This is a genomic window from Moraxella sp. CTOTU47915 (assembly GCF_031986685.1).
Classification (GTDB): domain Bacteria; phylum Pseudomonadota; class Gammaproteobacteria; order Pseudomonadales; family Moraxellaceae; genus Faucicola; species Faucicola tetraodonis.
The window spans coordinates 1-115,343 of the sequence record NZ_DAMAAE010000008.1 but is presented as its reverse complement, the minus strand read 5'-3'; the positions used below and the strand labels follow the sequence as shown (position 1 = coordinate 115,343).

Genomic DNA, 115,343 nt, shown 5'->3' with positions numbered 1-115,343 from the left:
CGCAAAAAGTGCCATGCGCTCGTTGACTGGTGAGTTTTCACAAAAAATTAATGCGCTGCTTGAGCAGTTAATTCAGCTACGGCTGTATGTTGAAGCCGCTATTGATTTCCCCGATGAAGAAGGGGTTGATTTTTTGGCAGATGAGCATATCGCCAAGCAATTACGCCAAGTTTGTGAGCAATTAAACAATGTGTTAGCCACTGCCAAACAAGGGCAGCTGCTGCGAGATGGTGTCTCAGTTGTGATTGCAGGGCGACCCAATGCGGGAAAATCTAGCTTGCTCAATCGCTTAGCAGGGCAAGAGCGTGCCATTGTGACCGATATTGCCGGGACAACCCGTGATATCCTACAAGAAACCATTGTGTTAAATGGTCTAACGCTGAATTTGACCGATACCGCTGGGCTACGTCACACCGATGATATTGTGGAACAGGCGGGCATTGAGCGAGCACGACAAGCCATCACCCAAGCTGATTTACTGCTTATGGTGTATGATGCGCACCGTGAGCATGAGCCGTTACGATTGGCGACGGAATTATTTGGTAGCTTACCCAATGCCAATTCGATATTAATGATTGCCAACAAAATTGATTTATCCGACAATCACCAAAATTTGCCCAAGCAATTTTCATCACAAGAGCAGATTTATCACCCCGTCTATGTGTCTTGTAAATATGGTACAGGGCTTGAAGAATTGGTCAATCAAATCTGTGATAAAGTCGGTTTTCACCCCCCTGAAAATAGCTTAATTGCACGAACCCGCCATCTTGATGCGCTGCGCCGTACCCAAATGGCGCTGCAAGAAGCCGATGAACAACTGCATTTGTTTCATGCGGGTGAATTGGTGGCGGAAAGCCTACGCCAAGCACAGATTAGCCTCAACGAAATCACCGGTGAATTTACCGCCGATGATTTATTGGGTAAGATTTTTGGCAGTTTTTGTATTGGCAAATAAATTAAAAGCTTTAAACTTAGCTAGGAAATCGCATGCACTGTCCATTTTGTAATGCTGAAGATACCAAAGTCATTGATTCAAGACTCGCGGCAGAAGGGGCGCAGGTACGCCGTCGTCGTCAGTGTACCGCGTGCCAAGAGCGATTTACTACATTTGAAATCATTGAGGCAGTAATGCCCCGTATCATCAAATCCAATGGTCGTATTGAGCCGTATGATGGACAAAAACTGCGTCGCTCAGTGCAGCTACCGTTACAAAAACGTCCAATATCGACCGACAACATTGAAGCCATGATTAGCCGTATTGAAAAACAGCTCAGGCAGCTCGGCGAGCGTGAGGTGCCCAGTAAAATTTTAGGTGAAATCGTCATGAAAGAGCTAAGCCAAATTGACGATGTCGCCTACGTTCGATTTGCTAGCGTCTATCGTGATTTTCAAGATATTGAAGCGTTTAAACACATGGTGTCAAACCTCACCACTGATGCCAATAAACAAGAAATCAATCAACGTATCGAAGATTTGACTCACCCACACAAGCTCAAACATCTACAATCCTAAGTTTTTTATGACGGCAACTTTATCGTCCGCTGAGCGCTATCAGCACCAATACTACATGTCACGCGCCATTGAGCTGGCTAAAAAAGGACGTTTCACCACCCGTCCCAATCCTAATGTCGGCTGCGTCATTGTCAAAGATAATCAAGTCATTGGCGAAGGTTTTCACTATCAAGCAGGACAACCCCACGCCGAAGTATTTGCCCTTCGCCAAGCGTATGAGCATGATGCCAAGCAATTGCAAGGTGCAACAGCGTATGTCACGCTTGAACCTTGTAGCCATCATGGACGTACTCCGCCCTGTGCTGATGCGCTAATCAAAGCGGGTATCAGCCGTGTTGTGATTGCTGTTGTCGATCCTAATCCTAAAGTCGATGGTGGTGGTATTGCCAAACTGCATCAGGCAGGTATCGAAGTCATTACCGGTATTTGTGAGCAAGCGGCTTATCAATTAAATGAAGGCTTTTTTAAAGTCATGCGTGGCGGCTTGCCTTTTGTGCGCTTAAAGATAGCGACAAGTTTGGATGGACGCACCGCGATGGCAAATGGCGAGTCAAAATGGATAACCAGCGACCAATCACGCGAGGATGTACAGCGTTTACGAGCGCAGGCAGGGGCGATTATTACGGGGAGCGAAACCATCCTACAAGACCATCCTGCGCTAAATATCCGTAGTCAGCAATTAGGGGTAAATTTAGACGACATACCCCAGCCGCTATTGGTAGTGCTTGACCGTCGTCAACGCATCCAAATGACGGATGCATGGTACCAAAGTCAAATCAACAAGCGTCCCGTTTTGCTTATCCAAGACGCAACTATGAGCTTAACCCAACTACTCACTATTTTAAAAGATAATTACCAAATCAATGATGTGTTGGTTGAAGCGGGTGCGACGGTCGCTGCTAGTTTTTTACAACAAGGTTTGGTAGATGAATTAGTCGTGTATCAAGCGCCATGCATTTTGGGTAACAATGCTAAGCCCATGATTAACTTTACGGCACAGCATATGTACCAACAAATGGTCGCTTCACTGGTTTCACATGAAACAATGGGCAATGATATCAAACTAATCTATCGCTTTGATAAGTAAATCCACACAATCTGCTAGTTAAATCTTGCTAAAAAAATTGGTTAAACTGTTATATTGTTTGCTTTTTAAAACTTATCCACATTGTTAGCTAAATTTAATGAAAGCGTTAAAACCAGCATTTCTTTTGTGGATAAGTGTTTCACATGAAACAATGATTAGAGTCGGATTTTAATGTAATGCTAGAGTATAAGCGGTGTTTCACATGAAACATCCGACAAAATACCCGTTACCTATCACAATTATGACCAGTGGATAAGTAGATAAATAAGGTCATAAGTAGTCTGTGAGGTTAAATTATCCACCAAAAGCTAGCTCTATCATTTTAATTTTTTGAACGCTTGATGCCCAATTTAAATTACAGCTGATTTTTGATTATAATTTAACTATTCTAAATAATATTTTATGTTTGTGATAGTTGTAAAAGTACATTAAAATGCATTGTTATGATAAAAAATTAGGATAAACAATGTTCACAGGTATTATTGAAGCCACTGGAAAAATCGTTGCGATTACGCCAACACAGGGTGATGTACGCTTAAAAGTTCAATCTGACTATTTGGACTTTGCTGATGTCAAATTGGGTGACTCGATTGCAAGTAACGGGATTTGTCTCACTGTTGTAGAACAAGGTAAAGACTGGTACGCCGTTGATGTTTCACGTGAAACACTAAATAAAACAGCGATGCAACAATGGCAAGTTGGCGATGTATTAAACCTTGAAAAAGCCATGTTGCCTACCACACGATTTGGCGGACACATTGTCACCGGTCATGTTGATACCACGGGTACGGTTAAACTTATAAAAAATGATTCGCGCTCGATTTATATAGAGATTGAGATTCCAAGCGAGTTTACCAAATATGTCGCTACCAAGGGTTCTGTAACGGTCGATGGTATTAGCCTGACCAGTAATTTGGTAGAAGGTAATGTGATTAGTTTAAATATCATCCCCCATACAGCGCAGGTCACCAATATAGGCAGGCATTGGAAAGTGGCAACAAAAGTCAATATTGAGGTGGATGTGGTAGCCAGATATTTAGAAAAGCTTCTTGTGTCAACACCCGACAACATGTCAAATTCTAACCATGAAGGCATTACCTTAAATTTCCTACAACAAAATGGATTTAGCAAATAACACCGATATATCCCCTGCTAAACTTTTAGCCGAACAAAAATCGTAAAATTTTCAGTTTTAGGTGGTAAACACGATGCGCTTACTTTAATGGCTACAAAGGTCGCTGATTAAGGGATATTGGTGGCTAAATGATATTGATAGTTAAAAATAACAAATAGCCAGTTGCTAATCGCAAAGCATAAATTTGTCAGCAATTGACGAAAAATTTTGAGTATGGTGAAAGATTGAACTTCTTTTTTCTCGAAAAAAGTGTAACAATAACTCAATCAAATCAATCTGTAATGATACATACTGAAACATGAGGTTAAGGTTATAGGAAGTTTAAATGGACACGCTACTATCAAATAATTTTTTCAACCGTGCTATCATGTTAACACTGTTAGCGACTTTATTAACCGCTTGTGGCGACGGAGGAAGCGGTAACAGCGATAGCTCATCAACCCCATCATCAACCACTTCCCCAACCCCTATTCCTAACTCTACAACTAATAGCACAGTAGAATTGGCTGCGATAAAGTTGTTGAATGAAAATCGCAGTCAGTGTGGCTTTGGTAGTCTAACAGCCAATCAGAATCTTAACCTTACAGCAATGAATCATGCTAGCTATATGGCATCGGTAACTGAAACAAATAAACAGCCATTTGCAAGTCATGAAGAGCGAGTTGAAACGGGTTTATTAGATACAGGGATTACCAACCCCTATTATTCAGGTATTGATTTAGCCACTAGACTAAATCCCTCTACCTTGGGTAAAAAAGCAGTTAGCACTCATTACGATTATCAAGCGCAAGGTGAGAATATTTCGTTATCAAACTTCTCCACTAAGGATAGTAGTTATACGATAGATGACACTGCCAAAGTCGAAGCCATGTTATATCATTTATTTGCTGCACCTTATCATTTGCGCAGTTTAGTTTATCCGCAATTTACTGAGGTAGGATTAAGCTATCAATTAGTCAAATGGACCGCCAATAATGAAATTAATCATACAAGTCTATTAGAAATCGTATCTGCGTTACCTTTCAGCCAAAAATATATAGAAAATACCAAGCTTTTGAATTTCCCTTGTGATGGGGTTACTACTGACTATGAACTCAGAGATGAAACCCCGAACCCATTTGGTACAACCCGAGATTTAAAAGACCATCCGACTGGACAACCTGTATATGTGTTAGCACCTTTTGATAAAACTATCGCTGAGGCGACAGCCGCAATAACGCAAAATGGTACGTCGATAGGCATGATACATACGCTCACAAGCCTCTCTGACCCCAATAAACTATTAAGTAAAAATGAAGTCATCTTCATCCCAGATTTACCGCTTAAACCCAATACTGGCTACCAAGTCAGTTACCAACTGGTTTATAATGATGGGCAAAAAACCACCAACCAATTTACTTTTAAAACTCGACCCTAATAACGTTTTACTTCAAACAAAAAAAGACCAAGTTAATTTGGTCTTTTTTTATTGTCTCAGACCATGTAATGATTGATGGCTTCGATGAGTTTTTGCTTATTGATAGGTTTGGTCAAAAAACTGTCCATGCCCGCTTCTAAACAGATATTTCTATCATCATCAGAATCGTTGGCGGTTAGGGCAACAATAGGCACACTATCTTTATTGAGACGAATAATACGTGTGGCTTCAATACCATCTAAGATTGGCATACGACAGTCCATCAACACAAGTCCGATTCGCTGACGATTTTCACTGAGTAACTTAACCGCTTGCTCGCCATCATCGGCTACAAGATAGCGATAACCCAAGGTTTCCAAATGTTTTTTGGCAATTTTTTGGTTAACGGGGTTGTCTTCTGCTATTAGTATCAATTTTTGACTAGAGTGATGCGCATCGGTTGGGCTATCAACACTCGTTTGCCCATTATCAAATAATTGAATTGGTGTATCCAATAAAACATTATAGTTATTAACGGGTGGTGGTGCGGATGCTACGGTAACGCTAGAATGAGAGAGATTAGGGTACTGCTGCAAAAATTGCTTAAATGCCAGTTGTACAGGGAGATGGGTGTTGGTTTTTTCTTTTTTGATTTTTAACGCATATAGATGATTCACCTCCGCAATCAAGTGGCTTAAAGACGCAGGTTTTTGCAAATACCCATCAAATTGTAATTGGTGTTCGGGTGGCAAAGTTTTGGGGGATTCAATACTTAAAATAATTTTAATCGCATCAGCATAAAAATGAATATTATCTAATAAGTGGTTATTGGCTTTAAGTGCTACATCATCAATCACAAACACCGGCATCAAGCCTTGCAAATCAAGGTTATTAATCGTATCGATAACGGCTTCATCAATAGCTGTGAAGATATGGTGCGGCAATTCCACATAATTTAGCACTTTATTCACTCGCTCAAAGATAGAAAATGGCGAGATAATAATCAGTGTTACCCTTAAATTACCAGTTTTATATTGGTAAGCAGACTGCAGACTAAACTTTGGAATCGGTAAAAATAGTTGGAATTCACTGCCTTCACCAAATTGACTTTCTAAATGAATAAACCCGCCCAATAAATGTGAAAAACTATTGGAAATAGCTAAACCAAGCCCCGTACCGCCAAATTGCCGACTAATGGAATCATTGGCTTGACCAAAGTAGGAAAATAACTTTTGTTGGTCTTTTTCTGTAATGCCTAAGCCGGTATCTTTTACTGATATTTTTAACCAATCTTTGCTGACAGCGGCATTTTGGCTAGTTTTAGCCTTGATTAATGGGTGATGGCTATCGATTTTATCAACCGTGATAGCCACGTAGCCCTCTCGGGTAAATTTCACCGCATTGGTCAATAAGTTTAAAATAATTTGGCGTAATTTACCTTCATCACAATCAATAAAACGGGGGGTAAGGGGATCCACAAAAATATACAGACTAATTTTTTGACGTCGGGCATTACCAAGCATCAGCTCAGTGGTTTGGCGTAGTAACTTCAAGAGATCAATAGACGTGACATTGGTTTGTAGCTTGCCTGCGTCTAATTTGGCAACATCTAGCATATCATTGAGCAGTTGAATCATGGTCTGGCTAGATTGTTGCAGGGTTGCGATGGTTTCTTGTTGCTCGCTATTAAACTGCGCTTTATCTTCAGCAAGTAAATCTATCATGCCGACTAGACCACTGAGTGGAGTACGCAATTCATGTCCCACTACTGCCCACATTTTATTAAAACTGGTTAATTTATCGGCAGTAAATTTATCTTCGACCCACGCTTTTTGCAGCTTATCGTGATAATCGGTGGTATCTTGTAAGCCACAGCTATAACCTTGTAATTGACCAAAACGGTTATAATACGGGGTAATGCGTAAATCAAAATACAGATTTCGCTGTAGATTGGTCACGGGTAAGGTCGCATAAGTCTGAATATTCTCGAGCGAATTTAGTAACTGCTGCGTGGTTTTATTGGCACCGGTGATAAAGTCGCTGAGAATATACATCGACCCCGGTTGAAACGGGGTATAAAACACTTGTGAAAATTTATGATTAAAGTAAACAATCCGACCATTTCTGCTCATGATAAATAGCAAAATTGGTGAAGTATCAATCAAAATATTTTGTCGATAGGTTAACTCGCGAACCTTATCATAATATTGCCCCATCTTATAAGCATGACGATTAAACAGCTGAGATAAATAGCGTAATTCAGGGTGGTCACGAAACTCATGAAGCTTGGCAGGCTGATAACCTTGACTAATTTGCAATTGCAAATTTTGGGCATAATCGAGAAATTTATACCAAATCTCGTAAGTCTTTCGCAGCTGAATCATCACATATAAAAATAGGCAAAGCCCTAGTAGCAGCGGCAGCAAATAGATAGGGTTGGCAAAATTACTCCAAAGTGGGAAGTATTGTACTTTAACGTATAGGCGGTAACCCTCTGCCAGATTCTGCCAAACTTCAAAGCCACGATCATCATAAAATATTTTATTGCTTTGTTTGGCGGATAGCGTCCAATTGGGTAAGGCGTCAGAGAAATCGTTATGGTTGTTTTTGACGACGGTAGTATCACCCGTTGGCTCAAAGACAATCAACTGATAATTTTCAATCACTTCATGTTGGTTTAAATTAACCTGACTCCAATCGTGCTCACCGTGGGTAATTTTATGATTGAGTTTATCAACCAGTTCAACGAGGTAGCTTTTGCCAAGCTGCTGTTGCTGCTGCAACGCATAAAGCCAAAGCAGTCCATAACCTGCCACTATTAGTATCAGCTCGATAGCCACCAAGGTTATGATGAGTCGCCGAGCTGCTGGGCGATTGTAGAGAGAAAACTGGTTTGACACAGCGTGATATACCCAATAAAGAAAACGGTCAATGAAGGTAAAAGAAAAAAACCCATCATCACAATGCTAGATTTAAGTATTGTGCCAATTCATATTATAATAGCAGAAATTTATTGTATTTAAGACGAAATTTATCATGTCTCAAACCCCGCTTAGGGTTGTATTTGCTGGTACACCCGAATTTGCTAAAGTTGCCTTACAAGCACTCATCAGTCACCAAAAAGCCCTTAATATTGACATTGTGGCAGTCTATACACAACCTGACCGCAAATCTGGTCGTGGGCAAAAAATTAGCACATCCCCCGTGAAAGCACTTGCCTTAGCAAATAACATTGCGGTAGAACAACCTGAAAGCTTTAGCTTAAAATCAGCCAATGGGAGTGTTTCACGTGAAACACTTAAACACTATCGCCCCGATATTATGGTGGTGGCTGCGTACGGATTGATTTTACCATTTGGCGTACTACATACCCCAAAATTTGGCTGCATCAATATTCATGGCTCATTATTGCCACGCTGGCGTGGTGCAGCGCCCATTCAGCGTGCGATTTTAGCGGGTGACGATACTACAGGCATTACCATTATGCAAATGGCGCAGGGACTTGATACGGGCGATATGCTGTATAAAATAGAATGCCCGATCACTGACACAGATACCACCCAACTATTGCATGATAAATTAGCCAAATTAGGCGGTGAAGCCATTGTGACGGTGCTGTCTGATGTAGAAAACTATCAACAAAAAGCCGAAAAACAAGACGACGCTTTGGCTAATTATGCCGAGAAAATCACCACGGCAGAGGGTGAGATTAACTGGCAAAATGATGCCATCAGTATTCAGCGTCAAATCCGTGCGTTAAATGCCTTTACCTATCTTGATGAACATAAAGACCCCAATCAGCGTATCAAAATAATAGAAGCAGCACCCATTAAACTTGACCAACAAACCCATGAACCTGCAGGTAAAATCGTCAGTGTGGGTCGTAATGCAATTTTGGTCGCCTGTGGCAAAAACGCGACCAACCACCAACATCAGAGTGTGCAACATCTGATTAATATCACCCAAATGCAGTGGCCAGGGGGTAAGCCGTTAACCGCTGAGCAAATTGCCAATGGAGATAAACTCAACGATGGTGATATTTTTCACTCATAACCAATTAGGCACATCATGACCCAATTACATTCTCAGCTTAACACTCGCGCCAAAGTTGTCGCCACCCTTGAGCGTATCCAACAAGGCGAATCATTGGCTAGCTTGCTTGACCCACTACTCAACCAAGTGAGCGAAAAAGACAAAGGCTTTGCCCATGAATTATTGCTTGGCACGCTGCGTCAATGGTGGGCACTCGCTCGTATTGGTGAAAGCTTGATTGAGCATGAAGTCACTGACAAAGGCGTATGGGCAGCCCTCAATATCGGACTGTACCAACTGCTGTACATGGACACGCCAGATTACGCGGCGATTGGTGAAACAGTCGAAGCAGTCAAACAACTGGATAAAGGTTACGGTGCTGGACTTATCAATGCCATACTGCGAAAGGTGCAAAAAAACCCTGCCAAATTTGCCAAAAAAATTGAGAAAAACCACAGTCTACCAAATTGGCTTGCCAAACAGCTCAAACAGGATTGGGGTGAATACTATGCCGAGCTTGGGCAAGCGCTTCGCCAACCTGCGCCCATATTCTTACGCGTCAATCGCAAATTTTGTAGTGTAGAGGATTATGCCGATATATTAACCCAACAAGGCATCGGTTTTGCCCTAGTGTTCATTGGCATTGAGAAAGTGCAAACCATTCAACTCACTGACGCTATAAGAATCACTGATTTGCCTAAATTTGCCGAAGGATGGGTCAGTGTGCAAGACAAACACGCCCAGTTATCAGCACATATTTTGGCAAGCCTCGCCTTGGATAAATCTTTGAGGTTACTAGATGCTTGCACTGCGCCGGGAGGTAAACTGGCGCATTTATTGGAGCTTGAGCAGTCAAAAACGTTTCACGTGAAACATCAAAATATCGCGCATGTAATCGCTTTGGACAATGATGAAAAACGTTTACAACGGGTAAGCCAAAATCTTGAGCGTTTGCAGTTAAACCAAGAAAATGTACAATTGGTGTGTGAGGATGCTGCAACGTTTCAAGCACATACCCAATTTGATGTGATAGTGCTTGATGCACCTTGCACTGCAACGGGGGTGATTCGCCGCCATCCTGATATTGCATTGCTACGTACTGAAGAAGATGTGGGGCAGACTGCCGCGTTACAAGCGAATATTTTAGCCAACTGTTGGCATAATTTAGCTACTAACGGCTATCTACTCTATATCACTTGCTCGATGTTAAAAGCAGAGAATGAAGACCAATTACAAGCGTTTTTAGCCACACACAAAGAGGCGCAAATCGTGGATTTTAGCCTTAATTTACCTAACCAAATCAAACGGGACATCGGTTATCAATGCTTGCCGCTTCATCAAAACGATGGCGATGGTTTTTATTATGCCTTACTGCAAAAACGTGGCTAAAAAATTGGCATTCATCGCAATGCTAGGTTTATGCTAAACTGCATGAAATTGATTAAATGGATGGAAAGATGAACTATATCAGCACCCGTGGCAAAACAGCCCCTATGCAATTTAGTGATGTGTTACTGATGGGACTTGCCCCAGACGGCGGCTTAATGCTACCTGAAGAATACCCACAGATTGATGAAGCAACCCTCACCCAATGGCGCACTTTAAGCTACACTGAGCTTGCCTTTGAAATCATGCAATTATTTGCCACCGATATCCCAAAAGACGATTTAAAAACACTGATTGATAAAACTTACACCGTGCAGGCATTTGGCAATCCTGATATCACCCCTGTTCGTACACTCAAAGATGGCATCAAAATCATCGAGTTATCAAATGGTCCCACACTGGCATTTAAAGACATCGCCATGCAGTTTTTGGGCAATGCTTTTGAATATGTGTTAAAGAAAAAAAATGAGCGTCTGACCATCATCGGCGCCACATCAGGTGATACAGGCTCAGCTGCTGAATATGCGCTGCGCGGCAAAGACAATATCGAAGTGTTCATGATGTCACCCCATGGCAAAATGAGTGAGTTCCAGCGCGCACAAATGTATAGCCTCGATGACAAAAATATCCATAACATCGCCATCAAAGGTATGTTCGATGACTGCCAAGACATCGTAAAAGCCCTGCAGCAAGATGCTGAGTTTAAAGCCAAATACAGCCTTGGGACTGTCAACTCCATTAACTGGGGTCGTATCCTCGCGCAAATCGTCTACTATTTTAAAGGTTATTTTGCCAGCACTACCGACAATAGCGAAAAGGTGAGTTTCTGCGTGCCATCGGGTAACTTTGGTAATATCTGCGCGGGACATATTGCCCGTGAAATGGGATTACCCATCGACCGTTTAATCGTCGCCACCAACGAAAACGACGTTCTGCACGACTTTTTTACTACTGGTAAATATAGCCCCCGTACCGCTGACAAGACTTATGTGACATCAAGTCCATCGATGGATATTTCAAAAGCGTCAAATTTTGAGCGTTTTGTGTACCTGCTCGCTGAGAAAAATGGCGAAAAAATCCATACGCTTTGGCAGGATGTCAACGCAGGTAAAGGCTTTGATATGTCGGATTTGATGGCAAACATCAATGGCAAATATGGCTTTGCATCGGGTAAATCAACCCATGCCGACCGTATCGCCACAATCAAACAAGTGTATGCCGAAGACAATCAGCTCATTGACCCGCACACCGCTGATGGGATAAAAGTGGCTCGTGAAGTACGCAAAAAGGGTGAGGTCATTGTCTGCGCCGAAACCGCCTTGCCAGCCAAATTTGCCGAGACCATCACCGAAGCTGTCGGTCAACTTGACATTCCCCGTCCCAAACATACCGATAATATCGAAAGCTTGGCGCAGTATGTGACTGTGCTTGATAATGATGCAAATTTGGTGCGTGCGCAAATTGAACAGTTTGTGGTAGCCAAATAATGGCTATCTAATAAATTGGCTAATAAGTTGGGTTAAACAAAAGCCTTTTAATTTGCTAGTTAAAAGGCTTTTTTGCATTAGTGTTCTCTTTTGCCTTATTGTTTATGGACAAATTTGCGCAGTATCGCTTTGACTTCATCCGTCTGCAGACGGTTACTAAAGTGAACATTTTCTTGTTGGATACGCGCTAGGATTTCTGTGGCATTACGCATCAAGTCTTTGGTTTGTCGTACCGATGACACCGATTTTTTGGCAAGTATTTCTGCTTTTTGGCGCGCCGTGCTTAGTACCTCATCACTATTAGCAAAAGCTTGGTTGGCTAAGCCTAATTCAACTGCCTGTATGCCTGTGATTTTTTCACCCATCACAAACACCTCAAAGGCACGCTGATAACCAATTTTTTGCGTCAGCAACAGGGTCGAACCTGCTTCTGGCACCAACGATAAATCCACAAATGGGGCTAATAATTTAGCGTTTTCTACGATATACACCAAATCACAATGAAGTAGTAGCGTCAAGCCAATGCCAACGCCTGAGCCTGTCACCGCTGCCACGATGGGTTTGGGATAATCACCCAAAAACTGCACGAAATCTAACGCATTAAGCTTGGCATCATCATTTTCTGCTTTGGTTAAAAAATCGACAAGATCATTACCTGCGGTAAAAAAATCACCGGTTGACGTAAACAAAATCACTTGAATATTATCGTCACTTTTTGCCTGTTCCATCGCAGTTTGTACGGCTTGGTACATGGCATTGGTTAGGGCATTTTTTTTATCGGCACGATTAAATTGAATTTCTAAAACGCCATTTTGCGTGTGAAACTTGACAAGTTGTTCCATGAAATTGTTTACCTTAGTATCTCATCAGTGTCTAGTAGGGGTCTAGTAGGGGTCTAGTAGGTATCTGGTGCTAAAAACCAAGTCAACAATATAGCATCATTCTAAGCGGAGATTCTAAAATTAGTGAGACAATGACGGCAAAAAAATCAAACTGAAAAAATTTAAAGCCAACATACCAACTGTTCAAAGAATTTTATCCAATAAAAAAGGCATTTAAATTAAATGCCTTTTTTTAATTGATATTTTAAATTGATTACTTAATTAACTAATGCAGCATTAACCAATACGGCGTTTACCCGTCGCTAGTTCATAAACGAATAGCACAATAATGGCACCAATCACTGAAAAGATTAAACCGGTAAAGCCACCATTGGCATTCATGCCTAGCATACCTGCTAAAAAACCGCCCACTAATGCACCAATAATACCCAGTACAATGGTAAGAATCCAACCCATTGCGTCTGCACCTGGCTTGATAGCACGGGCGATAACACCAACGATAAGACCCATGATAATCATATAAATAAAGCTCATTTTAACACTCCTCATTTTTTAACTTGTCTAATTTTTAACTTATCTTGTTGCCTAATCGATTGGCAGGCGTTACAGGGCTAAATTGTTATATTTATAGTTTTAACTAATAACTGCCTCTCTGATGACTGTTATTTTATAGACAAGCTATCAGCAGTTAAAATGTTGGTTTGTTAATTATGTAAGTTCTCTTTGAAGTATTAAGAGGATTTTTTATTTAATGTAATGCTATGTCAGTAGACACGATTAAATGTAAGTTCCGTTATCTAGATTCGATTTCTTGATAAAGCGCAGCGTATTGCTGGGTGAGTTTATGTTTAGCGTCCAAATAAATCAGCGGTAAACTTTGATGATGGGATTGTTTCATGATAATCGAAGGGCTAAGTTTGGTCTCATAGACAGGATAGCCTTCATTGACCAATGTTTGTACCACTTCTTTGGGTAAATTGGCGCGTGGGTCAAACTGATTGACGATGATACCTTCAATTAACAAGTCACTATTATGGTCTTGGCGCGTCTCTAAGATGTTTTGCACCAAGGTTTGCAGCGCGCGTTTGGAGAAAATATCACAATCAAACGGGACGATGACACGATCAGCTGCGATCAATGCCGACAAAGTAAAAAAGTTAAACGCCGGTGGTGTATCAATGTACACCCGATCAAACTGCTGCGTTAAAAGGCTTAAGCCGTCTTTTAATTTATAAATTTTATGTTTGCTTTCAAGGGGCTGCAAAATATCGGCAAGCATGGGACTGGCTGGAATCAGTGATAAATTATCAAATCGGGTGGTGTGAATACAGTGCTCCAACCCTTGATTGCGACTACCCGTCATTCCGCTAAATGGAAATGCAAACATCATCGGCATGGGGCTAGACGTCGCTTGCAGGGTTTGCGAAAAGAAATTTTCAATATTGGGTTCTGTGATATGAGCGGGATGAATGTCTGTGGCCGCATCGCCGATGATATATTGGGTAGCGTTGCACTGTGGATCAAGGTCGATGAGTAAAGTACGCAAACCTTGATGGGCACTCATCGCGGCAAGATTGACAGCAATGCTGGATTTACCAACACCGCCTTTTTGATTAAAAATGACTCGGGTAAGCATTGTGTAACCTAATAATTGTATAAATAATCATGAGTATGCTAAAAAATCATGATTTTTGCTAGCAAAATTACAAGGTTAGAACAGTGAGGCTTGCTGCAGTGCCTTCACCAGTCGGCCATGAATGCCTTCAAAGCCGCCATTGGACATCACAATCACCGCATCGTCATCGCCAATGTGCGCTGCAATATGCTTAATAATCGCATCGGTCGATGTCATCACTTGTTGGTTGGCCGCATTGCCAATCGCATCGGCGACTGACCAATCTAGATTGGCAGGTTGATACCAAATGACTTGGTCGGCGATACTCGCTGACGGCGCGAGCAAACCTTGGTGGGTACCGAGTTTCATGGTGTTTGAGCGTGGTTCAATCACTGCCCAGATTTTACGGTTTGGGTTATCCGCAAAACGTTTTTTGGCGCCATCAAGCGTGGTTTCAATGGCGGTTGGGTGGTGGGCAAAGTCGTCATAAACTTCTATATGTTTGCCGTTGTTATCGATTGTGCCGACTAGCTCCATACGGCGTTTGATGCCCGCAAAATTGGATAAGGCTTCACAGGCTTGTGCAACCGATACGCCAACATTGTAGGCTGCCGCAATTGCCACTAAACCATTATTGACGCTATGTAGCCCGCTCATCTGCCAATTGACTTGTCCTTTGTGCCCCTCAAACATGACTTCGTATTGGCTTCCGTCTTGTTTCACTAGCTTGGCTTGCCAATCCGCTTGGGAATTAGTGGCAGAAAGCGCTGTCCGCCAAATCGGTGTCCAACAGCCTTTTTTCAGGGTTTCTTCCAAGCTTTCGGTATCTGCTGGCATGACGATTTTGCCATTTGACGGTATCACGCGTACCATGTGATGGAACTGGGTTTGGATGGCGGCAAGGTTTGGGAAGATATCGGCGTGGTCGTATTCAAGGTTGTTTAAAATTGCGGTGGTTGGGCGATAGTGAACAAACTTAGAGCGTTTATCAAAAAAAGCACTGTCATACTCATCCGCTTCGATGACAAAGTAACCTTCATGATCCGCAGTTTTATCACTACCCAAATGGCTACTGTGGGCAAACGCTTGTTGTAGGCGTTCATCTTGGGTATCAACAAGTGGCACGCCACCAATCAAAAAGCCGGCATCAATGCCTGCATAGTGTAAAATCCACGCCAGCATCGTGGTAGTGGTAGTTTTGCCATGCGTGCCTGCGACAGCTAATACATGACGGTATTGCAATACCTGCTCTGCCAAAAACTGCGGACCTGAGGTATAAGGAATACGCTCATTGAGCATATATTCAACCGCTTCGATGCCGCGCTTCATGGCATTGCCGACAATCACCAAATCAGGTGCAGGTTGTAAATGACTAGCGGCATACCCTTGCATAATCTCAACACCCGCATTTTTAAGCTGGGTGGACATTGGTGGATAGACATTGGCGTCCGAGCCTGTCACGGTATGTCCAAGGTCACGCGCAAGCAGCGCCAACGAACCCATGAAGGTACCACAAATACCAAGAATATGAATGTGCATAAGTTTGCCTTAGGTCAAATACGCATTAGCGGCTAACCAAAGCCGCTAAACCTTGCTAAAAATTAACAATTTTAAAGGACAAATCATGCTTTGTCAGCTATTAAATCCAGTTGCAGGTTAACTTGCTCACAAACACCCATGTCTAGTTTTTGGCAACCCACCGTGCCAAAACCGTGCCAAAGGGGTAAAGAAAAATAGTTTTACAAATTACTATGACAGTGCTAAGTTACTCTAAATTCACCAAAATAGTGTTTTTGCACTATTTTTATGAAGTTAAAGCATTGAGGAGTGGTATGAAAAGCAGTGAGTTATTAAGCATTTTAAAGCAGTGTCATCGCAATGAGCCAGAGTTTATTCAAGCGGTCGAAGAATTCTGGGAAGATATCGCAGCGGTTTATGACCAATCCACTGTTTATCAACACCTTAATCTATTTGACCGCTTAACCAACCCCGACCGTGTTATTCAATTTCGTATCAACTGGGAAGATGACCAAGGCAATGTTCAAGTCAACCGCGGTTGGCGTGTGCAATTTAACAATGCATTAGGCCCTTACAAAGGCGGTATCCGTTTTCATCCCAGTGTGAATCTTTCGGTACTAAAATTTTTAGGGTTTGAACAAATCTTTAAAAACGCATTGACCGGTCTGCCCATGGGTGGGGGTAAAGGCGGTTCAGACTTTGACCCAAAAGGTAAATCAGACGCCGAAATCCGTCGATTTTGCTATGCCTTTATGCGCGAATTAGCGCCTTATATTGGTGCAGATATAGACGTACCTGCGGGTGATATCGGTGTCGGTGGCCGCGAAATTAATTATATGTTCGCCATGTATAAGACGCTTAATCGTGAGTTTACCGGGGTATTAACCGGTAAGACGGTGGGACAAGGTGGTAGCTTGATTCGTACCGAGGCAACGGGGTTTGGTCTTGTGTATTTTTTACAAAACATGCTAGAAGCCCATCATGACGGCTTGATGGCTAAGACTGTCCTAGTCTCAGGTGCGGGCAATGTATCGTTACATGCGGCACAAAAATGTATTGAGCTTGGCGCGCAGGTACTGACATTATCAGACTCAAAAGGCACCTTACATCTCAAGCATGGCTTTACCTTAGAGCAAATTGAAGCGCTCAAAACTTATAAAGCGCAAGACAAACGTTTAAAAGACTTCGTCGGCACCAGTGATGACGCAGAATGGATCGACGGTAGCCGTCCATGGCATATCAAAGCCGATATTGCCCTACCTTGCGCCACCCAAAACGAAATCAACGGGCAAGATGCGCAAAATCTGGTCAATCATGGCGTTAAATACGTGGCAGAAGGTGCCAACATGCCCAGTGATGCCGATGCCATCGCCATCTTCCAAAGTAATGGCGTCATCTATGCGCCGGGAAAAGCCTCGAATGCCGGTGGGGTTGCGGTATCAGGTCTTGAGATGTCACAAAACTCGGTACGTCAATACGCAACCTTTGCGGTGCTTGATGAGCAATTAAAAACCATCATGAAAAATATCCATGACGATTGTTTTAACCATGGTAAACAAGCGGATGGGAGCATTGATTATAAAAAAGGCGCCAATCTAGCAGGTTTTAACAAGATTGCTAAAGCCATGGTGAATTACGGCATTCTATAATAATAAAAAACCTCTCATTAACTTTAATAAATAAAAAGCGCCGTCATTGTGATGGCGTTTTTTATTGAAGCAATAGCAATCAGTCAGTACAAGCCTGAAAAAATTTAAAGCTGGTGCTAGGCAGCCAATTTACATTGAGTTTCTTGTTTTGTAATTGTACAAAGCCCACATGTCCCCCATGCTGGCTGTACAGTAAGCGCACGCAAGGTGACACATCGGCTTGGGTGGCAAGAATGCCCAAAAATGGGTCGTCTTTGGCAGTGATAATCAGCGTGGGTTTAGTGATGTTTTTGAGTACAGGTAGGGCAGAGGCCTGGATGTAATAATTCGCCCCTGTACCAAAACCATGGCGCGGCGCGGTATATAACTCATCAAACTCATCAATCATCTTGATATTTTTTAAGGCGTTGATTAATGCTGGCTCGTCTACCTTTTTTAAGGCTTTTTGCAATAAAGGATTGAGCAAATAAGGCGTATACACGCGTTTGGCGACAAAACGATGCATGGCTTTTGCCGAAGTTGTCAAATCGACGGGCGCAGAAATCACCACCGCTGCTTCACAGGCAGCTGCATCGCCTTCTTCACCCATATAACGCGCCAGCATATTGGCACCGAGCGACACGCCACTGGCTACAATTCGGCTATAACCGTACTGAGTTTTTAGCAGGTTAAACATATGCACCGCTTCGGCAGTATCACCCGCGTTATAGTCCAGTTCTGAGGTATTATCCACCCCGCCGCAGCCGCGAAAATGGACAATAACCGCATCATACCCCAATCGGTGCGCTTGGTGGGCAAAGGCAATGGCATAATGGCTGTCGCTACTGCCTTCAAGCCCATGAAACATCACCGCCAATGGCTTATCAAGGTTTGGCTGATTATCGGTATTGGCAAATACAAAGTCATAAGCCACTTGGGTGGTGCCGGTACGGTCAGGGTGAAGGTGTCGCTGATAGTTAGGTTTTGGCAGTTTGATAAACTTGGGTAAAATGGTTTGAACGTGGGGGTTGGCTAAGAAAAACGGGGTGCGAAATGGCGTTAGGGGTAGTTGGTGAATGTTCATAATATACCTAGTGATTGTTATAATTTTTGACTATTTTACGGCTTTTTGACAGTTTTTTCATGGCGACTTGTGAGCTAAGTTTGGGGTGTTTTGTAGGTTTTTTTGAGGACAATTTTGCTGGGCTATCACTTTTACGCTGCTACTTTGGCTCTTCGCTAGCTTTAACATTCCCATAAAAACCAATTTTTTCGCTGAGGACTTGAACCGATTTTTGCGCAAGCTCCACTGTCAAAACGACATTTTTACCATAATCAACCTTTAAAATCGTGGCATTAAAGCCGTCTAATGTATGTCTGACAAAGGATTCATTGGCAAAATCGGTTTCAATCAGTACCACGCTTAACGGCACAAACGCGTGCAAATTCATGTTATCAACGACGGCTTGCGCGGCGCTACTATAGGCACGTGTCAGCCCGCCTGCACCAAGTTTGATACCGCCAAAGTAACGCACCACAATGACCACGCAGTTACCAATGCCCTTGTGTTGTAACACGTTTAAAATCGGCTTGCCTGCCGTACCACTGGGCTCACCATCGTCATCAAACCCTGCCGAGGTGGTGTTGTGCGGGTCGCCAATAATATAACCATAGCAGACATGGCGCGCATCAGGATACTGATTGCGTAATTGTTCCACGTGAAACATTAATTGCTCGCGGTTATCAATGGCAAAGCCAAAGCCCAAAAATTGGCTTTTTTTAATCTCAAGTGTGGCAATACATGGGTCGCTAAGCGTGTAATAGGTCATGGTTAATCTATGTTACAATAAACAAAACAAGCACTAGGATAACAAAAAAATGCGTTTAGACAAATTTTTAAGCAAAGCCACCGAGCTATCGCGTAAAGACTGCAAAAAAATCTTGCACGCAGGTGAAGTCACTGTCAATGGCGAGGTGGTCAAAGATGCAAGCCTACATATCGATGAAGTGGGTGACGATATCGAATGGGCGGGTGAGCCATTATCGGTCGCGATGGGCAATCGCTACTTACTGTTATATAAGCCAGAAGGCTTTGAGTGCACCCTAAAGCCAAAAGAGTGGCCGATTGTCACAGACTTGATTGATGTACCCCAGCTAGGTAGTTTGCGGATTGCAGGGCGACTCGATGTCGATACCACGGGTGCGCTGCTACTTAGCGATGATGGTGGCTTTTTGCACCGCGTCACCAGCCCCAAACATCATGTGGCAAAGGTGTATGAATTGACGCTTGCCGACCCAATGACTGAAGCACAACAGGCATTTGCTATCAAAGAATTGGCAAAAGGCATCATGCTTGAGGACGAGTATGATAAAACCAAACCCGCTGAGTTAAGTTTTTCTGATGCTACCCATGCCAAGTTGGTACTCACGGAAGGCAAATATCACCAAGTCAAACGCATGATGGGCTACTTTGGCAATAAAGTCATTGAGTTACACCGTGCCAGCATCGGTAACATTACCTTGGAAGGATTAGAAAAAGGCGAAAGCCGATTTTTGACCGCTGAAGAAATTGACCAGTTTTAATCATTTAGCGGCAGCGTCACACCCACGATTTTCCAATGAATAAGCCCTTGGCGCTGCAAGTGGAGCGTTAACGGGTAGCCACGCACCTGTCCGGTGACTTCAAAACAGTTAAAACCACAATAGTGTGTGGTCGGTTGGGTCTGTGACGTTGCTGTGGTGGCGTTGGGATTAGGCGATTGTAGTTGTTGTTTAATTTTTTGATTAAGCTCAGCTGAATTGCGCGCCAAAATCAAGTCTTTGATATCAATCTTATCCATCGCTACGGCCACCAAGCCCCCTAGCAGTTTGACATTTGTTTTGAGCAGCTCGGTGGTCGCTTGTCCTGTCAGCGCATACTGTACGCCCTCTGGCGTGACGGTATTATCCACGGCTTGATTGACCATTTTATTCACTAGGTCATCAGGGCTTAGTTCGATATTGAGCATCTGCAAAATAGGGGATTTTGCCACATGATTGGCTTTTTCTATTAATACAGGGCTTAGCTGTGATTTGATACTTTGCTGCAGTTGCGTAAATTCAATCGCTGCACTGATAGTGTCTGCTTGTTGTGCATCATAGGCTTTTTTCAGTTGGTATACTGCCCAATAAGGGGAGGCAAATACCCATGCGACGACAATCAGTGCGAGGATGATTAGCAAAGATAATACTTTTTTCATAAATAACTATCAGTATTAGAGTTTGCTAATTAGTTTAAAACAATGGGCTAGGCTATTGCGTATTTTTCTTGCAAAAAAGGAAAATATTTTTGCGCTGATTGCCGATTATTTGCTTGATTATTTAACAAAAATCGCCACTATATTGCATATTTTTAAATTTTAGTCTTTCAAAGGTTTGGCAGCTGTTAAACGTTGCTACCGGTCGAATCCACTCTTCCGTACTGTCAAAACTATGCTGCCAAAGGAGTTACTATGTCAAAACGCGATTTTTATGAAGTATTAGGGGTAGATAAAACCGCTAATGAACAAGAAATCAAAAAAGCCTACCGCAAACTTGCGATGAAATACCATCCAGACCGTAACCCTGATGACCCTGCCGCCGAAGAAAAATTCAAAGAAGCCTCGATGGCATACGAAGTGCTAAGCGATGACAGCAAACGCTCAGCGTATGACCGTATGGGGCATGCCGCGTTTGAGAATGGCATGGGCGGTGGCGGCTTTGGCGGTGGAAACTTCCAAGACATTTTTGGCGATATTTTTGGCGGCATGGGCGGCGGCCGTGGTGGCAGCGCCGGCGGCTTCCAAGACATTTTTGGCGACATTTTTGGGGGTCGCACAGGGGGTGGACGTAGCAGACGCGGCTCAGATTTACGCTATATGCTTGATTTGACACTTGAAGAAGCGGTGCAAGGGACAAAAAAAGAAATTACCTTTACCGCACCTGCCCCTTGTGAAACTTGTGATGGTAAGGGCGCCAAAGATAGCAGCGATATCGTGACCTGCGCAACTTGTGGTGGTGCGGGTGTGGTACGTATGCAGCAAGGCTTTTTTGCTGTGCAACAAACCTGCCCCAACTGTGGCGGCTCCGGTAAACAAATCAAAAATCCTTGCAATGACTGTCATGGCTCGGGTGTTAAAGAAAAATCACGCACCCTTGAAGTCACCATTCCTGCCGGCATCGACAATGGCGATCGGGTACGTTTAACGGGCGAAGGTGAAGCGATTACAGGCGGCGAAAGCGGCGACTTGTATGTTGAAATCCGTGTGGCACAGCACCCTATTTTTACCCGTGAAGGCGCTGACTTATACATGGATGTGCCAATCAGCTTTGCGGATGCAGCCTTAGGCCGTGAGGTGGAAGTACCAACACTTGAAGGACGTATCAATTTACGCATTCCCGAAGGCACCCAAAGCCACAAAGTATTCCGTATCAAAGGCAAAGGCGTTACCCCTGTGCGCACGACGATGAAAGGTGACTTGTTATGCCGTGTGGTGGTGGAGACACCGACCAATCTCAACAATGAACAAAAAGAGCTACTTCGTCAGCTACAATCATCCATGGGTGATCATCAACAATCGCCCCAAAAAAAATCCTTCTTTGATAAACTCAAAGAAGATGTCAAAGATTTGTTTGACTAGGTTTTATTGGTTTATAGTGTTGTATAGATGTTTCACGTGAAACATTAAACCCTTGTAATGATTGCAAGGGTTTTTTTGTATAAGGCAATATTGAGCTAAGCTAGGATTCAGCGAGACAAGCTGTTATGATTTGAACTTAGAAAGTTATACTAGAAAATCAGGCTAGAAAATCAGATTAGCAAGTTACACTAGGTAATTGGGCGAGATAAAGGATAAGCAAATGGTAAAAATCGGGGTCATAGGCGCAGGTGGGCGCATGGGACGTATGCTGATTCAAGCAGTGGCACAAAATCCACAAACTACCCTTGCAGGGGCGATAGAGCGTCAAGGCTCAAGCTTGTTGGGCGTGGATGCGGGCGAGCTAGTTAATCTCGACAAAACTAATGTCGCTTTGGTCGATGACTTGGCAGGGGTCATTCATGATATTGATGTACTCATAGATTTTAGCTTGCCTGAGTCGACTGCCAAAAACTTACAGCTTTGTGCTGATCAAGGCGTCAATATGGTCATTGGGACAACAGGCCTAAATGATGAGCAAAACGCCATCTTAAAACAGGCAAGTGAAAAAATCGCCATCGTATATGCAGGCAACTACTCAACTGGGGTGAATTTAACCCTTAAACTGCTTGAAATGGCTGCCAAAGCATTTGGTGATAGCGCCGATGTCGAAGTTATCGAAGCCCATCATAAACACAAAATTGATGCGCCATCGGGCACCGCCTATATGATGGCTGAAGCGGTTGCCAAAGGACGTGGTCAAAACCTAAAAGACGTGGCGATTTATGGCCGCGAAGGTCAAACTGGGGCGCGCAAAGCAGGCGAGATTGGTATCCATGCCATTCGTGGTGGCGAGATTGTCGGCGACCATACCGTGATGTTTATCGCCGATGGCGAGATAGTTGAAATCACCCATAAAGCCCGTGAGCGCATGACCTTTGCCGCAGGGGCGGTGCGTGCTGCGGTGTGGGTCAATGAGCAGCAAACAGGACAGTTTGATATGCAAGATGTGCTTGGGCTGAAAGACTAAATTAACGCATATGGGTTCGATGCTTACTAGATAAGGCTAATGTATTGAAGGAAACAATAATGGGCGAAACAGCAAATATCACCAAATTACCCCCATTTGGTGATTTACTAAATTCAGGGATTCAAACGCTAAAGAATCTTAGTGGGCGTAGCAGTATTAGTCAAAACTTATTTTTTCGTGAGTTTGATAAGGTTGCCCAATTAAGTGACGATCAAAAAAGTATTAGCTACTTAAGCCAATTTGACATTCAAAATGAATATGAGGAAGGGACACCTTGTTACGAGCCACTGACTAATTTGATATTAATGTGCTTATCTGCCATGGGTGTTATCAAAGAGAACTGTTTTAGTTTGCAGCCAAATATTGGTAAAGAGTTTGCAAGCTTAATTACCTTTGATGAAAAAGTAACCATAAAAAATCTCGTTAGGATAGATCCACTTGGCAAGATATTTTTTTGGTTAGCCAATGAAAATTTTTCACAATATCTTATGAAAGGTATCCCAAATAATGATTATATCGCAAACTTAAAACGCTTTGATGAAAAGTCTTTTCAAGATCTTAAAAAAGTTAATCAAGTGGCATATGGCAAACGTGGTGACCCATTGATTAACTATTTTATCAATGAGACAACGCGCCGCACGTCATTATTTATGAATAACTATCAAGATGCCATGGTCAGCGATGGCAATGTAAAAGTTACCCCAGACATGATATTGACCCAACTTGATAATTTAACACCATTACAATTTGAATGGTTTTGCGTGAAATTGGTAGAGCGTTCACTAGAGAATGAAAGTCCAGAAAGTAACTTAAGTTCGCACCATACAGGAAAAGCCAATGACGGCGGTATTGACGGTATGATTACTCAAATATTTTCTAATGAAGAACGGCATACGTACTATATTCAAGCAAAACTTTACTCCCAAGGTAATAATATTTCAAATCGCGAATTAAGAAACTTTGTGGGCGGCTATCCACCGCAGAAAGACAGCCATCATGGTATTTTTATTACCACAACTAGCTTTACCAAACCCGCGCTCGATTATTTCGAAAACCTTGAGTCGCATAGTTTAATCTTGATTGACCAAATGGCACTAATTGAGCTGATGATGGAGCATGAAGTGGGGTTAAAGCAAGTAGATTCTAAGCCAAAGCTTGTACTGGACAATGATTTTTTTGAAAAAATTAAGCGGTATTAAAAAAATAAGGTAGATTAACTACCCTATTTTTTACCAAAAAATTTAAACTTCTTTATATAACTGCTTACCTTCCTCAATAAATTTTTGCTTCATCTGCTCCATGCCTAGGCGGACTTCATCGGCAGACGCTTCACCGACTTGCCCGACCAATTCAGTATCCACCTGCTTGATAGCGTGGCTGGCATCCGATAACTCGCCTGTATCAGGGGTAATGTCTTGCCCAAGCTGTGGTTTATTAAACTCAAGCCCTGCTGCATAATCCCGCACGTTTTGGGTGATTTTCATTGAGCAGAATTTTGGACCACACATCGAGCAAAAATGCGCCGATTTATGCGCTTCTTTTGGCAAGGTTTCATCATGAAATTCACGAGCCGTGTCTGGGTCTAGGCTGAGATTAAACTGGTCATCCCAGCGAAACTCAAAACGCGCTTTTGACAAGGCGTTATCCCGCGCTTGGGCACCTGGGTGTCCTTTTGCCAAATCTGCCGCATGTGCTGCGATTTTGTAAGTGATGATACCGTCTTTGACATCCTTTTTGTTCGGCAGACCTAAATGCTCTTTTGGCGTGACATAGCACAGCATGGCAGTGCCGTACCAACCAATCATCGCCGCACCAATGGCGGATGTGATATGGTCGTAGCCTGGCGCGATATCCGTCGTCAAAGGTCCAAGTGTGTAAAAAGGCGCTTCTTTACAGACTTCAAGCTGTAAGTCCATGTTTTCTTTGATACGGTTCATGGCCACGTGTCCTGGACCTTCAATCATGACCTGTACGTCATGTTGCCACGCCACTTGGGTCAGCTCGCCCAAGGTTTTGAGCTCACCAAACTGCGCATCATCGTTGGCGTCTTGTAGGCAACCGGGGCGCAAACCATCACCGAGACTAAACGCCACATCGTAGGCTTTCATAATCTCGCAAATTTCTTCAAAGTGGGTATAAAGAAAATTCTCTTTATGATGGGCAAGACACCACTGCGCCATAATCGAGCCGCCGCGGCTGACGATGCCTGTCAAACGATTGGCGGTCACCGGTACGTAGCGCAGCAGTACACCCGCGTGAATGGTAAAATAATCAACACCTTGCTCGGCTTGTTCAATCAAGGTGTCTTTAAAGATGTCCCATGTCAAATCTTCGGCAACGCCATCCACTTTTTCTAGGGCTTGATAAATCGGTACGGTACCGATGGGCACGGGGGAGTTACGGATAATCCATTCACGGGTTTCATGGATATGCTTACCGGTTGATAAGTCCATGATGGTGTCCGCGCCCCAACGGGTAGCCCAAGTCATCTTGGCAACTTCTTCGTCAATGCTAGAGCCCAGGGCTGAATTACCGATATTGGCATTGATTTTGACCAAAAAATTGCGCCCAATAATCATCGGCTCTGATTCGGGGTGATTAATGTTATTGGGGATAATCGCCCGTCCCGCAGCGACTTCGGCACGCACAAATTCTGGGGTGATGAGTTTGGGGGTATTGGCACCAAAGTTGTTACCAGCGTGCTGACGCATATCAGTTAGGTCATGCTGCTTTTGGGTTTCACGGATGGCGATGTATTCCATCTCTGGGGTGATGATGCCTTGTTTGGCGTAGTGCATTTGGGTGACGTTTTTGCCATTGATCGCCCGTCTTGGCTTGTCGATATGCCCAAAGCGCAGGTTAGCCGTGGCGATGTCATTGGCACGCTCATTGCCGTATTGGCTTGAGAGTTTGGCAAGCTGCTCGGTGTCGCCGCGCGCTTCTATCCAAGCTTGACGCAGTTTTGGTAAGCCTTTGGTCAGGTCAATTTCGACGTTGGGGTCAGTATATACTCCTGAGGTGTCATACACATAAAACGGTGGGTTTTTTTCGCCTTCTGCCTTGCCAAAACCGCCCACCGGGGTATCGGTCAAGGTGATTTCCCGCATCGGCACTTGGATGTCAGGGCGTGAGCCTTGGATGTAGACTTTGCGAGATGCCGGCAAGGCGCGCGTCAAATCACGCGCTTCTTCTTCAAAGCGGTCATCGGTAGGGTCACGGTGGGCAGGGGTTTTGTGAGTAACGTTGGTAAGTTGGTTCATAGCGAGTCCATGTTATGTTATGAAGTGATGGTTTGCTGGACTCGGGCGAAGATAGGTGAGTATGACTGTTTCTAAAAAACTGATTGTAGAAAAAACTAATTCTAGAAAAATACTGGTCTAACTAACCTAATAGACGACTTCCCTACGACGGTATTAACCGTGTCAGGTTCGACGGGTATGTCTCAGCCGTTGGTATGTCATCCAACTGCACCCCGAGTCAATACCTCCATATTAACAAAAACTCACAGGTTTACCTAATAGATTTTTAGCCATTTTGTGATGATGATTTACTCAACTAAATTACTGATTTTTTTGACAACTATCGGTATGATAGAGGCTCCTTGGTTGTTGAAAATGTTGTAATTATTGATATGGAATGCATCTGTTTGTGGAATCGTAAAGCGACTGGCGCCCGATGGCGGTTAGGGGCGATGGTAGTGTCATTGATAGGGTCGATGTCCCTCAGCCCAGCCGTGATGGCAAAAGATTTGTGGGAATTGTATAGCGCCGCCCAGCGCACCAATGGCAATTGGGCAGGGCAGCAATATGACTATTTGGCAACGCAAAAAAATGTGCAGCTAGCGTTTGGCGATATGCTGCCGCAAGTGGGGCTGCAAGGCAGTGTCAAACATAACCAGTTTTATCCCAAAGACGATAACATCCCTGATACGGGCAATACTACAAGCCAAGTCGGTATCGGACTGCGCCAAGCCTTGTTTCGTGCTGATAAATGGGCAAACTATGAAAAAGCCGTGCTCGCCAGTCAAGCCAATGACATCCAGCTATTACAGCAGCATCAACAACTCATCGAGCAAATCAGCAAAGCCTATCTCAATGTATTGCGCGCTGAAGCGATGACAGATAGCCTTAATGCCGAGTTCACCGCACTCAAAGCACAAAATGACATGATGCAAGCGAGACTCGCACAAGGGGTAGCGGCGCGGGTAGATACCGAAGAAAGCCGTGCAAGGCTTGAAAGCGTCAGCGCCTCTATCGCCAACAATGACGTGGCAATCGTAAATGCCAAACAGCAGTTATCACTGCTCACCGGTCAACCAATCAATCAGCTAGACAGTATCAAGTTACCGCCTGATTTGAATCTTGTGGCAAGTCAAAGTATCGACAACTGGATGCAGCAGTCACAAAATAATAATCTCGATATTCAGCTAGCACAAACCCAAGTGGCGATTGCTAACAAACAAGTCGATTATCTCAAAGCCAATACCTATCCCCGTGTCGATTTGGTAGGCAATGTGGGGTGGCAAGACTATACCCATAATAATGTTAGCGCTATTGATGGCACCAATTATAGCTTTGGGGTGGAAGTGGATTTTCCGTTTTATACCGGTGGGCGGACACGCGCAGGCGTTGAGCAAGGCAATTTGCAGGCGCAAGCGGCAAAAAGTCGCCTCGCCTATGTGTACCAAGCCGCGATGACTCAGACTAGCCAAGCGTATCTAAATTTGATCGCACAGCGTGCCACGATTAAAGCCCAGCAAGTTGCCGTGGAGGCTAATCGCCGCGTCGCCCAAGCGTCAAAAACAGGCTATGATTTGGGGGTGCGCTCGATGGTAGATACACTACTGGCAGAACGCCAATATCACGCTGCCAAACGCGATTTGATTAATGCGTATTTTGATTATTTAAATGCCTACATTGACCTACAAAAAGCTGCGGGCAATCTGACCGATGACACGGTCAAAGTGCTAGATAATCAGCTGATTTAAAGCGGGTTTTTGATAAGGTATGTTAAAATAAAAAACCCTACCTATCGGCAGGGTTTTTATGTTTATGCGATTATGCAACGCTCTATTTAACTTTAGTCCACTCTTTACGAACCGCAGCTTTAGTTGCTGCTGGTAGTGGTACGTAGTCAAGAGAAGTAGCCATTGCGTCACCATTGTTGAATGACCAATCAAAGAACTTTAACGCTTCTTTCGCTTTAGCACCGCCCGTACGAGGTACGAGGATGAACGTCGCTGCAGAGATTGGCCAAGCGTTGGCTGCTGGCATGTTAGTAATCGTCACCGCAAAACCAGGGTATTGTGCCCAGTTAATGTTTGATGCTGCGGCAAACGTTGAATCGTCAGGCAGGACAAATTTACCCGCGCGGTTTTGAAGTTGGGTATAAGCTAAACGGTTTTGTTTTGCGTAAGCATACTCAACATAACCGATGGAGTTTGCAACACGTTGTACGTTGCTTGATACGCCTTCGTTACCTTTACCGCCTACGCTTGCTGCAGCATTAGGCCATTTAACGGTTTTGTCCGCGCCTACTTTTGCTTTCCAATCGCTTGATACTTGGCTTAGGTAGTTGGTAAATACGAAAGTGGTACCTGAACCGTCTGAGCGATTAACAGTTGTAATCTTAGCGGCAGGTAGGGCAACGCCTGGGTTTAATGCTTGGATACGTGCATCGTTCCAAGTAGTGATTTTGCCCATATAGATGTCAGCAAGGACGGTGCCCGATAGTTTTAATTGACCGGGTTTGACGCCAGCGATGTTTACCACAGGTACGATACCACCAATGACTGCGGGGAATTGGATTAAGCCGCTGGCATTTAGCTCTGCTGGGCTCATTGGCGCATCAGTGGCACCAAAATCAACCGTTTTTGCTTGGATTTGTTTGATACCGCCTGAAGAGCCGATACCTTGGTAGTTTACTTGGTTGCCTGTTGCTTTTTGATAATCGCTTGCCCATTTTGAGTAAACAGGCTGTGGGAAGGTTGCACCCGCACCTGTGATGTTGACAGCATTGGCTTGTACGCCTACAGCAGCGAATGCCACACTGACGATTAAATGTGATAGTTTCATAATGATTCCTTGATGGACAAATGAGATGATTGTCAGGGAAGATGGTAACTTAGCTTAGGGCGTCGCCAACTAATGTGTCGCGTTTTAAATCACCCAACGCTGAAAAATTGTTGCCATGTTAATGTAACAAAATGTCAAATCTATTACGGTTATGTTAAAGTTTGATGACATTGAAATGTTTGTTAGGTTTTTTGCTCGGTTTATATGATGCAATATCAGCGAATAGGCGCGCTATTTTTCATCATTTTGTCGTAATTTTTAGTTATAGTTAGCTTTTCTTTAACGTCTTTTTTAATCACAATTTTGCACAGTCCATGAGTCACAATCCATGAGTTAGGAAGGGAAATATGAATTTAATTGGTGAGCATTTATCAAAAAGTTATGACCAAGATTTACAAAACTTGGTCAATTTATTTTTAAAAATGGGTGGCATGGCAGAAGCCAATCTCACCAAAGCAATTGAATCTTTGGTAAAAAGTGATGTGGCGCTTGCCGAAGATGTCATTGATGGTGACAAAGAAATCAACTTTACTGAGCAGCAGCTTGATGATTCGGTGGTCAAAGTATTGGCACGTCGTCAACCTGCTGCTACCGACTTACGCCTAATCATGGCAGTGAGCAAATGCAGTGCTGACATTGAGCGTATTGGTGATGAAGCCAAAAAAATCGCCAAGATGGCGCGCCGTGCCACCCGTGAAGGTCAATCACCGATTGGGTATCATGAAGCGCATCAAATGGGTAATTTTGTGCAGATGATGCTAAAAAATGCGCTAGAAGCCTTTGCCAAGTTTGATGCAACAGGTGCTTACCAAGTGATAGAGCAGGATAGTGAAATTGATGCAATGTACAAATCTGCGTCACGCGCGATGATGACATACATCATGGAAGATGGTCGCTATGTAGCAAAAGTCATTGATATTTTATGGGTGCTGCGTTCGATAGAGCGTATTGGTGCGCATGCGCGTAATATCGCTGAGCAATTGATTTTTTGTATTACCGGTGAAGATGTGCGTTATCAAAAACTGGGTGCCAAAAAGGACAGCGCGCTGAATCCCGAAGCTAGCAATGAAATCGCTGATGCCTCACTAGATTATCAACCGAGCAATGGCGAAAACTAACGTTTTTTAGTCAAACCTGCTCTTAGGCGGAATTGGTTGTCAGGGTTAGGTTATTTTAATGGACGGTTGCATGGTATTTTTAAGTGATTCTGCTACACTGTAGCCTATCAACTTTTGGTGAAAAAACGATAGGAAACACCATGTCTAGCGAATCACTTAACACCCCAATCCCCACATCCACTGGGGAAAATATCACCCAAAAATCATTACTTATTTTTGACTTGGACGGTACGTTGATTGATAGCGTCCCAGATTTGGCGGACGCCGTCAATGCGATGCTAACCACGCTTGGCAAAGCCAACTTTAGCGAAGATGTCATCCGCAACTGGGTGGGCAATGGGGGCAAAGTACTGGTGCAACGTGCCTTATCCGGCTCACAAACCATTGACCCCAATCTCACTGAAGACGATACCAATCAGGCGCTTGCCCTCTTTTTTGACTACTACCATCAAAAAACCTGCGTCAGAACCCAGCCTTACGCAGGGGTGAGCGAGGGGTTGCGTGAGCTAAAAGAGCAAGGCTATACCCTCGCTATTGCCACCAATAAACCCATTGATTTTGTTCCTGCGATTGTTGAAAAATTGGGTTGGCAAGCCCTTTTTGCTTATATTTTGGGTGGCGATAGCTTGCCTGCCAAAAAACCTGACCCGATGCCGCTACTGCACGTCTGTGACCAATTAGGCTTTAGCATCGCTCAAAGCTATATGATTGGTGATTCCAAAAACGATATTTTGGCAGGGCAAAATGCGGGCATGGATACGCTTGGGTTATCGTATGGCTATAACTATGGGCAGGATATTCGTGATTATCATCCGACCCAAACCTTTGATGACTTTGCCACGCTGACTGAGTTTTTGAGTCATGCACGAGTTTAACTATCATCTCAACTTTGACACGCTGAATTTTCGCGAGCATCCAGGGTTGTATCGGGTGGGGCGCGGTGAGCAAGGCGTGTTATTGGTAGAGCCGTATAAATCCGAGATTTTACCGCATTGGCGATTTGCTACGCCAGAACTTGCGCGTGAGAGCAGTGATACCATCTATGCGATGTTTTTGGACTACCTTGCCCAAGGGGATTTTGTCGGTGCTGATATGGCGCGTAAATTTATCCAAATGGGTTATACGCGCTCGCGTCGTTATGCCAATCACAAAGGGGGCAAAAAATACGACGGCGCTGTCCCTGACGCTAAAAAAGGACAAAGTGGCGCGCATGGGCGTGAGCAATTGCCGCAGCAATCACAGCAGCTTGAATCCGCACAAATCAAAGCCCAATCTGCACAAATTTTTAAGCAAAAATGGGATGAATGCCGAGCCAATGCGGATTATAAAGCGCTAAAAAAACAGTTTGAAGCCAAATACGTCAACGACACCCAATACGATAACCTGCCGCCCACATTTTTTCGCGAGCATCCGTTTTTATAGGCTGGTTGTATGGTGAGTTAGCACGAAACTTAGGCATTCGTTAATTGACTACGATAACTGAGTGCCTCTGTCAGATGCGGTGTCTGAATATTGTCACTGCCTGCCAAATCCGCAATCGTGCGGGCGACGCGAAGGACGCGATGATAGCCGCGCGCGGACAGATTCAACCGACTTTGTGCCATTGCCAAAATACGACTTTCTGCATCGCCAAGCGGCGCAAATTGGTCAAGTTCACTGGGGGAGAGTTCATTATTGGCTTTGCCCTGTCTGGCTTGCTGACGCTGATAGGCTTGTATCACCCGCTCACGCACTACCGCAGAAGACTCACCCCTCTGTGCTGACTGCAAATCACTGGCAGGCAGGGCAGGCACGGTAATATGCAAATCAATACGGTCCAGCAAAGGTCCTGATAGCTTTTCTTGGTAGCGTTTGATTTGCTCGGGTCGGCACTGGCAGCGACCTGATTTATCCCCATAGTAGCCACAGGGGCAGGGATTCATCGCTGCTACCAGCTGAAAATTGGCGGGAAAGCGTACTTGAGAGTTGGCACGGCTGATGACAATTTCTTTGTTCTCGATGGGCTGTCTGAGTACCTCAAGCACCTTGCGATCAAACTCTGGAATCTCATCCAAAAATAACACCCCCCGATTGGCGAGCGTGATTTCACCGGGTTTGGGCGACGAGCCACCCCCCACGAGCGCCACCGCTGAGGTAGTATGATGGACTTGGCGAAAAGGGCGTGTGCCATAGTCATAATCACTGTTGGCAATCGAGTAAATACTAGCAACTTCGAGCGCTTCATGGTCGTTGAGCGGTGGCAAAATGGTGGGTAGGCGAGATGCCATCAAGGTTTTGCCTGTCCCAGGTGAGCCACAAAATAGTAGCGAATGCCCGCCTGCTGCCGCAATCTCTAGCGCACGTCTAGCTTGGTGTTGTCCTTTGACATCGGCTAAATCTAGCTGATAATTGGCTGATTGGTAAGATGCCTTATGCTCGGCTTGGCTGAGTTGTTGCTCGTTCATCAAGTGTTGGCACACAGTTTTGAGGGTATCGGCTTGCAACACCTTCACGCCATCGACTTTCACCGCTTCATCGGCATTGTCTTTGGGAACAATCAAGGTGCGCTGCTCCGCCTTGAGCGCGCGTGATACTGCCAACGCCCCAGCAATGGCTCGTAAATCGCCATTGAGCGCCAATTCGCCAATAAACTCGTACTGCGCAAGCACGGTTTCATCAATTTGACCACTCGCTGCCAAGATACCTATGGCAATGGGCAAATCAAGCCGTGCGCCATCTTTGGGTAAATCCGCGGGCGCAAGGTTGATAGTTAATCTGCGATTGGGAAATTGAAAACCCGAGTTGATAATGGCAGAGCGCACACGGTCTTTACTCTCGCGTACCGCTGCTTCAGGTAAGCCGACCATGGTGACTGCAGGCAATCCTTGCGATAAATGTACTTCAACCATCACGCTTGGCGCGTTTAAACCTACCACCGAGCGCGTATATACTTGAGCAAACGACATTTTTAAAATCCTTTTCCAACAACTTGGCGGCTACCTTGATACACGGCAGGCCGTTTTTTTATGGCAGCAACTAGAAAATTTTTGATAAAAAACGGCTAAATCATAGCATAATTCATCTGCTTTCTCATCATCTGCTATCTAGGATGACTATGTTATAATCACAACCAATATTCCGAGAATTTTATGCTACACGCTATACGAGACTATTATGACAGACCAAACTCGCCCTTTATCTGACAGCGAACTGCCCACCTTTGATCGTCCTGTCGAAATCATCGAAAATCCGTATGCCAATGCCAATCGTAGCTACACGACCCAAAGCCATTTGTTTAATGAAGCTATCATCAATAAATACAACCGCTCAGGTCCCCGTTATACCTCGTACCCAACCGCGCTAGAATTTACCCCGATTGCTGACGGTATGGAAGCCCGCGTTTTAGCAGAAAAAGACCCACGGGTGCCAGTGTCCTTGTATTTTCACATCCCGTTTTGTCGCCACCTGTGCTATTACTGCGGCTGCAATAAAATCATCACCAAGAAAAACAGTGATTCAGGCGACTATTTAGCGTATCTTTTTGCCGAAATTCGGCATAAACGCAGCTTGATGCAAGGGGACCCTATCGTCGAACAAGTGCATTTTGGCGGCGGCACACCGACCTTTTTGACCGATGATGAGCTGGTCAAATTGTGGAACTTTTTGCAAACCCAATTTACTTTTAGCAATAAACCTACCGCAGATTATTCGATTGAAATTGACCCGCGAGAATTGCGCCCGACCACGCTTGAGATATTGCGTGGACTTGGATTTAATCGGGTGAGTTTTGGTGTGCAGGATTTGCAAGAAAAAGTACAAATTGCCGTCAATCGTGTGCAGTCAGAAGAAATGATTCAAGGCGTGATGACGGAAGCTCGCCGCCTTGGGTTTCATTCTATCAATATTGACTTGATTTATGGCTTACCGCACCAAACGCTGGATAGCATGCGCAATACGGTTGAGCGCATCATCACTATCTCGCCAGACCGTCTGTCTGTTTTTAACTATGCCCATTTGCCAGAGCGATTTAAAGGTCAGCGTCAGATTAATGAAGCGGATTTGCCAAGCCCTGCCGATAAACTGACCATGCTCGGTAATACCATCCATGCGCTGACTGACGCAGGCTATCAATATATCGGCATTGACCACTTTGCCAAGCCTGATGATGAGCTGGCGATTGCGCAACGTGAGGGCAAATTGCACCGCAATTTTCAAGGCTATACCACGCATGGCAATTGTGATTTACTGGGGTTTGGGGTGTCGTCGATTAGCCAAATCGGTCTGCATATTTTGCAAAATCCAACGGATTTGAATGATTACCAAAATCTCATCAATGCGGGAAAATTGCCTGCGGTGAAGGTGATTTCTGCGCGCTTGCCTGACTTGCTGCGCCGTTATGTGATTATGAATCTGCTATGCCATGATTATATTGATTTTAAAGATGTGAATGCGCGCTTTAGTATTGACCCGATGACCTATTTTATTGATGAAATCCGCCAACTGGGGGAGATGCAAGCGGATAAACTCGTTGATATGGATGCCAAAGGGATTCGGGTGCTACCAAAAGGGCGACTTTTGGGACGTAATGTGGCAATGGTTTTTGATACTTATTTGGCGAGTAAAGAAGGCAATCGTTTTAGTAAGGTGATTTAAAAGGATTTTAAAATGTTTTCAAAGTTAAAAATGGTTGGTTTAACGATGGTTTTTGGCTTGTTTGGTTGTCAGCAAAATACATCGACACAAAGAGCTGATAACGCTTTAGTTGTGAAATCACAAGCTACACCTCAAGACAAAATTTCTATTTCAAGACTAGCCATTAGTCATTCAGCAAAAAAAGAACCAGCGAAGGAAGTATTACCTAACAATAAGGATAGTAACACTATTACGGTAGCAACTTGCCCCGTTGCCGCCCTTCATGGGAAACTAAGGGTAAAGGGGAAATGCTTGGTAGTTGGGACAGGTGGAAATACCGACATTCAACCTATTTTCTCTGAGGATAGTGCAAGTTGGAATGAAGCGACTAAAACCCTAACTTATCTTGGTAAAGATTATAAAGAAGGTGATGAGATTCATTTGGGTGGCGGTGGATTACTCAATGAAGCTGAATTTAAAAACTCACCTAACGTCAGCATTCCAGACTGTCCAAACACCAATCTATTTGCCGTTTGCCCGTAATTATAAGGACTAAAAATGCACAAAATCCCCACCGACCTGTTAGAAAAATCAAAACATTGGCGAGATGACATCCAATTTACCCAAGATGTACTCGGCAAGCCGTTCCACTTTACCAGCACTTGGGGAATTTTCTCGCCCGAAAAACTCGACGAGGGTAGCCTTATGCTGCTTGACTATATCGAGTTCAAAGACGAAGACCACTCAATCGACCTAGGCTGTGGCTATGGCGTACTGGGGATGACTGCCGCCCGTGAATGCCCAAACGGACAGCACTTGCTCATCGACAAAGACTTTGTGGCGGTAGAATATGCCAAACTTAACTGCCAAAAAAACCATTTAAATAATGCCCAAGTTCAGCTATCCAATGGCTTTCGGGATGTTGAAAAAGACAAAAAATTTAGCCTAGTGATGAGTAACTTACCTGCCAAAGCCAGTAAAGAACAGCATTATCTGTATTTGCTCGATGCCTACAATGCGATGGAAAGTGGCGCACGGTTCTATGTGGTAACCATCAACGGCTTGCGGGACTTTATGAAACGCTCATTTACCGAAGTGTTTGGTAATTCGGATAAAATCAAGCAAGGTAAAACTTATACCATTACCTTAGCAGTCAAAGACTAACGCCCTTCCGCTAAATTCTCACCGTTTGGGTTTTTGATTTACTGTAGGCTCGTAACCGGATGTACAGGGTCTTGGTGACAGTAGCGACCACCTCATTTTGGTCGTCAACCACCTGTACCTCATAGTTGCGGAACACCGCTTTACCATCCTTTGCTAAGGCTTTTATGGTATCGATTTCGGCGTCATCAAGGTGAAAATCGGCAAACACATCGCTTTTGCCCGCTTTAACAAAATCAATGCTCGCCGACTTATCCCATACCACGTACTCATTGCCCAACGCTTGCATCAACAAAATCATCAAAAATGGGTCAGTCATCGAATACAAACTGCCCCCAAACTGGGTGCCGACGATGTTTTGATTGAGTTTGTTTAAGGGTAAACGCACCCGAATATGATGGTTGGTGAAATCAAGGCTTTCAACACGGATACCCGCCCCAAAATATGGCGGATAAAAGTTAAAAAACTGTTTTAACAGTTTGGGGTTATGAAACGGATTAAGGTAGTCTTTGGCTTGAAATTGAAAGGTTTGGCTTAGCTTAGATAACTTGGGTAACCTAGACAGCTTGGATAAATTGGATAGCTTGGATAACATGGCAGACTCGTTTTTAACATGAAAAAAGCATTGCACAACACGCCATTGGCAAAGCAACAATGCTATTGTATGATGGATACAACTGATAGCAAAGCGTGACAAACTAATGGCAAAAGGTAAAGCAAAAAATAACGAAGATGCAGCATTCTGGGAGGCGATTTTGGCTGAAAAAGCGCCATCGCCACCGTGTGAATTGTGTGGACGTGATGAAGTTGAATTAACCCAGCATCATCTGATTCCCAAATCCCGCCACGACAAAGCCCGTACCAAACGCGAATTTAGCCGTGATGAAATGAAAAACGACATCGCCATGCTGTGTCCTGCTTGTCATGCGCAGGTGCATGAAGTGTTTAGCAACCAAGAATTATCCAGCTACTATCATACGGTTGAGCGGCTTGCCGAGCATAGCGAGATGCAAAAATTCATTAACTGGATCAAAAAACGCCCTGCAGGACAAACCATTCGGGTCAAAAGTGGCAAAGATTTTTAGTGAATGGATTTTTAGCAGATAGCAGCTAATTGTGCAAGTCTTTTTATGGTGACCATTATGCCTTGCCTGCAACTAGGACATAAGCTAGGACATAAGCAAGGATATCGCATAATGACTTGTTAGGCGTGTAGTCAATAAAAAAGAGGGTTTTATATCTGGCTGTCGCTGTTAAAGTTTACGCTTACTTGCATTGAAAAGTGATTGAATTAACTAAATATAGTATAAAAATCGTGAAATAGTAAACAAGCAATGCCAAAAAACAAAACGCCCAGTATCGACCCTGCAACCATTGAAATTGCTGCAGCGACTGCCGACCGCAAAGCGCGATTGGATCACTTGATTAAGCGCCTGCCCAACTTACCAGGCGTGTACAAAATGCTGGGCAAAAATGGCGACATCATCTATGTGGGTAAAGCCAAATCGCTCAAAAGCCGCGTCAACAGCTACTTTGCCAAAACCATCGACCATCCCAAAACGCGGGCGCTGGTGCAACGTATCGACAACATCGAAACCATCATAACCCGCTCTGAGACCGAAGCGCTGCTGCTTGAGCAAAACCTCATCAAGCTCCATCGCCCACCTTACAACGTGCTACTGCGTGATGATAAATCCTATCTATACGTGTTTATCTCAGCCGATAAACCTTATCCAAGACTTGCTTATGGGCGCGGTAAAGGACAACACCAAAAAGGCAGATTTTTTGGACCTTTTCCTTCGGCGCATGCCGCCAAACAGACCTTACTGATGATGCAAAAAATGTTTATGGTGCGCCAATGTACCAATGCATTTTTCGCCCAGCGTCAACGCCCTTGCCTAGAGTACCAAATCAAACGCTGTAAAGCGCCGTGTGTCGGGCTGGTGTCGCCCGAAGACTATGCCGATGACGTCAACAACACCATTCGATTTTTAAAAGGTGAAGGCACGGATTTGCAAGTCAAATTGGTGGGTAAAATGGAGCAAGCGGCTGAAGACATGAACTTTGAGCAAGCCGCCTTGTATCGTGACCAACTCTCGATGCTACGCGAAGTACAAGCCAAACAAGCGGTATATACGGTCAAAGGTGAAGCCGATATCATCGCCATTGCAAGTCAAGCGGGCATTACCTGTGTGCATGTCATGAATGTGCGTAATGGGCAGGTTTTGGGTGGTAACAATTATTTTCCTGATGTGGATAGCGAAAATGACATAGCGGATAACTTGTCTGAGTTTGTCAGCTCGTTTTATTTTCAAGTCAGTGATGATTTACCCGAAGAGCTGATTATAAGTCATGAGTTGCCCGACCAAACCGCGATGACAGAAGCCTTAACTGAAACCTTTGGCAAAAAGGTGACGATAAAAACCAAAGTCCGTGAGCAGCGGAGCGAATGGCTCACCCTTGCTCAAATGAATGCCAACAACGCCCTGCAAACCAAATTGGGCGATTATTTGGAAGTTAAATCTCGCTTTAACGCGCTCAATGAGGTATTAAAAGAGGCGCTGCAAGGCAAATCGCTCGACCGTATCGAATGTTTTGATATCTCCCACACCATGGGTGAAGCCACCATCGCTAGCTGTGTGGTCGCTGACCAAGGCGGGCTGCGCAAACGCGACTATCGCCAATATGCCATTCATGGCATCACGGGCGGTGACGACTATGCCGCCATGAAGCAAGTATTAAACCGCCGCTATAGCAAACAGCCGCTGCCAGATTTATTGCTGATTGATGGCGGTAAGGGGCAGCTTAATATGGCAAAAGACGTACTGAGCGAGCTGGGGATTTTAACCCAGACCTTGCTCGTCGGAGTGGCAAAGGGCGAAGGTCGCAAGGCTGGGCTTGAAGTACTGCATTTTATTGACCGTGAGCCGCTCGATTTGCCGGCTGATAGCAAGGCACTGCATTTGATTATGCATATCCGTGATGAAGCGCACCGCTTTGCCATTACCGCACACCGCAAAAAACGTGATAAACGCCGCTCAAGCTCAGTGCTTGAAGCCATCCCTGGGTTGGGGGAAAAACGCCGCCGAGAGTTACTCAATCACTTCGGCGGCTTGCAGCAGCTGCTTGGTGCGTCACAAGATGAAATTGGGCAAGTAAATGGCATTGGCAAGGTGATGGCCAATACCATTTATAAGGTGTTGCATGGCTAATATTAAATTTTTAGCCGTTTTGGATGAAACGGGTAGTTAACAATGATAATGACATGGCATTGTAACAATGACAGAAATTTTTTTTAAATCAAGCGCAGCGGCGGATAGTGATATCTGCATGCACTGTGGCGCATGTTGCGCTAACTATCGGGTGTCTTTTTATTGGGCAGAAGGCGAGGCACTCGGTATCCCCGAAGAGATGACGGTCAAAGTCAATGATTTTTATACCTGTATGAAAGGTACCGAAACAAAGCCGGTCAGATGCGTGGCACTCGCTGGCGAAGTTGGTAACTCGGTAGCCTGCCAAATCTATGATAAACGCTCAAGCACCTGCCAATCGGTACAAGTCGGTGACGAGCAATGTATCAAAGCCCGTCATCACTATGGGTTATCTAACGATATCTTTAGTCAAGCGTAGGCTTAATGGCTTTTTGATAAACGAACAGTCAGCTGTTTTTCCACTTCGGTTTTGAGCCATTGATTCAAATCCTCATTCATCAGCGTCATTGATTCGAGCAAATAGTTGTCGATATAGCCTTGCAGCTGTTTGACAATATCTTGTTTGATTTGTTCAATAGCGGGCGTGGTGGCGATAGATGGATTGTCAATATCGGCAAGTGGGTCAGTAACGCTCGTTTCATGGGTCAACACGGCCGCTGTTGGGTCATCAGCTAACGGCTCAGCAATTTTATCAGTGTTATCAGCGGTATCAGTGTGATCAATGGCATAGACCATCTCACTGCGATGGCGCTCAATCGTGACATCGCTGGTTGCGGTATCCGTGGATTGAACTTGTTCATCTAGCTCGTGATTTGCACCCTCGATTGAGCCAGTTGATAGTTGCGTCGCTGGTTGGGGAGGATTGCTTTGTTTTGCCAGATGCGCTTGTTTGGCAATGGCGCGTTCTTGCTCGAGTAGCGCAATGGCTGCGTCATCTTGTGCTTGGCGTTCGCGTTGCAGACGTTCTTCTTGCGCTTGGCGTTCTTTTTCGTTTTCTTGTGTTAACTGTATTTGTTCAAGATGCTGTTGTTCAAGTCGTTGTTGCTCAAGGCGCTCTTTTTCCAAGCGTTCGGTTTCTAAGCGTTCTTGTTCCAGTCGTTGTTGTGCCAATCTTTCTTGTTCTAAGCGTTGTTCTTCAAGCTCGCGTTCATGTGCTTGCGCTTGTAGTTTTTCTTGGTGGTCACGCTCGATAGCCAGTAATTCCTCGACTTTATCATGCAGATTAGGCACGCTAAATTGATACTCATCAAGGTCGGTATCGGGATAAAGTAAGGTAACGATATCATCGAGTTCTTGAATAATGGCGTGTTTGACAGGGGTAGGGGTGGCAAGCCAGCGCTTTGAAAATTGGTGGGAGAAGGCAAATCCTGACATGAATGGTGTCCAGCGTTAAGGATGAAATAGGATAGCTTCATTTAACGAAAAAACGGCTACAATTTCAATAGCCGTTTTCAAAATTCACACCGTTAAAGGATTAATGCTATCATCACAGTGATGGCTATTTATCGTCACTGCCATTTGGCAAACAACAGCGAGCCATTGGTACCACCAAACCCAAAGCTGTTAGAAATCGCATGGGTTAAGTGGTCAACTTTACGGGCTGTATGCGGTACATAGTCAAGCTTGCACTCAGGGTCTTGATTATCCAAATTGATGGTCGGTGGCAATATTTGTTGTTGTAGGGTCTTAACAGTGAAAATCGCTTCGATACCGCCTGCAGCACCCAATAGATGACCGGTCATCGATTTGGTGGAACTTACCACCATGTTCTCACCAAAGATACCCACAATCGCGCGGCTCTCTGCCACATCACCCGCTGGGGTACTGGTGCCATGGGTATTGATGTAGCCAACGTCATTGGGGGCAATGCCAGCATCACTCAAGGCGTGACGCATCGCCATAGCCGCACCTTCACCATTTTCCGGTGGCGCAGTGATATGACTGGCATCATCACTCATGCCAAAGCCGACAAACTCTGCCAAAATCGTCGCACCGCGCGCTTTGGCGTGGGCAAGGCTTTCCATCACCAGCACGCCTGCCCCATCACCCAGCACAAAACCATCACGGTCTTTGTCAAATGGACGACTGGCTTTGGTCGGTGCATCGTTGCGCGTTGATAACGCTTGCATTGCCGAGAAACCACCAATACCCAGCTGGCTTGAGGCTTTTTCACAGCCGCCCGCCAAAATCACATCGGCATCGCCATACGCAATCAACCTTGCCGCCAAGCCAATCGCATGAGTCGCTGTGGTACAAGCGGTAGAAGTGGCAAGATTTAACCCTTTAATCCCATGACGAATCGCCACTTGCCCAGCTGCCATATTCACAATGGCTGAGGGCACAAAAAACGGCGAGATTTTACGCGGACCTTCGCTATGAAGTTTTACCGCTGTGTCTTCAATGGTCGTGATACCGCCAATCCCTGAGCCGATAATCACCCCGATACGGTCGGGGTCAACCTGCTGTACAGGCGCGGCTTGTAACTCACTGATAAAGCCTGCTTGCTTCAAGGCTTGTGCTGCTGCGGCAACGCCATATTGCACAAAGGTGTCATACCGACGCGCGTCTTTGGCATTCATGTACAAGCCGATATCAAACCCATCCACTGTGCCGGCGATTTGTGCGCGGTAGTCAGTGGCATCAAAATGGCTAATCGCTTTGATACCGCTTTCGCCATTAATGAGCCGTTGCCAAGTGCTCTCTACATCCAGTCCTAGCGGGGTAATGGCTCCCATGCCTGTGATAACAATACGCTCATGGTCAGGGCGTTCGTCGTAGCGGGGCTTTTTTGGGCTAAATTTTGTGGTCATTTTATGCTCGAATTTTTGAATAATATTTTTTGAATAACATTTTATGAAAGTTTAGCAAAAATAGTGTACGAGTGTAAACACAATAACTTTAACGTCTTTAGGTTGATTGTATATAGCTATAGCTAGTTGAACAATATTAGGAATTGCTCAAAGACGACCAAAACCGAAAGCCAGTGCTATATATCACGCTATATGTAAGTGCTATCAATGTCATTGTCGACGTAAAAAACACACGCCGTGTCAAAAACACACCTGTCCCAATACCACTTTTTTATTTGCCCCGGTGACACTCGGCAAGTTACTCGGTACGTTCAAAATCGTCTGCTGAGCCAGCCACGCAAACGCTACGGCTTCGACCCACAACGGCGACAACCCAATTTTGTCGGTAGTTTGTATGGTCCAAGTGGCTAAATTATGTTGTAAACGGCTTATTAAATAGGCATTTAACGCCCCACCGCCACAGACAAACAACTCGCCTTGCGAAGCATGAGTGACGGACACAATGGCATCGCTGACGGATTTAGCAGTAAGCGCCACCAACGTCGCTTGCACATCGGCAGGTGAATACGCCAAATTGGGGAATTGCTGACCCAATTGTTCTAGCATAGCGTCAAGCCAAGCCAAATTAAACTCCTCTCGCCCAGTGCTTTTTGGGAACGGCTTGGCAAAAAATGGGTGGGTTAAAAGCAAATTTAATAACGGCTCAAGCACTTGCCCCGATTTTCCCCAGTCGCCGTTGTGATCATAAGCTTGTTGGGTATGACGCTGACACCAACCATCAATGAGCAAATTTGCCACCCCTGTATCAAATCCAATCACATCATCGCTGCCATCAAGTACGGTGATATTGGCAATACCGCCTAAATTTAAAATCACTTTTGGCATGACTTTATCGGCATGATAAGGCGGTGTAGCAAACATGGCTTGGTGAAACGCAGGCACGAGTGGCGCGCCTTGCCCACCCACTGCCATATCACGGCGCCGAAAATCGCTCACCACCGCAATAGTAGTGCGCTCAGCGAGTACATTCGGGTCAAGCAGTTGCAAGCTAAATGACCACTGTGGGCGATGACGCACAGTTTGCCCATGACAACCAATCGCAGTTACTTCATCAGGGGTCAACTGCGCTTTGTCGAGCAATTGATTGACCAAATTTGCGGCAAATTCAGCATAAAATACACTCGCCCAACCAAATACATCCAGTTCGCTCTCGAACGCCAAATTATCATCAGCGATGAGTTGTGCCACCCCGTTTGGTTGAGTGAGCGCTAACAACACGGCGCGTAAATCAGCGGGAAACGGCTCGCTCACCGTCGCCAAAATCTCGACAGGCTCATCATTGTCTTCATCAATCTCATAAAACTGGCACAGCACCGCATCGAGTCCGTCAAGGCTGGTGCCACCCATCATGCCAATCACATACGGCGAGTCGGCAAGCGGGTTTTCTTTGCTGGTCATCATATCATCCATGATGTCGGTAAAATGGCTAAAAAATCCTTCATCAAAAGGTAGGTTGGCAGGTAGTCCAGTCGGCAACGTTTGGCTCATAATTATTCTCGTTAGTGCTGTCAAAGTAGAGAGTGCCTTGATTATAGCATACTAAAAGCCTGCCTTATTTTATCTGCAAATTTGCTATAATGGCTAAACTTCACTTTTTTTTCAGCCGTTTTAACCCGCGCTTTTTTCGAGGTAAGCATGACCGATTCTACTCATAGATTTTTAGCAGCAGAAGAACAACTCAAACTCATCCAACGTGGTACGCACGAAATTATTTCGCAAGACGATTTAATTAAAAAACTTAAAGAAAACCGCCCACTGCGAGTCAAAGCAGGGTTTGACCCGACTGCACCCGATTTACACTTGGGTCATACGGTTTTAATCAATAAACTCAAGCATTTTCAGGATTTGGGACACCAAGTGTTGTTTTTGATTGGGGATTACACCGCTCGCATTGGCGACCCAACGGGTAAAAATACCACTCGTCCGCCGTTGTCTGAAGAAAAAATTCTGGAGAATGCCCAAACTTATAAAGAGCAAGTATTTAAAATCCTTGACCCCGCCAAAACCCAAGTGATGTTTAACTCCGACTGGTTTAGCAAAATGTCGGCAGGCGACATGATTGGTTTGGCAAGCCAGCAAACCGTGTCTCGTATGCTCGAGCGCGATGACTTCTCAAAACGCTATCACAGTCAAACGCCGATTTCGATTCATGAATTTTTGTACCCACTGGTGCAAGGTTATGACTCAGTCGCCATGCAAGCCGATGTTGAGCTAGGTGGTACTGACCAAACCTTTAACCTACTCATGGGTCGTACCTTGCAATCTCGCTATGGTCAAGTGCCACAAGTCTGTATCACCGTGCCGATTTTGGAAGGCTTAGACGGCGTACAAAAAATGAGTAAATCGCTTGGCAACTACATCGGTATTTACGACAGCGCAGGCTCAATGTACCAAAAAATCTTGTCCATGCCAGATACTTTAATTGCGCGTTATTTTGAGTTACTTAGCTTCAAACCCATGGATGAAGTCGAAGCCTTGCTAAAAGACATCGAAAACGGGCGCAATCCACAAGAAGTCAAACGTATTTTGGCACTAGAGCTGATTGAGCGTTTCCATGACAAAGAAGCCGCTGAAAACGCGCACAAATCAGCGGGCAATCGCTTGGTAGAAGGTGAGTTACCAGTGGATTTGCCAGAAGTGACGATTAGCCTTGATGGTCAAGCACAACTTTTTATCACCCAAGTGCTTAATCAAGCCAATTTGGTGAAAAACTCAGCGCAAGCCAAAGACTTTTTGAAAAACCAATCGGTGAAAGTGGATGGGCAGGTGGTGGATGCAGGATTTGCCCTCACCGCAGGACAAACGGTGGTCATTCAAGCAGGCAAAAAAGCGTATGCCAAAGTGACGATTTCCTAAAGTGTATTGCTTAACCAATAATTTTATTTTAAAATGTAGTGACAATATCACTACATTTTTTGCTTTTTATAGAGGTCAGTAGCTATGACACAATCAACTATGTATCAATTTCGACTTGATGCCAATGAAAAGCGCCAAGCCTTTGAAGTGTTTGAAGAACTGGGTATTAAGCCTGCGCAAGCGATTCGTCTATTTTTACGTCAAGTTACGGCAACAAAGTCTATTCCGTTTGACGTCGCAATTCCTAACGCCACCACACAACGTGCGATGCAAGACGTTGAAGCTATGATTGCAGACAAGCAAGCCCGATTTAGCAGTAACAAGGAATTGTTTGATGCCCTCGAAAAAGCCGATTAATTCAAAACGCACGAATTTACCAAGAGCCTCAGATTTTACCAAAGATTTTTTGAATGATTGGCAAAGGCTAGTTAAAACAGGGCGTTATGACATGGTCAGGCTCAAAGAAGTCATGCTGTTATTAATTGCCAATAATGAGCCGTTAGGGGCAGAGTGGAAAGACCATGAATTAAAAGGAAATTGGGCAGGATTTCGAGAGTTACATGTGGGTGGCGATTTTTTATTAATCTACAAAATTCAAACCATCACAAAATTTGAGACAGTTTATTTCACTCGTGCAGGAACACATAGCGAACTATTTGAATAAAAAGGAATTTAAAAATGAAAGCCATCTTCCTCGACCGAGCCACCTTTTCCGCTGATTTAGAATTAACACCCCCACACGGACTTAGCGACTATCAAGTCTATGCGCAAACGCCCAATGACCCCAAAATCATCATCGAGCGTTGCCAAGACGCGGATATTGTTATCACCAATAAAGTTGAACTTACCGCCGAAATTATCGCGCAGCTTCCAAAACTTAAACTCATCCAACTGACCGCCACAGGCATGAACAACGTCGATAAAGACGCTTGTGACAAGCACGGCATTACTGTAAAAAACGTCGCAGGCTATGCGGTCAAAAGCGTCCCCGAACATACCTTTATGCTGATACTCTCAGCCATGCGAGCGGCTCGCCACTATCATCAGGAAGTGGTCAAGGGTGACTGGCAAAAAGATGGTCGCTTTTGTCTGCTCGACACGCCACTCATTGACCTTGAAGGCAAAACGCTGGGCATTATTGGCTATGGTACGATTGGCAAACGGGTTGGGGAAATTGCCAAAGTCTTTGGTATGACGGTATTGATAGCCGAACACCAAAACAAACCGCCAAGAAATAGCGACTATAGCGTGTTTGATGATGTCCTTGCTCAGTCCGATGTCATTACCCTACATTGTCCATTAACGCAGCAAACGCAGCATTTAGTGAATGCCGATACCATTGCCAAGATGACGAAAAAACCATTGATTATCAATGTCGCGCGCGGTGGCGTGGTCGATAGTCAGGCAGTGGCTGATGCCGTTACACAAGGTAAATTATTGGGCTATGGGGCAGATGTGTTTGAAGATGAACCGATTAAAGACAACGACCCATTACTCACACTTAAAGACCACCCAAGAGTGATTTTTACCCCCCATAATGCGTGGGGAAGCGTCAATGCCCAGCTTAACCTATGGGACATACTGTGTCAGCAAGTGCAAGAGTTTATCCAACTATCGCATAAGGGAAAATAACGAAAATAACGGAAAATAAATATGACAAGTAAACTGCAATTTCAGGACCTAATTATCGGCACAGGTAAAACTGCCGAGCGTGGGGCACTGATTACCGCGCATTACACGGGCTATCTGCCAGATGGCACGGTATTTGACTCATCGCATCACCGCGGGCAACCCTTTGAAGCTGTGATTGGCACAGGGCGGGTGATTAAAGGTTGGGACGTGGGCGTTTTGGGTGGCGAATACGCCCAAAAAATCGGCTATCAAGCCCAAGTTGAAAACCCTGCCAATCTCATAGCCATGCAAGTTGGTGGCAAGCGCAAACTCATTGTGCCAAGTCACTTGGCGTATGGTGAGCGCCAAATCGGGAAAATCCCACCCAATTCAGACTTAACCTTTGAAATTGAATTATTGGATGTCAAAACTCGTGATTGAGATTAAATTGGGTATTTATCAGCACTACAAAGGCAATTTGTACCAAGTGCTGCACATCGCCAAGCATAGCGAGACTGAAGAGGAACTAATTGTCTATCGTGCCCTTTATGGCGATTATGGGGTTTGGGTGCGACCGCTTGCGATGTTTGCCGAAACGGTGGAAGTCAATGGCGAAGCTGTGCCAAGATTTAAGCTGATAAAACCGCTAGACAGTTAAGTTTGGCGGTAATTGATATAAAAATAACCGACAACAAAAAACCCCAAACTAATAAGCTTGGGGTTAATCGATTTATACCTAAGACAAATGATGGTGGCGTGGGGCAGGATCGAACTGCCGACACACGGATTTTCAATCCGTTGCTCTACCGACTGAGCTACCGCGCCATGTTTGTCAGCATCAGTATTTGAGCGGCTATTAAACTAAAAATCGCCAAAGGTGTCAAGCACTATTTTAAACTTTTTGCAAAAAGTTGCTAGTAACTGGCAAAATACCCATTTATATCAACTCGTACATGGCTAAAATACGATGAATCGCACCGCAGCCCGGTACAAACTTGGTATTGCCTTTTTTGCGCTCAATGTCAGTGACTTGTTTGACAAATTTGGGGGCAAGACCGCGCCCGCGATTGGCAGGATGTAGTACGATGTACTGTAGCAAGCGGCTAGACTCGATGCCTTCATTAAAGCAGCCCATCGCGGCAATCGGTTTTTCATTAAACATCCCCAAATACAGGATATCACCCTTGGCAAAGGCCTTTTCAAAAAACGCCACAGCATCACGACCTGTCGCAAACTCAGGTGAGCTGTCGTACAATTTTTCCACCCGCAATTTGAGTTCGGGATCGTCAATGCTGTTGTTTTCAAAGTTATTGATAGTGACGGATTCTAATGGCATAAAGCCCTCCTTGTTAATTAGCTCATGTCTTAATTAGCGCATGTTGATTTAGTATAAAATAGTAACTAGGATACCAACAAACTTGTATTTGTTATCCAGTATTTTTTGCTAAAAATAAAAGCTGGCAAGGCGTTGGCAAGCCGTGATGGCTTTTTTAGCTTAACCAAATCTTGGATAGACTCTGTGAAATGATAATGTGTTTTTCAAAACAACCTGCTCGATGCCGTCCACTAACCGAGGGCGAAAAGGCCATCGCGGGTAGCGTATTTGGTGATACGTTACAGCTTGATAGTATACGCCTAAAAACTGCATGGTGGGTGCTCAAAGGCTATGCGGTCAGTCCCAATGGTCATGTGTATTTTCATCCAGCAGATTTTTGTGATGATTTTAGTCAGCAAAATGTCTATCTGCGCGCGTGGCTTGTGCATGAATTGACCCATGTTTGGCAAATCCAACAAGGCATTAAGGTGTTTCGCCGCGCCCTGCTCAATCGGCGCTATAGCTACGAGCTGCAAGCCAATAAGCCATTTGGTCGTTATGGCATAGAGCAGCAAGCACATATGGTGGAAGATTATTATCGAAAACGTGAGCTCAAACAGGATTATGAGCCATTACTCGCCTTTATTCCGTTTGCCAGTTTACAGTCTGCCACCGCTTAGCGTTATCAACTCTCTGTGTCGCTGTCACCACCCAATGTTTGTAGCGATTGCGGTGGTTTTTTTAGCATAATTGCTTGATAGATGGGTGTCTTAAGGTTCAGTTAAGCTAAATCTGTATGATAGCCTCATCCTAAATTTGGTTATTATATAATGGCTATTTTTTGGTGCATTTAGATAAGGTAAGTAATCGTATGTCAGTGAATAACTCTCGATGGTTAGCATGGCGTCAACAAGGTATTAATACTAAAGGTGTTAGTACTCAAGGTATCAATGCTTATGTGATGATGGCTATTGTCGCGCTATTTTTGACCCTGACCGCAAACGTTACTTTCTTTGATAAAGCCACTGAAGTCTATCCGTTTGCCCAGCATATGGGGTTTATAGGCTCATTGCCATTGGTGCTATTCGGTGTGATGCTACTGGTTATTGTGCTGCTTAGCTATCGTTACACCCTTAAAGCGGTATTGATTTTTTTGCTATTGACCGCGGCAGTCACGGCATATTTTACCGATACCTATGGCACTGTCTATGATGTCAATATGCTACAAAACGCGCTACAAACCGATAAAGCAGAAAGCGCCGATTTGTTTAACGTCAATTTTATCTTACGGATTTTATTGCTTGGGGTATTGCCTAGTGTGTGGGTGGCGTGGCAAAAGGTCACATTTCCCCCCATCAAGCGCAGTCTATTGCAGCGCGGCTTGACGTATTTGGTCAGCCTCGGCTTGGTGGTGTTACCGATTTTGGCGATGAGTAAAAATTACGCCAGTTTTTTCCGTGAACATAAACAGCTTCGTAGCTATACCAATCCTGCCACCCCTGTATATGCACTGGGTAAACTTGCCAGTATACAGCTCAAACAAGCACAAGCTCCCAAAACCCAAATCATGCATGCCACCGATGCGGTGCAGGTAAGCAACCCTACCACCCGTAAGCCAAAACTGGTGGTATTGGTAGTCGGAGAAACCGCGCGCGGCGACCATGTGCAGCTAAATGGCTATAACCGAACCACCTTCCCGCAGATGGCAGCGACGGCTGGGGTAACTAATTTTAACCAAGTCATCGCCTGCGGTACCTCAACCGCTTATTCGGTGCCCTGTATGTTTAGTTATGTCGGTATGAAAGACTACGATGTGGATACCGCCAACTACCAAGAAAACGTACTTGATACCTTACATCGCCTAAAGGTCAATATCTTGTGGCGTGATAACAACTCAAGCTCAAAAGGCGTCACTAATCGTTTGCCGGCGGCGGATTTTGTCGATTATAAAACCGCGCGCAACAATACAATGTGTAATACCAACCCCTATGGCGAGTGCCGCGATGTGGGTATGCTAGTAGGCTTAGATGACTACGTCAAACAACAAGCTAACCAGAATACGCTTAACCAGGATACCCTAATTGTGCTGCACCAAATGGGTAATCACGGACCTGCGTATTTTAAACGATATGATAAGCAATTTGAAAAATTCACCCCAGTCTGCCAAAGCAATGAACTTGCCAAATGCGACCCACAAAGCGTGATTAATGCCTTTGACAATGCGCTACTTGCCACCGATGACTTTTTGGCAAAAACGGTGAACTGGTTAGGCAAATACGACAGCACCCACCAAGTAGCGATGCTGTATGTCAGCGACCACGGTGAAAGTTTGGGCGAAAACGGCATCTATTTACATGGTATGCCTTATAAAATCGCGCCTAAAGCGCAAAAACACGTCGCATCGATGTTTTGGGCAGGTAAACACTCAGGCATTCAAGCAGTGCCATCTAATACTGAGCTCACCCATGATGCCATTACCCCAACTTTGTTAAAACTGTTTGATGTGCGTGCGCAAACCGTACAAGGCAAACCTTTATTTATCAAGTAAAGTTATCCAGTAAAGCTATTTGGGTAATTAGAGCCATTTAAGTAATGTTAGACATAACAAGTGCGTCCAACTCCAGCGACAGTGATGGCAAGATAGATGGTTCAAAATAGATGAGTATACAGATCGCTAAATTAAAAAATTTTGCCAGTAGGCAGACCGTGCTCGGACTGGTGCTGGCGATTATCTTTACGCTAACGCTGGAGCACAGTGCCATCGATGTAGCCATCAGTCAGTATTTTTATTCCCCCACAGATGGCTGGCTGCTTGCCAAAGAGTCACTACTCCCTAACTTAATTTTTTATACCATTCCCAAAAGATTATTAATTGCGTTTGAAATCTATATGGCAATCGCATGGCTACAACGCTACTTATTACAACGCCATCCATCAAGTCACTGGCTTGCCAAGCAACAGGTATGGTTTAAGCCTTTTAAGCGACTATCACTGACCGAAATGGGCTATCTATTCGTCGTGATGGTATTGGTACCTTTGATTATCGCATCGCTTAAAGGGGTGACGCATGTGGTGTGTCCCAATCACTTGCAAATTTTTGGCGGTGAATATCGCTATCTCACGATACTAGAAGACATCCAAGCCGGCACCCGCTCAAAATGCTTCCCTGCAGCGCATGCTAGTGCTGGGTTTGCCCTATATGCTTGGGCGTTTATCCCAAGTCTTTGGCACAAGCGCTGGCAAATCGCAGCGATGGTGACAGTGATAGCTTGGCTGATGGGTGGGTATAAAATGTTAATAGGTGACCATTTTTTCAGTCATACCCTGGTATCTATGAGCTTGGCATGGGGGATTTGCGCGACAGTGGCATGGGCTTGGTGTCGGTTCTACGCCAAAGCCGAATCCGCAAAAAATTCATAATGCTAACAGTTCATGGTATAAAGGTATAAAAAAGCGTTGAGGAATACCCCACGCTTTTTTTGGGTGTCATGACTAGCTTAACCGATTGATGGTCATTACCACTTTATAGCCACCCGGATGACTGGCAGTTAAGCGAGAAGGCAGTTTATCGTTACTGTTGCTATAGCTAAAGGTGGCTGTCCAATCGCCATTTTGGGCACTGACTAGGCGATTAGTGCTGTCTTTTTTACCATTGGCATCACTGGGTGCTGGCTGACCTTGAATCCAGTAAGGCAGCTGTGAGATGGGCGCTTGCCAACCGGTTGCACGTAATAGCAATTCTTCAGGGGTAGCGGCATTGATGGTACCTTTTTCGTTGGTTAACGTCGCAGATTGACCATTGTAGCTGATTTTGGTTTGACCCGCATTCATCGCACCGGCAATCTCAATGGCAAAGTTTTGACCTTGCTGTGTCCAAATATAAAACGCACTACCTGCCTGCTGCGGCGTGGTCATGCCAATTTTACCATTGATGGTAAATTGCGCGCTCGATAGCGTACTTGGATCCGCTTGCTCAGTAGTGGTAGTCGATGGCGCTGTGGCTGTTTGGGTATTGACCACAGGAGTTGTCATCACTGTTGCGACAGGCTTGGCTGCGATGGGCTTAGTTGTTGCCTGTACGGACTGACAGCCTGTTAGCAGCATACTACTGATGCCCAAACAGGCAATACTTAACCCCGTGATTTTGCTGATGACAGCTGGTAATAAATGCATAATATCCTCAAATGTTAATCAAATTTGTTAATCAAGTTTTCATCAAATATTAACTGGTTGTGCTTAAGTATGATGATTTAAAAAACTGATGGGTAAACTATAAATAGCCATTGTTAAGCCTGTTTTGCTTAACTGCTCAAATTGGTGAAAAAGCGGTTATTATTTATCTCTCGTTTTCCTGTCATTTATCTGCTTTACCACCCTCAGTGCTCGCTAGTCGTCATGCTTAGAGTCATGCTCAGAGACGATTTTAGGCGGTGCTATTGCAGGTTTTCGGGTTGATAACCGAGTTCATGGACCAAGATTTGGTTGATGCGCTCCGCTTCTTTTTGGTTGCCCAAATTTAAGTAGGCTTGTTGCAGCAGCAACCCGCTAATCACATCGGGTACGATATCAAAATTATCTGATAACAGACTAATGACGGTGCTGTTATCAGACTGATGCAGCGCTTGTTGGGACAATATTTGCCGCGCCTTTAAACCGACTTCTTTATCATTGATTAATGCCGTCAATAGGGCGGTCACTTCTTCATTATTTTGTTTTAAATTGACCAAGGTTTGCGCATATTCGAGTTGATAATCCACATTTGACGGTGCAAGACGAATCAACTCTTTTAACAATCGCAGTTTACTGGCGTCATCATCATCGGGCAGTAACAACACCTTGGCAAATAAAATATCGGTATTATTGGGTAAACTGGTTTGTGCGCTATTAAGCAAGGCTAACGCTTGCGCGGTTTGGTCGTTTTTTTGCAAAATATTGGCTTGCATGATGTAGCTTTGCGGCGCAAAACTGTCAAATTGTTCCCGTAATTTGACGCTACTGGCAATCGCTTCCTCAAAACGATTTTGCGAGATTAACAAATCAATCTGTTGCTGTCTGGCTTTGAGCACCAAGTCAGGTTGCATCACTTTGCCATAGTAGCCAATCGCATCATTGAGTAGGTTCTGGCGTTCGGCACTGACAGCCAAATAATAATTGGCTTGGTCCTTAAAGTTGGGGCTGGCAAGCAACGCTTTGAGCAAGCGATCTGCTGCGGCGTATTTTTTTAAATCAATACCCACCAAAGCGGCCAGTAGTTTGATTTCTTCATCTGCCAAAAACTGCCGATTAGCCGTGGCATTGAGCTGTTGCCAGACCTGCGCGCTTTTGCCTTGCTTTAGCATATAGCGAATTTGATAAACAAATAGCGCTTTATTGTCAGGCACGGTTTTACGCGCCTGCGCAATAAACGCAATCACTTGATTACTGGGTGATAAGGCTTGCAGGATATCTGCTTTTAACGTCAAAAAAGCCGGGCTTTTTGGGTTGGTTTTAAGCGCCCGATTAATCGCCACTAACGCGGCTTTGGGCTGTTTAAACTGTAGTAGCAGGCCTGCTTTCATCACCAGTAGTGAAGGGTTGTTTTTGATGTCTAATCGATTGAGCGTAGCAAGCAGTTCAGCTTGGTCACGGGTTTCGGTGGGATAAATCCCAATCAAAATCTGACTTAAATCAGCGTCAGGATCGTACTGCAAAATTTGATTGAGCTTTTCGCCGGCTAATTCATACTCGTGCGCTTTGAGTGCCAAATGGGTCACATAAAAAATCGCCGGCACATGGTCAGGATTTTGCTGTTGCCAGGCGTTGGCAAAAGCGAGCGACAACTGTGGCGGTTCATTTTGTAAAGATAAACCCAGTGCGCGTTCAAAAACGGGGGCCGCATCCGCCAAAAAAGACTGCTGCTTATAGGTCGCTAACGCCTGATCGATACGACCGCGATCTGCAGCAAACTCTGCCATCAAAATCGCATACAGGCTGGGCTGGGTGACGGCATTGGCAACATTTTTCTCTAGGCTAGTAGGTTGCAATATCGGCGGCGTAGGACGCGCCGTAGGTTTGGCAGCAGCTTTGTGGGTGCTGACCACAGCACTCGGCTTATTAACAGACTGACTAGCGGATGCAAAATTTGCCCCCGCACTAAAAACCGCTGGGCTAAACAATAAACTTGCCAACGTGAGCGTAGTCGCGACTACATTTTTGCCTAAAGCAGTAAAATTAAATACATCAAGTGGTTTTAGGTTAGATTTCAGATTAGGCTTTAGTTTGACAAAGAGTTGATACGGTGTTGATAAATGCATCGGTAAATAAATCGATAAACAATAAGGCTTGACATATTTCGACGCAAAAAAGCGTGGATTGAGGGGACAACCACGCACAGCGCAACAAGCCGATGAAATAACCGCTGGAAACAACTTTCGCATTTAGCTCGCTTGGACAGTAACGTACCTAAAAATTACAGTCAGTATTACAATCAGTGACAAGTAAGATGTAACAAAATGTTCATGATAAAATTGAATTATACGGCTTCAACTGGTCGAACTATGTAGAATTATGGTTAAATCGTATGAGTAAATAGCAACCAAACGAGCAGATGTGGCAGAATTAAGTAAAAAAATATGATGATAGCTCGAATGACTGTTCAAAATGCTAGGCATGCTAGATAAGGTAATGCTTTAAATTGTAATGCTTTAAAGCCTGGCTAAAGAATTTTACTGAATCAAAAAAGCAGGATGTTTTTCATTTTTTATTAGCAATGGTATAATAATCCACTTTTCTACTTTACTTTTATTAAGTGGTTATTATTAAGTTGCTTTAAGTTTGTTTATATTGCCACTTTTCCCCCTGTGTTATCAAGCATGACAAATGTCGATAGGCTGATATGGGCTGGATGTCGCTTAGCTAGCACACTTAGCTAGCAAACTTGGGTTCACAAAAATCGGCTTTGATAAACGCGGTCATTTTTAAGGTCAGTACGTTATATGCAGCTTCTGGTTATTGGGTTAAATCATAAAACAGCGCCAGTTGCCATGCGTGAGCAATTGGCGTTTGCTGCTGAAGATTTGCCGATTGCCCTAGATTCGCTCAAAGCGATCACCCAAGGCGCGGTGATTTTATCGACCTGCAACCGCACTGAAATCTATGCCCTAGCCCCTGAAGGACAGACTCTCACTAGCACGATGTCACAAGTGATTGAATGGCTAGCGGCTTTTAAAAACACGCCTATGCAAAAAATCGCGCCACACCTGTATCAATATCAAAATAACCATGCACTGCTACATTGGGTACGGGTAGCGTCTGGGCTAGACTCGATGATTTTGGGCGAGCCGCAGATTTTGGGACAAATCAAACAGGCGGTGCGCCAATCCCGTGCCAAAGAAGCTATCTCGAGTAAGCTTAGCTGGGTGATTCAGCAGGTATTTGCCGCCGCCAAACAAGTGCGTAACGAAACGCGGGTAGGCTCACAAGCGGTATCGTTAGGCTTTGCCGCGGCCAAATTGGTGACCCAAATTTTTCAAAAACCTAGCAACAACACTTTGCTGGTGGTCGCGGCAGGTGAGATGAATCGGCTGGTTGCGACCAATATTGCAGGTTTAGGTGTCGGCAAAGTCATCATCTGTAATCGTAGTCCTGAGCGTGCCGCGCTGCTTGCCTCTGAGCTTGAAACGATTGTGCCGCAGATTGAGATTACCCCGCTTGATCAATTACCCAGCGTGTTGCCGCAAGCGGATATTGTAACCAGCTGTAGCGGTAGCTTATATACCTTGATTGATAAAACCATGGTGAAACAGGCGTTAAAACAGCGCCGTCATCAGCCCATGTTAATGATTGATTTAGCAGTCCCTCGCGATATTGACCCTACCGTCAGTGAGCTAGATGATGTTTATTTATACTCAATCGATGACTTACAACATGTGATTGCAGGCAATCTTGAACAGCGTCGCCAAGCTGCCGTAGAAGCAGAATTATTGGTGAGCCAAATCGTGGTGGCGATTGAGCGCAAATACTTGGTGCGCCAAGTGGGTCAGGATATTCAGCAGTACCGTGAGCAAGCCAAACACCATGCGGATATGATTTTAAGCCAATCCTTACAGCAGCTTGCCGATGGTCATGCAGCCGAAGCCGTGTTAACCGAACTGACCCGTAAACTCACCCAAACGTTAACCCATGCACCGTCCAAACTATTGCGAGAAACGGCTAGCGAACAGCCCGTAGAAACCGTCAATTTTGTGGCACAACAGCTGACCCATGCCTTTCGCAAAGACAAATGCCCCTATCTTACCCATAACAACACCCTGCTTGATGACGAGCCAGCGTCACCATCTTTTGACAATCAATAATTTTCCTATCGCTGAGTTTTTAAGCCCAAGTTTTTAAGCCTAAGTTTTCGCTACAAGCGGCGGCTAGCTTTTTTGCATCAAATTTGTAATACTTAAAATTGCTCTGCTAACTCTGATAACAATGGCGTCGATTAGGATTTGCTATGTTTACTTGCCCACCGATACTACCGTATTTTACCCCACTGCCTGCGCTTAGCCTGCAAGGCGAAGCCAATCTTGGCATACCCACTTGGTTAGCCGCAGTGGAAGCGGACTTGGATAAGGCGCTGGCATCTGGCATACCGATTCGCCAAGTCGTCATGGGGCGCTGCTGTGCGATTGATAGCATGATGGCAGCCTTATTTGAGTTGTATGAGCTCGATCAAACTGATTTGACGCTGTTTGCCACAGGAGGGTATGGGCGTGGGGAGTTGCACCCGTTTTCAGATGTGGATTTATTGCTGTTAAGTCCAAACCCGATTGATGAGTCCTTGAACCAAAAAATTTCCCCGTTCGTCGCTAAGCTCTGGGATATTGGGATTGATCCTGCTTTGGTGGTGCGCTCTGTTGAAGAGTGCGATGAGGCTTGTCACGATGATATCACGGTCGCAACAAGTCTGTTAGAAGCACGAATTTTGGCGGGCAATGTTGCCCAAGCTGGGTTGCCGATGCAGCTACTTAATAAAAACTGGTCACAAACCAAGTTTTATGAGGCCAAAATGGCAGAAGCTAAAGAGCGCTATCTTAAACATAATTCGACGGAGTATAACCTAGAGCCTGACCTTAAAAACGCGCCAGGGGGCTTGCGAGATATTCATACTGTCGGCTGGATTAGTAAGCGCTATTTTCGCGTGACAAACTTGTTTGGACTGGTGCAGCAAGAATTTATTACCGAAAAAGAATTTGATGAGCTGCAACAAGCGGAAGATTTTTTGTGGTTGATTCGCCATCATCTGCACAAAATTGCCAAACGCAATGAAAACCGTGTTTTATTCGACTATCAGCGCCTGATTGCTGAGCGTATCGGTTACCGTGACAATTCGCATCCCAATGCCGCAGTCGAGCAGTTTATGCGCGATTATTACCGCTATGCCATGTCAAACTCAACATTGTCTGAAATGCTCACCCAGCATTATTATGAAACGTTGATTGAGGCGCGCTTACCCGATGAACAGCGCCCCGTGCGTAAGGTGATTAATGAGCGCTTCAAACTGGTCGGTGATCGCATTGCGGTGACGCATACCCGGGTATTTGCCCAGCATCCGACCGCGATTTTAGAAATGTTTTTGTTGATGGGTCAGCAAAATATTCGCCATATTCGTACCCGCACGCTACGGATTTTAAAAATCGCCGCGCGAGGCATTGATGAGCATTTTCGCAATGATCCCGCCAACAAAGCCATGTTTATGGACAATATCAAAGAGCAAAATTTGCTATTTTGGCGACTGCGAGTCATGAAGCGTTATGGCGTGCTAGGTAGTTATCTGCCTGCTTTTGGGCAAATTACTGGGTTGATGCAATATGACTTATTCCACCGTTATACGGTGGATGCCCATATTTTGATGTTGATACGTATGTTGCACCGCTTTACCGATGACAATTATGTTGATACCTATCCGCTTGTCAGTGGTATCTACCGCCGTATTGACCGTAAAGAGATGCTGGTGTTGGCAGCGATTTTCCATGATATTGCCAAAGGTCGGGGCGGTGACCACAGTGAACTTGGTGAGCAAGATGCCATCAAGTTTTGCTTGTCCCATGGCTTGAGCCAAGCCGATGCCGAGCTTGTCGGCTGGTTGGTGTCTCAGCATTTATTGATGTCGATGACCGCGCAGAAAAAAGACATCTCTGACCCCGAAGTTGTCGCAGAATTTGCCGATAAAGTCGGAAATGTGACTTATTTGAATTATTTGTATGTGCTCACCGTTGCCGATATGAATGCCACCAACCCACAGCTTTGGAACAGTTGGCGCGCAACCTTGATGCGTCAACTATATACCCAAACCCGCCGTATCCTGCGAGCTGATATCGATGCGCCGATGAACCGCCAAGACATGATTGCCAGTAACAAGCAAAGTGCCCGTGATTTGTTAGCGGTTGATAATAGCTTGGCTGACATTGAAAGCCTGTGGGACGGGCTAGGGGAAGAGTATTTTTTGCGTGAAGTCCCAAGCGATATTGTTTGGCATTCCAAAGCCATCATGGCGCATGATGAGGTACAAAAACAACGCACAGAGAGCGAGCAACCCGAGCCGCTGATTATTTTGCGTGAACATCGTGAGTTGGCACTCGATGCTGTGCAAGTGTTTATCTATACCCATGACCAATCCAATTTATTTGCGGTGACCATGACCGTGTTTGACCAAATGGATTTGGACGTACTCGATGCGCGCGTCATCACCGCCTCGCGAGATTTTGCCCTAGATTCTTACGTACTGCTTGACCGACATGGCACACTGCTCACTGATACCGAGCGCCAAACTGAGCTCGTTGAGCGTCTAAAACAAGCCTTTATTAGCCCAACGCTGCCTGAGGTGGCGCAGCGACGCATGCCCAGACAGCTCAAGCATTTTCATGTGCCCACCAAAGTGTCTTTTAGTTTTAACCCGCAATCCAATCAGCATATGATGATTTTGGAAACCCTTGACCAGCCAGCCTTGCTTGCGCGTGTGGGGCAGGTGTTTTTGGCGCATGATATTGAAGTGCATTTTGCCCGCATTACCACATTGGGTGAGCGCGCCGAAGATATGTTCTTTATCACTGACCATGAAGACAAACCGCTATCGGATGAGCGACTAGAAAAACTCAAACAGGCATTGGTAGAAACGCTCAATGTCAGTTAACTTGTCAGTGGAAAAATTCGGTGGCAAGCAAGCCCAATCGTAAGCCTAAGTGCAAGCCCAATTACAAGTAAGCTACTGGGTTTGATTACTTTTGGTTGCGCGCCAAATACACCATTAGGCAAACCATGGCAATGAGCGCGATACCTGCCCCTACATAACCCACCATCGCCAGTCCTAGGCTGGCAATCACCAATCCACCGACGAACGCGCCGCCGCCGATACCGATGTTATAAATCCCTGAAAAAATTGACATCGCTACATCAGTGGCATTCGGCGCAAGCTGCAATACGCGTAGCTGCAAAGCAAGGCTAATCGCCGTAATTGCCAAGCCCCATAGCATCGCTAAGGCAAGCCATAAGATTGGCACATGGGGCAGCCAAGCGGATGCCAACAACGAAAACAGCAGCGTTGCCATCGCGCTAATCAAAAACGCCCGTGGAAAACGGTCATAAAAGTGCCCAAATAGCCAGCTCGCTAGCAACCCTGCCACCCCAAAACTCAGCAAAATCACCGTGGCAAATTGCTGACTAAACTGACTAATCGTCAGCATATAAGGCTCAATATAACTATATGCCGTAAAGTGTGCCGTCACACATAGCACAGTGAGTGTATAGACAGTGAGCAAGGGGATATTATTAAAAATACTGGGTAAACTTGCCGCTGAGCCGACATCTTTGCTCGGCAGTTTTGGTAAAATCCACCACACCATAATCATTGCCAACAGCGCAGCCGCGCCAATCGTACCAAACGTCATCCGCCACCCAAGCCACTGCCCAACCATCCGACCTAACGGCAGCCCAAGCACCGTCGCCAGCGCGCTACCCATCGACAGTAGCCCCAAGGCCTTGGTTTGACGATCTTTGGGCGCCACACGCACCACAAGGCTTGCGGTAATTGACCAAAACACCGCATGCGCTAGCGCAATCAATGCCCGTCCAACCAACAGCATGGCAAAACTTTGCGCCATCACCGACACCGCATGCCCCCCGATAAAGATAACAAATAATGCTATCAATAGCTTGCGCCGTTCAATACGGGCAGTGACAAGCATGGCAGGGAGCGACAAAATAGCCACAATCCAAGCATAGATGGTGATCATATGCCCCACCGTTTCTACTGGCATGGCAAAGCTATGACCAATGTCAGACAGCAGCGCAATTGGCACAAATTCGGTGGTATTAAAAATAAATGCCGAAATCGCCATGACAATCACGCGCCACTGGCGAATTTGGTTGGGATAGTTGGGATTGGACTGGGTGTGTTGACGTAACTGGTGAAAATGACTCATTGCGGACAGGATGGCTAAGGCTGATGGCATACCTTAGCGGCTCACTCTATAAAATAAAAGCAATTTTACGTTATTTTATGATGAAAATAACTTTGACAGTAAAAAATCGACTCATAGGGTATCGCGATAACCCAATGCAGAGCGGATAAATCACTCATACAGTCATCCGCTATACCCACTAGCCAAGCCACATAGGGATGAGGGGTTAGAAAACTGGCAGTCAATCTAACTATTTACCTTTGGACAAAATCGCCACTTGACGGATATAAGTGTGTAAATCAGCCACACTCTCTTCCATCAGTTCATCATCTTGGGTGTATTCGGCGTAGGCAATCCAAATCAGTAGCTGCTTGATGGTGTTGAATTCACTGTCAAAAAAAGTTTTGGTAAATTGTTTTAAGGTATTGTCATCTTGCAAATTTAGGCGCGTTTGCCAGCTTTCAATTTTGGCTTGTTGCTCAGGGCTAAAGGTATGGCGAAATAAAAATTCGACAATCGCATGCGGTTCTTCTTCAGCCAGCAATTTGCCCAAACGCTTGATGTGACGTTTACGTGCTTCATGGCTGGTGATATCGGCAAGCTGCAGCAAGTCATCCAAAAAAAACTCACTGGCAGGCAGTGCCTTCATTTGTTTTTTTGACAAATTGGCAAGTGGCTCAGCCAGTCGTTGTAGGCGTTCATGGGCTTTTTTTAGTTCGGTACGGCTAACCGCCATATCCATTTCAGCAAAATTAATCATTTATCAATCTCAAAGTTATCAATCATAAGTACAAAGTTAATTCAGAACGTGCTACCAGCGGTTTTTTTCACGGTGTTTAATACGTACCACCATCTCTTTGGGTAGCGATTGGGTCAGTGATTCGCCCAATTTCTCTGCGATATACACAGAGCGGTGTTTGCCCCCAGTACAGCCGATAGCGATGGTCACGGTATGGCGATTGTTGTGCAAAAAAGGCGGCAGCCATTTTTTAAAAAAAGCGATAATATCATTCGCCATGTCATCTACTTCGCTGTAGTCATCAAAAAATGCTTTGACATCATCATCTAACCCTGTCTGGTTGCGCAGTTGAATCTTCCAATGGGGGTTTGGTAGGGTGCGCACATCAAAAATAAAATCGGCATCAATCGGTGCCCCATATTTAAACCCAAAGGATAAAATATTGACGGTTACCGCATTATCCACGCCCAAATGATCGCGGATGACTTCTTTGAGTTGGTGGATATTAAGAAGGCTTGTGTCAATTTTGATATCAGCGCGGATGGCAATCGGCTCTAAAATATCGATTTCTTTTTTGATGGCATTGGGTAGATTACCCGATACCGCCATTAACGGATGCAGACGGCGCGTGGCGTCAAACCGTGCCACGAGTACGCTTTCTTGGGCAGTCACATACAGTATTTTAATCGCCGGTTTGCTATAAGTCTCTATGAGTTTATGATAGACCTCGGCAAACCGCGATAAGTCCGCTTGTGGTGAGCGTACATCGATACCAATAGCGATTTTATAAATTTGGCTGTCATGTACAAGTTTATCAATGGCACTAGGGACTAGCGAGAGTGGCAAATTATCAATTGGATAATAGCCAAAGTCTTCCATAATGTTGAGGACCGATGTCTTACCCGAGCCTGAACGTCCTGAAACAATGATAACTTGTAGCGTTGACATAGTTAATCCTTCACAGATGCGGTGGTAGGTTGTCGATTAAAATCACTAGCCGATTGCTGACCCAATTGCTGATTCAATTCTGGACTAAGTTCCTGATTTAACTCCCGGCTAAACTCTAGGTTATCTAAAAGCCGTGTTTTCTTGCCCAAAAAAGCGGCGGTCAAAATTACCAAGTCTTTATCAGTGGGCTTCGGCGGTTGTAATAAGCGATTTTTAACTTCCAAATAATCCACTTTAAAGCCTGAATCAGCCACCGTGACGCGATTTAACTTATCGATTGCGCCGGCAATAATCTGGTCAAAATCGGCAAAATTGGCAGTTGTTAACTCATTGGCAAGCTGTTGCAAGCTTTTTTGCAAGGTGGGGGCAAGTTGACGTTCTACTTCGCTTAGGTACTGATTGCGAGACGATAATGCCAACCCGTCATAAGCCCGCACGATATCCACCCCGACAATCTCAATGGGGAAATTTAGCTCAGCGACTAACTGGCGGATAATCGCAAGTTGTTGATAGTCTTTTTTGCCAAAAATAGCGATGTCAGGTTGGACGATATTAAACAGTTTGCTCACCACCAAGCCGACACCATCAAAGTGGGTGGGGCGAGTGTTGGCACACAAGATTCTGCTAATATCGCCTGACAGCACTTGCACGTTGTTAGGGTAGGTTGGGTACATTTCTTCCACGCTTGGGGCAAATACAAAATTTGCCCCTGCTTCGGTAAGTTTTGCCACATCAGCCTCTAGCGTGCGTGGGTAGGTATCAAAGTCTTCACCCACGCCAAATTGGGTTGGGTTAACAAACACACTGACCACTACGATATCGGCAAGTTCCTTGGCTTTTTTGACGAGGGTCACGTGACCGCTGTGCAAATTACCCATCGTGGGAACCAGCGCTATCTTTGGCGCAGCCGCTTGATGGCGTAAAGGTTTTAAGGTGTCACGTAATGCGCTGATGGTATGAAATACTTGCATTTTTTTGCCTTTATGATGACTAAAAACTATGTGCTGGCGTTGGGAACGTACGGTCTTTGACCGCTTTATGATAGGCTTTAAACGCCCCGGTGATATCCTTGGTTTCGTTATGCTCGTCGGTCAAAAAGTCTTTGACAAACTTGGCAGGTTTACGGGTATATACCCCAAGCATATCGTGCATGACCAGCACTTGACCATCACAATCCACGCCCGCACCGATACCAATCACTGGCACGGGGAAAGTGTCACGCACTTTTTTAGCAAGCTCGGCAGGGACGCATTCGAGCAGTAAAATGGCTGCGCCCGCTTCTACCACTGCTTGACAGTCAGCCATGAGTTTTTCCGCTTGGGCATCGGTTTTGCCTTGTACCTTGTAGCCACCAAACACATTCACTGATTGCGGTGTCAAGCCTAAATGCACGCAAGTCGGCACGCCGTTATTGGCAAGCACTGACACGATTTTGGCAAGCTCGGCACCGCCTTCGATTTTGACCACATGCGCGCCTGCTTGCATCACCGCTTGGCTGGCATCGAGTGCGCGCTCAAGCGTGGCAACGCTCATAAAAGGTAAATCACATAAAATCAGTGCATGACTGTTGGCACGAGCCACGTTTTGGGTATGATACACCATGTCTGCGATGGTCACCGGCAAGGTTGAGGTTTGTCCTTGCACCACCATGCCAAGGCTATCGCCAATCAAAATCGTATCAATCGCTGCAACTTGCATAGCTGCTGCAAAACTGGCGTCATAACATGTCAAGCACGAGAACGTCTCGCCATTGGCTTTGAGTTTGTTTAAAGTGGACAAGGTCACAGGTAATTTAGGCTTGGTCGTCGCTGCGGCAGATGTTGACTCAGTTGTTGAATCAGGGTTAGATTCTAGGTTGCTAACGTAGCTCATGCGGTTTCCTTTAAAAAAGCAAGGTTAAAAGAATCAAGGGTAAAAGAAGTAAAGCTAAAAGAAGCAAGGGCAAAAGAAACAGGCAAAACAAGAAATAGCGAAAACAAAAAACGTTACTTTATCAATGGTTTAATTTTTTGCGATTTCAAATCCATAGCACCAATAATTTGTTAATTTTTACAAAAATCTATGTTAACTGATATGGGTTAAACTACGGTCAATTTTTCCAAGCCCTGCCACTGTTGACTGGTCGGTAAGTCTGCCAATTTTTGCCCATTTACCATAAGGGTCGGGTCAAGCTCTAGCATCGGAATCAGCACAAAATTACGCGCAAATAAACCCTCATGTGGCACGGTTAAACGTGCATGGTTGATTGTGTCATCGCCATACAACAGTACATCGACATCCAAACTACGTTCACCCCAGTGGCGCAAACGTGTGCGCTTGGCAGCGCTCTCCAAACTTTGGCAAAAATCCAATAAGGCTAAGGGCGCCAAATCGGTATCAACTTTTACCACGGCATTAAAAAAATCGGGCTGGTCGGTGACCCCAAAGGCTTTGGATTGATACAGTGATGATGCTGTAACATTGGCAAAGTGCGGCGATGCGTAAAACGCCGCAATAGCATTGGCAATATGCTGCCTTGGCGTACCAAGCGCGTTTGCGATATTGCCACCCAAACCGATATAGCACGTAATCATGGCTGATGACCGTCGATTTTGACCGCGCGTTTGCGCGTGCGTTTTGGCGCTGCCGCTGCCTCGCTATCAGTCACCCCTTCTGCTGAGACTTTGCTATCAGCAACCGCTTTTTTACGCGTCCGTGGCGCTCGCTTTGGCTTTGGCTGTACCACGCCATTGTCAATCATTAATTTATTGGAAGCCGAATGATTGACGGTGTCAGTGTTAGTGCGAATGTCAGTGCCAATATCAGTATCGGTATGAGTCACCGCCTGATTGTCGGTGCTTTGTCTGACGGGTGTTGGGCTGACAGGTTCGCCACGCAAATCACTAGCGGATGTTGTGATATCCGCTTGCTGGCGTTGCTCCAAAATCGACCAGGTTGAGCTAGGGGCACGTCGCGCACGTTTGGCAGGTACACTGGCTACCGATAAATAAGCTTTATCGCGTTTGCGTGAGCGACCTAGGTTCGAATCGTTTGGGTGTGAATTATTTGGGTTCGAATCATTTGAGTGTGAACTATTTGGGCGTGCACTTGTCTCAGTATAAGCTGATACTGAATCAGAAACTATCGGCTGATAAGGGTGGTCATCGTTTTTTTGCGCTGTGATTGGCGCTACGATAAGTGATTTAGCCGGTGCTGAGTTGGTGTGACTGGCAAGCGATAACTGCTGCAGTTGGGCTTTTTCAAGTTGCTGCTGCTGCGTTAGTTTGTGCGCTTTGGTAGATAGTGCCGTATCTGGTAACAGTTCACGTTCGATTTGGCTGCTTGCTGCAAACGGCAAGCGGCGTCGTTCACTGCGGTGCTTTCCATGACTAAAATCGCTACCCATCTCTACTTCATTATCATGCACCGCATCGCTAGTTTGGTAAGCAACTCTGTCGTCCTCAAAACTGGTCTGATTGACAATATTGGCAAAGCGCAAACGCACCGATTCAAGGTCGAACTCATCAATCGCTTGTTGCTGCTGTTTGGCACCTAGGGTTTGAAACCACGCCCACCAATGTCCCATGCCGTTGGTGCTTTCATCATCCAACGTAATCGCTGCGCCATGTTGTTTGGCAAGTGCTTGGTTTTTGGCTTCTACCTGCTCACGCATCATCAAAAAGTCATAGGCAGCCCGAAAACGCGGATTTTCAAACAGCTTTTGCAGATTTTTTTTGCGCGGCTGGGCAAGTCTTGGCTGCATGAGCCAAATATCTTTAATAAACTGCTCGGCAAACTTGGGCATCGCCGTGTGCTGGCGCTGCTTGTCCAACACTTTATTGGCGGCTTGGTTTTGAGCGTCGCTAAACGGTGTGTTCTTTTTAAACTTATCCAATAAATACAGATAGTTTTCCCACAAAATAGTCGCATAAAAGAACGCAGGGTTAATGCTTTTACCACTACCTATGCGCCTATCGGTATTGATGGTGACTTGGTTGAGTAGCGGTGTCACGGTTGTGGGTGGGTAAAACAACAACTGGGAAAACGCACCATAATCAAATAGCAGCGGTAACATCGGCACCAAGTAGCCGCCTGTAAACATTTTTTGCGTTTCATCGTACAAGCGGTGAGGGGATACTTGCGCCAATAATGCCCAGTTTTGCGCGTTGAATTGTTGGTTTAAGGCATTGTCAAAATCAAACTGCAATTTTGCCTTAAAACGCAGCGCTCGTAGCAGACGTACAGGGTCTTCTTCCACTCGTTTTTGGGTATCACCGAGCAGACGAATGGTGCGGTTTTCAACATCTTTTAGCCCACCACAAAAATCATAAACGATGTCGTCAAATGGCTGATAGTACAGGGCATTGATACTAAAATCGCGGCGCACCACATCTTGATAGATATCACCCCACACATTGTCACGCATGATCATGCCGTCTTCGGTGAGATGATTGTTGTCCTTAGGCGGCGCGCGAAAGGTGGCAACTTCAATCATATCGCGACCAGAATACACATGACACAGCTGAAAACGCCGTCCGATGATGCGGCAGCGTTTACCAAATACTTCTTTGATTTGGTTGGGGGTGGCGTTGGTCACAGCATCAAAGTCTTTGGGCTTTAAGCCTAACAAGGCATCACGCACCCCACCGCCGACGATGTAGGCTTCAAAACCCGCCTGCGTCAGTGTGCTAATCACTTCTTTGATGGAGTTGGGTAAATCAGCTTTGTTTAAGCCCAGTTTTTTGGCATCCCGGCGAGCCGACTGTCTATCTAAAACATAATCGGTTGCGGTATTGCCAGCAGCGGTTGCCGTGCTAGGTGATTTGCGAGTTTTTTTTGCCATGTATAGTAACCAAAATCCATGAAAACGGCAGAAATTTATTAGCGGTTAGTGTACCAAATTTCTGCCTAACTAGGGATATTAATTCACGGTTACAAAAAATCCAGTGAGCGAAAAATATTGTCTACTGATTGATTATCTGTAGGACGTGAGCGCTACAGGATGAGATGGTTTGCTTGCTAGTACACAGTGTATAAAATAAGAATAGGCTGGTGATGATTGCCCATGCTTTGCTATCACTATTGGGTGGTGATGCGGTGGCGATTTTTATCGACAGTCGCTTTGCCGATACCTTTGACGTTGGCTAGGTCATCTGCCGTGGCAAACGGCGCTATCATTTGCCGGTATAAAATAATTTGCTGCGCTTTTTTAGCACCGATACCATCAAGCTGTGTAAGCTGTGCTTCACTGGCGGTATTGATATTAATCACTGTGGGTGAATTGGCAAGGCCATTTGCAGAGGGTTTTGTGGCACCAGCGTTAGTACCCGTCAAATTTGTCACCGCCAAAAAAGCCTGCTCGGGCGTCAAGGTTGGGGTACAAATTGGTTGGGCATAAGCAATGCCACAGTAAACTACAAAAGCATTGGTAAGCAAAACGTTTTTTAACCATCGGCTAATCATTATTGAAACCTAAATCTTCTTGTATTGCTTTTTTGGTTTTTGCCAAGAATGGGGCTTGAGAAATAAACACAATAGACCACTGAAATGCGCCTTTTTGATTATATTCTTCCGCAATATAGTGATACTGATAATAACGCAAACTAAATGCCACGCTTAACCATATCATTAACATGGCAATAAAATACATTGGGTTTGGGGTTTTTCCCTTAAAATACTGATAAAAAATCAAAGCAGCCAATGCAAACAAGCTGAAAAACCAAAATACCGCCCCAATCCCCCAAACAACTATTTTCCCACTTGACATATAATGGACTTGGTATGATTGAGAAAAACTAAATCCGCTTAACACTAACATAAATAAAGCTAATGATACCATCAAAAAATTTGCGTGATTTGTTTGAGTGAGTATTTTGATAAATAGAAACAGAAATATAAAATTGGCATATATGGCTAATATTCCATAGTAACCTTTTATAAGGGCGAAAGGTGAGTAGATTGTCCCAAAAAGAACAACCGCAATTCCAGGCAAAATGCCCCCGCTCATAGTAGAAAAATCGATAGCGGGTAGTAGCAGTGAAAGCGAATAAGTCGCACCAATGAAGAATAGTAATAGGCTATACCTTTTTCCATTAGTGTTCAGATTTAATAATAGTGGCTTTAAGTCATTAAGGTTTGTCATGTTTTTCCTTTAACTTTGCCAAATCCCACAAGTTATCCATTTCTGCTAAGCTAGCAGTTTCAGGGGTTTTACCCATTTTAGCGAGCTCATCTTCAATAAAGCCAAAACGATAGCGAAATTTATGCACGGTGGTCAAAGTCGCTTTTTCGCTATCAATGCCCAGTTTGCGGGCAATGTTAACTAGGGCAAAAAAACAATCCCCCAGTTCTTTTTCTAGCAGCGCTTTTTGCTCAGGCGTCGGTTTTTGACCATCGATTGGTAAGATTTCTTTGAGCTCTGCCACTTCTTCATCCAATTTGTCCACCGCACCCGACACCACATCCCAATCAAAACCGACTTTATTGGCAGTTTTTTGTAGTTGTTGCGCTTGCATTAACGCTGAGCCTGCCTTGACCGCATCAAGGGTGCGGCGATGGTTTACCAGTTTACCCTGTTTGGCTTTTTCGGCATTTTCCAAGGCTTTGATTTCATCCCAGCGTTTTTTGACATCTTCATCGGTTTTTAGATTTTCTTTGTCGAACACATGCGGGTGACGGCGAATGAGTTTTTGTTGTAAGGTGAAAATCACCTCACTGATATCAAACTGCTGCTGCTCTTGGTATAAACAAGCGTGAAAAACCACTTGTAGCAGCACATCGCCAAGCTCACCCTTAATGTCGTCAATGTCGCCCGATTGTATGGCTTCGACGAGCTCATAGGTTTCTTCTAGGGCGTAGGGAATGAGGCTATCGTTGGTTTGTTTTTTATCCCAAGGGCAGTCTTGGCGCAGTCGTGCCATTAAGGCAATGAGGTCGGCAAAATTGGAAGTTGGTTGCATCGTTATCTCTAAAGGGTGATTGATAGTAAATGATGAAAAATTCACAATATAATTGATCTAGCTATTTTAGCGCATTTGACATGGCAATCTAAGTCCATTGGTAAGTATTTGCCTTGACAGTCTAGATGCCTAAAATACAGAGGCTTTAAATACAGATGCCTAAAACACAGATGCGGCAAAATAATCGTTGTCATTGCTATGCCATTTTGTCAAACTATAGTGATATTGGCACAAACTTACCTAATTTAAAAATATAAGAAATATCAATGCTGAAAATAAGCGACGGCTTCGCTAATTTTTGCTGCGATTTGTAAGGTTCCATCACCCATGATTACAACCATCTTTGTCATTGGGGCAGGCTATGTCGGTCTGTCCAATGCTGTCTTATTAGCCCAGCCTAAACTTGCTAACCAAGTCACCTTGGTCGATATCGATGCCAAAAAAATTGCCCAATTACAACAGCAAGCGTCGCCGATTGACGATGCGTTGATTGCGCAGTTCTTGGCAACCCAGTCACTAAATTTAACAGCGCAGTTGGTAAGTGAGGCGGATTTTTCAACCGCAGATTTGGTGATTATTGCCACACCGACCAACTACGATGTTGCCACTGGCAAATTCGATACCTCATCGGTGGAAGCCAGTATTCAAACCGTACGCGCTCACAACGCACAAGTACCGATTGTGATCAAATCGACTGTGCCGATTGGATTTACCCGTGATATGCAGGCAAAGTTTGATACGCGTATTTTGTTTATGCCGGAGTTTTTGCGGGAGGGCAAAGCGTTATATGACAACCTGCATCCGTCACGTATTATCGTTGGCTGTGATATAAACCATGTGCCCGCGCTGCAAGATGTTTGTCACCAACTAATCGTCCAATACCAAACTGCCAGCGAACAAAACCACACCCCAAGCCAAATTATGCCGCCAACCGAGGCAGAGGCGGTCAAACTATTTGCCAACAGCTACCTTGCCACACGCATTGCATTTTTTAACGAGTTAGATAGCTTTGCCGAAAGCATGGGGCTTGATAGTGAGTCGATTATCACCGGTGTGAGCTTAGACCCACGGATTGGCATGCATTACAACAACCCATCATTTGGCTATGGTGGCTACTGTCTACCCAAAGATACTCAACAGCTCAAAGCCAATTATGAAGGGATTCCTGCCAATGTGATTCATGCGGTGGTGGATGCCAACAATACCCGCAAACGCTTTGTTGCCCGTCAAATTATCGCCAAGCAGCCTAATACCGTGGGTGTGTACCGCTTGAGCATGAAAAAAGATGCCGATAACTTTAGAGATTCTGCAATTTTGGACATTATTGAACTGCTCAAACAACATGCCATTGATGTACAAATCTATGAGCCCAGTCTGTCGTCACCGCAGTTTATGGATTGTCCCGTAGTCAATGATTTAGCGAGTTTTTTGGAAACGAGCGATGTGATTGTCGCGAACCGATTACATCCCGAATTAGCGCACGTCAAGACAAAAGTGTATAGCCGCGATGTGTTTGGTGATAGCTGATCATTGCCAGTGAATAACTGATTGTGAATAATTAACAGTTAATTGAATGACATTCTTAATTCTTAATCCCATGAGCCACGTATATGAATGATTTTTCTCCCATCACAATTTCGTCTTTTAAAGCCTATGATATCCGCGGTGAACTCGGTAAAAACCTTGACGAGGACATCGCCTACCGTATCGGACGTGCTTTCGCCCAATTTTTAAGTGCATCGCTATCAAATCAGCAAAAACCAGCGATTGTGATTGGCTGTGACATTCGGCCCAGTAGTGAAGCCCTTAAAAAAGCCACCATTCAAGGCATATTAGATGCGGGCATCGATGTGATTGATTTGGGCATGACAGGCACTGAAGAGGTGTATTTTGCCACCAGCCACTATGGCGCGATTGGTGGTATTGAAGTAACCGCCAGTCACAACCCCATCAATTATAACGGGCTAAAATTGGTGCGTGAACAGTCAAAACCCATTAGCGCGGATACCGGCTTGGCAGACATTCAACAAATCGCAGAAAAAGGCGCGTTCAAAGCGGCAGCCAGTAAAGGCGAGTATCAGTTAAAAGAAGACAAAACCGCCTATATCGACCACCTGATAAGCTATATTGACGTCAACGCGTTACGACCTTTGACAGTGGTTGTTAACTGTGGTAATGGTAGTGCTGCGCCAACGATTGATTTGCTTGAGCAGCGTCTACAAGCTGCCAACGCGCCTATTAATTTTATCAAAATCAATCATGCGCCTGACGGCAGTTTTCCCAATGGTATTCCCAACCCCATGATTATTGCCAACCGTAAAGTGACGGCAGACACGCTGTTGGCAGAGAAAGCGGACTTAGCGATTGCGTTTGATGGCGATTTTGACCGCTGTTTTTTCTTTGATGAAAACGCCCGATTTTTGGAGGGCACTTATGTAGTGGGGGTGCTTGCCAAAGCTTTCTTGGATAAAAATCCTGCCGAGGCGATTGTCTATGACCCGCGCAATATCTTAAATACCGAAAGCGTCATCGCGGCGGCCGGTGGCAAAGCGACCATCAGTAAGTCAGGGCATTCTTTTATCAAACAAGTCATGCGTGAAAACAATGCAGTGTATGGCGGTGAGATGTCTGCGCATCATTATTTTCGCGATTTTAACTACTGTGATAGTGGCATGATTCCTTGGTTATTGGTGATTGAATTGCTGTCAAAAGCAGGCAAAACAGAAGCGCCAAAAAAACTGTCGCAACTGGTTGATGAGATGATTGCCGCTTTTCCCATCTCAGGTGAGATTAACTTTAAATTAGACGGTATCACTGCGCCCGCGGTGTTGGCAAAACTTGAAGATAGCTACCAACAATTTGATAGCCAAACGGCGACCCTTGATAAACTCGATGGCTTGTCAGTCAATTTTCCACGCTGGCGCTTTAACGTCCGCGCTTCTAACACAGAGCCACTGATTCGTCTCAATGTCGAAGCAAGCGGTGATAAAATGCTATTGGATGAAAAAACCAAACAGCTAGAAAATTGGATTGTGGCACAAGGCGGCACGCCAGCCGACCACTAGGTTTTATTAACTACCATAAAAAAGCCGTTTCAACGTTAATTCATTGAAACGGCTTTTTTACTATTTAAGCTAAAACCATCTAGGCTAAAACCATTGATGCTCAGCAAATGGCTGGCGGATTATTTACCACCACGCTCAGCACGAGCTTTATTGATGAGATAGTTAACTACTTGTGGCACTTTACCATCCTCACCCTCCACAACGTATTTTCCATCAACGACAACCGCAGGCACCCCTGACAGTTGGAAGCGCTGCGCCGCATCTTTTGAACGCGCGATACGGGTATTCACCGCAAAAGAATTGTACATGCTGTTAAATTTATTGATATCCACGCCTTTTGATGCGTACCATTGACCAATCGAGGCTTGGTCAAACAATTTTTGGCGGTCTTTTTGAATGGCGTCAAACATCGCTTGGTGGGTTTTGCCTTGATAACCTAATAACTGTGCGGCATAAAAACCGCGCGCGTTTTGTTCCCACACAGGGTTCATCGCAGCTGGCGTCTGCATAAACACCACATCAGCTGGCAATTTTTTTGACCACTGTGCCATGTAAGGTTCTAATTTGTAGCAGTGTGGGCAACCATACCAAAAAAATTCACGAACAATGATTTTATTGCCTTCAATTTTCTCTGGGTTTGCAAGTACTTTATAGTCTTGACCCGCTACAAAATCTGCAGCTTGGGTTGATAAACTGGTCAAGCCGATTGCAGCGGCGATTGCGGTCATTGCTAATTTTTTCATGGTTGCCTCATTAACAGTCAAATCATAGGGTCTAGCACGGCTCATATCTTATAGTATGTTATAGAAAATCGCTTGCTAGCAGGGCTCAAAATACAAAAATATCTGCGCGTTATACTATCATAAATTAAGGACGTGCCTAAGTGTAATACTTTGTAAACTAAAAAAAACTACACTGGTGAAAAAAATAAGCAATATGTTAATTAAATTTTCTAAATAAAAAAGCATACTTTTTTAAGTTTAATTTATCAGTCATATTTAAAGTTGGAAGGTTATGAGATTATGCAGCAATAAGCTATTTTACCCCACAAATTTATCCTACAATTTTACGCTATCAGCCTGCCACATAAATTCTACAGCGAATGGGCTAAAAACTGTTAGAATAAGGCTATTTTTGATAGCCATTGTGGTTAGCAAGCAACCGCATTTCAAAAAGCGCGATAACATGCTATTGAAGTAACGCTATTAAAGTAAAAAGTATCGAATTAAAAAAATAGCGAAGTAAAAATCAAACGGAACTATCATCATGACACAACCGAACCTACAGCAAAACGTCGACTTACAAGAAGTACAAAAATTCACCGACCTTGCCAATGAATGGTGGGACAAATCAGGCGCGTTTGCCACCTTGCACCAAATCAATCCGCTACGCTTAAACTGGATTGAACAGCAAACCATCGCCCGCCAGCAATCAGGCTTAACAGGCAAAAAAGTGTTAGATGTCGGCTGTGGTGGTGGTATTTTGTCGCATAGCATGGCAGTGCGAGGCGCCACGGTGACGGGTATTGATTTGGGAGAAGCCAACATCAAGGCAGCACAAATCCATGCCGAGCAAACTAGCCAAGCGATTGATTTTGCTTGTGTTGCTGTAGAAGATTTTGCCAAAGCGCACGCTGGTGAGTTTGATGTGGTGACTTGTATGGAAATGCTCGAGCACGTGCCAGACCCACAGTCCATTATCAATGCTTGTTTTACCCTGCTCAAACCCAATGGCGTATTGGTACTATCGACCATCAATCGCAACCCAAAATCCTACCTGTTTGCGGTGATTGGCGCTGAATACTTATTACGCTTGTTGCCACGCGGCACACATGATTATGAAAAATTCATCACCCCAGCCGAGCTAGATCGCTTTGCCCAGCGTGCAGGCTGCAAACGTCAAGATTTAATTGGCTTACATTACAATCCACTTATCAAGCACTATTGGCTGGCACAAAATGTTGACGTTAACTACATGATGGCGGTATATAAGCCTCAGTAGTTGGCTTTACTTAAATATTAATCGTTGATTTGAGCAAAAAATGACTGAAAAATGCCAAGCCGTATTGTTTGACCTTGATGGTACCTTGATTGATACGGCACCTGATTTTATCCGGATTATTAAGGTGATGTGCGCCAAACACCAGCACCCAGCGCCCAGTGATACCGCCATTCGCGAGCAAGTTTCTGCAGGCGCCAGAGCGATGGTCAAGCTAATGTTTGGCGAGCTTGCCGATGTGACTGAGGATGACCCAACCTTGTTGGCTTATCGGCAAGAGTTTTTGGACACCTATGAGGCCGATATCTGTGTCGATAGCCGCTTGTTTGATGGGCTTGATTCGCTGCTAAAAAACTTGGAATCACGTGGTATTGTATGGGGCATTGTCACCAATAAGCCGCGTTATTTGGCGGAAAATTTGTTAGAGAAACTTGAGCTAACTGAGCGCTGTGCGGTACTGGTATGCCCTGATGATGTCAAACATACCAAACCTGACCCAGAGCCCATGTATTTGGCAGTAGCGCGGTTGAACGAACAACTCGGGCGTCAGCTACAGCCTGAAAATTGTGTGTATGTCGGTGACCATATCCGTGACATTCAAGCGGGCAATGCGGCGAATATGCGCACGATTTTGGCAGCTTATGGCTACATTCCCCCTGAAGACCAAGCGGATTTGGGCAGTTGGGGTGCAGATAACATAATCCATAGCGTCGCTGAATTGACCGCTTTGCTGGGCGATTGGACGGATGCTTTAGCGGACACTTAAACAAGCAACTAGGCGCTTGATGCATAGACAAGGTGTTAACAATTTGCCCGATTTTTAGGGAATTTTTTAGCGAGCTTTTGAGAAAAATTTTGAGGAAACTATGACTTTAGCAACCCATGATGATATCCGTAACTTTATCCCACCTGCCGATTGTCTAAAAGGTAAAAATATTTTGGTCACAGGGGCAGGTGATGGCATCGGTAAAGCAGCAGCGCTAAGCTATGCAAAATATGGCGCGACCGTGCTACTACTCGGCAAAACCGCGAGCAAGCTTGAAGCTGTATATGACCTAATTGAAGCAGAAGGCGGTGCACAGCCTGCCATGTTACTGATGAATCTAGAGAGCGCAAGCTACACAGAAATGCAGCAATTGGCGATTTTGATTGAGCGTGAAGTCGGGCATTTAGACGGTGTTTTACACAATGCAGGGTTGCTCGGTGTATTGACCCCACTTGAAATGTATGACCCGATTATTTTTGAGCAAGTGATGAAAGTCAATTTTAATGCCACCTTTACCCTTACCCAAGCTTTGCTACCGCTACTCAAATCTGCGCAAAGTGGCTCAGTGGTGTTTACCTCTAGTAGTGTCGGCAGCCGTCCACGCGCGTTTTGGGGGGCGTATGCGCTGTCAAAATTGGCGGTAGAGGGGATGAGCGATATTTTCACCCAAGAAACCCAAAAAACCACCACCCTGCGCTTTAACTGCATCAATCCCGGTGCCACGCGTACCCAAATGCGGGCTGCTGCCTATCCGAGCGAAAACCCCAACACCTTGCTTGCGCCCGAAGACTTGATGAGTGCGTATGTTGCCTTGATGAGTGATGAAGCGGCAGGTATCAAAGGTCAGGTGATTGATTTACAGCCACAATAAAATGGCGCGATGACGGCGTTAATACGCTATTGAAATTTGACAAAACCACTACCATATTATTATGGTTAACCTATTAAAATCTAAGGAAAAATATGGCAAGTGGTTGGGCTGCGGATGGCGCAGAAAACGAGCAAATTGAAGCGACTATTAATGATGCGATTGAACGGGCAAAACGGGCATTGCCACAGGGTGAGAGTCTAACTCATTGTGAGGAGTGCGATGCCCCAATCCCTGAAGCACGGCGTCTTGCGATGCCTGGGGTGCACTTGTGCGTGCGTTGTCAACAATCGCTAGAACAGCATCAGCAAAAAGTTGAGCTATTTAATCGCCGTGGTAGTAAGGATAGCCAATTGCGCTAAGCACATTGGCTAACGCTACAGTTCATAATAATGACAGCTTATAAAAATTTTTCAAGCGGCAGGTGCGATAGCATCCATACTAATGTACGCTGCCAAGGCTTGGTTTGTGGCTCTTCATCATAGGTGACGATTTGACCGTTCTCGAGCGTTGACCACTGAATATTGTCATCTTTGAGCGACAAGGTGTAGCTGGTTGTTGGCAAGGCTTGCAAAAATTCATTGCGGATTTTGTTGGCAAGGACAGGGTGGGCGATGGCAACGCCAAGTTCGGTATTGGTCAAGGCTGAACGCGGATCAAAGTTGAACGAGCCGATATACACCTTTTCACCATCGCTTTCAAACGTTTTGGCATGCAAGCTGGTGGCAGAGCTTCCCGTCAAGTATGAATCACGCAGATTGTCTTTGATGGCATTGGGCTTTAGTTCATATAGCTTGACCCCAGCTTTGAGTAAGTCTTTGCGGTGTTTGGCATAGCCAGAATGCACGAGCTTGACATCGGTAGCGCTCATGGCATTGGTCAAAATATTCACCGCTACGCCTTTTTTTGCAAGGTTGATAAAATAGTCTTTGCCTTGCTCCGTGGGCACAAAATACGCAGAGATTAAATTGAGTTCACGGCTGATTTTACCTAAGCTTTGGTTGATGTCTAACCCTTGGGTATTGGCTTTGCTACCCAGTTTGTCAGGATTGTCCGTCAATAGCTGGACGCTTGCCCAGTAGAGCGGCAATTTTTGTTTTTTGATTTGGTTGACGAAGTCGATTGCCACCAAGCGCTTTAGATAGTCGTTTTTCAGCTTTAGCACAGGGTCGAGTTGTTGCGACGCAGGTTTATCAGCTTTTTGGGTTTTTGGGGTGAACACTTGGTTTAGGGCAGATGGCTCAGGTTTTTTGACCAAATCGGTGATAGGAAAAGCCAGTTTATGGTTCCAATATTGGTCAAACGCTTGTGACATCTGCGGCACAATATGCCCAACCATCAGCACATCTAGGTCAGAAAATACCATCTCTTGGTTTAAAGAAAAATACTCATCCCCGATATTGCGCCCGCCTGTGATGGTGATTTGGCTATCAGCGGTGATGGATTTGTTGTGCATACGATGATTGAGCCGCTCAAAATCGCCCACAAACCCTAGCCAGCGCCACGAGCGAAAACGATTGGGGTTCATCAATCTTACTTCAATATTGGGGTGTTCATTGAGTACCCACAGCGTTGGGTCGAGACCACGGGTATTGTTGTCATCTATTAATAATCGCACGCGCACACCGCGCTCTGCCGCTTCTTTGATGGCTTGGAACATCAAATTGCCAGTGATGTCGTTATTCCAAATATAATACTGCACATCTAGCGTTTTTTCTGCGGTGCTAATGAGCAGCATACGTGCGGCAAACGCATCCATGCCATCAGGCAAGGGATAAACGCCCGTTTTTTGTGGATTGCTTTTAACCAACTCTGCGATGCCATCGGCCATGCTTTGCGAGCCAAATTGGCGAAAACGGCTGGAGGGCTCATCAGGTGGCATATCCGTTGCCACCGTTTTTTGATGGTCTTTGGTAATGACGGCAGTTTGATAGGTGCTGGATTTGCCCGTGTTGACAGGCAGACGACCCCACCATGCGATAAAAAACAAAATCGCCATACATACCAAAAACAGGCTGGCTAAAAAAATAAGACGACGTTTGAACAGGGGTCTTAGCATGATGGCACTCACCAAGGTCAATTAAGCCATGGGTTAAATTAGTTAAATTGACGCCCAATAAATTTGACGGTTTCATCCTTGGCTTTTTTGACGGCAAGCTTGCGGTTTTGTCCCAGCAGTAATTTGATTTGCCACAGTTTTTCTTGATACAAAGTTGTTGCAGGCGTGTGATACATGGCATTGATGATGCGTTTGCTCGCCAAGACAGCATCGGGGGAGCGATTGCTTAATTCTGTGACCAAATTCTTCGCAACTGCCATCGGTGTATCGCTTAGATGGCTGACCACACCATAGTCAAAGGCTTGCTGACCGTCAAAAATCCGTGCGGTCATTGCTAACTCCTTGACGATGTCCGCGCGTAGCACCCCCATCGCAGACTGGGTCAGTCCCATATCCGCTACCAGTCCCCATTTGGCTTCCATAATGGCAAATTGGCAATCCGCTGTGGCGATACGGATATCGGTCGCCAGTGCCAACTGTAGCCCTGCGCCAAGGCAATGTCCATGCAATACACTGACGACAGGCATCGGCAATTCTCGCCACACAAGGCACACTTTTTGAAATTTACTTTGGAACGGTTTGATAAGCTCCCAAGCGACCTGTTTTAGGTTTTTTGGGTTGTTTAAATCCGCCAAATCAATGCCGGTAGAAAAGCTTTTACCTTCACCTGCCAAAATCACCGCCCGCACGTCCGTCCAACTGGCGAGCAGGTGGGCTAAATCAATGAGTTTATCCATCAACGCAAAACTTAACGCATTGCGCTTGTCGATCCGTGTCAGCCAAACAATGACGCTATCATCGCCGCTAAGTTCCAACCGCACATCGGGCACAAGGTTATCGTTTGCAGCGTTGATACGCTGCGCTAAAGACAAAGCAGTAGCACGCTTAGAAAATGGCAAAAACCCTACACCCGGCAATATTTTCGATACCGACAAAACCGACATACGCATCCTTAAAATTTGACCAACCCAATACACTTAAAAAAATGTTGCGAAACGCGAAGATTTGCAATCATTAATCTCACTTTACTGATTTTGTTGGTTTGGCACAAGAGGCGATATCAGACGATACGTTTAAGAAAGGTAACGTGAAATAGCAAGTGTGCCAAACCTAGGCAGCATTGTGGTGATGGGCATCAAATTATCTTCCAAGTCATATCGTTTTCTTTGAGCTGGGCATATTTGAGCGCAGGGAATTGACTCAAATCAGCCTGTGCCAAGTTATCGAGCGCTTGTAGCATTTGCTCATAATAAGGCGCCAAAATGGCAAATTGCGCAGGCGAGCTATTGTTGATATTTAGCAAGCACTTGTCTTCAAGATTTTGGCTGGCTTGGCGTAGCTGTGGTACGCCCGTATAACGACTCGCCCCTAAAATTCGATGCGCGACGTGAGACAAGGCTTGCCTGTCGTGGCGCTGCCAAGCCTGCTGCAAGTCACTTTTTTCCTGCTCAATTGATTCAATCAGCAGGGTAATTAAATTGGCTGCCAAATCAGGCTTACCTGCTACCCGCATCACCGCATCATCCCAATCAATGACCGCAAGACTTGCTAGTGACTCAGCGCTATGCTGGCTGCTGACCGATGGTAGGCTTGGCAGATTAGCGTTGTCATCGGTGGTAGTCGTTGAGGCTGCTGATGGCGTATGAGCAAATACGCCACTCTCTTTGGGGGTGATAGTTGCAGTACGCAGGTTATTTGCCCCAGACGCTATCGAGCGCGCCGAGATGGGTGAGTTGATAGCAGATTTGTCAGAAGCCACATCAGCGGTTGAGTCAAAAGTAACATCAGCGGACACGGACGTGCTGTGTTTACCCAACCAGCGTTGCAGGATTTGCAATAACTGGGCTTGACTGATTGGTTTGCCCACATAATCGTCAATCCCAGATGCCAATAATTTATCGCGTTCATCCGATAGACTATGCGCGGTCAGGGCAATAATCGGAATATGTTTATGTCCTGCTTGCGTTTCAACCTTACGGATTTGGATGGCGGCTTCACTGCCTGACATTCTTGGCATTTGAATGTCCATAAAAATCAAATCCACGGCGGTATCGCTTTGTGACTGGTGGGTGGTGATGTATTCAATGGCGTCAAACCCACTATTAACCGTCACCACATTAATGCTCAGCTCAGCCAATAACGCTTCTAGTACCAATAAATTGGGCAGATGGTCATCCACGGCAAGCACAGTAAAGCCATGCCACTGCGGCAGTGTGGGCTCTTGGCTGCTGGCAGAATTACTATCGAGCAGCTGATAAAGCTGGCGACGATCGAGCGGCTGATACAAGGCTTGTGCTTGGTAACGCGACAACAATTCTGGCTCAAGATTGACTTGATAGCCAAATAGTAGCAATTTACCGGCATAATGTAAGCGTACTTGTTTGAGCAGCGACGTGGTATCCTCAGTGGTGCCATTGTCCACAATGACCCAATCCCAATGATTGCCTGTTTCTTTGAGCGATTCAAGTAGGCTGGCTAGCGTGCTTGCGGTAGTAATGGCAATCGGCAATTCACGCAGCGAGCCTTTTAACACCTGTAAGCTTGCAGGATGGTCAATCCAAACCAAAATATTTACCGCAGTAGTGGTATCAGCCGCCACATAACCGGCATCGCTTTTTGGCGCGACGATGGCAGGTAACTGCCAAATGGGGTCATGGATAAGCAGCCGCTGCTGCTCTTGGTTACTGATGCTCATCGGCAAAGTAAACCAAAACGTCGTGCCTTTGATTTTGTGCGATTGGCTCGCATCACCCGCTTGCTCAGTGGCGTTGTCATAAAAACCAATATTGCCGCCCATCAGATAGGTAAGCTGTTTTGAAATCACCAACCCTAGCCCCGTACCGCCGTACTGGCGAGTAATCGAAGGATCGCCTTGCGAAAAACTTTGGAACAGCACTTTTTGATGCTCAGGCGAAATCCCGCGCCCTGTGTCTTGCACACTGATACGAATTAAATCATCGATGTCATCATCCAGACTGACCCGCACAATGACCTCGCCATCATCGGTAAATTTGATGGCGTTGTTAACAAGATTGGTCAAAACCTGCTTGGTGCGTAACGCATCCCCCACCAGATAATGCGGTACATCGTCATAGAAGAACACCGCCAGGCGTAAATCTTTCTCTGCCGCCAGTGGCGATAGCATATCCACCACATCGTAGATACTGGCATACAGGTCAAATTCATGACTATCTAGTACCAATTTACCGGCTTCAATCTTAGAAAAATCAAGTACGTCATTGACCAGTGCTAATAGGTGCGCAGAAGACTTACGAATCGTTTGCACGTACAAGTCTTGCTCGGCGTTTAAGCCGCCATGACGGGATAATAGGTTGATAAAGCCATCAATACTGTTAAGTGGGGTGCGTAATTCGTGACTGATATTGGCTAAAAATGCCGATTTGGTTTGACTGGCTGAAACCGCGGCATCACGCGCATTGCGAATTGAGATGTTCTGCATTTCCATCTCGTCAAAAGCCAATCGCAAATCATCTTCGGTCTGTTCGGCGTGATTTTTGAGTTCTTGGAAACTTTTGTGCAGACGTCTTAAGGTCTTGACCAAATCCTGTTGCAGTTGGTTGATTTCACCGCTGGCGTTGATGGTCATCGGTTTATACAGGTTGTTGGCGTTGGTGCGCTGCAAATGTAACCGCATCTCATAAATCGGCGCAATCCAGCGTCTAGCATATATATGGGTGGTCAATAGCAGCAGCAAAATGGTAAAGAGTCCGGTAATCGCTAACGCTAACATCACTTGATAGCGAGCCACTTGTAGCGGCTCATTATCAATATTGACAATAAGCCACAAGGTCGGTAGTGGGGCAGTCGCATTGGCGGGCGGGCTTAGTACCAATTTTCGACCAAATAAACTACTACCCTTGCTATTAAACAGGCTGTTGGATTGGGCGTTGAGCTGTGTCAGCAAATAAGTTTGCTGCGTATTGCTTTGCGCCTCAAGGTGGCGTCCCAAAAAAGGCAACAAGCGCGGATTGGGCTGTTGTGACAAATCACCAAAACTGACCAACACTTTACTTTGTTCGTTGACAATCGCTACGCCTTGCAAGTGTTTGTTGTTGATGGCATTTTGTAGGGCAAATTTCACATTGTCTTGCAGTGTCGCCAATTCTTTGGGCGACAGCTCAGCTTTATTTGAGCCATTATTGCTATTAGGCTGAGTGCTAGTTGCAGATAGCGCTTGGTTGATTTTAAGCAGATTCGTCTGCATAGAAGCGGCGACTGGCTGCAGAGTCAGCAGCAAATTATCCGCGGTTGATTGCTGAATGGTACGCGCAGCACGGCTGGTATCTGATAACACCAAAAAACCACCCGTCAACGCGAGTACGCTAATCGGCAAAAACACCAACAGTATCAACTGTCCATAAGCGGTGGAGAAATCCAAGTGAAATCGTTTGCTCACATTGCTAGCCTTGCATCAGCCTAATTTAGGCATCTGATTTTTTATCAGGGTTTTGGGGTATAGCGTTTTATTTTATAGGATTTTAGCCAATTTTGCTTGTGCCGCTAGGGTTTTTGTCGCAAGTAAATTTTTGACAAGTGTATACCCCAGTAAAAAATCGAGATAAAATCAGATGAGGTAGCGGTGGAAAAATGGCTGGCACAATAATCATGATTCGCCACTGACGGGTGATACGAATTTTGCTAAACTACGCGCGCAATCCAAAAAATTTACTGTTAAAAAAACTAATCAACGCTAGCTAATCTATAAGCTAGACTAAATGCGTCTGCGCAAAATTCGTATTATCAAACGTTCATGGCCAAAAACTAAGGTTGTCTTATGACCCACAATAATTTCATCACTGAAATCAGCACGCTCAATGACTGCATTGGACATACGCCACTGGTCAAGCTGGCGCGATTTGCACCGCAAACCGACCAAGGCACAGCCACCCTGCTTGCCAAACTTGAAGGTAACAATCCAGCGGGCTCAGTGAAAGACCGCCCTGCGTTTAATATGTTTTATCAAGCGGAACTGCGTGGCACTATCAAGCCAGGCGACACCATCATTGAGGCCACCAGTGGCAATACAGGCATCGCCCTAGCCATGGTCGCGGCAATGCGCGGCTATGCCATGACGCTGATTATGCCTAGCAACTCTACCCAAGAGCGTAAAGACGCGATGGCAGCATATGGGGCGACACTGATTGAAGTCGATAACATGGAGTCGGCACGCGACCTTGCCCAGCAAATGCAGGCAGAAGGCAAAGGCATCGTACTCGACCAGTTTAACAACCCTGACAACAAACAAGCCCATTATCTGACCACAGGTCCTGAGATTTGGCAGCAAACGAATGGCACAATTACCCACTTTATTAGCTCAATGGGAACCACAGGCACCATCATGGGCGTGTCCAAATACCTAAAAGAACAAAACCCAAATGTGCAAATTATCGGTTTACAACCTGCTGAAGGCGCTAATATCGCCGGGATTCGCCGATGGCCAGCCGCCTATTTACCAAAGATTTTTGAGCCAAGTTTGGTGGATAGGGTGATGGACATCGATCAGCACGATGCGGAAGTGTTTATGCGTAAGCTTGCCCGCGAAGAAGGGATTTTTGCGGGGGTATCATCCGGTGGTGCGGCGTGGGCAGCGTACCAAATCGCTAAAGAACACCCGGATGCGGTGATTGCATTTATCGTCTGTGACCGTGGCGATCGTTATCTATCAACAGGGTTGTTTGGTGTTAAAGATGACGCTTAATACCCAATAACCTAAAGCAGAAACTAACAAGGAAGTATTATGGCTACGCCAGCGCCGATTTTAGTATTTGATATCGAAACCATACCCGATGTTGCCACAGGCAAGCGGCTATACCCTGAGTTGGCTGGGTTATCGGATAACGATGCCATGACCAAGCTTATGGCACTGCGTGAGCAAGATGTTGGGCATCCTTTTATGCCCCTGCCCTTGCACCAAATCGCTTGTCTTTCGGTGTTGTGGGTCGCGGGCGGCAAAATGACCCTCAAATCGCTGTCGCTGGCTGACCATAGCGAAGCGCAAATGATTCAAACCTTTTTTAATGCCATTGAAAAAAATCCGTTGTTGGTGAGCTGGAATGGCAAGGGCTTTGATATACCCGTCATGGTGTATCGGGCGTTACAGCATGGTCTAACCGCGCCCAAGCTGTTTAGCCAAACCGGTGAGATGAGATACAACAACTATATCAACCGCTATCATGACCGTCATACCGATTTGATGGTGAAGCTTGCCATGAATAGCACGTCGCAAAAACTTGATGTCGTGGCATCCTTATGCGGCTTTGCAGGCAAGCAAGCGTTGGACGGCTATGATGTGGTGCCTATGGTGCAAGCAGAGGCATGGGATAAGCTCACTACTTATTGTGAAAGTGATGTGCTTAATACTTGGCTGATTTTTTTGCGCTACCAACGACTCACGGGACAATTTTCAGCGCAGCAAAGCGAGCAATGGGAGTCCACCACCCGAGACTATCTGCAATCGTTCACTAATCAAGACAATAGCCTGCGCCATGATAAATTTTTGCAAGCGTGGCAACCTGCTAGCAATTTAGCCGCTGACCAACGTGTCACTGATATCGCCATCACCCAGCTATCATCTGATAACCCAACCACCCAAGTAGAATCACCATGAATACGATTTTTCCACCCAGCCAAGTGGTGGCACTGCCCATCCATCAATCTGAGCAAACCTTTCCTGTCCGCCGCGTGTATTGCGTGGGGCGCAACTATGCCGACCACGCCCGAGAAATGGGTAGTGACCCAGACCGTGAGCCGCCATTTTTCTTCTGTAAAGCCAGTGACAGCGAGTCGATTATTGCGGTTCGACCCGATAGCGTTGCCCAATTGCCTTATCCGACTAAAACGCAAGCGCTACATTATGAAGTAGAATTGGTGGTTGCGATTGGCAAAGATGGCGCCAATGTGAGTGTAGCACAGGCACATGAGCTGATTTTTGGCTATGCCGTGGGGCTCGACATGACGCGCCGCGACTTGCAAAACGAAATGAAAAAATCGGGTCGCCCGTGGGAGATTGGCAAGGCGTTTGACTATTCGGCACCCATTGGCGAAATTTATCCCGTTGCTAGCGTTGCTGAGATACAACAAGCGAATATTTCACTAGCGGTGAATGGCGCGCCCAAACAACAAGGCAATATCAATCAGTTAATCTGGAATGTGGCAGAGACCATTGCCAATTTATCTGAGTTTTTTGAGCTCAAAGCAGGGGATTTGATTTTTACAGGCACGCCAGCGGGCGTCGGTGCGGTGGTCAAAGGCGATACCATACTGGCGCAAATTGACGGACTGGGTAAAATTGAGTTGGTAGTGGTTTAGAATTAAGTGATGTTAATCATGAAAAAATTAATATTAGCACTTATGTTGTTTATGGGTTTGACATGTCATGCAGAGTCAAAAAATTCTGACATTGAAAAAATTCTTGTCAATTCATATTTTGAAAAACCGATTGATAAATCACAAGTTGCTTCTTTAGACCAACAAATTATTTTATCCAATTTTGCGGTATCTGCCACAGGCTATTTTTATCACCGCTGCTCTAAAATTTCATCTGATTATGCTGATAAAGTTCAGTTTGTAAAAGATAATTTATTAGCAATTTTTCCAACGATACAAAGCGATTTGGCTCAAACGCATCAATGGCAAGATAATTTTGAAAAATTGGATAAAAAGGCATTGGCTACACTTGAAGTCATTACCGCAGTTAATCGCCTTGACGAGAATTTTATCAATGAACCGTTAATTGAAAAATCGCTATGTGATGGTTTTATTAACAATTATGGGGGTAGCAATGCTAAACAGGCTTGGTTACATTATTACCAACAAGCATTGCCTGTTTTGATTGATGAATTTAATCGAGTGTATATAAAAACAAACTAGGCGAGAATTATCTAGCCTAATTGTCCATAATTAAGTAATAAAACAAAATTCAATATATCGTTGTAGGTCGTGTTAGCGACAGCATAACACGACTGTCACCCTTGAAGTTGTCGGGTTACGCCATAAAAGACGGACTAACCCGACCTACAATGATATTACCATTTAACATGGTATCACTACTTAAATTATTAAATCACCTTTTCCACTTTAAAACCCATTTTTTGCATGAGTTCAGCTTTATCAAACGGCGCAAGGCTTGCGCGTGTGTAAGGCTTGTCTTTGAGGTAGGTGGTTGTCACCCGCTGTAAGTCATCAAGGCTGACCGCCAAGATTTTGGCACGCATTGCTTGTTGCCAGTCTTTGCCGCGACCATGTAACTCAGCAAACAGCGCCTTGACCGCTTCACCCGCCGGGCTTGCGGGCTTATCCATGCCTGCCATCAATCCTAAAATCGCTTCTTCAATCCAAGCATCGGTTTTTTCGCCTGTAGTTTGCGCGAGTAACCAATCAATACTACCCAAAAAATCATCAAACGTGGCTTGGTCACGCGGGTCACGGTAGCTATAAAACTTGAAAGAGCAAGCGTTACTATCATAGCTGGCGCCGCCGCCATACGCGCCGCCTTGCTCACGAATGGTACGATGCAGATAGTTGTTGCGTAGCACGCTTGACAGCACCATCAAGGCAGGGGCATCGGGATGGTTGGTCGGCACCGCATCAAAGACAAGCGCATGATGAAATACATTGGTTTGTGCAAGCCACGCGATATCGCGACCGTCAGTGGTAATGGGCGATTCGATTAAGGTAGCGGTAGGCTCGTCAACAGGCGCTTGCCAGCTCTCACTAATCGCTTGCTGTAGCGTCGGTAATATCTCTGCTTCGGCGATGATAAGCGCTTGTTTTGGCAAGGCTTTGATGTAGCTATGCAAACTGGCTAAGCGCTCTCCGAGCTTTTGCCATGCACTGCTATCTTGCTCCGCTTGCTGCAAAAATTCAGTTAAGCTATTTAATGCAGGCAAACCACCGCGTACATATTCAAGACGGGCGATTTTACTGGTGTTACGGCTCGCTGTTTGCATGGCATACGCATGACCTGCATTGGCAAGGCGCGATTGCCAGCCCATTTGTTTTTGGGTCAGTAGCTCTTCCATCCGCGCATATTCAGTAAAAATAGTGTCGTTGAGTACTTCTTTAAGCAGCTCAATCGCTTCAAATTTACGTGACAATGAGCGGGTAGCGACCACCAAGAAGCTATCCATTTTTTCGGGATTATCAGGTGACGTGCGCTGGCTGATTCTGACAGTCACACCGCTTGAATGGCGTGCTTGTCGCGCTTGAAATGCCAAGGCATCGTGTTTGCGCGTGCCCACTTCGCTGATCAAGCTCAGATAGGTTGGTAAATCTGGATGATTGATGAGCGCTTCATGACCTTCTAGGGGTATAATCACTTGATAATAGTACAGACCATTGGTGCCTGCTTCATATTCATACAACGTACTTGGCACACCACTTAAAGTGATATCGCGTTTTGTACCTGTTTTAAATTGAATTTGGGCAGGAATATCCGCCAATCCCACTTTGGGTAGCAAATCCACATCATCAGGCGTAGCTTGGCGTTCGGCAAGGGCTTTGGCTTGGCTGATGAGTGCATTACGGGTGTCATCGGTCAGTGCCGCTGCGATGGTGTCAAGTTTGGCTTGCTCATCCTTGGCTTGTTGCTCAGATTTGCTCGCATCAGGGATGAGTGTCAAGCGCACGCGATGCGGATTGTCGAGCAAAAAGCTGCGAATCAAATTGGCGATAAAATCAGGGTTTTGTACTTGCTCACGTAGCCAGTTTAAGTTTTCATCGATATCCCACACATGCATGGGGTCGCCGTCGTGGATAGCAGTACTAAAGCCTTCAAGCATCAAATTTAGACCATATGGCATACTATCGCCACCGATATGACGTTGGTCGATTTCGATTTGGTGCAAAATGGTTTCAATCGCTTCACTGTCCACAGGCTGGTCTGCCACTTGTTTGAGTAAGTCCAAAATCCCTTGCTCAATGGCATCGCCATGCTCAGGCTCGGAGCCACGGACACCCGCATAAAACACCATCTGATAATGGCTGTCATCCAAGCCCAGTAGCGGCGTTGGGGCAGATGCCAGCGGATGGCTATCGAGATACGCCCGCAGCGGCGAACCTGCATGTTCAACCAATACGCCTTCCAGTAGTCGCATAGCCAGGCGCTGCTTACCGTCTAAAATCGATGGTAATAACCATGCCATGACGTGATGGGTTTGTTTGGGTTTCACCGTATCGACACTGTAAGTGTCCGTCACGCTGATTGGCGCGGTCAATGATTTTTCGAGTCGTGAGGCGTGTTTTTGCCCTTTAGCAAACGCTTTGCCTGCCACCGCCAATGCATCCTCATGGATACGGGCTTGGGTCTCTGCCACCGGGATATTGCCAAAGCTCATCACCACTGCATTGCTTGGGTGATAGTGACTTTGATGAAACTTGACCAAATCAGCGTGAGTCAGCTCGGTAATGGCAGCGGGCTCACCGCCAGAATTGTAGTGATAAGTGGTAGTGGGGAATAAATGACGCGCCAGCGTATGATACAACTGGTCAATCTCGCCACTCATCGCGCCTTTCATTTCATTAAACACAATGCCCTTATATTGTGGTTTGCCGTCATCATCAAGCTCCACGCGAATCCCTTCTTGGGCAAAATCGAGCGGATTTAAACTTGGGAAAAATGTCGCATCTAGGTACACCGACAACAAATTAAAATAATCTTGACGATTTTGGGTGGCAAACGGATACGCCGTCCAATCTGCCGCAGTAAACGCATTCATAAACGTATTGAGCGAGCGCTTAATCATGCTAAAAAACGGGTCGCGCACGGGATATTTTTCAGAGCCACACAGACTGGTGTGCTCCAAAATATGCGCCTCACCACGGTCGGTCATCGGCTGGGTGCGAAAGCCAATCATAAAGGCATTTTCATCACTCGGGTGGGCAAGATGATAGTGGATTAAGCCTGTGGCGTTATGTTCGCTCACCAGCACATCAAGCGATAACGCATCGATGCGCTCATGTGAGCGTAGGGTAAAATCAGGGTGTAGGGTCAAATCTAAAGCAGAGTCGTGAGAAGTTGCGGGCATGAAGTTACCTGTGTGTCATCATAATATTTGTCAGAATTTATCAGCAAAACCAACTGTAAAAAAACAGAAAGTATAGCAGTTTTGTCGGATTTATTTTGAGTTAAATGGGGTCAAAACCTGCTTTATAAAGGCAAAAAAACACAGATACCACAGATAACACAGCGCCACTCATTTGCCCGTGTCAGCCAATTTTCAGATATTAACTTTGACGGTTTTAATTTACAATGACACCACGTTGAATTTAACTCATCTATTTTTTCCAAAATCGTTAAAAAGGAACCACAATGGCAAAAATCGTCGCCATCGGCAATGCGTTAGTCGACAGTGAATTTGTCGTCACCGATGCACAGCTTAACGCCACAGGCCTGACCAAAGGTAATATGACCCTAGCCAGTCACAGTGAGCAAGCTGACCTCATCGCCTCGCTCAACACGCAAAACATTACCGCGACCAAACAAGCCGGCGGTGGCTCGGCTGCCAACAGTATCTATGCCGCAGCAAGCCTTGGCAGCGATACTTTTTACGCTTGCCGTGTCGGTGAAGACGAGGCAGGGCGTTTTTATTTGGCAGATTTAAATGCCGCAGGTATCAAGACATCCACCAAGTCATTTGCTGATGGTACTACAGGTAGCTGTATGGTGATGGTGACTCCAGATGGCGAGCGCACCATGCAAACGCATTTGGGCACATCCGCAGAAATCAGTGAAGCGGATATTGAGTTTGATGCGCTCAATGATGCTGATTGGTTGTACCTTGAAGGTTATCTTGCTATGTCACCCTCGGTACAACAGGCGATTGCTCAGCTAAAACAACAAGCCAAAGACAAAGGGGCTAAAATCGCGGTCAGTTTTGCCGACCCTGCCGTGGTCAAGTTTGGTCGCGAAGGACTTGATGCCATGCTAGAAGGTGGCGTGGATGCGGTGTTTTGTAACTGTGATGAAGCGCAGCTATTTACCCACCAAACCAGTCATTCGCAAGCGGCAGCAGCGTTATTGTCAGTTGCCAATATGGCAGTGGTGACCAATGGCGCAGCAGGGTCAATCATTGCAGTGCGAGACGATGTTTCACGTGAAACAAAATTGATTGACGTGGCATCGCTACCCGTTGACCAAGTGCTAGATACCAATGGCGCAGGTGATAATTTTGCGGGCAGTTTTTTATACGCGCTATCGCACGGTCATGCGTTGGCAGATTGTGGCAAATTAGCCAGTAGCATCGCAAGCCAAATTATTCAGCAGTTCGGACCCCGTCTCAAACCGGCGCAATACCAAGCGATTTTACAATCAACCTTAACATAGCACATGGCTAATAAGGCGGATTTTGACAACCTATTTTGACAATCTAATAAAAAAGCCCTAGTTTTAGCTAGGGCTGGTGCTAATAAAGCTAATCAATTAAGCGGTTTCGTTGAACAGCTCACGACCAATCAGCATACGCCGTACTTCGCTAGTACCTGCGCCAATCTCATATAGCTTAGCATCACGCCAAATACGACCCAGTGGGTACTCGTTGGTATAGCCATTGCCGCCAAAGATTTGGATACCTTCTCCTGCCATCCAAGTGGCTTTTTCCGCTGTCCACAAAATCACGCTGGCGCAGTCTTTACGTACTTGGCGCACATGGTCTGAGCCTAGCATATCCAAGTTTTTGCCCACGGTGTAAAGAAAGCTGCGTCCTGCCTGTAAGGTGGTATACATGTCCGCCACTTTACCTTGAATCAACTGAAATTCACCGATGGCTTGACCAAATTGCTTGCGGTCGTGGATGTAGGGAATGACGTTATCCATCACTGCTTGCATCAGCCCGATAGGACCTGCGGCGAGTACCGCACGTTCGTAGTCCAAGCCACTCATCAAGACTTTAACGCCGTTGTTAAGACCGCCTAGAATGTTGTCGCTTGGCACTTCGACATTGTCAAACACCATCTCGCCCGTGTGGCTGCCGCGCATACCGAGTTTGTCAAGTTTTTGCGCAGTATAAAAGCCTTTCATGCCTTTTTCTACCAAAAACGCGGTGATGCCTTTTGCTCCAAGTGCTGGCTCGGTTTTGGCATACACCACCATCACATCGGCATCCGGTCCATTGGTAATCCACATTTTTGAGCCGTTTAATACATATACGCCACCTTTGTCTTCGGCACGTAGTTTCATGCTGGTCACGTCTGAGCCTGCACCGGGCTCACTCATCGCCAAGGCACCAATGAATTCACCGCTGATGAGTTTTGGCAAGTATTTTTGTTTTTGGGCGTCTGTACCGTTGCGTTTGATTTGGTTGATACATAAGTTGGAGTGCGCGCCATAGCTTAGCGCCACTGAGCCTGATGCGCGGCTGATTTCTTCCATGGCGACCATATGCGCCACATAGCCCATGTCCACGCCGCCGTAAGTTTCGGGTACGGTAATGCCATGCAGCCCAAGCTCGCCCATTTTTTGCCACAAGTCCATCGGGAATTGGTCGGTGCGGTCAAGCTCGGCAGCACGTGGGACGATTTCGGCATCGGCAAAGGCTTTGACGGTTTCGCGTAGGGCGTTGATGTCATCGCCAAGTTGGTAATCGAGTCCTAGGTTCATAGTCATTCCTTGTTTATTAACTGACTGTTAAAGATTTACGTTTATTTAAAATCGCTGTTGCCACCTTTGAGCCATTTTGCCTGCCCAAAAACGCGCTAATTTTTTGTCCGACATCGACCAGTTTGTCGAGGTCAATGCCCGTTTCAATACCCATGCCATGTAGCAGATATACCACATCTTCGGTGGCGACATTGCCGGTTGCGCCTTTGGCATACGGACAGCCGCCAAGCCCTGCTACCGAGGTATCAAACTGCCATACACCCATTTGTAATGCTGCTAAGGTATTGCTAAGTGCTTGACCATAGGTGTCATGAAAATGCCCAGAGATATTGTCAATGTCAATGTAACGCAAGGCAGCATCCAACGCTTTTTGCACTTTGATGGGCGTGCCCACGCCGATGGTGTCAGCAATGCCAATATGTTCAGCGCCAATGGCAACGAGTTTTTCTGTCACATAGGCGACTTTATCGGGGTGAATCTCACCTTCATACGGGCAGCCTACGGTACAAGAGATGACACCGCGCACTTTGATGCTATGTGCTTTGGCGGCGTCAGCCACGGGGGCAAAACGCTCGATACTCTCAGCGATGCTACAGTTGATATTTTTTTGGCTAAAAGCTTCACTCGCTGAGCCAAAAATCACCACTTCATAATTGGCAAATTGGTCACGGTGGGCAAGGGCGGCATCAAAGCCTTTCATATTGGGTGTCAGCACGGAATAGACCACGTCATCGCGCTTGCTAATGCCATCTAATACGGCATCATTGTCCGCCATTTGTGGTACCCACTTTGGCGACACAAAACTGGTGGCTTCAAGCTTGCGCACCCCTGCACCAATCAAGCCGTTAATCAACTCAATTTTGACGTCGCTGGGTACGGTTTGTTTTTCGTTTTGTAGTCCGTCTCTTGCGCCCACGTCGATGATTTTGACAAAGTTTGGATAGTTCATGATTGGCTGCCCGTATCAAGTTTTAATAGCTCATCGCCATCGGATACCAAATCCCCTGCTTTGAACAGCAACTCTGCCACCGTACCATCACTAGGGGCATTGATGGTATGCTCAATTTTCATCGCTTCAATCACTGCCAAGGCTTGACCTTTTTTCACTTCATCGCCCACATTGACCCGAAACGCCACCACTTGACCTGGCATGGGCGATTTTAGGCTGCCGCCATCTTGGGGCTCGATGCCCACATGCGCCATGCTATCCACCAAGGTGATGACATCGCTGGCATGATTTGAGAACACATATACTTGCTCATGTTGTCGCCATGCCTGCATCTGTTGGCGCTTACCGGCTGTTTCTCCGTCACTTAGCCATAGGGTAAAAGTATCATCAGCCGTGGCTAAATAACGAACATCGCCTTGATAGATGGGCGTGACAACGTCCGCGCCTTGTTTTTCGGTTTTGGCAATGGTGTTAATCGTTAGATGAAATGCCTGTTCCTTGGCTTGCTCGTTAATTTGGCTGATAACCGCACGCAATGGCTTATCGTGATACACCAAATCAAACGGACGCTCATAGTGGCTATACGCGCGCCATGCGTCGGTTTTGCTAAAGGGGTCGTGGTTTTGGGTTTGCGCTTCTTGTGCAAGCTCTTTGACAATCGCGGTGGCTACTAACCAAGGTAGTTCACCACGCTGCTGTCCAAACAGTACGTCTTTTTCACGCTCAATCAATGCCGTATCAAGATTGGCATATTTGAACGAATCTGATTGCACCACGTGACGCAAAAACGCCACGTTGTTAGGCAGACCGACAATACGGGTTTCTGCCAAGGCTTGGTCTAGTTTGGCAAGCGCTTGCTCACGGGTTGGCGCATGGACGATGAGTTTGGCAATCATTGAGTCATAGTACGGACTGATGACATCGCCTTCGCGTACCCCATCATCCACGCGCACATCCGACATCCTAAACTCGCTGTGAGTTGGCGTGCGATAAACGTTTAGCGTACCTGTGGCGGGCAAGAAGTTGTTGTCTGGGTTTTCAGCATTGATACGCGCTTCAATCGCATGGCCATTAATGGTCAAGTCTGCTTGTTGTTTTGGTAACGGCTCACCGCTGGCAACACGCAGTTGCCATTCGACAAGGTCAGTACCGGTAATCGCTTCGGTGACGGGATGTTCTACTTGCAGGCGGGTATTCATTTCCATAAAGTAGAAATTCATGCCACCAAATTTATCTTCGGGTGAACACTCACGTTGCTCTACGATAAATTCAACCGTACCTGCCCCCACATAATTGACCGCTTTTGCCGCCGCGATCGCCGCCGCGCCCATCGCTTCACGCATTGCCACGCTGACATCGGGGGCAGGGGCTTCTTCGAGCACTTTTTGGTGGCGGCGCTGTACCGAGCAATCACGCTCAAATAAATACACATAGTTGCCGTGACTGTCGCCAAAGACTTGAATTTCAATATGGCGGGGACGCAGGGCATATTTTTCAATCAATACGCTGTCATTGCCAAAGCTGCTAATGGCTTCACGTTGACATGAGCCTAAGGCGTCAATAAAGTCTTCGGTTTTTTCAACTAACCGCATGCCTTTGCCGCCGCCACCAGAGCTGGCTTTGATTAGCACAGGGTAACCAATTTTGTCGGCCTCGCTATGTAAAAATTCGGGGTCTTGGTTGGTGCCATGATACCCTGGAATGAGCGGTACATTGGCAGCTTCCATCAAGCGTTTGGACTCAGCTTTAAGCCCCATGGCAGTGATGGCAGAGGCAGGGGGGCCGATAAACACCAAACCCGCATCCACGCAAGCTTGGGCAAATTCGTCGTTTTCACTCAAAAACCCGTAGCCTGGGTGAATCGCTTGTGCGCCTGTCTGTTTGGCAGCCTCCAAGATACGCTCCCAACGCAGGTAGCTGTCTTTGGGCGCAGAACCGCCTATATAAATGGCTTCATCACACACGGCTACGTGCTTGGCAAAGCGGTCAGCGTCTGAATATACCGCAACGGTACGCACACCCAGTTTTTTGGCGGTGGCTGCCACGCGGCAAGCAATCTCACCCCGATTGGCTATTAAGATTTTTGAAAACATAGTCATAATTCCCTTATTTGTAAAATCCGTTGGCAAATTCTTTTTACCGATTATCGAATATATTTTTGCGCACTAGGTTTATAAGTCATTTGGTAATTTGATTTTTTGACCTTACCCTTTTTGACGTTATGATTATCGGGATAATCATGCTCAATAGCGTTGATTTGTATGGGGTAAAAACCGTTGCTTGCCGATTTTTGGCTTAAAATTGTAAGCTTACTTTCATAAGAATCCCAACCATCACCGTTGCCTGAACAGTCGCTATCAATGGGGTCAGCCATGAAAATGGCTTTGATTTGATTGCCGACTTGGGCATAAATATGCTTATTCACTTCGGTACAACCTGTTGAAGTATAGCCATATTCGCCATACCAGCCGAATTTGTCGGGTGCAATTTGTACCAATTTAAAATTACCTAGTTGCGAACTTCCGTAAGCCCCATTCGTAATATAGGGCTGGGTTGCGGCTAATTGCCACTGGTTATTGACTTGATTAAAAATGAATAACCCGCCAATACCTTCGGTTACATGCCCTGCATCTAACCCTGGTTCTGCATAATCACCATTGACCAATACATACAGTTGGGATTTGCCATTCAATGTTTTGATTTCTGCGTTCGTTACTTTGGCACAATAATGAGTTTCATCATGAGAAAAAAATAAACAGTCATTTTGATATTGATTGCCATAGTATTTGGTTAAGGTTTGTTCAATGGCATTAACTGCATTAGTTGGCAATTTGTCTTTGGCAAAGGCAGGTGTTGCTAAAGTTGAAATAACAATCATTGTAAGTGGGAAAAATAGTTCTTTCATGGTATGCCTTTAGCTTTTTTTATCACATCAATTAATTATTTAACCAGCTTGGTTTACGTTTTTGCAAGAATGACTGTACGCCTTCTTTACCCTCGGCGGATGCGCGGATATCGGCAATGCCTGCAACGGTATCTTTGATTAACTGCTCATTAATTTCGGCAAATGCCAAATCTTGCACCAGTTTTTTACACACCTTGACGGCATTTGGGCTGGCGTTGACCAAGTGTTTGACCAAATTATCAAGGCTTTGTGTAAACTCTTCTTCATCCACTCGCTCATGGATAAAACCGATTTTTTTGGCTTCTTTGGCATCAAATACTTCAGCGGTTAAGAAGTACCGATGCGCGGCTCTTGCACCCATCGCACGAATCACATACGGGCTAATGGTCGCAGGAATCAAGCCAAGTTTGACTTCGCTTAAGCAAAAATTGGCGTTTTTGACGCTAATGGCGATATCACAAGCCGCAACCAGACCCATACCACCGGCATACACATCGCCTTGAATGGCAGCGACAGTCGGTTTTGGACAGTGGTAGATGGTGGCTAGCATTTGCGCAAGCTTGCCTGCGTCCGCTAAGTTCTCATCGTGGCTATAATCCGCCATCGCGCGCATCCAGTTCAAGTCTGCACCGGCACAGAAGGCTTTGCCATTGGCAGTCAATACCACCGCACGTACTTCGTCTTGCTCAGCGCAAAATTGAAACACATCGGTCAGTTCTTGGATGACATCGTCATTAAAGGCATTGCGTTTGTCGGGGTGATTGAGGGTAATGGTCGCCACGTGCTGGTCAATGTCTAACAGTAAACTATCATAAGTCGGTAATTTCATCGTGTTTTTCCTTTTTTTTATTGGGTAATGTGGGAGTATTTTTGATGCTTGCTCAATGGTGATAGAACAACCAACCAAGACTTCCGATTTTACACGCTGAAAATTACATTCTAAATACACCAAAGGTGGTGTGTTCAATCGGTGCGTTGTAGGCCGCACTTAAGCCGAGTGCCAATACTTGACGGGTATCGGCTGGGTCAATCACGCCATCATCCCACAGTCTAGCCGAGGCATAATACGGATGACCTTGCTCATCAAATTGCTGACGCACTGGCGCTTTGAACGCTTCTTCGTCCTCGCTTGACCAGTGCTCACCTTTGGCATGGTACTGGCTGCGTTTGACCGTTGCTAATACCGACGCCGCTTGCTCGCCACCCATCACCGAGATACGTGCATTAGGCCACATCCACAAGAAACGTGGACTGTACGCACGACCACACATACCGTAGTTACCCGCGCCGAATGAACCGCCGACAATCACAGTAAACTTCGGCACTTTGGCATTGGCAACCGCCATCACCATTTTGGCACCATGACGGGCAATCCCTTCATTTTCGTATTTGCGCCCCACCATAAAGCCTGTGATATTTTGTAGAAACACAAGCGGAATTTTACGTTTGCAGCATAGCTCGATAAAATGGGTGGCTTTTTGGGCTGATTCGCTAAATAAAATACCGTTGTTAGCGATAATACCCACTGGCATACCTTCAATATGCGCAAAACCACACACCAGCGTCGTGCCAAAACGGGCTTTAAACTCATCAAACTCACTGCCATCGACGATACGCGCGATGATTTCACGGATATCAAAGGGCTTACGGGTGTCAGTTGGGATGATGCCGTACAATTCTTTGGCGTCGTATTTGGGGGGGCGCGGGGTTATTTGCGCGGTAGCGTGGTGGATGGGTGTTTTTTGTTGGTTTAAATTGCCGATGATGTTGCGCGCCAGTGATAACGCGTGTAAATCATTTTGGGCAAGGTGGTCAACCACGCCTGACAGACGGGTATGTACATCGCCACCGCCTAAGTCTTCGGCGGTCACTTCTTCACCTGTGGCAGCTTTGACCAGCGGCGGTCCACCCAAAAAAATCGTCCCTTGATCTTTGACGATAATCGACTCATCACTCATGGCGGGTACATAGGCACCACCTGCGGTACAGCTACCCATCACGACGGCGATTTGGGGAATGCCTTCGGCGCTCATATTGGCTTGGTTAAAAAAGATACGACCAAAGTGGTCTTTATCTGGGAATACTTCATCTTGGTTGGGCAAGTTCGCGCCGCCAGAGTCGACCAAATAGATACATGGCAAGCGGTTTTCTCGCGCGATTTCTTGCGCCCGTAAATGTTTTTTGACCGTCATCGGATAGTAAGTGCCGCCTTTGACGGTGGCATCGTTACACACAATCATACAATCAATGCCAGCGACACGACCGATGCCAGCAATCACGCCTGCGGCAGGGATATCGGCATCATACATGCCATACGCTGCCATCGGTGAGACTTCCAAAAATGGCGTACCGGCATCTAGCAAGCGCTCGACACGCTCACGCGGCAATAACTTACCCCGAGCCACATGTTTGGCGCGAGCAGACGCTGAACCGCCCTGAGCAATGACCGCAAGTTTGGCTTTGAGGTCATCAACGATAGTTTGCATGGCAGCGGCATTGGCTTGAAATTCCGCGCCATTTGGGCTTAATTTACTTTGGATAACCGTCATTGTAAATCCTAATTCTGTCAAAGGGTGCAGCTAAATTGCTATTAGATGCCCTCTGTATTTATGTTAAGTTTTTGCTGAAGTTGAAAATTTAGAGTCCCAATTCTTGTGTCATCGCTTCCACGATTTTGAATTTTTGAATTTTACCCGTGACGGTCATTGGGAACTCGTCGACAAACTTCATGTAAGTCGGTACTTTATAGTGTGCAATGTGATCTTTACAGAAATCACGGATGTCTTGTTCGGTTAAGTTGCTGTCTTTTTTGGGGATAATCCAAGCGGCGAGGACTTCACCAAATTTTTTGTCGGGTACGCCCACGATTTGGACGTCACGGATTTTTGGGTGGCGATATAGGTAGTTTTCGATTTCAACAGGGTAAATGTTTTCACCACCACGAATCACCATGTCTTTACTACGTCCGACGATTTTGACATAGCCTTCTTCGTCCATGGTTGCCAAGTCACCGGTATACATCCAGCCATCGACAATGGCTTCCGCCGTTTTATTGGTGTCATTCCAATAGCCGAGCATGATTGAGTAACCTTTGGTACACAGCTCACCTGTCTCACCGATGTCAAGCGTTTCACCCGTTTCTGGGTTGACGATTTTGACTTCTAGGTTAGGCTGTACCAGACCTACGGTTGAGACTTGTTTTTCAAGTGGCGTGTGCTGGTTGGTTTGACAAGATACCGGCGATGTTTCGGTCATGCCATAGGCAATGGTGAGTTCTTTCATGTGCATTTGGTCAATCACGCGGCGCATGACCTCAATCGGACAGCTTGAGCCTGCCATGATGCCGGTACGCAAAGTCGATAAGTCATAATTGGCAAAGTCTGGGTGGTCAAGCTCGGCGATAAACATGGTCGGTACCCCATGCAGACCTGTACATTGTTCTTTTTGCACGGTTTCAAGTACGGTGATGGGGTCAAAGCCATCATTGGGATACACAATCGTGCCACCGTGGGTCAAAATGGCAAGGTTGCCCAGTACCATGCCAAAGCAGTGGTAGAGCGGGACAGGGATACACAAACGGTCATCGGCAGTTAAGTTCATGGCTTCACCGATGAAATAACCGTTGTTTAAAATGTTGCGGTGGGTAAGCGTCGCGCCTTTGGGCGTGCCTGTGGTACCACTGGTAAATTGGATATTGATGGGGTTATTGGGGTTAAGTTTTTTGGCACGTTCCGCCACTGCCGGATCATCGGCATCGCCTTCGGCAATCCACGCTGAGAATTTTTGCATATAGCTAAAATCCTCAGTGGACTCTGGGCTGTCAATCCAGATGACCCGTTTGAGATTGGGTAATTGCACGAGCTCTAAATTTTGGTAGCTTTGGTGACGCGCTTCAGGTGCAAGCTCTTGAAGCATCACCGCATAGTCGCTAGATCTGAAGTGGCGCATCAATACCAGCACTTGGCAGTCGACTTTGTTGATGGCGTATTCAAGCTCAAAGATACGATAAGCGGGGTTAATGTTGACCAGTATAATACCGGCTTTGGCAGTCGCCAATTGCATGATGACCCATTCAACGTTGTTGTGTGACCAAATACCCACGCGATCGCCTTTTTGCAGACCCATACGAATCATGCTGCTGGCTAGCTGATTGACTTTACGCTGTAGTTCGCGGTAGGTGAGACGAATGTTTTGGTGCGCGGAAATTAAGGCGTCTTTATCGGGGTGTTGTTCCACCATCTGATCAAAAAAATCACCAATGGTCAATTCTATCAGTGGCGTGACCGGTCCTTTATCATAGCTTTGGGTGAGCGGGGCGTTGGCAGATTTCGCACCCATTACGATGCGTGGCAGGGTTAGCACGTCTTTGGTCATGGTAGCATCCTTACTATCGTGTTTTTTAGCGTGTTTTTCTATCGTTTTTTTGGGGGTTTACTAAAGGTATTGACGAAAGCTAGTGAAAACTTCGTGCTTACCTGAGTAAAAATTTTTACCCACTGATTAATACCCAAGTATTCCTTGACTTAAAGTATTGTTCTCACACGCATTTTAATTCATTTTTTTAAAATTTTTACCGTGTTTAACCATCAATATGTGACATATTAATCAATAAATTATGGACTTGTCAATCTAAAACGAGACAATCTTTATCGAAATAAAAATTATCTTTAAGCTAAAAAAATATTCGATACATATTCAATAGGTATTCAATGACACTTACTACCCCTAAGCCAGCCACTGATTTGGTTGACCATAAAAAAACCCATCTCACTATGAAAGATGGGTTCTACACTCAACAGGGTAAAATGGGATAAATTATTTTTCGCTATAGAGTTTGATGCCGGTAGCAAAGGGACATTGTTTTAAGCGAGCGGCTTGTACCATCGCATCTCGTTGTCCCATAGCAATCGATAGATTATGACGGTTGCCGCCATTGATTGAGCCTAAGCCGACACTCACGGTAGGATAAATACCATGGCGATTGCCCGATACGCCAATCCCAATGCCTGAAGCCTGCAAACCGGTGCGCTGATTGGCATTGGCATCAATGTATTGATTGACCCGTGTGTACTCATTGGCAAGCGCAACACAGTCATAGCTTTGGTAATTGTTGGCGGATACGTATTCAGGGGTAGGCGTGGTCATACACCCTGTCAAGCCTACCGCAGTGGCCGTCGCTAAAAGTATTGAGATAGCTAAATTTTTCATCATCCTACTCCCTTATGTTCACTGCTTCAGCCTTAAAATAGGTTGAGCGGTTTAACAAACGCTAGCGTCAAAATACCCATATAGGCAATAAAAGCAATCAACATACCTATTTTGGCTTGATTGGGCGTAGTCGTCTGCCGCGTGGCTTTGACAGTCGCCGAAATGGCAACAATGAGTAATACCATCTTGGCAATCAACCAGTGCGGCACTATACCTGCGCCAAACAATGGCATCGCCGTCACCGCGCCTGTTAAAATCACCAAGGCATACATCAGGTGTGCGCCGATTTTGGCAGATTTTGGCAAGCCTTGTCCTTTTGGTGCGGTAAATACCAACACGGCTTGCCACAAGAATAAGGCAATTAAAATCAATGCCATCAGCATATGTGCGTGTTTCATACATCAACCTTTTTTATAATAATATAGCGTAAATTAACTCAAGAGGTCTGTGGTTTTAGCTTATGTTGACACTCTTTTTTATCTGTATATTACCCTGCGTTTTGTCCTGCGCAATTGGGACTTTCGGGAGATTGTCCAACCGCTTGCCATTCTGCTTGTGTATAAGCATGAATTGAAAACGCGTGAATTTGCCCACCGCCTTGTGACAGTAACGCATGGATAAGTCCATATACCAACTGATGACGCTGTAACAAGCGTTTGCCTGCAAATGCCTCACTGACAATGGTCAGTTTAAAATGGGTTTCTTTGCCTTCAAAATAGCCAGCATGGCGCATCGACTCGTTTTCTAGCTGATAGACACTGGGCTGTAACGTTTGCAAACGCGCTGTCACGGCATCGGCAATCGGGGTAGCAAGTTGACTCATGTCGTCCTCGGTTCACTGATTTTATTCATCAAAAATGGGTAGTCAATGACAAACCTAACTGGTCACCACTTACCGCATTTTAGCCATTTTAGCATAGTTTTAAGGTAGCCTAATCTATCAAATTGGCTCGACTGGCAAAAATAATCTTGTGTCAATACCGCTCAAATTTTCTCTATGTTTGATGGCTCACTAGCTTCTATGGCTCACTTGGACCAATATAGCAAGGATAAAATACCCGCGGCAATTAACGGACCCACCGCCACCCCGCGAAACAATACCACCCCTGCTACTGTGCCAATCATCAGCCCCGTGACCACGTTGGGGTCAACTTTCATTAAATTCACCCCTCTTGCGCCCAGCCAAGTCACCAGCAATCCCACGGCGATGGCCAATAATGAGCGCCAACTGGCAAAAGAGGTTATCAAGGCTTTGCTACTGACTTGTTCGGAAGCGATGGGCGCAATGACGGCAATGGTGAGCAGCAAAATACCCAAGTTGAGTCCATATTGCTGAATATAAGAAAAGATAGGTTGGTTATGGGGTAAAAATTTGATGATAATCAGCGCAGTCGCACTGACCCAAATCGTGGGATTGTGCACAAAAATACCGCAGCCCAAAATGACGAACAAGACTAGCAAATTAATATCAAGCTGATTCATGAATTTACCCTATAGCGGTGACCAAACGCTTATTATGCCACTGACGATGCCACTGTGCTGTTGAGATATTTAAAAAACTTCAATCAATCGGTTTTTTGACAACTTGTTAGGCTTGCTAGATAAATTGATGGGTAGGTAAATTGTTGAGTAAATTGATGGGCGGTGGATTATTAGGTATCAGCAAATTTTTAATCAACCCAATATTTGTCTTACTAAATTTGCGCACTAAAAAAGCCAATATCAACTGAATATTGGCTTATAAAATACGAAGTTAACATTAACGCTAACGGCTTTGTTGGTACAATGGCATCACACGTGGCAATAATGATTGAATGGTGGCAATACGTGTTGAGCTCACCGGGTGGGTACTTAAAAACTGAGGTGGCTCGCCGCGACCGCCCGCACTCTGCATTTTACGCCATAGGCTGACTGCTGCATTAGGGTCGTAACCTGCCCGTGCCATCAGCTCTAGCCCCATCAAATCAGCTTCCGTTTCTTGGGTGCGGCTATTGGGACGGGAAATACCCAAATCCCCCGCTAAACCTGCTAACTGTGCCTGTCCTTGAGATAGCCCTAATACACTCGCGGCAATACCAATCCCTGTTTGGGTCGCCACCTCACGCGATAGACGCTCACGGGTATGCTCACGTAATGCATGCGCCATCTCATGACCCATGATGGCAGCAATCTCAGCATCGGTTAGACTCAAGCGATCGATAATACCTGAGTAAAAGACAATTTTACCGCCGGGTAATACGTGTGCATTGAGCTCATTACTTTTAATGACATGCACTTCCCAAGACCATTGTCTTGCATCGCTGCGATAGGCACCTGTCTGCGCAATCAGACGCTGAGAAATTTTCTGTAAACGCGCCAACTGTGCCGGATTGGTATCAAGCAGACCTTTCGCACGGGCAGCGGCAATTTCTTGTTGAAAAGCTTGTTTGGAAAGTTGTTGCACCTGCTGATCGGATACTACCAATAACTGATTGCGGTCGACGCCAATTGCCCCCGTGTCAGTGGTGGTTGAGCAACCGGTAACAGCTACTGCAATGACGGATGCCGCCAAACTTGACATCATAAGTTTTTTTGAAATTTTCATCTTATCGTTATCTCCAAATACAGCAAAAAGGACCAAGAGAAATATGAGGTTTAGACGCATTATAGCGAAGTCATTAAAAAACAATCTGCTGAGATTTGCAGTAGTTGAGTAACGATAGATACATGGTGTGTTTCAGAGTGTGATAAAACTAGCTAATAACTATAGGTAGAAAGGAAAAAATTAATACGAGAGTAAAGAGTCAAAAAAAACTACTTCCCAATAAAACTCAGTAAAAATAGTTAAATTTAAAAAAACGCATTTTTTTGAATTTTTTTTGCAAAAATGCTTGACGCCGTGTCAAAAATCTTTATAATACGCATCCACAACGACGCAACAAACATTCAAAATTGCTAGTTGACCACCTCATGCGGGAATAGCTCAGTTGGTAGAGCACGACCTTGCCAAGGTCGGGGTCGCGAGTTCGAATCTCGTTTCCCGCTCCAAATTCAAGAAAGCCTAACTTAATAGTTGGGCTTTTTTATTGCCTGAAATCCCGCTACTATCAAGGATTTCAAGCTTTGTGTCCCTTTTTTTACTAAAAATGCTTTGTTAATTTAACTAATCAATTTTTTGCAAAATTTTAGACCGTGACCAAAACGTGACCATTTTGTGACCACGCTTTTTTTATAATTTTTTAGAGTGACCCCGACCGTGAATTTGGATGTTTAATGAAATTCAATATTTTTTTAAATAAATATAAATAACACATATTTATTAAATAGAACAAAAATCCAATACGAATAAGCCTTCAACTGTCATTTATTAATCTAACATCTTAAGAATATAATTAGACAACATCTATATAGTTTGCTAGCCTAAACCAATGCTTATTAGCCAATTTCCTTTACTATGACCATCAATAACCTCCTTGACGAACTAAACCCTGCCCAACGTAAAGCTGCCACCACCGACGCTCAGAACACTTTGGTGTTGGCAGGGGCAGGCAGTGGTAAAACTAAGACCATTGTGGCTCGGGCTGCCTATTTGATTGATAAAGGTGTTCCTGCCAATGAAATCCAAATCGTCACCTTTACCCGCCGTGCTGCCAGTGAGATCATCACCCGTGTCGAAAGTCATTTAGGATTGCAAGCAGAAGGACTGCGCGCTTCCACCTTCCATACCTTTTGTCTAAGTATCTTACGTCGTTACCCTAAAGTGTTTGACTTAAAAGGTTTTAACGTCATCGACCGTGATGATCAAATCATGATCTTCAAACTGCTACGCGGTAAGCTCGAAGATAAACGTGCTAAAGAGGCAGCGGCTAAGGCTAATCAAACATCCACAGGCAAAACCGTCACCTTCCAACGCAGCAAAGCTGTGCCAACTATCAGTGAGATATTACCTAAGCCCAAAGAGCTTGTTGATTTATATTCTTATTTACGCAATACCCAAATCTCACTTAAAGACGCGCTATACAAGCAACTGCCTGATTTTCAGCCTGCGTATGATGAAATCAAAGTAGTTATGAAAGGCTATGAAGCGCAAAAGCAAGAACGTCATTATCTCGACTATGATGATATCTTGGAGTATGTCGCACGCTACTTAAATGCCGATGATTGGCTCCTTGAACGGGTCACTGAAAATACCAAGTATCTGCTCGTCGATGAGATGCAAGATACCAATCCATTGCAGTGGTTACTACTGCAGCCTTTTATTGGACGCACGCAGTTGTTTTGTGTCGGTGATGATGCCCAGTCGATTTATGGCTTTCGCGGGGCGGACTTTGAAAATATACATAGCTTTAAAGAAAGAGTACCCGATGCCGAAGTGCTGACACTGGATTTAAATTATCGCTCAACTCAAGAAATTCTAGATTTATCAAACTGGCTGCTGGATCGAAGTGAGCTTGATTATAAAAAACGGCTTACCGCACATCGCGGTGAAGGGATTAAACCGGTACTGCATAGTTTTGGCAATGAGTTCGATGAAGCGCGATTTATCGTCAGTGATTTAAAAAAGCGTTATGACAAAGGGTCACCGTGGCATCATCATATGATTTTGCTTCGCTCAGCGTTTTCAGGTCGACAAGTGGAAAGCGCACTCATTGCTGCAAATATTCCCTATGTGTTTATTGGCGGCACCAAATTACTTGAAGCGGCGCATGTTAAAGACTTAATCAGTATGCTGCGGGTAACGGTCAACCATCTTGATGAACTCGCCTGGATTCGCTTTTTAACGCTATGGGATGGCATTGGCGATGCTGGAGCAGGGAAGCTGGTGAATGAGTTCTTAACGTTGCCTGACTTAAACGCTTGCATTGAGCTACTGGATAAAAAAAGCAAAGTACCAAAACCTGCCCTTGACGCGCTTCGAGAACTATCAAGCCTTCAAGAACTACCTGAACAAAGCATTGATATCGCCTTTGATGCGTTAAGTGATCAATTACAAAAGAACTATGAGAAAAAAGACTGGGACAGCCGCGCTCGGGATTTTGATTTAATCAAGCAACTTGCCATGCGTCACAATACCTTGGCAGACTTTATTGAAGCGTATGTGTTAGACCCAATCTCGCACAGTGAAGTGAGCAAACAAGACAATGATGACTTGGTCACATTGATTACCATTCACTCTGCCAAAGGGGCTGAGCGTGAAGTCTGCTATATCGTTAATGCATCAGTGGGACAATATCCGCATCTGCGCGCCCAAGACAGCTTTGAAGAAGTGGAAGAAGAACGCCGTGTGCTATATGTAGCGATGACGCGGGCTAAAGATGAATTGATTATCACTCGGCAAAACTTAAATACCTGGGCGACGAGCCGGATTGATGCGCAAAACCGTACCATTGAAAGTTATTTTTTAAGCGAAGTGCCAAAAGAGCTATTGCCGAATGATACTGGGTTTAATTCGTTCGGTGGTTTCAGAGCTGATAATTCATTTCATCAACCGCTGAAGAAAAAACCCAAAATCGGGATTGATTTTGATGATTAAGATTTTTTAAGCCTTTTAACAAATCCAGATATGCCGTTCTAAGGATTAACTTTACTCTCACTACAACAAGTATTTTAACCAATAATTGTTTATAATTAGATTTAAAATTAATGAAATGGAAGTTAGCTTATGAATGTCAAATTTGCGTTATTCGCAGGATTGTTGTTAAGCGTGCAAGCATTTGCTTTAGATAATACAGCCAATCAAGCAAAGTCTACCAATGATGTACCAACCCAAGCCGATATTCAGCGCCTATTTGATGAGGAAGTCAAAGCCATCAATCGCAATATGATTATCAATAACCCGATGTACTCAGGTGATTATCATACTGATATGCTCACACAGCAAATGTTAGGCTCGATGCAGTATAAAGCTAAAATCAACAAAGCCGTGTGTCAGCCTACTGACAAGCCAAATACCTACGACTGCTTAGTGCATACCACGTCAAATGTGATGGGTTATCAAAGCATTAATAAAAGCGCAATCACCGTCAAACGCATTGGCGGTGAATTGGTCTTGGTTAAATAAAGCTAGGGTAGAATTTTTCAAATGATTGGTCATTTAAAAAACTATTTCGTATTTAGCATCTATCAGCAAGTTGATTTATTAACCATTTTGCATTAATTTTTGTCGAATTAATGGTGAAATATTTTGTACCAACTGCTGATATTCATCATCTACTTTGACTTGACCAAAGGTCGGACTACTAGCCAAAATACTTGGAATTGCCAGGTGATTTAGCGGGGTGTCATCTTTAAAATGGTCAAGTTTTGGTAAATCTTCTAGATAACTGACCACGTCATCTAAGGTCAACAATTTGCCGTGTAAATCAAACCCAACATTTAAAATACGGCCACCAATATCCGCCATACGATCATGAATATGACCATGCAGATGATAGTAGCCTTTGTGACAACCATCCCATTCAGCAATTGGATAATGAAACAATACTAAAGTTTTACCGAGTTCTTTAAGTTGCAGCTTTAGATAACTTTGAGCCGAATATAGCAATGGATGACCATCGTGTTTTGATGTGGTCAAAAACTTGTCTAGGTGGTTTTGAATAATATCATCGTGGTTACCAAAAATTAAATGATGACGACCATTTAGCTGCGATAATACCTTGTTGATGTGACGCAGGTTGTGTGAAAACGTCAAATCACCCAAGTTATATACGTCATCATCTACGCCCACGGTATCGTTCCACATCTCAATCATGTATTGATCAAGCGTATCAATGTCGCCCTGATAGCTAGGCTGGGGGCGAGTGTGAGGACAAAATTTTGCAATATTTCGATGTGAAAAATGCAAATCTGAAGTAAAAAAAATGTTACTCATTTTGCGTTCTCTTTATTCTAATTTTTCTAAAAATTGTTGGACAAAAGCGATTTTCTGTAATTCATCAAGCTGATTAAACGTATCTTGATGTGCTTTGATATGATCAATCAGTGGATAATATTCTTCATCCACTTGCTGCTTACTTAATTTACTGCCCAAATTTTTTTCTTGGCTACGTCCAAAAAATTTCGACACCAGATAATAAGGTGACTTTAATTTAAATAATAAATCTTGCGTTTGGCTATCAAACACCATAAAACCTTCGTGTTTAACGGTTTTTAATAGGGTTTTTAACTCACCAAAACGGACGTTTTTTAGCGTAGTAGGACGTTTTAAACCAAACTTTTTACCAATTTCATCCAACTGCTGCTCACTAAATAAGTTGCCTGTTGCCACATCCCTTATACCAATCAGTGTTTCACCAAACGCTTCAGGAATAATATGAATGTCGCTTGGGTCAGTAATCTCAAATAAAAAGGTATGATTAGCAAACTGTTTAAATACAGGTTCATATTTCGTGCAATGCTCACGCGTCATGAGCGCAAAACTGCTATCAAGTGATCCAGTAGTCGAATATAGCACTTGTCGATCAAAGCTAGCACCAGCACTTGGGTGATTATTATCGAGTTCAACATAAGTGCATACACCCAAAAATCCGTTTACCTTAACCACGGCGTCGACCAATCGATCGTCACTCATCGCAATGGGATAGGGACTATTTTTAGCAATACGTTCAGAATAGTTAAATACCTTGTTAAATGGTCGCACAATAATACGGTTATGCTTATCAATCACAAGTCCGCGCATTTCTAACAAAGCATTATCAAAGCTGTTTTCATAAAATACCTTACGCGCGTATTTTAAAACGAACAGATCTGGATAGTTTTTACTTTGTTTTTTGACGAAATTTTTGCGTGCAAAGGTCAAATAGTCATCGGTGACAAACGTCTGTTGTACCTCGTCAAATGGCAATTTACCATGATTAAATACATGCATTTTGTCAACTAACTGTTGAGTTAACGCATCAATTGGCTTAATGGCAGGAACATGGATTTCGTCACGTAATTTGCTGTTATTCAAATTGATATAAGCCGTCAACACATCTGCTTGTTTGACGTTATGCGTGTTTTCAAAAAAATTGTGTAAACGGTAAATTTCAACCTCAAAGCCAAACTTTTTCGCCATCTTAATCAAATGGATACAAGCTGAACCTTTTTGATTTGTGTTTGAATTGACAATTAATATATCTTGGTTAGGGTGCTGTTGCCCTTGCTTAAGCATATTTTTAAATGTCGCAAGATTTTGACGTTGGGCTTTATCCACCAAATCACCTGACCAACGATACATACCATTTTCATCAGTGAGTAATAGGTCATTTTCTAAATGGACGATGGTTGCATTGGGATACGCTTGAGCAAATTTGCTTTGCTGCTGTCTGGCAAACGTGGTTTTCCCAGAGCCTTGATGGCCACGGATTAAAATAAATTTTTGCATAACTAGCCCCTTATTCATTGCATCTTTATAACTGCGGTTAAACAATGAAAATTAAGATTGAAAAATGCAAAATTTAGACAAAATAAAGACATGGACTAGAACATAAAGGCTAGTCAATACGTGATTTGGTCAAATTTTACATGTACAAACCGAACAATTTTGTGAGAAAAATTGTGGTTTTGGCGGGGTCGTAGCTCAGGATTGTTACGCTATCACGCTTTTATAGCGAACAAATGTAGGATCACTATTAACAAAAGTAGATAAAGTTTTTGTTAATTTCTAGATTTTAGTTTAGTTGGTTATTCATTGTCAAGTTAATCGTATCTGTATTGATTTAAAACAAGGAACTTATGTTGTGCTTAAATCATTGTAACTTACCAAAACATAGAGCTTGACACGTTAGAAGTGTCTTACATTATGCAGGATAAATATAGATAACAGTATGACACCATAAGAAAAACCGTAATACGTACATCTTAATTCGTTCAATAAAAAAAGGACTGGCTTTCAGTCCTTTTTTTATTATTAAGGTTAATGGCTAATTAAAGACCCATCGCAGGATCAGTAATACCGTGTTCACCCGTCTCAACACGTCCAGCAAAACGGCGTAACCAGTTGGCATCTTCTTTTATTGTCACCTCAAAATCATACCAACGGCCGCTATCTGTTAAATCCCAATGTACTTGTTGTTCTTTACCTGCAGCAATCATAACTTGCATTGCTTTAGTGCTATCAAAATACGCTTTCGGGGTGATGATAAAGGTTAGCTCGGTTGCAGATTGATTCATGATATCAACATAGACATTGCCATTGGCAACATCGTAGCAGACACGGATTTCTGCTTTGTTTTTGCTTAAAGTATTGCCAACAAAATGACGGTGATAACCATTATTGGACAATACCCATAAATCGTACAACCCATCGGTATTCACCGTCCAAGTATCGTTTAATTGTTTACCTGCTTCCACCGCATAACGGCGTGGGATACGACTCAAATCCAATTTGTTATATACATGGAACACGCAGCCTGCTGTGCCCGTATTGGCAAATACTAAGCCCACGTTTTGACTATCGACATGTGCAGTGGTGTGCAATCGATAAGGCAAAGCACGAGAAGGTTGATAACCTGTGGCTTGTTTTGGCATCACTTGATTGGCAGGGACGCTAATTTGCGGCAATTTTTCTTGGTTGCTACGTAGTGTATCGGCATCTTGACGAGTCTTTTTACCAGCCAACGTTGGTAGCACTTCAGTATTTGGCTCTTTAAAGTTAAAGGCAGAGGTCAAATCACCCAACATCGCACGGCGATAAGGTGAAATATTGGTTTCTTTTACGCCAAAACGTGCCTCTAAAAACTGTAAAACAGAGGTGTGATCAAAGTTTTGTGAGTTGACCCAACCGCCTCGACTCCAGGGCGAGATAATGTACATGGGTACACGAGGGCCAGGTCCATAAACATCATTGTCAGGTAAAGGCATATTTACCGCTTCTGGAATATGCATTTGGTTATAATATTCTGAGCTGATTTGACTATCTGATAAGGTGGTTTTACCTTGCAATACATTGTTGTCATAAGATGGGGCGCAAGGCGGCGGTAAATGGTCATAGAAGCCATCATTCTCATCAAAATTGATAATAAAAACAGTCTTACTCCAAACCTCTGGATTGGCGGTTAATGCTTCTAATACTTCCTGGGTATACCAAGCGCCTTGAACAGGACTTGAAGGTCCTGGATGCTCAGAGTACTTTTCAGGCGCAACAATCCATGACACTTGTGGTAATTGGTTATTTAATACATCCTGTTTAAAGCTTGCTAAGAATCCACCATCTGGCATGGTGTTAGCAATGCCTTTATACAGGGGTGATTTGGCATCATCGGTTTTCGCATAGGCCGGTGCAACGTAACCGTCTGTCCAATCATGATAGACAGGTTTGCCAGAGGCAATATTGGCTTTACGATAGGCTTCAAACCCAACCAAGCAATTGTCAGTATAGTTATCAGGCATATTTTGATATATCATCCAAGACACACCAGCTTGGGTCAAGCGCTCAGGGTATGTTGTCCATTTATACCCACCATCAACCATACCAGGTTCTAGCTCATCCCAAAAATTATTGACGACCACTTGTGGCGGATTAGCAGTCGCGCCGTTTGTACCTGTCCAAAAGAACATGCGATTACAGTTAGTGCCGCCATGTAATGAACAAAAATACGCGTCACAGATGGTAAAAGCCTCTGCAAGGGCAAACTGAAATGGCAACTCTTCTCGTTGGTAATATGACATAGATTGTGGTTGCTTATATTTTGCCCAGTGGGTCATACGACCTTTATCCCAAGCATCTCGCGCATCTGTCCAACTGTGAGGTGTGCCTTTGACGCGTTGAGCATTGCCTGCCGCTTGGTCAAGGTGATATGGCATGACGATTTTTTCATCTTTATCAAGCTGTTGCCAGACAGTGCGACCATTAGGCTGAGGAATGGTAAAACGATCACCAAAGCCACGCACCCCTTTTAATGTACCAAAATAGTTGTCAAATGAACGATTTTCTTGCATCAAAATGACCACATGTTCGACATCTTTAATGGTACCGGTTTTATTATTGGCAGGAATCGCAAGGGCTTTTTGAATAGAAGCAGGAAAAGATGCCAGTGTAGCAGCAGATAAGCCTGCAATCCCAGAACCTTGTAAAAATTTACGGCGAGAAACGGACATAATGTCTCCTTAAGCATTCGTAAGCATAAAAGTGGGTGGCTATTTTGGTGCGCAGTCCATGACAGGCTGTTTTTTACCAGAGTTGGTGTTGCTTGATGAATTGTTATCGTTATTACAGCCAGTAAGCGACAATGCAGCAATCATGCTAACAAGTAAGCAAAATGACATAGGCGTGGATGGACGGGTCGGCATAGACGTTCCTCATAAGCAATGGCTATTTATTAGAATTTATTTTAATTTTTAAGCAGTTATCACTGAAAATTAAAACAGGACTAAATCCTAGCTAATAGAAATGTCGATGAGATGACAATTATGTGAATGGATGATGAACGATAGATAGCGCTAAGCTTCATAGCTAAACATATTTTTAGTAGCGCAGTTTAATGAGCAAGTTGCAGTAAAAAATCAAATGACTCAAAGATGATGTTACAGGTGCCTAAAAACCTGATAGAGTTTTCTACACGCCTTTTAAGTATGGCAGTGGGGCACAGCAAAAAGACGAGCGCTTTTTTTGTAATATGAATGAACAGCGTTGGCAACTAATTGAAAATCAGCTAGGGTTAGCCAAAACATTGAAAGTTTGGCTAACGGATAATAATCGGGTGGATAGAAAAGAAATTTGGTGGAATATGATGCTGCAAACCAATTATTGATAAGCTTTAAATTGCTTAACAATTGGAGATAATAGGTTTAGTGAGTAGAATGCTATCCAATGATTCTTTTGGATTTAGCCTCATTTAACCAACTGGGGAACTCTTCTAAAAGTAGCTCATACAAGCGCTCATCGCTGATACTGGTAATACGATCTAACGCAAAAAAATTGCAATTATCAACAATACGACCTGTCATATCATCGAGTTTTTCAAGCACCCCATAATTGCGACCGCCAATCCCAACAAACTGCCAAAAAATGGGTAGCATCGCTGCCTGCGTTAAAACCTTTTGCATTTGCCGGCCACTGCCCACACCACCGTCAGAAATAAATAATACATACACAGGGACACCATCGTTAAACTGCTGATAATAATTAATTACTGCTTCAATCGCTGGTATTTCTTCATTGATTCTTGCGCCTACCTGCCAATTGCGCCAACCGCGCTTGGTTGTTTCAATAAATTGATTGACATTGCTTAAGGTCACATCATCAAGCTGCGTGGTATATTGAGCAAATGCCCAACATTCAAACCTACCATCATTATCAAAGTTAATTGCCAGTGGCATAAGGCGATCAACCACTTTTTGCACATCGCCATTATGATATTGATGGTTCATTGAGCCTGAAGCATCTAGCACTAAAGCCACACGTGCTTGTACATCAAGTAGGTTTTTCTTTTCTAGTTGTACCAGTGACTTTTTGGTTAAGTCAATGATGCTGGCATTACCTGTTTTTTCTGCCTTTTCTAACGAAATCTTCTTTTTTAAATCAATTTTAGATAGTTGTGGGTTAATTGGCGCAGTTGGTGCGGCTTGGATAGGCGCTTCTTCAGCCACTTCACCACCAAAATGCTTGATTAAGGCTGCCAATCCACCATTAAAACCTTGTCCCACTGCATTCATGCGCCAAATATTATCTTTTTTATAAAGTTCCAGTGCCATTAACGCCTTTTCTTGCTGAAACATACTACCGTCAATTGGAAAGCTTGCGACCGTCTGCTGCTGAGATTGCAAGTTAATTGCCATTGCTGGCAACTGTGCCATGGTTTGATGACCATCAATGGTTAAGGTTAATATCAAGCGCTCAATTTGCGGGTTTAAAGTCGCTAGGTTGACATCAAAGCTGACTTGTTGACCAGTATTTTGGCTAAGCTTTAGGCTACCGCATGGGCTTTGAGGCTGGTTATAAAATATCATGTAGGCTTCGTTGCTAAGCTTACCTTGATTGTCTAAACCAAACAGTGCAATGTCTAAGTTTAAATTGATTGGTGGGGTAGTTGTTAAGCTAAAAATTAGCTGATTGGCTAATACATCTGATAATTTAAGTTTTTGTCCACGAATAAGTTGCATCTCTAAATCCTTGTCGATAGTTATTGTTTATTGTTATGTTACAGGCACAAGGTTACATAAATTTTATTATGAGTGGGTGACATGCATAAAAATGGCGCATATTGGTATTACAGCTACGCCATAAATGGCGATAATAAGTACATGGATTACTTTAATAAATGAAAGAACACCTGATGCAACTTTACTCATGGACGTTTGAAAATCCATTTTCCCTTCACCGGTGATGACCAAATCTGCTTCCTGAATAATTTGCTCAAGATGACTAATTTTACTTACTAACTGAAATCCGCCGGTCAATTTCGCCGGTAAAAAGGTCATTAACGCAAAACCCAAACCGCCTGCAGCACCTATTTTATTGCGGTTATCTAGCTAATCAATAACCGATAAATTCAATGATAGAACTAATTTTCTAACAAATAAACACCAATATAGTTCTATTTTAGTTATCTTTTAGTGCTAACTGCTTCAACGCGTAGCGTAGAATCCCGCTATGCGTCTGCCCATATTTATCTGCCAGCTCAACCAACAAATTATATTCATACTCATTTAAAGGCAAGGTATGTGACTTAAATTTTCGGGGCGCTTTGGGATCTGGTTTTGTTGTTTTATTTGATTGATCAGTAGTCACGCCATTGACAAAATCATCCTCCGTTAAGGTGGGTGCTTGGGTACGACGTTTAATCATAATGCCAACTCCTTCATCAATTCACTAAACTCAGTAATAGCTTTCGCGTTATTTGCCTCTATCACGCCTTTACCCTCTGCAAGTACATCGCGATAAATTTTACGCTCGTGAATAATGGTCGTTAATGGGTTTAACAGCGGAAAATCACTCAAGTATTCTTTGGCTTGAACGACTTCTTTATTCGCGCGGTTAGTCGGTGCTAAGGTCAATAGCCCAAAACACTGCAATTGCTCGTTAAAGCTAAGTGCCTGATCAATCACTTCGGTTAAATGGGGTAGGGTGTCTAAATCTAGCTGCGATGGTTTAAAAGGCACGATGAGTTTAGCCGCTACGAGCATAGCAGTCCGTAACTCTTTACTGTCATGTCCTGCTACATCGACCACGACATACGCATAGCGCTGATTTAAATCTTTAAGGGTACTTTTGATATCACCATATCGCTGGATACAGTGTACCTTTGCTAGACTGGTTTCATCTCGATCTCTCACCCAATTTGCGGAGCTTTGCTGGGGATCAGCATCCACTAAGACCACATCTTTGCCAAGATTTGCTAAGCTACAAGCGATATTAATGGCGATTGTAGACTTACCACAGCCACCTTTTTGACTACCTAACAAAATAATCATAACGACCCTAATTTACTATCAATTTAGAACTAAATGGTAACTTATTTAATGGTTAACTAGTTTTTTATTAGTGTTGATTATAGTGTATTCACAATTGAAGTCAATCATGTGTATTTGGCAGTTGTTATGTAGCAAGAATTAATTAAAAAGGATGCAGGTAAGTTTTTTATATATTTCGTTGATTATAAAATCTACCGAAATACGAACTATATCGAATAAATAAACCTAGAATATATTTTTCTAGCCTACTGAATATAATTTAGCCAAGCTCTTTGTGAGGATTGTAATACCAAACCCATAAAATATAGTATTATAGCTATATGAAAGAATCAAACCCAA

99 protein-coding genes, 2 tRNA genes, 1 pseudogene and 1 riboswitch (1 of these 103 running past the window's edge) are annotated in these 115,343 nt (G+C 44.7%); of the genes and pseudogenes, 48 read left to right on the top strand and 54 right to left on the bottom strand.

The features are described 5' to 3' along the window. From mnmE to RTL34_RS08140, 5 genes are all read left to right on the top strand, one after another. Positions 1-955: the 3' portion of a tRNA uridine-5-carboxymethylaminomethyl(34) synthesis GTPase MnmE gene (mnmE, locus tag RTL34_RS08160; protein ID WP_312116074.1), read on the top strand. The gene continues 437 nt to the left of window position 1, outside the view; 955 of the gene's 1,392 nt are visible here — the last part of the coding sequence; the start codon falls outside the window, past its left edge; it ends in the stop codon at positions 953-955. 32 nt (positions 956-987) lie between these two features. Next, the gene (gene nrdR, locus RTL34_RS08155) at positions 988-1,512 is read left to right on the top strand and encodes a transcriptional regulator NrdR (RefSeq protein ID WP_036601355.1); all 525 of its coding nucleotides are present in this window, start codon (positions 988-990) and stop codon (positions 1,510-1,512) included. Positions 1,513-1,519: 7 nt separating this feature from the next. Then, the gene (ribD, locus tag RTL34_RS08150; protein WP_312116071.1) at positions 1,520-2,599 is read left to right on the top strand and encodes a bifunctional diaminohydroxyphosphoribosylaminopyrimidine deaminase/5-amino-6-(5-phosphoribosylamino)uracil reductase RibD; all 1,080 of its coding nucleotides are present in this window, start codon (positions 1,520-1,522) and stop codon (positions 2,597-2,599) included. A 466-nt stretch (positions 2,600-3,065) separates the two neighbouring features. After that, a complete protein-coding gene (locus RTL34_RS08145) occupies positions 3,066-3,734 on the top strand; it encodes a riboflavin synthase (protein ID WP_312116070.1) in 669 nt (222 codons plus the stop codon). A gap of 325 nt (positions 3,735-4,059) precedes the next feature. Then, positions 4,060-5,151, top strand: coding sequence for a CAP domain-containing protein (locus RTL34_RS08140; RefSeq protein WP_312116068.1), 1,092 nt, complete (start codon positions 4,060-4,062; stop codon positions 5,149-5,151). A gap of 56 nt (positions 5,152-5,207) precedes the next feature. On the opposite strand, the gene RTL34_RS08135 is transcribed toward RTL34_RS08140, so the two are convergent. Beyond that, entirely contained in the window at positions 5,208-8,030 is a 2,823-nt protein-coding gene (locus tag RTL34_RS08135; protein WP_312116067.1) for a hybrid sensor histidine kinase/response regulator, read from the bottom strand. Positions 8,031-8,166: 136 nt separating this feature from the next. On the opposite strand from RTL34_RS08135, the gene fmt reads away from it, so the two are divergent. The 3 genes from fmt to thrC all read left to right on the top strand — a co-directional run bounded on the left by fmt (position 8,167) and on the right by thrC (position 12,035). Continuing rightward, positions 8,167-9,183, top strand: coding sequence for a methionyl-tRNA formyltransferase (gene fmt, locus RTL34_RS08130; protein ID WP_312116065.1), 1,017 nt, complete (start codon positions 8,167-8,169; stop codon positions 9,181-9,183). Between the two features lie 15 nt (positions 9,184-9,198). Beyond that, positions 9,199-10,551 carry a 16S rRNA (cytosine(967)-C(5))-methyltransferase RsmB gene (gene rsmB, locus RTL34_RS08125; protein ID WP_312116063.1) on the top strand — a complete coding sequence of 451 codons (1,353 nt, stop codon included), beginning with the start codon at positions 9,199-9,201 and terminating at the stop codon, positions 10,549-10,551. A gap of 68 nt (positions 10,552-10,619) precedes the next feature. Further along, on the top strand, positions 10,620-12,035 hold the full coding sequence (gene thrC / locus RTL34_RS08120; RefSeq protein ID WP_159375617.1) for a threonine synthase: 1,416 nt from the start codon (positions 10,620-10,622) through the stop codon (positions 12,033-12,035). Positions 12,036-12,130: 95 nt separating this feature from the next. Here the strand turns inward: thrC and RTL34_RS08115 are convergent, their stop codons facing one another. From RTL34_RS08115 to mpl, 4 genes are all read right to left on the bottom strand, one after another. After that, positions 12,131-12,877, bottom strand: coding sequence for an enoyl-CoA hydratase-related protein (locus tag RTL34_RS08115; protein ID WP_312116059.1), 747 nt, complete (start codon positions 12,875-12,877; stop codon positions 12,131-12,133). A gap of 276 nt (positions 12,878-13,153) precedes the next feature. Further along, positions 13,154-13,411 (bottom strand): GlsB/YeaQ/YmgE family stress response membrane protein, encoded by a 258-nt coding sequence (locus RTL34_RS08110; protein ID WP_036601338.1) that lies wholly within the window; start codon positions 13,409-13,411, stop codon positions 13,154-13,156. A gap of 259 nt (positions 13,412-13,670) precedes the next feature. Continuing rightward, on the bottom strand, positions 13,671-14,513 hold the full coding sequence (locus tag RTL34_RS08105) for a ParA family protein (RefSeq protein WP_312116057.1): 843 nt from the start codon (positions 14,511-14,513) through the stop codon (positions 13,671-13,673). A gap of 75 nt (positions 14,514-14,588) precedes the next feature. Next, on the bottom strand, positions 14,589-16,031 hold the full coding sequence (gene mpl / locus RTL34_RS08100; protein ID WP_312116056.1) for a UDP-N-acetylmuramate:L-alanyl-gamma-D-glutamyl-meso-diaminopimelate ligase: 1,443 nt from the start codon (positions 16,029-16,031) through the stop codon (positions 14,589-14,591). Between the two features lie 293 nt (positions 16,032-16,324). Here mpl and gdhA point away from each other — a divergent pair, with 293 nt between their 5' ends. Further along, a complete protein-coding gene (gene gdhA / locus RTL34_RS08095; protein ID WP_312116054.1) occupies positions 16,325-17,659 on the top strand; it encodes an NADP-specific glutamate dehydrogenase in 1,335 nt (444 codons plus the stop codon). A 79-nt stretch (positions 17,660-17,738) separates the two neighbouring features. Here the strand turns inward: gdhA and RTL34_RS08090 are convergent, their stop codons facing one another. Continuing rightward, positions 17,739-18,722, bottom strand: coding sequence for a YheT family hydrolase (locus RTL34_RS08090; protein WP_312116051.1), 984 nt, complete (start codon positions 18,720-18,722; stop codon positions 17,739-17,741). Positions 18,723-18,861: 139 nt separating this feature from the next. Next, entirely contained in the window at positions 18,862-19,467 is a 606-nt protein-coding gene (locus RTL34_RS08085) for an IMPACT family protein (protein WP_312116050.1), read from the bottom strand. A 49-nt stretch (positions 19,468-19,516) separates the two neighbouring features. On the opposite strand from RTL34_RS08085, the gene RTL34_RS08080 reads away from it, so the two are divergent. Further along, positions 19,517-20,221: a pseudouridine synthase gene (locus RTL34_RS08080; protein ID WP_312116049.1), complete on the top strand. Its 705-nt coding sequence runs from the start codon at positions 19,517-19,519 to the stop codon at positions 20,219-20,221. Here the strand turns inward: RTL34_RS08080 and RTL34_RS08075 are convergent. Further along, entirely contained in the window at positions 20,218-20,859 is a 642-nt protein-coding gene (locus RTL34_RS08075; protein ID WP_312116048.1) for a DUF2939 domain-containing protein, read from the bottom strand. The two genes, RTL34_RS08080 and RTL34_RS08075, sit on opposite strands and share 4 nt — an antisense overlap. Positions 20,860-21,129: 270 nt before the next feature. Between RTL34_RS08075 and dnaJ the strand changes: the two genes are divergently transcribed. The 3 genes from dnaJ (at position 21,130) to RTL34_RS08060 (ending at position 24,522) form a co-directional block, all read left to right on the top strand. Then, entirely contained in the window at positions 21,130-22,296 is a 1,167-nt protein-coding gene (gene dnaJ / locus RTL34_RS08070) for a molecular chaperone DnaJ (protein ID WP_100274325.1), read from the top strand. 220 nt (positions 22,297-22,516) lie between these two features. Then, entirely contained in the window at positions 22,517-23,323 is an 807-nt protein-coding gene (gene dapB, locus RTL34_RS08065) for a 4-hydroxy-tetrahydrodipicolinate reductase (RefSeq protein WP_239741196.1), read from the top strand. A gap of 59 nt (positions 23,324-23,382) precedes the next feature. Then, positions 23,383-24,522 (top strand): restriction endonuclease, encoded by a 1,140-nt coding sequence (locus tag RTL34_RS08060; RefSeq protein ID WP_007116600.1) that lies wholly within the window; start codon positions 23,383-23,385, stop codon positions 24,520-24,522. A 42-nt stretch (positions 24,523-24,564) separates the two neighbouring features. On the opposite strand, the gene thiC is transcribed toward RTL34_RS08060, so the two are convergent. Further along, positions 24,565-26,583, bottom strand: a complete 2,019-nt coding sequence (gene thiC, locus RTL34_RS08055) for a phosphomethylpyrimidine synthase ThiC (protein ID WP_312116042.1) — start codon at positions 26,581-26,583, stop codon at positions 24,565-24,567. A 122-nt stretch (positions 26,584-26,705) separates the two neighbouring features. Then, positions 26,706-26,808, bottom strand: a riboswitch (TPP riboswitch). Between the two features lie 161 nt (positions 26,809-26,969). Here thiC and RTL34_RS08050 point away from each other — a divergent pair. Further along, positions 26,970-28,310: a TolC family protein gene (locus tag RTL34_RS08050; protein ID WP_284034854.1), complete on the top strand. Its 1,341-nt coding sequence runs from the start codon at positions 26,970-26,972 to the stop codon at positions 28,308-28,310. An 82-nt stretch (positions 28,311-28,392) separates the two neighbouring features. Here RTL34_RS08050 and pstS read toward each other — a convergent pair whose 3' ends face one another. Beyond that, positions 28,393-29,397 (bottom strand): phosphate ABC transporter substrate-binding protein PstS, encoded by a 1,005-nt coding sequence (pstS, locus tag RTL34_RS08045; RefSeq protein WP_060995893.1) that lies wholly within the window; start codon positions 29,395-29,397, stop codon positions 28,393-28,395. 347 nt (positions 29,398-29,744) lie between these two features. On the opposite strand from pstS, the gene phoU reads away from it, so the two are divergent. From phoU to RTL34_RS08030, 3 genes are all read left to right on the top strand, one after another. Continuing rightward, on the top strand, positions 29,745-30,515 hold the full coding sequence (gene phoU, locus RTL34_RS08040) for a phosphate signaling complex protein PhoU (protein WP_203171234.1): 771 nt from the start codon (positions 29,745-29,747) through the stop codon (positions 30,513-30,515). 140 nt (positions 30,516-30,655) lie between these two features. Next, positions 30,656-31,390 (top strand): phosphoglycolate phosphatase, encoded by a 735-nt coding sequence (locus tag RTL34_RS08035; protein WP_312116037.1) that lies wholly within the window; start codon positions 30,656-30,658, stop codon positions 31,388-31,390. Continuing rightward, the gene (locus RTL34_RS08030; protein WP_051500238.1) at positions 31,377-31,937 is read left to right on the top strand and encodes a DUF4385 domain-containing protein; all 561 of its coding nucleotides are present in this window, start codon (positions 31,377-31,379) and stop codon (positions 31,935-31,937) included. The genes RTL34_RS08035 and RTL34_RS08030 overlap by 14 nt, the downstream gene beginning before the upstream one ends. A 29-nt stretch (positions 31,938-31,966) precedes the next feature. Here the strand turns inward: RTL34_RS08030 and RTL34_RS08025 are convergent, their stop codons facing one another. Further along, complete coding sequence (locus tag RTL34_RS08025; protein ID WP_312116034.1) at positions 31,967-33,460, bottom strand: YifB family Mg chelatase-like AAA ATPase; 1,494 nt, start codon at positions 33,458-33,460, stop codon at positions 31,967-31,969. Positions 33,461-33,668: 208 nt separating this feature from the next. Between RTL34_RS08025 and hemN the strand changes: the two genes are divergently transcribed. From hemN to RTL34_RS08010, 3 genes are read left to right on the top strand one after another with little or no spacing between them, the layout of a single operon-like run. Beyond that, entirely contained in the window at positions 33,669-35,147 is a 1,479-nt protein-coding gene (hemN, locus tag RTL34_RS08020; RefSeq protein WP_312116032.1) for an oxygen-independent coproporphyrinogen III oxidase, read from the top strand. Between the two features lie 12 nt (positions 35,148-35,159). After that, the gene (locus tag RTL34_RS08015; RefSeq protein ID WP_312116031.1) at positions 35,160-35,669 is read left to right on the top strand and encodes a hypothetical protein; all 510 of its coding nucleotides are present in this window, start codon (positions 35,160-35,162) and stop codon (positions 35,667-35,669) included. Positions 35,670-35,684: 15 nt separating this feature from the next. Continuing rightward, on the top strand, positions 35,685-36,290 hold the full coding sequence (locus tag RTL34_RS08010) for a class I SAM-dependent methyltransferase (RefSeq protein WP_312116029.1): 606 nt from the start codon (positions 35,685-35,687) through the stop codon (positions 36,288-36,290). Positions 36,291-36,300: 10 nt separating this feature from the next. On the opposite strand, the gene RTL34_RS08005 is transcribed toward RTL34_RS08010, so the two are convergent. Next, positions 36,301-36,882, bottom strand: coding sequence for a DUF4442 domain-containing protein (locus RTL34_RS08005; RefSeq protein ID WP_312116027.1), 582 nt, complete (start codon positions 36,880-36,882; stop codon positions 36,301-36,303). Positions 36,883-36,988: 106 nt separating this feature from the next. Between RTL34_RS08005 and RTL34_RS08000 the strand changes: the two genes are divergently transcribed. The 3 genes from RTL34_RS08000 (at position 36,989) to RTL34_RS07990 (ending at position 39,917) form a co-directional block, all read left to right on the top strand. After that, on the top strand, positions 36,989-37,372 hold the full coding sequence (locus RTL34_RS08000; protein WP_060995884.1) for an HNH endonuclease: 384 nt from the start codon (positions 36,989-36,991) through the stop codon (positions 37,370-37,372). A 249-nt stretch (positions 37,373-37,621) separates the two neighbouring features. After that, entirely contained in the window at positions 37,622-39,499 is a 1,878-nt protein-coding gene (gene uvrC / locus RTL34_RS07995; protein WP_248146765.1) for an excinuclease ABC subunit UvrC, read from the top strand. A gap of 67 nt (positions 39,500-39,566) precedes the next feature. Further along, the gene (locus RTL34_RS07990) at positions 39,567-39,917 is read left to right on the top strand and encodes a YkgJ family cysteine cluster protein (RefSeq protein ID WP_309593126.1); all 351 of its coding nucleotides are present in this window, start codon (positions 39,567-39,569) and stop codon (positions 39,915-39,917) included. A gap of 2 nt (positions 39,918-39,919) precedes the next feature. Here RTL34_RS07990 and RTL34_RS07985 read toward each other — a convergent pair whose 3' ends face one another. From RTL34_RS07985 to RTL34_RS07975, 3 genes are all read right to left on the bottom strand, one after another. After that, the gene (locus tag RTL34_RS07985) at positions 39,920-40,873 is read right to left on the bottom strand and encodes a hypothetical protein (protein ID WP_312116020.1); all 954 of its coding nucleotides are present in this window, start codon (positions 40,871-40,873) and stop codon (positions 39,920-39,922) included. Positions 40,874-41,007: 134 nt separating this feature from the next. Continuing rightward, complete coding sequence (gene fabF, locus RTL34_RS07980) at positions 41,008-42,309, bottom strand: beta-ketoacyl-ACP synthase II (RefSeq protein WP_312116018.1); 1,302 nt, start codon at positions 42,307-42,309, stop codon at positions 41,008-41,010. 240 nt (positions 42,310-42,549) lie between these two features. Beyond that, a complete protein-coding gene (locus RTL34_RS07975) occupies positions 42,550-43,779 on the bottom strand; it encodes an anhydro-N-acetylmuramic acid kinase (RefSeq protein ID WP_312116090.1) in 1,230 nt (409 codons plus the stop codon). Between the two features lie 225 nt (positions 43,780-44,004). Here RTL34_RS07975 and tyrS point away from each other — a divergent pair, with 225 nt between their 5' ends. The 6 genes from tyrS to RTL34_RS07945 all read left to right on the top strand — a co-directional run bounded on the left by tyrS (position 44,005) and on the right by RTL34_RS07945 (position 47,494). Then, positions 44,005-45,225 (top strand): tyrosine--tRNA ligase, encoded by a 1,221-nt coding sequence (gene tyrS, locus RTL34_RS07970; RefSeq protein WP_100285331.1) that lies wholly within the window; start codon positions 44,005-44,007, stop codon positions 45,223-45,225. An 84-nt stretch (positions 45,226-45,309) separates the two neighbouring features. Further along, positions 45,310-45,582, top strand: coding sequence for a type II toxin-antitoxin system RelB/DinJ family antitoxin (locus tag RTL34_RS07965; protein WP_309593122.1), 273 nt, complete (start codon positions 45,310-45,312; stop codon positions 45,580-45,582). Next, positions 45,560-45,889 carry a type II toxin-antitoxin system YafQ family toxin gene (locus tag RTL34_RS07960; protein ID WP_062333171.1) on the top strand — a complete coding sequence of 110 codons (330 nt, stop codon included), beginning with the start codon at positions 45,560-45,562 and terminating at the stop codon, positions 45,887-45,889. Before RTL34_RS07965 ends, RTL34_RS07960 begins: the two co-directional genes overlap by 23 nt. Before the next feature lie 14 nt (positions 45,890-45,903). Then, the gene (locus tag RTL34_RS07955) at positions 45,904-46,857 is read left to right on the top strand and encodes a D-2-hydroxyacid dehydrogenase (protein WP_312116015.1); all 954 of its coding nucleotides are present in this window, start codon (positions 45,904-45,906) and stop codon (positions 46,855-46,857) included. Between the two features lie 21 nt (positions 46,858-46,878). Continuing rightward, positions 46,879-47,277, top strand: coding sequence for an FKBP-type peptidyl-prolyl cis-trans isomerase (locus RTL34_RS07950; RefSeq protein WP_203171225.1), 399 nt, complete (start codon positions 46,879-46,881; stop codon positions 47,275-47,277). Beyond that, a complete protein-coding gene (locus tag RTL34_RS07945) occupies positions 47,258-47,494 on the top strand; it encodes a DUF1653 domain-containing protein (RefSeq protein ID WP_409455450.1) in 237 nt (78 codons plus the stop codon). Before RTL34_RS07950 ends, RTL34_RS07945 begins: the two co-directional genes overlap by 20 nt. Before the next feature lie 91 nt (positions 47,495-47,585). Here the strand turns inward: RTL34_RS07945 and RTL34_RS07940 are convergent. After that, positions 47,586-47,661, bottom strand: a tRNA-Phe gene (locus tag RTL34_RS07940). 112 nt (positions 47,662-47,773) lie between these two features. Continuing rightward, positions 47,774-48,172 (bottom strand): hypothetical protein, encoded by a 399-nt coding sequence (locus tag RTL34_RS07935; RefSeq protein ID WP_076775585.1) that lies wholly within the window; start codon positions 48,170-48,172, stop codon positions 47,774-47,776. Positions 48,173-48,366: 194 nt separating this feature from the next. On the opposite strand from RTL34_RS07935, the gene RTL34_RS07930 reads away from it, so the two are divergent. The 3 genes from RTL34_RS07930 (at position 48,367) to RTL34_RS07920 (ending at position 51,571) form a co-directional block, all read left to right on the top strand. Continuing rightward, complete coding sequence (locus RTL34_RS07930) at positions 48,367-48,831, top strand: type IV secretion protein Rhs (protein WP_312116012.1); 465 nt, start codon at positions 48,367-48,369, stop codon at positions 48,829-48,831. Positions 48,832-49,022: 191 nt separating this feature from the next. Then, positions 49,023-50,699 carry a phosphoethanolamine transferase gene (locus tag RTL34_RS07925; protein ID WP_312116010.1) on the top strand — a complete coding sequence of 559 codons (1,677 nt, stop codon included), beginning with the start codon at positions 49,023-49,025 and terminating at the stop codon, positions 50,697-50,699. Between the two features lie 110 nt (positions 50,700-50,809). Further along, positions 50,810-51,571, top strand: a complete 762-nt coding sequence (locus RTL34_RS07920; protein ID WP_203171223.1) for a PAP2 family lipid A phosphatase — start codon at positions 50,810-50,812, stop codon at positions 51,569-51,571. A 72-nt stretch (positions 51,572-51,643) separates the two neighbouring features. Here RTL34_RS07920 and lolB read toward each other — a convergent pair whose 3' ends face one another. Then, complete coding sequence (gene lolB, locus RTL34_RS07915; protein ID WP_312116007.1) at positions 51,644-52,324, bottom strand: lipoprotein insertase outer membrane protein LolB; 681 nt, start codon at positions 52,322-52,324, stop codon at positions 51,644-51,646. Positions 52,325-52,584: 260 nt separating this feature from the next. Next, complete coding sequence (locus RTL34_RS07910; protein ID WP_312116005.1) at positions 52,585-54,567, bottom strand: tetratricopeptide repeat protein; 1,983 nt, start codon at positions 54,565-54,567, stop codon at positions 52,585-52,587. A 558-nt stretch (positions 54,568-55,125) separates the two neighbouring features. Here RTL34_RS07910 and hemA point away from each other — a divergent pair. Together hemA and glnD are read left to right on the top strand one after the other, a co-directional pair. Beyond that, complete coding sequence (hemA, locus tag RTL34_RS07905) at positions 55,126-56,484, top strand: glutamyl-tRNA reductase (protein ID WP_065253904.1); 1,359 nt, start codon at positions 55,126-55,128, stop codon at positions 56,482-56,484. Between the two features lie 143 nt (positions 56,485-56,627). After that, entirely contained in the window at positions 56,628-59,306 is a 2,679-nt protein-coding gene (gene glnD / locus RTL34_RS07900; RefSeq protein ID WP_312116003.1) for a [protein-PII] uridylyltransferase, read from the top strand. 85 nt (positions 59,307-59,391) lie between these two features. Here the strand turns inward: glnD and RTL34_RS07895 are convergent, their stop codons facing one another. The 10 genes from RTL34_RS07895 to mazG form a co-directional block, all read right to left on the bottom strand. Then, on the bottom strand, positions 59,392-60,624 hold the full coding sequence (locus RTL34_RS07895; protein ID WP_312116002.1) for a sugar transporter: 1,233 nt from the start codon (positions 60,622-60,624) through the stop codon (positions 59,392-59,394). Between the two features lie 199 nt (positions 60,625-60,823). Next, a complete protein-coding gene (yjgA, locus tag RTL34_RS07890; protein ID WP_065253902.1) occupies positions 60,824-61,333 on the bottom strand; it encodes a ribosome biogenesis factor YjgA in 510 nt (169 codons plus the stop codon). A gap of 51 nt (positions 61,334-61,384) precedes the next feature. Then, positions 61,385-62,260, bottom strand: a complete 876-nt coding sequence (rapZ, locus tag RTL34_RS07885; protein ID WP_312116001.1) for an RNase adapter RapZ — start codon at positions 62,258-62,260, stop codon at positions 61,385-61,387. Between the two features lie 2 nt (positions 62,261-62,262). Continuing rightward, complete coding sequence (panC, locus tag RTL34_RS07880; RefSeq protein ID WP_312115999.1) at positions 62,263-63,231, bottom strand: pantoate--beta-alanine ligase; 969 nt, start codon at positions 63,229-63,231, stop codon at positions 62,263-62,265. Positions 63,232-63,250: 19 nt separating this feature from the next. Then, complete coding sequence (gene panB, locus RTL34_RS07875; RefSeq protein WP_096489528.1) at positions 63,251-64,132, bottom strand: 3-methyl-2-oxobutanoate hydroxymethyltransferase; 882 nt, start codon at positions 64,130-64,132, stop codon at positions 63,251-63,253. Positions 64,133-64,338: 206 nt separating this feature from the next. After that, a complete protein-coding gene (gene folK / locus RTL34_RS07870; protein ID WP_219331784.1) occupies positions 64,339-64,833 on the bottom strand; it encodes a 2-amino-4-hydroxy-6-hydroxymethyldihydropteridine diphosphokinase in 495 nt (164 codons plus the stop codon). After that, on the bottom strand, positions 64,830-67,082 hold the full coding sequence (pcnB, locus tag RTL34_RS07865) for a polynucleotide adenylyltransferase PcnB (RefSeq protein ID WP_312115995.1): 2,253 nt from the start codon (positions 67,080-67,082) through the stop codon (positions 64,830-64,832). The genes folK and pcnB overlap by 4 nt, the downstream gene beginning before the upstream one ends. Before the next feature lie 236 nt (positions 67,083-67,318). Next, positions 67,319-67,702 carry a ComEA family DNA-binding protein gene (locus tag RTL34_RS07860; protein WP_312115993.1) on the bottom strand — a complete coding sequence of 128 codons (384 nt, stop codon included), beginning with the start codon at positions 67,700-67,702 and terminating at the stop codon, positions 67,319-67,321. Then, positions 67,695-68,381 carry a hypothetical protein gene (locus tag RTL34_RS07855; RefSeq protein ID WP_050325281.1) on the bottom strand — a complete coding sequence of 229 codons (687 nt, stop codon included), beginning with the start codon at positions 68,379-68,381 and terminating at the stop codon, positions 67,695-67,697. The genes RTL34_RS07860 and RTL34_RS07855 overlap by 8 nt, the downstream gene beginning before the upstream one ends. Further along, complete coding sequence (gene mazG, locus RTL34_RS07850; RefSeq protein ID WP_312115991.1) at positions 68,368-69,198, bottom strand: nucleoside triphosphate pyrophosphohydrolase; 831 nt, start codon at positions 69,196-69,198, stop codon at positions 68,368-68,370. The genes RTL34_RS07855 and mazG overlap by 14 nt, the downstream gene beginning before the upstream one ends. A gap of 327 nt (positions 69,199-69,525) precedes the next feature. Between mazG and RTL34_RS07845 the strand changes: the two genes are divergently transcribed. Beyond that, positions 69,526-70,725: a nucleotide sugar dehydrogenase gene (locus RTL34_RS07845; protein ID WP_312115990.1), complete on the top strand. Its 1,200-nt coding sequence runs from the start codon at positions 69,526-69,528 to the stop codon at positions 70,723-70,725. Between the two features lie 83 nt (positions 70,726-70,808). Then, positions 70,809-72,263 carry a phosphohexomutase domain-containing protein gene (locus RTL34_RS07840; protein WP_312115989.1) on the top strand — a complete coding sequence of 485 codons (1,455 nt, stop codon included), beginning with the start codon at positions 70,809-70,811 and terminating at the stop codon, positions 72,261-72,263. Between the two features lie 119 nt (positions 72,264-72,382). Here RTL34_RS07840 and RTL34_RS07835 read toward each other — a convergent pair whose 3' ends face one another. Beyond that, positions 72,383-73,006 carry a thiol:disulfide interchange protein DsbA/DsbL gene (locus tag RTL34_RS07835; protein WP_040403627.1) on the bottom strand — a complete coding sequence of 208 codons (624 nt, stop codon included), beginning with the start codon at positions 73,004-73,006 and terminating at the stop codon, positions 72,383-72,385. A gap of 523 nt (positions 73,007-73,529) precedes the next feature. Between RTL34_RS07835 and ubiG the strand changes: the two genes are divergently transcribed. The 4 genes from ubiG to RTL34_RS07815 all read left to right on the top strand — a co-directional run bounded on the left by ubiG (position 73,530) and on the right by RTL34_RS07815 (position 76,257). Next, on the top strand, positions 73,530-74,264 hold the full coding sequence (gene ubiG / locus RTL34_RS07830; protein ID WP_007116237.1) for a bifunctional 2-polyprenyl-6-hydroxyphenol methylase/3-demethylubiquinol 3-O-methyltransferase UbiG: 735 nt from the start codon (positions 73,530-73,532) through the stop codon (positions 74,262-74,264). Between the two features lie 40 nt (positions 74,265-74,304). Next, complete coding sequence (locus RTL34_RS07825; protein ID WP_100274291.1) at positions 74,305-75,027, top strand: HAD family hydrolase; 723 nt, start codon at positions 74,305-74,307, stop codon at positions 75,025-75,027. Positions 75,028-75,127: 100 nt separating this feature from the next. Next, positions 75,128-75,898: a YciK family oxidoreductase gene (locus tag RTL34_RS07820; RefSeq protein WP_062333231.1), complete on the top strand. Its 771-nt coding sequence runs from the start codon at positions 75,128-75,130 to the stop codon at positions 75,896-75,898. A gap of 92 nt (positions 75,899-75,990) precedes the next feature. Then, positions 75,991-76,257 carry a DksA/TraR family C4-type zinc finger protein gene (locus RTL34_RS07815; RefSeq protein ID WP_050325275.1) on the top strand — a complete coding sequence of 89 codons (267 nt, stop codon included), beginning with the start codon at positions 75,991-75,993 and terminating at the stop codon, positions 76,255-76,257. A gap of 38 nt (positions 76,258-76,295) precedes the next feature. Here the strand turns inward: RTL34_RS07815 and RTL34_RS07810 are convergent, their stop codons facing one another. From RTL34_RS07810 to RTL34_RS07800, 3 genes are all read right to left on the bottom strand, one after another. After that, the gene (locus RTL34_RS07810) at positions 76,296-77,954 is read right to left on the bottom strand and encodes a phospholipase D family protein (protein ID WP_312115985.1); all 1,659 of its coding nucleotides are present in this window, start codon (positions 77,952-77,954) and stop codon (positions 76,296-76,298) included. A gap of 38 nt (positions 77,955-77,992) precedes the next feature. Next, on the bottom strand, positions 77,993-78,898 hold the full coding sequence (locus tag RTL34_RS07805) for a crotonase/enoyl-CoA hydratase family protein (RefSeq protein WP_312115984.1): 906 nt from the start codon (positions 78,896-78,898) through the stop codon (positions 77,993-77,995). Positions 78,899-79,089: 191 nt separating this feature from the next. Further along, positions 79,090-82,371, bottom strand: coding sequence for an ATP-binding protein (locus tag RTL34_RS07800; RefSeq protein ID WP_312115982.1), 3,282 nt, complete (start codon positions 82,369-82,371; stop codon positions 79,090-79,092). 378 nt (positions 82,372-82,749) lie between these two features. Between RTL34_RS07800 and cysM the strand changes: the two genes are divergently transcribed. The 4 genes from cysM to RTL34_RS07780 are packed head-to-tail and all read left to right on the top strand — an operon-like array spanning position 82,750 to position 85,844. Next, positions 82,750-83,673, top strand: a complete 924-nt coding sequence (cysM, locus tag RTL34_RS07795; protein WP_312115981.1) for a cysteine synthase CysM — start codon at positions 82,750-82,752, stop codon at positions 83,671-83,673. A 39-nt stretch (positions 83,674-83,712) separates the two neighbouring features. Further along, a complete protein-coding gene (locus RTL34_RS07790) occupies positions 83,713-84,582 on the top strand; it encodes a 3'-5' exonuclease (RefSeq protein ID WP_138018195.1) in 870 nt (289 codons plus the stop codon). After that, on the top strand, positions 84,579-85,283 hold the full coding sequence (locus RTL34_RS07785; RefSeq protein WP_312115979.1) for a fumarylacetoacetate hydrolase family protein: 705 nt from the start codon (positions 84,579-84,581) through the stop codon (positions 85,281-85,283). Before RTL34_RS07790 ends, RTL34_RS07785 begins: the two co-directional genes overlap by 4 nt. A gap of 18 nt (positions 85,284-85,301) precedes the next feature. Next, complete coding sequence (locus tag RTL34_RS07780) at positions 85,302-85,844, top strand: hypothetical protein (protein ID WP_286130675.1); 543 nt, start codon at positions 85,302-85,304, stop codon at positions 85,842-85,844. Between the two features lie 188 nt (positions 85,845-86,032). Here RTL34_RS07780 and RTL34_RS07775 read toward each other — a convergent pair whose 3' ends face one another. Further along, positions 86,033-88,999 (bottom strand): insulinase family protein, encoded by a 2,967-nt coding sequence (locus RTL34_RS07775; RefSeq protein ID WP_312115977.1) that lies wholly within the window; start codon positions 88,997-88,999, stop codon positions 86,033-86,035. 284 nt (positions 89,000-89,283) lie between these two features. Between RTL34_RS07775 and RTL34_RS07770 the strand changes: the two genes are divergently transcribed. Beyond that, the gene (locus RTL34_RS07770) at positions 89,284-90,297 is read left to right on the top strand and encodes an adenosine kinase (RefSeq protein WP_312115975.1); all 1,014 of its coding nucleotides are present in this window, start codon (positions 89,284-89,286) and stop codon (positions 90,295-90,297) included. A gap of 96 nt (positions 90,298-90,393) precedes the next feature. On the opposite strand, the gene RTL34_RS07765 is transcribed toward RTL34_RS07770, so the two are convergent. The 12 genes from RTL34_RS07765 to RTL34_RS07710 all read right to left on the bottom strand — a co-directional run bounded on the left by RTL34_RS07765 (position 90,394) and on the right by RTL34_RS07710 (position 103,215). Beyond that, the gene (locus RTL34_RS07765) at positions 90,394-91,569 is read right to left on the bottom strand and encodes an isovaleryl-CoA dehydrogenase (RefSeq protein WP_312115974.1); all 1,176 of its coding nucleotides are present in this window, start codon (positions 91,567-91,569) and stop codon (positions 90,394-90,396) included. 16 nt (positions 91,570-91,585) lie between these two features. Then, positions 91,586-92,518, bottom strand: coding sequence for a hydroxymethylglutaryl-CoA lyase (locus tag RTL34_RS07760; protein ID WP_312115972.1), 933 nt, complete (start codon positions 92,516-92,518; stop codon positions 91,586-91,588). Continuing rightward, the gene (locus tag RTL34_RS07755) at positions 92,515-94,611 is read right to left on the bottom strand and encodes an acetyl/propionyl/methylcrotonyl-CoA carboxylase subunit alpha (protein ID WP_312116089.1); all 2,097 of its coding nucleotides are present in this window, start codon (positions 94,609-94,611) and stop codon (positions 92,515-92,517) included. Before RTL34_RS07755 ends, RTL34_RS07760 begins: the two co-directional genes overlap by 4 nt. A 50-nt stretch (positions 94,612-94,661) precedes the next feature. Continuing rightward, on the bottom strand, positions 94,662-95,423 hold the full coding sequence (locus tag RTL34_RS07750; RefSeq protein ID WP_312115970.1) for a hypothetical protein: 762 nt from the start codon (positions 95,421-95,423) through the stop codon (positions 94,662-94,664). A gap of 31 nt (positions 95,424-95,454) precedes the next feature. Next, positions 95,455-96,252, bottom strand: coding sequence for an enoyl-CoA hydratase/isomerase family protein (locus RTL34_RS07745; RefSeq protein WP_312115968.1), 798 nt, complete (start codon positions 96,250-96,252; stop codon positions 95,455-95,457). A gap of 103 nt (positions 96,253-96,355) precedes the next feature. Then, complete coding sequence (locus RTL34_RS07740; protein ID WP_312115966.1) at positions 96,356-97,972, bottom strand: carboxyl transferase domain-containing protein; 1,617 nt, start codon at positions 97,970-97,972, stop codon at positions 96,356-96,358. Between the two features lie 88 nt (positions 97,973-98,060). Beyond that, positions 98,061-99,797 carry an AMP-binding protein gene (locus RTL34_RS07735; RefSeq protein ID WP_100274279.1) on the bottom strand — a complete coding sequence of 579 codons (1,737 nt, stop codon included), beginning with the start codon at positions 99,795-99,797 and terminating at the stop codon, positions 98,061-98,063. A 441-nt stretch (positions 99,798-100,238) separates the two neighbouring features. Next, positions 100,239-100,634: a hypothetical protein gene (locus RTL34_RS07730; RefSeq protein ID WP_312115960.1), complete on the bottom strand. Its 396-nt coding sequence runs from the start codon at positions 100,632-100,634 to the stop codon at positions 100,239-100,241. Positions 100,635-100,663: 29 nt separating this feature from the next. Beyond that, positions 100,664-101,029 carry a SirB2 family protein gene (locus tag RTL34_RS07725; protein WP_076775523.1) on the bottom strand — a complete coding sequence of 122 codons (366 nt, stop codon included), beginning with the start codon at positions 101,027-101,029 and terminating at the stop codon, positions 100,664-100,666. Positions 101,030-101,118: 89 nt separating this feature from the next. Then, positions 101,119-101,454 carry a BolA family protein gene (locus RTL34_RS07720; RefSeq protein WP_284034896.1) on the bottom strand — a complete coding sequence of 112 codons (336 nt, stop codon included), beginning with the start codon at positions 101,452-101,454 and terminating at the stop codon, positions 101,119-101,121. 203 nt (positions 101,455-101,657) lie between these two features. Further along, on the bottom strand, positions 101,658-102,113 hold the full coding sequence (locus tag RTL34_RS07715; protein WP_312115955.1) for a DUF441 domain-containing protein: 456 nt from the start codon (positions 102,111-102,113) through the stop codon (positions 101,658-101,660). A 283-nt stretch (positions 102,114-102,396) separates the two neighbouring features. After that, positions 102,397-103,215, bottom strand: coding sequence for a M48 family metallopeptidase (locus RTL34_RS07710; RefSeq protein WP_312115953.1), 819 nt, complete (start codon positions 103,213-103,215; stop codon positions 102,397-102,399). Positions 103,216-103,582: 367 nt separating this feature from the next. Here RTL34_RS07710 and RTL34_RS07705 point away from each other — a divergent pair. The 3 genes and pseudogenes from RTL34_RS07705 (at position 103,583) to RTL34_RS07695 (ending at position 106,671) form a co-directional block, all read left to right on the top strand. After that, a tRNA-Gly gene (locus RTL34_RS07705) sits at positions 103,583-103,658 on the top strand. Between the two features lie 406 nt (positions 103,659-104,064). Continuing rightward, positions 104,065-106,038: pseudogene (locus RTL34_RS07700) on the top strand (ATP-dependent helicase); the annotation flags it as partial. Between the two features lie 234 nt (positions 106,039-106,272). Further along, positions 106,273-106,671: a hypothetical protein gene (locus RTL34_RS07695; protein ID WP_060995957.1), complete on the top strand. Its 399-nt coding sequence runs from the start codon at positions 106,273-106,275 to the stop codon at positions 106,669-106,671. A gap of 78 nt (positions 106,672-106,749) precedes the next feature. Here the strand turns inward: RTL34_RS07695 and RTL34_RS07690 are convergent, their stop codons facing one another. The 8 genes from RTL34_RS07690 to RTL34_RS07655 all read right to left on the bottom strand — a co-directional run bounded on the left by RTL34_RS07690 (position 106,750) and on the right by RTL34_RS07655 (position 115,004). Next, the gene (locus RTL34_RS07690) at positions 106,750-107,481 is read right to left on the bottom strand and encodes a hypothetical protein (protein ID WP_060995958.1); all 732 of its coding nucleotides are present in this window, start codon (positions 107,479-107,481) and stop codon (positions 106,750-106,752) included. A gap of 12 nt (positions 107,482-107,493) precedes the next feature. Then, positions 107,494-108,975, bottom strand: a complete 1,482-nt coding sequence (locus RTL34_RS07685; RefSeq protein WP_060995959.1) for an RNA ligase — start codon at positions 108,973-108,975, stop codon at positions 107,494-107,496. A 542-nt stretch (positions 108,976-109,517) separates the two neighbouring features. After that, positions 109,518-111,689 carry a phosphocholine-specific phospholipase C gene (locus RTL34_RS07680; RefSeq protein ID WP_060995960.1) on the bottom strand — a complete coding sequence of 724 codons (2,172 nt, stop codon included), beginning with the start codon at positions 111,687-111,689 and terminating at the stop codon, positions 109,518-109,520. 39 nt (positions 111,690-111,728) lie between these two features. Further along, a complete protein-coding gene (locus RTL34_RS07675) occupies positions 111,729-111,881 on the bottom strand; it encodes a hypothetical protein (RefSeq protein ID WP_203171190.1) in 153 nt (50 codons plus the stop codon). Between the two features lie 513 nt (positions 111,882-112,394). Continuing rightward, entirely contained in the window at positions 112,395-113,693 is a 1,299-nt protein-coding gene (locus tag RTL34_RS07670; RefSeq protein ID WP_060995962.1) for a VWA domain-containing protein, read from the bottom strand. A gap of 66 nt (positions 113,694-113,759) precedes the next feature. After that, positions 113,760-114,044 (bottom strand): glycerate kinase, encoded by a 285-nt coding sequence (locus RTL34_RS07665; protein WP_265104051.1) that lies wholly within the window; start codon positions 114,042-114,044, stop codon positions 113,760-113,762. Between the two features lie 88 nt (positions 114,045-114,132). Further along, entirely contained in the window at positions 114,133-114,378 is a 246-nt protein-coding gene (locus RTL34_RS07660) for a hypothetical protein (RefSeq protein ID WP_060995964.1), read from the bottom strand. Further along, the gene (locus RTL34_RS07655) at positions 114,375-115,004 is read right to left on the bottom strand and encodes an AAA family ATPase (RefSeq protein WP_060995965.1); all 630 of its coding nucleotides are present in this window, start codon (positions 115,002-115,004) and stop codon (positions 114,375-114,377) included. Before RTL34_RS07655 ends, RTL34_RS07660 begins: the two co-directional genes overlap by 4 nt. Positions 115,005-115,343 lie beyond the last annotated feature (339 nt).

What these genes read in the sequence shown, in the direction of transcription:
- RTL34_RS07710 (WP_312115953.1), bottom strand. Translation starts at nt 103,215, where the DNA reads ATGAAAATTTCAAAAAAACTTATGATGTCAAGTTTGGCGGCATCCGTC.
- mazG (WP_312115991.1), bottom strand. Translation starts at nt 69,198, where the DNA reads ATGCAACCAACTTCCAATTTTGCCGACCTCATTGCCTTAATGGCACGA.
- pcnB (WP_312115995.1), bottom strand. Translation starts at nt 67,082, where the DNA reads ATGGCAAAAAAAACTCGCAAATCACCTAGCACGGCAACCGCTGCTGGC.
- RTL34_RS07910 (WP_312116005.1), bottom strand. Translation starts at nt 54,567, where the DNA reads ATGCGAAAGTTGTTTCCAGCGGTTATTTCATCGGCTTGTTGCGCTGTG.
- RTL34_RS07860 (WP_312115993.1), bottom strand. Translation starts at nt 67,702, where the DNA reads ATGATTAGCCGATGGTTAAAAAACGTTTTGCTTACCAATGCTTTTGTA.
- RTL34_RS07725 (WP_076775523.1), bottom strand. Translation starts at nt 101,029, where the DNA reads ATGAAACACGCACATATGCTGATGGCATTGATTTTAATTGCCTTATTC.
- lolB (WP_312116007.1), bottom strand. Translation starts at nt 52,324, where the DNA reads ATGCATTTATTACCAGCTGTCATCAGCAAAATCACGGGGTTAAGTATT.
- RTL34_RS08105 (WP_312116057.1), bottom strand. Translation starts at nt 14,513, where the DNA reads ATGCTTACCCGAGTCATTTTTAATCAAAAAGGCGGTGTTGGTAAATCC.
- gdhA (WP_312116054.1), top strand. Translation starts at nt 16,325, where the DNA reads ATGAAAAGCAGTGAGTTATTAAGCATTTTAAAGCAGTGTCATCGCAAT.
- RTL34_RS08145 (WP_312116070.1), top strand. Translation starts at nt 3,066, where the DNA reads ATGTTCACAGGTATTATTGAAGCCACTGGAAAAATCGTTGCGATTACG.
- phoU (WP_203171234.1), top strand. Translation starts at nt 29,745, where the DNA reads ATGAATTTAATTGGTGAGCATTTATCAAAAAGTTATGACCAAGATTTA.
- pstS (WP_060995893.1), bottom strand. Translation starts at nt 29,397, where the DNA reads ATGAAACTATCACATTTAATCGTCAGTGTGGCATTCGCTGCTGTAGGC.
- RTL34_RS08115 (WP_312116059.1), bottom strand. Translation starts at nt 12,877, where the DNA reads ATGGAACAACTTGTCAAGTTTCACACGCAAAATGGCGTTTTAGAAATT.
- RTL34_RS08015 (WP_312116031.1), top strand. Translation starts at nt 35,160, where the DNA reads ATGTTTTCAAAGTTAAAAATGGTTGGTTTAACGATGGTTTTTGGCTTG.
- folK (WP_219331784.1), bottom strand. Translation starts at nt 64,833, where the DNA reads ATGATTACGTGCTATATCGGTTTGGGTGGCAATATCGCAAACGCGCTT.
- RTL34_RS07735 (WP_100274279.1), bottom strand. Translation starts at nt 99,797, where the DNA reads ATGACCAAAGACGTGCTAACCCTGCCACGCATCGTAATGGGTGCGAAA.
- RTL34_RS07680 (WP_060995960.1), bottom strand. Translation starts at nt 111,689, where the DNA reads ATGTCCGTTTCTCGCCGTAAATTTTTACAAGGTTCTGGGATTGCAGGC.
- RTL34_RS07740 (WP_312115966.1), bottom strand. Translation starts at nt 97,972, where the DNA reads ATGACGGTTATCCAAAGTAAATTAAGCCCAAATGGCGCGGAATTTCAA.
- glnD (WP_312116003.1), top strand. Translation starts at nt 56,628, where the DNA reads ATGTTTACTTGCCCACCGATACTACCGTATTTTACCCCACTGCCTGCG.
- uvrC (WP_248146765.1), top strand. Translation starts at nt 37,622, where the DNA reads ATGCCAAAAAACAAAACGCCCAGTATCGACCCTGCAACCATTGAAATT.
- RTL34_RS07765 (WP_312115974.1), bottom strand. Translation starts at nt 91,569, where the DNA reads ATGAACCTAGGACTCGATTACCAACTTGGCGATGACATCAACGCCCTA.
- RTL34_RS07780 (WP_286130675.1), top strand. Translation starts at nt 85,302, where the DNA reads ATGAAAAAATTAATATTAGCACTTATGTTGTTTATGGGTTTGACATGT.
- rapZ (WP_312116001.1), bottom strand. Translation starts at nt 62,260, where the DNA reads ATGTCAACGCTACAAGTTATCATTGTTTCAGGACGTTCAGGCTCGGGT.
- panC (WP_312115999.1), bottom strand. Translation starts at nt 63,231, where the DNA reads ATGCAAGTATTTCATACCATCAGCGCATTACGTGACACCTTAAAACCT.
- RTL34_RS08035 (WP_312116037.1), top strand. Translation starts at nt 30,656, where the DNA reads ATGTCTAGCGAATCACTTAACACCCCAATCCCCACATCCACTGGGGAA.
- RTL34_RS07930 (WP_312116012.1), top strand. Translation starts at nt 48,367, where the DNA reads ATGTGTTTTTCAAAACAACCTGCTCGATGCCGTCCACTAACCGAGGGC.
- RTL34_RS07835 (WP_040403627.1), bottom strand. Translation starts at nt 73,006, where the DNA reads ATGAAAAAATTAGCAATGACCGCAATCGCCGCTGCAATCGGCTTGACC.
- RTL34_RS07775 (WP_312115977.1), bottom strand. Translation starts at nt 88,999, where the DNA reads ATGCCCGCAACTTCTCACGACTCTGCTTTAGATTTGACCCTACACCCT.
- RTL34_RS07695 (WP_060995957.1), top strand. Translation starts at nt 106,273, where the DNA reads ATGAATGTCAAATTTGCGTTATTCGCAGGATTGTTGTTAAGCGTGCAA.
- hemN (WP_312116032.1), top strand. Translation starts at nt 33,669, where the DNA reads ATGACAGACCAAACTCGCCCTTTATCTGACAGCGAACTGCCCACCTTT.
- RTL34_RS07815 (WP_050325275.1), top strand. Translation starts at nt 75,991, where the DNA reads ATGGCAAGTGGTTGGGCTGCGGATGGCGCAGAAAACGAGCAAATTGAA.
- dapB (WP_239741196.1), top strand. Translation starts at nt 22,517, where the DNA reads ATGGTAAAAATCGGGGTCATAGGCGCAGGTGGGCGCATGGGACGTATG.
- RTL34_RS07750 (WP_312115970.1), bottom strand. Translation starts at nt 95,423, where the DNA reads ATGAAAGAACTATTTTTCCCACTTACAATGATTGTTATTTCAACTTTA.
- fabF (WP_312116018.1), bottom strand. Translation starts at nt 42,309, where the DNA reads ATGACCACAAAATTTAGCCCAAAAAAGCCCCGCTACGACGAACGCCCT.
- RTL34_RS07675 (WP_203171190.1), bottom strand. Translation starts at nt 111,881, where the DNA reads ATGCCGACCCGTCCATCCACGCCTATGTCATTTTGCTTACTTGTTAGC.
- thiC (WP_312116042.1), bottom strand. Translation starts at nt 26,583, where the DNA reads ATGAACCAACTTACCAACGTTACTCACAAAACCCCTGCCCACCGTGAC.
- RTL34_RS07825 (WP_100274291.1), top strand. Translation starts at nt 74,305, where the DNA reads ATGACTGAAAAATGCCAAGCCGTATTGTTTGACCTTGATGGTACCTTG.
- RTL34_RS07660 (WP_060995964.1), bottom strand. Translation starts at nt 114,378, where the DNA reads ATGATTAAACGTCGTACCCAAGCACCCACCTTAACGGAGGATGATTTT.
- nrdR (WP_036601355.1), top strand. Translation starts at nt 988, where the DNA reads ATGCACTGTCCATTTTGTAATGCTGAAGATACCAAAGTCATTGATTCA.
- RTL34_RS08110 (WP_036601338.1), bottom strand. Translation starts at nt 13,411, where the DNA reads ATGAGCTTTATTTATATGATTATCATGGGTCTTATCGTTGGTGTTATC.
- ubiG (WP_007116237.1), top strand. Translation starts at nt 73,530, where the DNA reads ATGACACAACCGAACCTACAGCAAAACGTCGACTTACAAGAAGTACAA.
- RTL34_RS07965 (WP_309593122.1), top strand. Translation starts at nt 45,310, where the DNA reads ATGACACAATCAACTATGTATCAATTTCGACTTGATGCCAATGAAAAG.
- RTL34_RS07755 (WP_312116089.1), bottom strand. Translation starts at nt 94,611, where the DNA reads ATGTTTTCAAAAATCTTAATAGCCAATCGGGGTGAGATTGCTTGCCGC.
- RTL34_RS08085 (WP_312116050.1), bottom strand. Translation starts at nt 19,467, where the DNA reads ATGACCTATTACACGCTTAGCGACCCATGTATTGCCACACTTGAGATT.
- RTL34_RS07760 (WP_312115972.1), bottom strand. Translation starts at nt 92,518, where the DNA reads ATGAACTATCCAAACTTTGTCAAAATCATCGACGTGGGCGCAAGAGAC.
- RTL34_RS07985 (WP_312116020.1), bottom strand. Translation starts at nt 40,873, where the DNA reads ATGTCAGGATTTGCCTTCTCCCACCAATTTTCAAAGCGCTGGCTTGCC.
- RTL34_RS07955 (WP_312116015.1), top strand. Translation starts at nt 45,904, where the DNA reads ATGAAAGCCATCTTCCTCGACCGAGCCACCTTTTCCGCTGATTTAGAA.
- RTL34_RS07810 (WP_312115985.1), bottom strand. Translation starts at nt 77,954, where the DNA reads ATGCTAAGACCCCTGTTCAAACGTCGTCTTATTTTTTTAGCCAGCCTG.
- rsmB (WP_312116063.1), top strand. Translation starts at nt 9,199, where the DNA reads ATGACCCAATTACATTCTCAGCTTAACACTCGCGCCAAAGTTGTCGCC.
- hemA (WP_065253904.1), top strand. Translation starts at nt 55,126, where the DNA reads ATGCAGCTTCTGGTTATTGGGTTAAATCATAAAACAGCGCCAGTTGCC.
- RTL34_RS07975 (WP_312116090.1), bottom strand. Translation starts at nt 43,779, where the DNA reads ATGGATGATATGATGACCAGCAAAGAAAACCCGCTTGCCGACTCGCCG.
- yjgA (WP_065253902.1), bottom strand. Translation starts at nt 61,333, where the DNA reads ATGATTAATTTTGCTGAAATGGATATGGCGGTTAGCCGTACCGAACTA.
- RTL34_RS07745 (WP_312115968.1), bottom strand. Translation starts at nt 96,252, where the DNA reads ATGAAATTACCGACTTATGATAGTTTACTGTTAGACATTGACCAGCAC.
- dnaJ (WP_100274325.1), top strand. Translation starts at nt 21,130, where the DNA reads ATGTCAAAACGCGATTTTTATGAAGTATTAGGGGTAGATAAAACCGCT.
- RTL34_RS07715 (WP_312115955.1), bottom strand. Translation starts at nt 102,113, where the DNA reads ATGAATCAGCTTGATATTAATTTGCTAGTCTTGTTCGTCATTTTGGGC.
- RTL34_RS07840 (WP_312115989.1), top strand. Translation starts at nt 70,809, where the DNA reads ATGAATGATTTTTCTCCCATCACAATTTCGTCTTTTAAAGCCTATGAT.
- RTL34_RS07685 (WP_060995959.1), bottom strand. Translation starts at nt 108,975, where the DNA reads ATGCAAAAATTTATTTTAATCCGTGGCCATCAAGGCTCTGGGAAAACC.
- RTL34_RS07925 (WP_312116010.1), top strand. Translation starts at nt 49,023, where the DNA reads ATGTCAGTGAATAACTCTCGATGGTTAGCATGGCGTCAACAAGGTATT.
- RTL34_RS07855 (WP_050325281.1), bottom strand. Translation starts at nt 68,381, where the DNA reads ATGACAAACCTTAATGACTTAAAGCCACTATTATTAAATCTGAACACT.
- RTL34_RS07785 (WP_312115979.1), top strand. Translation starts at nt 84,579, where the DNA reads ATGAATACGATTTTTCCACCCAGCCAAGTGGTGGCACTGCCCATCCAT.
- RTL34_RS07960 (WP_062333171.1), top strand. Translation starts at nt 45,560, where the DNA reads ATGCCCTCGAAAAAGCCGATTAATTCAAAACGCACGAATTTACCAAGA.
- RTL34_RS07920 (WP_203171223.1), top strand. Translation starts at nt 50,810, where the DNA reads ATGAGTATACAGATCGCTAAATTAAAAAATTTTGCCAGTAGGCAGACC.
- RTL34_RS07805 (WP_312115984.1), bottom strand. Translation starts at nt 78,898, where the DNA reads ATGTCGGTTTTGTCGGTATCGAAAATATTGCCGGGTGTAGGGTTTTTG.
- RTL34_RS07845 (WP_312115990.1), top strand. Translation starts at nt 69,526, where the DNA reads ATGATTACAACCATCTTTGTCATTGGGGCAGGCTATGTCGGTCTGTCC.
- RTL34_RS08090 (WP_312116051.1), bottom strand. Translation starts at nt 18,722, where the DNA reads ATGAACATTCACCAACTACCCCTAACGCCATTTCGCACCCCGTTTTTC.
- RTL34_RS08080 (WP_312116049.1), top strand. Translation starts at nt 19,517, where the DNA reads ATGCGTTTAGACAAATTTTTAAGCAAAGCCACCGAGCTATCGCGTAAA.
- RTL34_RS08000 (WP_060995884.1), top strand. Translation starts at nt 36,989, where the DNA reads ATGGCAAAAGGTAAAGCAAAAAATAACGAAGATGCAGCATTCTGGGAG.
- RTL34_RS07990 (WP_309593126.1), top strand. Translation starts at nt 39,567, where the DNA reads ATGACAGAAATTTTTTTTAAATCAAGCGCAGCGGCGGATAGTGATATC.
- fmt (WP_312116065.1), top strand. Translation starts at nt 8,167, where the DNA reads ATGTCTCAAACCCCGCTTAGGGTTGTATTTGCTGGTACACCCGAATTT.
- RTL34_RS07670 (WP_060995962.1), bottom strand. Translation starts at nt 113,693, where the DNA reads ATGCAACTTATTCGTGGACAAAAACTTAAATTATCAGATGTATTAGCC.
- RTL34_RS08025 (WP_312116034.1), bottom strand. Translation starts at nt 33,460, where the DNA reads ATGTCGTTTGCTCAAGTATATACGCGCTCGGTGGTAGGTTTAAACGCG.
- mpl (WP_312116056.1), bottom strand. Translation starts at nt 16,031, where the DNA reads ATGCACATTCATATTCTTGGTATTTGTGGTACCTTCATGGGTTCGTTG.
- RTL34_RS08030 (WP_051500238.1), top strand. Translation starts at nt 31,377, where the DNA reads ATGCACGAGTTTAACTATCATCTCAACTTTGACACGCTGAATTTTCGC.
- RTL34_RS08140 (WP_312116068.1), top strand. Translation starts at nt 4,060, where the DNA reads ATGGACACGCTACTATCAAATAATTTTTTCAACCGTGCTATCATGTTA.
- RTL34_RS07730 (WP_312115960.1), bottom strand. Translation starts at nt 100,634, where the DNA reads ATGATGAAAAATTTAGCTATCTCAATACTTTTAGCGACGGCCACTGCG.
- RTL34_RS08010 (WP_312116029.1), top strand. Translation starts at nt 35,685, where the DNA reads ATGCACAAAATCCCCACCGACCTGTTAGAAAAATCAAAACATTGGCGA.
- RTL34_RS07820 (WP_062333231.1), top strand. Translation starts at nt 75,128, where the DNA reads ATGACTTTAGCAACCCATGATGATATCCGTAACTTTATCCCACCTGCC.
- RTL34_RS07690 (WP_060995958.1), bottom strand. Translation starts at nt 107,481, where the DNA reads ATGAGTAACATTTTTTTTACTTCAGATTTGCATTTTTCACATCGAAAT.
- RTL34_RS07720 (WP_284034896.1), bottom strand. Translation starts at nt 101,454, where the DNA reads ATGAGTCAACTTGCTACCCCGATTGCCGATGCCGTGACAGCGCGTTTG.
- RTL34_RS07935 (WP_076775585.1), bottom strand. Translation starts at nt 48,172, where the DNA reads ATGCCATTAGAATCCGTCACTATCAATAACTTTGAAAACAACAGCATT.
- RTL34_RS07770 (WP_312115975.1), top strand. Translation starts at nt 89,284, where the DNA reads ATGGCAAAAATCGTCGCCATCGGCAATGCGTTAGTCGACAGTGAATTT.
- panB (WP_096489528.1), bottom strand. Translation starts at nt 64,132, where the DNA reads ATGAGCTACGTTAGCAACCTAGAATCTAACCCTGATTCAACAACTGAG.
- tyrS (WP_100285331.1), top strand. Translation starts at nt 44,005, where the DNA reads ATGACCGATTCTACTCATAGATTTTTAGCAGCAGAAGAACAACTCAAA.
- RTL34_RS07945 (WP_409455450.1), top strand. Translation starts at nt 47,258, where the DNA reads ATGTCAAAACTCGTGATTGAGATTAAATTGGGTATTTATCAGCACTAC.
- RTL34_RS07950 (WP_203171225.1), top strand. Translation starts at nt 46,879, where the DNA reads ATGACAAGTAAACTGCAATTTCAGGACCTAATTATCGGCACAGGTAAA.
- RTL34_RS07790 (WP_138018195.1), top strand. Translation starts at nt 83,713, where the DNA reads ATGGCTACGCCAGCGCCGATTTTAGTATTTGATATCGAAACCATACCC.
- cysM (WP_312115981.1), top strand. Translation starts at nt 82,750, where the DNA reads ATGACCCACAATAATTTCATCACTGAAATCAGCACGCTCAATGACTGC.
- RTL34_RS07895 (WP_312116002.1), bottom strand. Translation starts at nt 60,624, where the DNA reads ATGCCATCAGCCTTAGCCATCCTGTCCGCAATGAGTCATTTTCACCAG.
- ribD (WP_312116071.1), top strand. Translation starts at nt 1,520, where the DNA reads ATGACGGCAACTTTATCGTCCGCTGAGCGCTATCAGCACCAATACTAC.
- RTL34_RS08005 (WP_312116027.1), bottom strand. Translation starts at nt 36,882, where the DNA reads ATGTTATCCAAGCTATCCAATTTATCCAAGCTGTCTAGGTTACCCAAG.
- RTL34_RS07655 (WP_060995965.1), bottom strand. Translation starts at nt 115,004, where the DNA reads ATGATTATTTTGTTAGGTAGTCAAAAAGGTGGCTGTGGTAAGTCTACA.
- thrC (WP_159375617.1), top strand. Translation starts at nt 10,620, where the DNA reads ATGAACTATATCAGCACCCGTGGCAAAACAGCCCCTATGCAATTTAGT.
- RTL34_RS08060 (WP_007116600.1), top strand. Translation starts at nt 23,383, where the DNA reads ATGGGCGAAACAGCAAATATCACCAAATTACCCCCATTTGGTGATTTA.